94 protein-coding genes (2 of these 94 running past the window's edge) are annotated in these 115,343 nt (G+C 41.1%); 46 read left to right on the top strand and 48 right to left on the bottom strand.

Annotated features, from left to right (window positions below; genetic code table 11):
- The 9 genes from FAZ15_RS03145 to FAZ15_RS03110 form a co-directional block, all read left to right on the top strand.
- A protein-coding gene (locus tag FAZ15_RS03145; RefSeq protein ID WP_136899835.1) for a hypothetical protein crosses the window boundary here: on the top strand, window positions 1-594 show its 3' portion. Its footprint begins 57 nt before the window's first position; the window shows 594 of its 651 coding nt (coding positions 58-651); its start codon lies off the left edge, out of view; the stop codon is at window positions 592-594.
- A gap of 474 nt (window positions 595-1,068) precedes the next feature.
- Window positions 1,069-1,557 (top strand): DUF1016 N-terminal domain-containing protein, encoded by a 489-nt coding sequence (locus FAZ15_RS03140; RefSeq protein WP_136899834.1) that lies wholly within the window; start codon window positions 1,069-1,071, stop codon window positions 1,555-1,557.
- Window positions 1,502-1,786, top strand: coding sequence for a hypothetical protein (locus FAZ15_RS03135; protein ID WP_202912303.1), 285 nt, complete (start codon window positions 1,502-1,504; stop codon window positions 1,784-1,786). The genes FAZ15_RS03140 and FAZ15_RS03135 overlap by 56 nt, the downstream gene beginning before the upstream one ends.
- A 354-nt stretch (window positions 1,787-2,140) precedes the next feature.
- Entirely contained in the window at window positions 2,141-3,157 is a 1,017-nt protein-coding gene (locus tag FAZ15_RS03130; protein WP_238387135.1) for an energy transducer TonB, read from the top strand.
- A gap of 118 nt (window positions 3,158-3,275) precedes the next feature.
- The gene (locus tag FAZ15_RS22800; protein ID WP_238387134.1) at window positions 3,276-3,695 is read left to right on the top strand and encodes a KilA-N domain-containing protein; all 420 of its coding nucleotides are present in this window, start codon (window positions 3,276-3,278) and stop codon (window positions 3,693-3,695) included.
- On the top strand, window positions 3,589-4,098 hold the full coding sequence (locus tag FAZ15_RS22795; RefSeq protein WP_238387133.1) for a KilA-N domain-containing protein: 510 nt from the start codon (window positions 3,589-3,591) through the stop codon (window positions 4,096-4,098). Before FAZ15_RS22800 ends, FAZ15_RS22795 begins: the two co-directional genes overlap by 107 nt.
- Window positions 4,099-4,613: 515 nt before the next feature.
- Window positions 4,614-5,150: a hypothetical protein gene (locus tag FAZ15_RS03120; protein ID WP_136899832.1), complete on the top strand. Its 537-nt coding sequence runs from the start codon at window positions 4,614-4,616 to the stop codon at window positions 5,148-5,150.
- A 123-nt stretch (window positions 5,151-5,273) separates the two neighbouring features.
- Window positions 5,274-5,486 carry a hypothetical protein gene (locus FAZ15_RS03115; protein WP_136899831.1) on the top strand — a complete coding sequence of 71 codons (213 nt, stop codon included), beginning with the start codon at window positions 5,274-5,276 and terminating at the stop codon, window positions 5,484-5,486.
- A gap of 35 nt (window positions 5,487-5,521) precedes the next feature.
- Entirely contained in the window at window positions 5,522-6,532 is a 1,011-nt protein-coding gene (locus FAZ15_RS03110) for a hypothetical protein (protein ID WP_136899830.1), read from the top strand.
- A 163-nt stretch (window positions 6,533-6,695) separates the two neighbouring features.
- Here FAZ15_RS03110 and FAZ15_RS22425 read toward each other — a convergent pair whose 3' ends face one another.
- The 11 genes from FAZ15_RS22425 to FAZ15_RS03060 form a co-directional block, all read right to left on the bottom strand.
- On the bottom strand, window positions 6,696-6,866 hold the full coding sequence (locus tag FAZ15_RS22425) for a hypothetical protein (RefSeq protein WP_162304858.1): 171 nt from the start codon (window positions 6,864-6,866) through the stop codon (window positions 6,696-6,698).
- 26 nt (window positions 6,867-6,892) lie between these two features.
- Window positions 6,893-7,756 (bottom strand): alpha/beta hydrolase, encoded by an 864-nt coding sequence (locus FAZ15_RS03105; RefSeq protein WP_136899829.1) that lies wholly within the window; start codon window positions 7,754-7,756, stop codon window positions 6,893-6,895.
- A gap of 23 nt (window positions 7,757-7,779) precedes the next feature.
- A complete protein-coding gene (locus FAZ15_RS03100) occupies window positions 7,780-10,557 on the bottom strand; it encodes a family 78 glycoside hydrolase catalytic domain (RefSeq protein ID WP_136899828.1) in 2,778 nt (925 codons plus the stop codon).
- 16 nt (window positions 10,558-10,573) lie between these two features.
- Window positions 10,574-12,859: a family 20 glycosylhydrolase gene (locus FAZ15_RS03095; protein ID WP_136899827.1), complete on the bottom strand. Its 2,286-nt coding sequence runs from the start codon at window positions 12,857-12,859 to the stop codon at window positions 10,574-10,576.
- Between the two features lie 59 nt (window positions 12,860-12,918).
- Window positions 12,919-14,394: a phosphodiester glycosidase family protein gene (locus tag FAZ15_RS03090; protein ID WP_136899826.1), complete on the bottom strand. Its 1,476-nt coding sequence runs from the start codon at window positions 14,392-14,394 to the stop codon at window positions 12,919-12,921.
- Window positions 14,395-14,429: 35 nt separating this feature from the next.
- The gene (locus FAZ15_RS03085) at window positions 14,430-16,217 is read right to left on the bottom strand and encodes a DUF4998 domain-containing protein (protein ID WP_136899825.1); all 1,788 of its coding nucleotides are present in this window, start codon (window positions 16,215-16,217) and stop codon (window positions 14,430-14,432) included.
- A gap of 54 nt (window positions 16,218-16,271) precedes the next feature.
- A complete protein-coding gene (locus FAZ15_RS03080; protein WP_136899824.1) occupies window positions 16,272-17,405 on the bottom strand; it encodes a DUF4998 domain-containing protein in 1,134 nt (377 codons plus the stop codon).
- A 28-nt stretch (window positions 17,406-17,433) separates the two neighbouring features.
- Window positions 17,434-18,615 carry a DUF5000 domain-containing lipoprotein gene (locus FAZ15_RS03075; RefSeq protein ID WP_136899823.1) on the bottom strand — a complete coding sequence of 394 codons (1,182 nt, stop codon included), beginning with the start codon at window positions 18,613-18,615 and terminating at the stop codon, window positions 17,434-17,436.
- Between the two features lie 28 nt (window positions 18,616-18,643).
- A complete protein-coding gene (locus FAZ15_RS03070; protein WP_136899822.1) occupies window positions 18,644-20,542 on the bottom strand; it encodes a RagB/SusD family nutrient uptake outer membrane protein in 1,899 nt (632 codons plus the stop codon).
- Window positions 20,543-20,573: 31 nt separating this feature from the next.
- Window positions 20,574-23,987: a TonB-dependent receptor gene (locus tag FAZ15_RS03065; protein WP_202912302.1), complete on the bottom strand. Its 3,414-nt coding sequence runs from the start codon at window positions 23,985-23,987 to the stop codon at window positions 20,574-20,576.
- A gap of 193 nt (window positions 23,988-24,180) precedes the next feature.
- Window positions 24,181-25,413, bottom strand: coding sequence for a FecR family protein (locus FAZ15_RS03060; RefSeq protein WP_162304857.1), 1,233 nt, complete (start codon window positions 25,411-25,413; stop codon window positions 24,181-24,183).
- Between the two features lie 365 nt (window positions 25,414-25,778).
- Between FAZ15_RS03060 and FAZ15_RS03055 the strand changes: the two genes are divergently transcribed.
- From FAZ15_RS03055 to FAZ15_RS03045, 3 genes are all read left to right on the top strand, one after another.
- Window positions 25,779-26,375, top strand: coding sequence for an RNA polymerase sigma factor (locus tag FAZ15_RS03055; protein ID WP_136899820.1), 597 nt, complete (start codon window positions 25,779-25,781; stop codon window positions 26,373-26,375).
- Between the two features lie 280 nt (window positions 26,376-26,655).
- Window positions 26,656-27,243, top strand: coding sequence for an ORF6N domain-containing protein (locus tag FAZ15_RS03050; RefSeq protein ID WP_136899819.1), 588 nt, complete (start codon window positions 26,656-26,658; stop codon window positions 27,241-27,243).
- A 281-nt stretch (window positions 27,244-27,524) separates the two neighbouring features.
- Entirely contained in the window at window positions 27,525-27,902 is a 378-nt protein-coding gene (locus tag FAZ15_RS03045; protein WP_136899818.1) for a (deoxy)nucleoside triphosphate pyrophosphohydrolase, read from the top strand.
- Between the two features lie 112 nt (window positions 27,903-28,014).
- Here FAZ15_RS03045 and FAZ15_RS03040 read toward each other — a convergent pair whose 3' ends face one another.
- Both FAZ15_RS03040 and FAZ15_RS03030 read right to left on the bottom strand, forming a co-directional pair.
- The gene (locus tag FAZ15_RS03040; RefSeq protein WP_136899817.1) at window positions 28,015-28,389 is read right to left on the bottom strand and encodes a SpoIIAA family protein; all 375 of its coding nucleotides are present in this window, start codon (window positions 28,387-28,389) and stop codon (window positions 28,015-28,017) included.
- Window positions 28,390-28,588: 199 nt separating this feature from the next.
- A complete protein-coding gene (locus FAZ15_RS03030; RefSeq protein WP_238387132.1) occupies window positions 28,589-29,410 on the bottom strand; it encodes an alpha/beta fold hydrolase in 822 nt (273 codons plus the stop codon).
- A 148-nt stretch (window positions 29,411-29,558) separates the two neighbouring features.
- Here FAZ15_RS03030 and FAZ15_RS22420 point away from each other — a divergent pair, with 148 nt between their 5' ends.
- Complete coding sequence (locus FAZ15_RS22420) at window positions 29,559-29,726, top strand: NUDIX hydrolase (RefSeq protein WP_162304856.1); 168 nt, start codon at window positions 29,559-29,561, stop codon at window positions 29,724-29,726.
- 158 nt (window positions 29,727-29,884) lie between these two features.
- Here FAZ15_RS22420 and FAZ15_RS03025 read toward each other — a convergent pair whose 3' ends face one another.
- The 9 genes from FAZ15_RS03025 to FAZ15_RS02975 form a co-directional block, all read right to left on the bottom strand.
- Window positions 29,885-30,982 carry a Fic family protein gene (locus tag FAZ15_RS03025; RefSeq protein WP_202912301.1) on the bottom strand — a complete coding sequence of 366 codons (1,098 nt, stop codon included), beginning with the start codon at window positions 30,980-30,982 and terminating at the stop codon, window positions 29,885-29,887.
- Window positions 30,983-31,183: 201 nt separating this feature from the next.
- Window positions 31,184-31,558, bottom strand: a complete 375-nt coding sequence (locus FAZ15_RS03020; RefSeq protein ID WP_136820970.1) for a SpoIIAA family protein — start codon at window positions 31,556-31,558, stop codon at window positions 31,184-31,186.
- A 199-nt stretch (window positions 31,559-31,757) separates the two neighbouring features.
- Window positions 31,758-32,579: an alpha/beta fold hydrolase gene (locus FAZ15_RS03010; protein ID WP_238387132.1), complete on the bottom strand. Its 822-nt coding sequence runs from the start codon at window positions 32,577-32,579 to the stop codon at window positions 31,758-31,760.
- 344 nt (window positions 32,580-32,923) lie between these two features.
- Window positions 32,924-33,850, bottom strand: coding sequence for a HipA domain-containing protein (locus FAZ15_RS03005; protein WP_136899816.1), 927 nt, complete (start codon window positions 33,848-33,850; stop codon window positions 32,924-32,926).
- The gene (locus FAZ15_RS03000; protein WP_136899815.1) at window positions 33,843-34,178 is read right to left on the bottom strand and encodes a HipA N-terminal domain-containing protein; all 336 of its coding nucleotides are present in this window, start codon (window positions 34,176-34,178) and stop codon (window positions 33,843-33,845) included. The genes FAZ15_RS03005 and FAZ15_RS03000 overlap by 8 nt, the downstream gene beginning before the upstream one ends.
- The gene (locus FAZ15_RS02995) at window positions 34,178-34,381 is read right to left on the bottom strand and encodes a type II toxin-antitoxin system Y4mF family antitoxin (RefSeq protein WP_136820973.1); all 204 of its coding nucleotides are present in this window, start codon (window positions 34,379-34,381) and stop codon (window positions 34,178-34,180) included. Before FAZ15_RS02995 ends, FAZ15_RS03000 begins: the two co-directional genes overlap by 1 nt.
- 668 nt (window positions 34,382-35,049) lie before the next feature.
- Window positions 35,050-35,904: an HAEPLYID family protein gene (locus FAZ15_RS02985; RefSeq protein WP_202912300.1), complete on the bottom strand. Its 855-nt coding sequence runs from the start codon at window positions 35,902-35,904 to the stop codon at window positions 35,050-35,052.
- Between the two features lie 200 nt (window positions 35,905-36,104).
- Window positions 36,105-36,422 carry a nuclear transport factor 2 family protein gene (locus tag FAZ15_RS02980; RefSeq protein WP_136899814.1) on the bottom strand — a complete coding sequence of 106 codons (318 nt, stop codon included), beginning with the start codon at window positions 36,420-36,422 and terminating at the stop codon, window positions 36,105-36,107.
- Between the two features lie 20 nt (window positions 36,423-36,442).
- Complete coding sequence (locus FAZ15_RS02975) at window positions 36,443-37,237, bottom strand: SDR family oxidoreductase (protein ID WP_136899813.1); 795 nt, start codon at window positions 37,235-37,237, stop codon at window positions 36,443-36,445.
- 123 nt (window positions 37,238-37,360) lie between these two features.
- On the opposite strand from FAZ15_RS02975, the gene FAZ15_RS02970 reads away from it, so the two are divergent.
- From FAZ15_RS02970 to FAZ15_RS02950, 5 genes are all read left to right on the top strand, one after another.
- Window positions 37,361-37,720 (top strand): winged helix-turn-helix transcriptional regulator, encoded by a 360-nt coding sequence (locus FAZ15_RS02970; protein WP_136899812.1) that lies wholly within the window; start codon window positions 37,361-37,363, stop codon window positions 37,718-37,720.
- 153 nt (window positions 37,721-37,873) lie between these two features.
- Complete coding sequence (locus FAZ15_RS02965; RefSeq protein ID WP_136899811.1) at window positions 37,874-39,118, top strand: ribulose-bisphosphate carboxylase large subunit family protein; 1,245 nt, start codon at window positions 37,874-37,876, stop codon at window positions 39,116-39,118.
- On the top strand, window positions 39,118-40,470 hold the full coding sequence (locus FAZ15_RS02960) for a four-carbon acid sugar kinase family protein (protein ID WP_136899810.1): 1,353 nt from the start codon (window positions 39,118-39,120) through the stop codon (window positions 40,468-40,470). Before FAZ15_RS02965 ends, FAZ15_RS02960 begins: the two co-directional genes overlap by 1 nt.
- Window positions 40,471-40,488: 18 nt before the next feature.
- On the top strand, window positions 40,489-41,151 hold the full coding sequence (locus FAZ15_RS02955; protein ID WP_136899809.1) for an aspartate/glutamate racemase family protein: 663 nt from the start codon (window positions 40,489-40,491) through the stop codon (window positions 41,149-41,151).
- Window positions 41,152-41,234: 83 nt separating this feature from the next.
- Window positions 41,235-42,527 (top strand): bile acid:sodium symporter family protein, encoded by a 1,293-nt coding sequence (locus FAZ15_RS02950; RefSeq protein ID WP_136899808.1) that lies wholly within the window; start codon window positions 41,235-41,237, stop codon window positions 42,525-42,527.
- A gap of 232 nt (window positions 42,528-42,759) precedes the next feature.
- On the opposite strand, the gene FAZ15_RS02945 is transcribed toward FAZ15_RS02950, so the two are convergent.
- Both FAZ15_RS02945 and FAZ15_RS02940 read right to left on the bottom strand, forming a co-directional pair.
- Window positions 42,760-43,695 carry a preprotein translocase subunit SecD gene (locus tag FAZ15_RS02945; RefSeq protein ID WP_136899807.1) on the bottom strand — a complete coding sequence of 312 codons (936 nt, stop codon included), beginning with the start codon at window positions 43,693-43,695 and terminating at the stop codon, window positions 42,760-42,762.
- Between the two features lie 179 nt (window positions 43,696-43,874).
- Complete coding sequence (locus FAZ15_RS02940) at window positions 43,875-44,237, bottom strand: winged helix-turn-helix transcriptional regulator (protein ID WP_136899806.1); 363 nt, start codon at window positions 44,235-44,237, stop codon at window positions 43,875-43,877.
- Between the two features lie 89 nt (window positions 44,238-44,326).
- Here FAZ15_RS02940 and FAZ15_RS02935 point away from each other — a divergent pair, with 89 nt between their 5' ends.
- Entirely contained in the window at window positions 44,327-44,857 is a 531-nt protein-coding gene (locus FAZ15_RS02935) for an NAD(P)H-dependent oxidoreductase (protein WP_136899805.1), read from the top strand.
- Window positions 44,858-44,988: 131 nt separating this feature from the next.
- Here FAZ15_RS02935 and FAZ15_RS02930 read toward each other — a convergent pair whose 3' ends face one another.
- On the bottom strand, window positions 44,989-45,756 hold the full coding sequence (locus tag FAZ15_RS02930; protein ID WP_136899804.1) for an SDR family NAD(P)-dependent oxidoreductase: 768 nt from the start codon (window positions 45,754-45,756) through the stop codon (window positions 44,989-44,991).
- A 78-nt stretch (window positions 45,757-45,834) separates the two neighbouring features.
- Window positions 45,835-46,404, bottom strand: a complete 570-nt coding sequence (locus FAZ15_RS02925; RefSeq protein WP_136899803.1) for a Crp/Fnr family transcriptional regulator — start codon at window positions 46,402-46,404, stop codon at window positions 45,835-45,837.
- 184 nt (window positions 46,405-46,588) lie between these two features.
- Here FAZ15_RS02925 and FAZ15_RS02920 point away from each other — a divergent pair, with 184 nt between their 5' ends.
- From FAZ15_RS02920 to FAZ15_RS02895, 6 genes are all read left to right on the top strand, one after another.
- Complete coding sequence (locus tag FAZ15_RS02920) at window positions 46,589-47,152, top strand: helix-turn-helix domain-containing protein (protein ID WP_136899802.1); 564 nt, start codon at window positions 46,589-46,591, stop codon at window positions 47,150-47,152.
- Window positions 47,153-47,238: 86 nt separating this feature from the next.
- Window positions 47,239-49,653, top strand: coding sequence for a heavy metal translocating P-type ATPase (locus FAZ15_RS02915; protein WP_136899801.1), 2,415 nt, complete (start codon window positions 47,239-47,241; stop codon window positions 49,651-49,653).
- Window positions 49,654-49,753: 100 nt separating this feature from the next.
- Entirely contained in the window at window positions 49,754-49,975 is a 222-nt protein-coding gene (locus tag FAZ15_RS02910; protein WP_136899800.1) for a heavy-metal-associated domain-containing protein, read from the top strand.
- Between the two features lie 169 nt (window positions 49,976-50,144).
- A complete protein-coding gene (locus FAZ15_RS02905; RefSeq protein WP_136899799.1) occupies window positions 50,145-50,534 on the top strand; it encodes a hypothetical protein in 390 nt (129 codons plus the stop codon).
- A 138-nt stretch (window positions 50,535-50,672) separates the two neighbouring features.
- Window positions 50,673-51,560 (top strand): DUF3347 domain-containing protein, encoded by an 888-nt coding sequence (locus FAZ15_RS02900; protein ID WP_136899798.1) that lies wholly within the window; start codon window positions 50,673-50,675, stop codon window positions 51,558-51,560.
- Between the two features lie 56 nt (window positions 51,561-51,616).
- Window positions 51,617-53,890, top strand: coding sequence for a multicopper oxidase domain-containing protein (locus tag FAZ15_RS02895; protein ID WP_136899797.1), 2,274 nt, complete (start codon window positions 51,617-51,619; stop codon window positions 53,888-53,890).
- Window positions 53,891-53,943: 53 nt separating this feature from the next.
- Here the strand turns inward: FAZ15_RS02895 and FAZ15_RS02890 are convergent, their stop codons facing one another.
- From FAZ15_RS02890 to FAZ15_RS02870, 6 genes are all read right to left on the bottom strand, one after another.
- Window positions 53,944-54,744 (bottom strand): M90 family metallopeptidase, encoded by an 801-nt coding sequence (locus FAZ15_RS02890; RefSeq protein WP_136899796.1) that lies wholly within the window; start codon window positions 54,742-54,744, stop codon window positions 53,944-53,946.
- Window positions 54,745-54,773: 29 nt separating this feature from the next.
- Window positions 54,774-55,511, bottom strand: coding sequence for a hypothetical protein (locus FAZ15_RS02885; RefSeq protein ID WP_136899795.1), 738 nt, complete (start codon window positions 55,509-55,511; stop codon window positions 54,774-54,776).
- 85 nt (window positions 55,512-55,596) lie between these two features.
- Window positions 55,597-56,274, bottom strand: a complete 678-nt coding sequence (locus FAZ15_RS02880; RefSeq protein WP_136899794.1) for a head GIN domain-containing protein — start codon at window positions 56,272-56,274, stop codon at window positions 55,597-55,599.
- A 113-nt stretch (window positions 56,275-56,387) separates the two neighbouring features.
- Window positions 56,388-56,537: a hypothetical protein gene (locus tag FAZ15_RS22415; protein ID WP_162304855.1), complete on the bottom strand. Its 150-nt coding sequence runs from the start codon at window positions 56,535-56,537 to the stop codon at window positions 56,388-56,390.
- A 108-nt stretch (window positions 56,538-56,645) separates the two neighbouring features.
- Window positions 56,646-57,035: a sulfatase family protein gene (locus FAZ15_RS02875; protein ID WP_202912299.1), complete on the bottom strand. Its 390-nt coding sequence runs from the start codon at window positions 57,033-57,035 to the stop codon at window positions 56,646-56,648.
- A 9-nt stretch (window positions 57,036-57,044) separates the two neighbouring features.
- On the bottom strand, window positions 57,045-58,487 hold the full coding sequence (locus FAZ15_RS02870) for a sulfatase family protein (protein ID WP_238387131.1): 1,443 nt from the start codon (window positions 58,485-58,487) through the stop codon (window positions 57,045-57,047).
- A 496-nt stretch (window positions 58,488-58,983) separates the two neighbouring features.
- Here FAZ15_RS02870 and FAZ15_RS02865 point away from each other — a divergent pair, with 496 nt between their 5' ends.
- Window positions 58,984-60,615, top strand: coding sequence for an ABC-F family ATP-binding cassette domain-containing protein (locus FAZ15_RS02865; protein WP_136899793.1), 1,632 nt, complete (start codon window positions 58,984-58,986; stop codon window positions 60,613-60,615).
- 3 nt (window positions 60,616-60,618) lie between these two features.
- On the opposite strand, the gene FAZ15_RS02860 is transcribed toward FAZ15_RS02865, so the two are convergent.
- Window positions 60,619-62,529, bottom strand: coding sequence for an AAA domain-containing protein (locus FAZ15_RS02860; RefSeq protein ID WP_136899792.1), 1,911 nt, complete (start codon window positions 62,527-62,529; stop codon window positions 60,619-60,621).
- 176 nt (window positions 62,530-62,705) lie between these two features.
- Between FAZ15_RS02860 and FAZ15_RS02855 the strand changes: the two genes are divergently transcribed.
- The 5 genes from FAZ15_RS02855 to FAZ15_RS02835 all read left to right on the top strand — a co-directional run bounded on the left by FAZ15_RS02855 (window position 62,706) and on the right by FAZ15_RS02835 (window position 69,757).
- Window positions 62,706-63,128 (top strand): hypothetical protein, encoded by a 423-nt coding sequence (locus tag FAZ15_RS02855; RefSeq protein ID WP_136899791.1) that lies wholly within the window; start codon window positions 62,706-62,708, stop codon window positions 63,126-63,128.
- Complete coding sequence (locus FAZ15_RS02850; RefSeq protein WP_136899790.1) at window positions 63,113-63,775, top strand: N-acetylmuramoyl-L-alanine amidase; 663 nt, start codon at window positions 63,113-63,115, stop codon at window positions 63,773-63,775. The genes FAZ15_RS02855 and FAZ15_RS02850 overlap by 16 nt, the downstream gene beginning before the upstream one ends.
- 189 nt (window positions 63,776-63,964) lie before the next feature.
- The gene (locus tag FAZ15_RS02845; protein WP_162304854.1) at window positions 63,965-65,599 is read left to right on the top strand and encodes a tetratricopeptide repeat protein; all 1,635 of its coding nucleotides are present in this window, start codon (window positions 63,965-63,967) and stop codon (window positions 65,597-65,599) included.
- Window positions 65,600-65,841: 242 nt separating this feature from the next.
- Entirely contained in the window at window positions 65,842-68,637 is a 2,796-nt protein-coding gene (locus tag FAZ15_RS02840) for a TonB-dependent receptor (protein ID WP_136899788.1), read from the top strand.
- Between the two features lie 40 nt (window positions 68,638-68,677).
- Window positions 68,678-69,757 carry a phytase gene (locus tag FAZ15_RS02835; protein ID WP_136899787.1) on the top strand — a complete coding sequence of 360 codons (1,080 nt, stop codon included), beginning with the start codon at window positions 68,678-68,680 and terminating at the stop codon, window positions 69,755-69,757.
- 138 nt (window positions 69,758-69,895) lie between these two features.
- Here FAZ15_RS02835 and FAZ15_RS02830 read toward each other — a convergent pair whose 3' ends face one another.
- Together FAZ15_RS02830 and FAZ15_RS02825 are read right to left on the bottom strand one after the other, a co-directional pair.
- Window positions 69,896-70,900 (bottom strand): cytochrome d ubiquinol oxidase subunit II, encoded by a 1,005-nt coding sequence (locus FAZ15_RS02830; RefSeq protein WP_136899786.1) that lies wholly within the window; start codon window positions 70,898-70,900, stop codon window positions 69,896-69,898.
- A 3-nt stretch (window positions 70,901-70,903) separates the two neighbouring features.
- On the bottom strand, window positions 70,904-72,244 hold the full coding sequence (locus FAZ15_RS02825) for a cytochrome ubiquinol oxidase subunit I (protein ID WP_136899785.1): 1,341 nt from the start codon (window positions 72,242-72,244) through the stop codon (window positions 70,904-70,906).
- Between the two features lie 147 nt (window positions 72,245-72,391).
- On the opposite strand from FAZ15_RS02825, the gene FAZ15_RS02820 reads away from it, so the two are divergent.
- The 7 genes from FAZ15_RS02820 (at window position 72,392) to FAZ15_RS02790 (ending at window position 82,847) form a co-directional block, all read left to right on the top strand.
- On the top strand, window positions 72,392-72,982 hold the full coding sequence (locus FAZ15_RS02820) for an RNA polymerase sigma factor (RefSeq protein WP_136899784.1): 591 nt from the start codon (window positions 72,392-72,394) through the stop codon (window positions 72,980-72,982).
- Between the two features lie 64 nt (window positions 72,983-73,046).
- Window positions 73,047-74,234 carry a FecR family protein gene (locus FAZ15_RS02815; protein ID WP_136899783.1) on the top strand — a complete coding sequence of 396 codons (1,188 nt, stop codon included), beginning with the start codon at window positions 73,047-73,049 and terminating at the stop codon, window positions 74,232-74,234.
- Window positions 74,235-74,422: 188 nt separating this feature from the next.
- Entirely contained in the window at window positions 74,423-77,800 is a 3,378-nt protein-coding gene (locus FAZ15_RS02810) for a SusC/RagA family TonB-linked outer membrane protein (protein ID WP_238387130.1), read from the top strand.
- Window positions 77,801-77,832: 32 nt separating this feature from the next.
- Window positions 77,833-79,317, top strand: a complete 1,485-nt coding sequence (locus tag FAZ15_RS02805; protein ID WP_136899782.1) for a RagB/SusD family nutrient uptake outer membrane protein — start codon at window positions 77,833-77,835, stop codon at window positions 79,315-79,317.
- 16 nt (window positions 79,318-79,333) lie between these two features.
- Window positions 79,334-80,152, top strand: coding sequence for a DUF4843 domain-containing protein (locus FAZ15_RS02800; RefSeq protein WP_162304853.1), 819 nt, complete (start codon window positions 79,334-79,336; stop codon window positions 80,150-80,152).
- Window positions 80,133-81,602, top strand: coding sequence for a PKD-like family lipoprotein (locus FAZ15_RS02795; protein ID WP_136899780.1), 1,470 nt, complete (start codon window positions 80,133-80,135; stop codon window positions 81,600-81,602). Before FAZ15_RS02800 ends, FAZ15_RS02795 begins: the two co-directional genes overlap by 20 nt.
- A 105-nt stretch (window positions 81,603-81,707) precedes the next feature.
- Window positions 81,708-82,847, top strand: a complete 1,140-nt coding sequence (locus FAZ15_RS02790; protein WP_162304852.1) for an AhpC/TSA family protein — start codon at window positions 81,708-81,710, stop codon at window positions 82,845-82,847.
- A gap of 54 nt (window positions 82,848-82,901) precedes the next feature.
- Here FAZ15_RS02790 and FAZ15_RS02785 read toward each other — a convergent pair whose 3' ends face one another.
- On the bottom strand, window positions 82,902-83,756 hold the full coding sequence (locus tag FAZ15_RS02785) for an NAD(P)-dependent oxidoreductase (protein ID WP_202912298.1): 855 nt from the start codon (window positions 83,754-83,756) through the stop codon (window positions 82,902-82,904).
- Between the two features lie 453 nt (window positions 83,757-84,209).
- Here FAZ15_RS02785 and FAZ15_RS02780 point away from each other — a divergent pair, with 453 nt between their 5' ends.
- The 3 genes from FAZ15_RS02780 (at window position 84,210) to FAZ15_RS02770 (ending at window position 88,753) form a co-directional block, all read left to right on the top strand.
- Window positions 84,210-86,879 (top strand): alpha-L-rhamnosidase, encoded by a 2,670-nt coding sequence (locus FAZ15_RS02780; protein WP_136899777.1) that lies wholly within the window; start codon window positions 84,210-84,212, stop codon window positions 86,877-86,879.
- Window positions 86,880-87,335: 456 nt separating this feature from the next.
- On the top strand, window positions 87,336-87,710 hold the full coding sequence (locus tag FAZ15_RS02775; RefSeq protein WP_136899776.1) for a diacylglycerol kinase family protein: 375 nt from the start codon (window positions 87,336-87,338) through the stop codon (window positions 87,708-87,710).
- 170 nt (window positions 87,711-87,880) lie between these two features.
- Window positions 87,881-88,753: a DUF4349 domain-containing protein gene (locus tag FAZ15_RS02770; RefSeq protein ID WP_136899775.1), complete on the top strand. Its 873-nt coding sequence runs from the start codon at window positions 87,881-87,883 to the stop codon at window positions 88,751-88,753.
- A 105-nt stretch (window positions 88,754-88,858) separates the two neighbouring features.
- On the opposite strand, the gene FAZ15_RS02765 is transcribed toward FAZ15_RS02770, so the two are convergent.
- The 4 genes from FAZ15_RS02765 to FAZ15_RS02750 all read right to left on the bottom strand — a co-directional run bounded on the left by FAZ15_RS02765 (window position 88,859) and on the right by FAZ15_RS02750 (window position 93,413).
- A complete protein-coding gene (locus tag FAZ15_RS02765) occupies window positions 88,859-89,533 on the bottom strand; it encodes a hypothetical protein (RefSeq protein ID WP_136899774.1) in 675 nt (224 codons plus the stop codon).
- A gap of 654 nt (window positions 89,534-90,187) precedes the next feature.
- A complete protein-coding gene (locus FAZ15_RS02760; RefSeq protein ID WP_136899773.1) occupies window positions 90,188-91,912 on the bottom strand; it encodes a hypothetical protein in 1,725 nt (574 codons plus the stop codon).
- Window positions 91,913-91,917: 5 nt separating this feature from the next.
- Complete coding sequence (locus tag FAZ15_RS02755; protein ID WP_136899772.1) at window positions 91,918-92,883, bottom strand: FecR family protein; 966 nt, start codon at window positions 92,881-92,883, stop codon at window positions 91,918-91,920.
- A complete protein-coding gene (locus FAZ15_RS02750; protein ID WP_136899771.1) occupies window positions 92,880-93,413 on the bottom strand; it encodes an RNA polymerase sigma-70 factor in 534 nt (177 codons plus the stop codon). The genes FAZ15_RS02755 and FAZ15_RS02750 overlap by 4 nt, the downstream gene beginning before the upstream one ends.
- A 288-nt stretch (window positions 93,414-93,701) precedes the next feature.
- Between FAZ15_RS02750 and FAZ15_RS02745 the strand changes: the two genes are divergently transcribed.
- Window positions 93,702-94,469 (top strand): lysophospholipid acyltransferase family protein, encoded by a 768-nt coding sequence (locus tag FAZ15_RS02745; RefSeq protein WP_136899770.1) that lies wholly within the window; start codon window positions 93,702-93,704, stop codon window positions 94,467-94,469.
- A 74-nt stretch (window positions 94,470-94,543) separates the two neighbouring features.
- A complete protein-coding gene (locus tag FAZ15_RS02740; protein WP_136899769.1) occupies window positions 94,544-95,104 on the top strand; it encodes a DUF4230 domain-containing protein in 561 nt (186 codons plus the stop codon).
- Between the two features lie 10 nt (window positions 95,105-95,114).
- Here the strand turns inward: FAZ15_RS02740 and FAZ15_RS02735 are convergent, their stop codons facing one another.
- Complete coding sequence (locus tag FAZ15_RS02735; protein ID WP_136899768.1) at window positions 95,115-96,017, bottom strand: helix-turn-helix domain-containing protein; 903 nt, start codon at window positions 96,015-96,017, stop codon at window positions 95,115-95,117.
- Between the two features lie 133 nt (window positions 96,018-96,150).
- Between FAZ15_RS02735 and FAZ15_RS02730 the strand changes: the two genes are divergently transcribed.
- Together FAZ15_RS02730 and FAZ15_RS02725 are read left to right on the top strand one after the other, a co-directional pair.
- A complete protein-coding gene (locus FAZ15_RS02730) occupies window positions 96,151-97,104 on the top strand; it encodes an aldose epimerase family protein (RefSeq protein WP_136899767.1) in 954 nt (317 codons plus the stop codon).
- Between the two features lie 111 nt (window positions 97,105-97,215).
- Window positions 97,216-99,417, top strand: coding sequence for an alpha-galactosidase (locus FAZ15_RS02725; protein WP_136899766.1), 2,202 nt, complete (start codon window positions 97,216-97,218; stop codon window positions 99,415-99,417).
- 208 nt (window positions 99,418-99,625) lie between these two features.
- On the opposite strand, the gene FAZ15_RS02720 is transcribed toward FAZ15_RS02725, so the two are convergent.
- From FAZ15_RS02720 to FAZ15_RS02695, 6 genes are read right to left on the bottom strand one after another with little or no spacing between them, the layout of a single operon-like run.
- Window positions 99,626-101,950 carry a glycoside hydrolase family 95 protein gene (locus FAZ15_RS02720; protein ID WP_136899765.1) on the bottom strand — a complete coding sequence of 775 codons (2,325 nt, stop codon included), beginning with the start codon at window positions 101,948-101,950 and terminating at the stop codon, window positions 99,626-99,628.
- 45 nt (window positions 101,951-101,995) lie between these two features.
- Window positions 101,996-104,203: an alpha-amylase family protein gene (locus FAZ15_RS02715; RefSeq protein ID WP_136899764.1), complete on the bottom strand. Its 2,208-nt coding sequence runs from the start codon at window positions 104,201-104,203 to the stop codon at window positions 101,996-101,998.
- A 41-nt stretch (window positions 104,204-104,244) separates the two neighbouring features.
- Window positions 104,245-105,483, bottom strand: coding sequence for a DUF5000 domain-containing lipoprotein (locus FAZ15_RS02710; protein WP_136899763.1), 1,239 nt, complete (start codon window positions 105,481-105,483; stop codon window positions 104,245-104,247).
- 29 nt (window positions 105,484-105,512) lie between these two features.
- Window positions 105,513-106,742 (bottom strand): DUF4959 domain-containing protein, encoded by a 1,230-nt coding sequence (locus FAZ15_RS02705; protein WP_136899762.1) that lies wholly within the window; start codon window positions 106,740-106,742, stop codon window positions 105,513-105,515.
- 21 nt (window positions 106,743-106,763) lie between these two features.
- Window positions 106,764-108,662, bottom strand: coding sequence for a RagB/SusD family nutrient uptake outer membrane protein (locus tag FAZ15_RS02700; RefSeq protein WP_136899761.1), 1,899 nt, complete (start codon window positions 108,660-108,662; stop codon window positions 106,764-106,766).
- 12 nt (window positions 108,663-108,674) lie between these two features.
- Complete coding sequence (locus FAZ15_RS02695) at window positions 108,675-111,911, bottom strand: SusC/RagA family TonB-linked outer membrane protein (protein WP_136899760.1); 3,237 nt, start codon at window positions 111,909-111,911, stop codon at window positions 108,675-108,677.
- A 401-nt stretch (window positions 111,912-112,312) separates the two neighbouring features.
- Between FAZ15_RS02695 and FAZ15_RS02690 the strand changes: the two genes are divergently transcribed.
- Window positions 112,313-113,416, top strand: coding sequence for an NYN domain-containing protein (locus FAZ15_RS02690; protein ID WP_136899759.1), 1,104 nt, complete (start codon window positions 112,313-112,315; stop codon window positions 113,414-113,416).
- Here FAZ15_RS02690 and FAZ15_RS02685 read toward each other — a convergent pair whose 3' ends face one another.
- A protein-coding gene (locus FAZ15_RS02685) for an error-prone DNA polymerase (RefSeq protein WP_317130481.1) crosses the window boundary here: on the bottom strand, window positions 113,417-115,343 show its 3' portion. It continues 1,244 nt past the right edge of the window; only the last 1,927 of its 3,171 coding nucleotides appear in the window; the start codon falls outside the window, past its right edge; its stop codon occupies window positions 113,417-113,419.

The raw sequence follows: 115,343 nt of genomic DNA, 5'->3' as shown, positions 1-115,343 counted from the left end.
ACGACTACGAAACCGAAAGACAAAAAACAGGATGACACACATTCCAGTAACAAAACTCATTTAAACGGCAACAGTTTGCATACGGGCGGTTCCATAGCGAAAATGATCATTGGTCTATCTTCTGAATTTTCCGACAATAAGGATGTAATCTATTCTAAAGGTTCGAATAACAAGCCAGAGAAAGTTACTCGTATAGCATTACAAAAAAAAGAAACCTATCCCGTGTGCCTATGGCAGCTGTATTTCTGGGATACAGACCTATTTACAGAGCTGATCGAAAAGAATTCCCGATTAGAGCTTATTAAAAAAGACAGCCTAAAAGAGACGGCATCAAATGCAGAAATCTTGCTCCTTAGCAGTGGTGGGGACGATTTCTCGGTAAACAATATTCTTGCAGATCTCGATCTGTCTAACAAATATGTGGTAATCCTTTCTAACTTTGACGAAAAACGTGTACGGGAGCGTATAAAGTACCGAATCGATCTGTGTCCTTCAAAATTTGATATCATGAATAAAAAGTCCTTTGATAAATTTATCGACTACGTGATAGAACTAGCCACGGATGACGACGTGAAAAGTACTCACAAAGCTTAAACGACAGCAAATTATTCTTCTTCATCAACACGTTTTCTGTGTCGAATACCTATGGACTGCTTCGGCTAAAGTGGCTATTGGTTATGGTTAGCCTGTGCAGTTGTTAAGTTTTTGTTAATTCCGCCGGGTGCTGTAATATTCTGCCAGATGCTGCCGTTTATATAGTATTCATAATTTAGGTTAATAATTGGTTAGGTTAGAAATCCTGAAGCTCCCCGCTTCAGGATTTTTTTATGTGATCTTGCGTAAAAACAAAGTGTCCTTCCTACTCAATTATTTATTTAATATTTTGTTGCACACAAATTTGCGTTATGCCACGCTATGATGAGAACGAGGATAAAATAAAGGTTTCGGTGCTTGACCAGATCAAACTGTTCTTGTAGACGAGGATGTTGTTTAGTAGTAGTAGTTTTTTACGAACAAAGACTTTAGCAACTAATATTTTTAGTATATTTATATCGTAAAAAATACGATATGGAAGTCGAAAAGCTATATGCCGAAATACTCGAAGCTGCAGTAACCGAAATACAGACTGCTCGCATAAATATTGCCCGAAAGGTGAATGAGGCCGGAATCGGTATGTATTGGAATCTGGGCAAATTGCTTAGTGAAAAGAAAATCGAAAAAGGCCATGGTGCCGGTGTAGTAAAAAGGTTGTCGGCTGATCTTAAGTTAAAGTTCCCAGATATCGGTGTTTCACCCCGTAACCTATGGCACATGAAACGCTTCTATGAGCGCTATTGCCATGTTGATCCAAAACTGCAACGCTGCGTTGCAGTTTTGCCGTGGAGGCATAACCTACTATTGATAGAGAAAGTCACGGATGATAAGGAAGCGTTGTACTATGCTGAGAAAGCCATTCAGCTTGGCTGGACGAGAGATATACTTCTAAATTACATAAAAGCCGATGCCTTCATTGATCACAGTGGTCTTTGGACAAGATGTAGTCAACAACACCACTAAAACTGTCACGCAATCCGGCGTAGGTCTCGGATCCATTATCGGCGTAGTCACCTCGTGGGATCGTAATAAGTCCATCTTGTGGGCAATACTGCACGGTATATTCGGATGGTTTTATGTGATATACTTTGCGTTTACAAGAGAAAGCTACGACAAGCAGAATAAAGACCAGCAGCAGTCGCATCTATTTAAGATTAATTATGATAAAGATCAAACCGATAAAAATACATAATGAAAGCAAACAAGGTGTTCAGCCAACTATCGAAGGGTGTGTTAAGCTTTTGTTAATTCCGGCAGGTCGTGTAATATTCCACCACATGCTGCCGCTTATATAGTATTCATAATTTAGGTTAATAATTGGTTAGGTTAGAAACTCCTGAAGCTCCCCGCTTCAGGAGTTTTTTATACCAGTGCAGCTTTTTCATATCCAAAATCAAGATCTCTTTTACTGATTCTATTTTCAGTCATTTTTTCTATATTAGTATTATTATTGACTAAGAGCATTACAAATTATTAACCTAACTAATAAACTTTATAAATTATGATTTTAGATCATTTAAGCCCTAAAACTATATTTAGATACTTAATGGCATTTGCATTCTCCGTGTTATCCTATTCTAGCGCAACTTCATCTACGAAACAGCACCCTTTGGTGGGTAATTGGATAAAGGTAAATACAAAATATCTAGATGGTGCGGCGCTCGAAGAACAGCACCCTATGAAGTATTCTTTCTTAAAATATAGTTTTAAACCTGGAGGAAAAGCTGCAATAGTTACCGACTTTCTTAGCGAGGGAAGTTTCCATCCCTACGACTTGAAAAATAGCACGCTCGAAATTTCTACAACTTATGGTGCTAAAGTAAAACTCAAGATTGCATATCTTACAAAGGATAGTTTACTGGTAATCCAAGAAGGGCCATTGGGCCGTAATGATCCCGGATCACTGTCGATAACTTTTGTGCGGAACGATCATCTGCAAAAAATATCTGAATGGGGAGCGACAGATTACATATCCACTAAATCCAAAGATACCATATATAAAGCCAGCCATAAAATATACCCTGTATTCTCAAATCCAGATGGATTTAAGAATTCTTTGCAGAAAAACATGAAATCCTTTGAAAAGTATATGCTTTCCTCAGCTAAGGATAAGGGATTGTTTTTCGCAACGTTTGTTGTTACAAAATCAGGAGCTATCGAAAACATAAAGATTATTCAGGGTATGGATGAACAGTTTAATAAAGAATTTATAGCAGCTTGTAAGAAAACCGAAAAAAAGTGGACCCCGGCCTATTACAATAATAAACCTGTGGATTCTCAGGTAACACTAGAAATCAATTTCGATTTTTTAACCCAATTCCTTAGCGATCAAAGTTATATCTACTATGCGATGCGGCAACTTGAAAAGGGAAATTTTGAAAATGCGATAACGTATTTCGACAAAATGCTTTCACTCAATCCAAAGAATGAAAAGGCTCTAATATTTCGAGGTGAGTGCTATCTTAAACTAAATGACCCACAGACTGCCTGCGAAGATTTTCGAATACTCAAAAACCTTGGGTTTGATTCGGGAGAAGCATTATTGCAAAAATATTGCAAATAGTTAAATAACAAAAGTTGATAAAAAACTCGCCAAAGGTTTTGAATCAGGCGGTGTTAGTCTTGGGGATGAGGTGGATGTGTTTTTGCGGAGCTAAGCCATACTTAGTACCGCCTCGCTTATGAGTAAGAGTAGGACACTTCAGGTAAAAGAATCAAAGACATTGGTTATCATTCAAAATGAAACCGATTTTATAAATTTGACCGATATGACATCTTCGTTTCGTGAAGGCAGTGGATTGATCGGAAAATGGATCACTAATAAAAACACCCTTGAATATCTTGGTGTATGGGAAAAGATCAACAATCTTAATTTCAATTACCCCGAATTCGGGGTAATTGAACAAGAAGCTGGAACAAACAGATTCATTATGTCTGTGGGGCAATGGATTAAAAGAACGAGTGCAACCGGAATGATTGTCAAATCGGGACGATATGGTGGAACTTTTGCACATCAAGGATATCGCCTTCCATTTTGCAATGTGGTTAAGTCCAGAATTCCAAATATATCTGGTCAAAGAGTTCCAACGTCTGAAAAATGAGGAAAACGACCGTCTCAAATTAAATTGGAGCCTACAACGGACATTGGCTAAAGTTAACTATCATATCCATACCGATGCTATCAAAGAAAACCTGATACCCCGAGAGGTAACCAAACGACAAGCTGGAATCGTCTATGCTACAGAAGCCGATCTTCTAAATGTAGCGCTATTTGGATTCACCGCTAGGGAATGGCGAGAAACCAATCCTGACAAGAAAGGTAATGTACGGGAAGATGCTACATTAGAACAACTGGTCGTACTGACCAATCTGGAAAGTATCAATGCGTTACTGATTCGGCAAGGATTATCACAGAGCGATCGCCTTATGGAACTGAATAAGGTGGCTATTACGCAGATGACGTCATTGTTGAACAGTAATGCGGTTAAGAGGTTGAAGAGGTAGATGTAGATTGTTAAGTTTTTGTTAATTCGACCAGCTGCTGTAATAATCTGCCAAATGCTGCCGTTTATATAGTATTCATAATTTAGGTTAATAATTGGTTAGGTTAAAAATCCTGAAGCTCCCCGCTTCAGGATTTTTTTTGAAAAGGATAATGGCATTCTTTAGTTTATTAAACAAAAAAGCTTACTTTAGAAGTGTATTATGATGTTGGTACTGTATAGATTTATTTAATGAATTATTAGCCTATAAAAATTAAACTATGTTTTCAGTTGGAATACTTTTCATTTACGTTGTATGAGCAGGACTTATTGCCATAGTACTGTATGGTCTGTATAGACTGCTGTCTGCGCTATTAGATCAATATCTCGTTGCCAAGCGTGATCATACGGCCGCACTACTACGGGAGCAAAATATGGTTCCAAAAGAAATTGCAAACGGCTTAAAAGCTAAAGGAGAAAACAACATTACTCCTTCAGAAATACGCTAGAAGGAGTACAAAATATAAATTATAATAAATGAAGAATACATTTTCAGTATTAACTATTTCAGCATTCCTGAGTTTTTTTGCGCCGGATCAAATAAAAGCTCAGGAAATATCTTGCGAGGATCTCAGAAAAATAGAGATTAATGCTTCTAACCGGGAAGCTATCACTACGAAATATCAAAATGCTATCTACGAGTGTGCGGGAATTACCCGTGCAGACAGTATTGCTCTTCTATCGATAGAACTAAGCACTGTAGCTAAACATGGCCCTGCTTCCAATAATCCATCAAAGACAATAGGTGATCTAATTAGAGAACTCCAATTGATGAAAACCGAACCGGAGTATGAAGATATAAAAGAACTTTCAGTCTTTATTTTTGAACATATAAACAAAATAATAGATATAAAGGATAAGCCAAATGCGGTCAAACCACTAACTATGCTGGCGAGTGTAGAGGATGAAAATACGGATGCTACTCAATTGGTGAACTACATCTTCTCTCCTGCTTGTAAAGGATTAACCTATCAAGAAGGATATCAGAAATTTTTAAAGCTGTATAAAAAGTAAATATAGTGGATAACACCACGGCAAACCATAAACTAGAACAAATTACCAATAGGTAAAACGGAATCAATCATATATAGCCTCGTAAAGGTCGAGAAATAAATTTAAACGAATATCAAATTAAATATGAACAACTTAGGCGTCAACGTAAAGCTTAACGGCGATCAAATAACAAAAGCTGGATTCGACAACGAGAATTTTGTCTTAACTGCAATGGTAACATTTGTACATAGAAAAGATGGTAGTAATGCCTTCGCATTCGATGTGGGTGGTCTAGATTCTGAAGCGAATAAGCACGTAGATTGGTTAAACGTAAAATTGAATACTACTATAAACTAAAAGAGGAATTAAAGGAGCATATAGATAGGTAAAACATGCATCACAAACGCTTTATTTTAGTCCTTTTGCTATTGCTATCTAAATGGTGCCATGCTCAAACGGATTGCGACGAGCTATTTGCCAAAACTTTTGATACCGATTCACTTAATCCGGAAAAACTTGACAGTCTTATCAATGATTTTGGTCAGCTTCGTCATTGTGGTTTGGATAGTTTGGCTTTTGAGATATCAACAGGGTACTCTATGTTTGGCTTATTTATAATCCCTCCTATTGACAAACCCTATCACAAGGTGACATATAGGGAGGTGTTCAATATGATTCAAGACTATAGAAATAGCCCAGATTATCCTCATATAGTCGACATACATAAAGCTACTCAAGAGTTAAAGAAAAGACAGGTAAATCTAGAGAACTGGGCACAGGACCGAAAGATCCTAGAAAAGATACCCTTAAAAAGTTCGGAATTAGATGCCTATCATCAATTCCTTACGGCAAACGACTTTCAGGATCTTACATATTACGAAGCGTGGATTGCTTTTAAAAGCGAACAAAAGATCGAAGAGTCAGAACCTATCGTCGTGCAAAAAAAACCGTTCTTTGTGGATGAGTCCGTGGGAACTAGTCTACATAATGTCTTCGAGCGGGCAAAAGAAGAGAAAAAGGAAATTGTTTTCTACTTCACAGGATGGGCGAACATTAGTTCTCGAAAGCTTGAATACAAATTATTTAAGGAGGATTGGGTTGGATCTCAAATTAACGAAAGATTTCTTTTTGTCCCTCTTTATATAGACGATGCAGAGCTTCTTTCGGAATTAGATCTCAACGAGGAACTGGATATTAGATTTTCGGAAAACGCGAAATTCAATGGACAGAAAAATCATAACTTTCAGAAGCATTATTTACACGAAAAAGCCGAGATCCCATCGTTTGCTATAATAGATTATGAAGGAAAGCTTATTAGGTACATAGAGAAAGATATTAATAAGAAAAGTTTTTTTGATTTTTTGGGTATTAGCCAGGTGCCGTCAAGTAGTAAATCAGATTGAACTATTCATGGAGACGAGGTAGTAACGTAACAAAAGTATGATATTAAAAAGTTTGGCAAACTGTTTGCAATATAATTAATTCATAATTTAGGTTAATAATTGGTTAGGTTAAAAATCCTGAAGCTCCCCGCTTCAGGATTTTTTTAGTTAAACTACGTTGTTATTACATAACGGATTTTTCCAGATATGCTTTCAAATCCTCATCCTGCATATGAATAACATCATTCTCTACATAGAAAAAAATATATTCATCAATGAATTGAGCTTTCGAGGATACGTAATCACCATCTTTATTAAAGAGCTTATCGTTGAGTGACTCCGTTGAGACATTCACCGTTCCAAAAGTTCATCAACAAGTAATTATTGCTGACTGACCCAGGCTAAACAAATCGCGAACCAATCCTTAAAAGCTGGATAGCTAAGATAACCATGTTCCCCTCTACTGTAAAGGTGTAGGTCGGCTGGTACACCATTCTTTCTTAGGGCCTCATAAAATAAGGTCGCATTGGATACCGGTACGAGGCTGTCATCGGCCGCATGTGTCAAGAATGTCGGAGGGGTGTGTGGCGTTACGCGGCCTTCATTGGAAAACTGCTCTAGGTGCTTTTTATAATCCGCGGCACTCTCGGGCCCGATTAGGCTATTTCTTGACCCAACATGCGTGATCCCGTCTTTAAAACTAATCACAGGATAGACCAATACCATAAAGTTCGGACGCAGGCTGGTGTTCTTTTTATTTTCTATATAGGACTGGTCAAAGTGTGTACCTGTAGTAGAGGCGAGGTGACCTCCTGCAGAAAAGCCCATGATGCCAATTTTACTCGGATCGATTCCCCATTTTTCTGCATTTTCCCGAACGGTCTTAATGGCTTGCTGTGCGTCTTGCAGTGGTCCCTTCCACTTGTCAATCATCGTCTTGCTGTCTGGTAGACGGTATTTCAAGACAAATGCGGTAATACCTGCTGCGTTGTAAGCCTTCGCTACATCCGTTCCTTCCCTGTCGCTTACCAGACCCTGATACCCCCCACCGGGACAGACGATCACAGCGATACCGTTTGATGTGCCTGGAGGGGGTAAAAAAGCAGTTAGGGTTGGCGCGCTTTGTTCGACATTTTTCGCATTGGGGACTTTCCCCGCATACAGGGGCATTTCCTCTTGGCTAAAGACACTGCTGGATCCGATTAGGAGCAACAGTGTCATGATATAGGTTGATACTTTTGGCATAATACTAAATATAGGATTAAATTTTAGAAACTGTACTCCCCTGATCCGACTTCGTATACCGCATAGCCTGGTTCTTTCCGGAGGAATGTGATGTCTTTATTGACTCTTTCAAGCTTTTTACCTTTGGAAGAAAAGCCTTTTCCCTCGAGAGGTAGCCATATTTCGGCACGGCAGTTCGCCGGGATCTGTACGTCTAGTTTGAAACCGTTGTCTTCAATTTGCCAGCTGCTGCTAATGTCGCCGCGAACCGATTGGTAACTTCCTTTTGCCCAGGTGAGATCTCCTGCGGGCTGTGGCTTGATGATGATCTTTTGAAACGCTGCCCCAGCAGAATTTATGCCCAATAAAGAACGGTAGTACCACTCAACAATGGATCCAAACATGGGGTGATTCTGAGAATAGGTATTGTCTGAATAGGCCCATGTTTCCCAGAGGGTGGTAGCGCCGTTTGCGACCATATGTCCCCATCCCGGAAAGCCGCGCTGATTGGCAATACGGTAGGCCATTTCATTTTGATCTTGCCTTCTGAGCACATCAAACATCATTTTGGTTGCAAAAATTCCTGTCGATAGATGCCAGTCCTTGGCAGCAAATGCTTCTTCGAGCTTCGTAAAAACTTTCGGTTGCTGTTTTGTGTCAGGCATATCGTAATAGAGCGCAAAGATTTGGGCAGACTGTGTGCCGTTATCGTATTTTCCGGTCGTATCCGCGGCATACTTTTGATTGACAGCTGCCTTAATTGTTTCAGCGAGCTTTTTATAATCTGCCGCATCGCTGGATTTGCCCAATATTTCGGCAAATTCGGCAATCAATATGGCGTGATGGTAATAGAACAAAGCGGCAGTTAGGGCATCGGGTTTCGGACCGAGTGCTTCGTGGTCGCCGATGTCTTTATAAAAAAGATAGTCCGTGGTCTGGGTTTTCAAAAAATCCATCTGACTGCGGAAGGCGGGATATCCCTCTTCAATCACTTGCCTGTCGCCGTAAAAATCGTAGAGCTGCTTCAACATAAATGGATAAGCGAGTTGCCATCCCAAAGGACCTGTTCCACCACCCTGACCGTGATCGGCTATCCCTACATAGGGCGCCGTCTCTGTAAAACCACCATTGGCACGCTGATCATTCCTAAAATCCTGTATGGCTTTTTTATAGAAATTTGCCATATCGTAGTTATAGATAAAGGTTTCGGCCGTACCCACGATATCGCCTCCGTAGCCCAGCTTTTCGCGGGCAGGGCAATCGGACTGTACGCTGAACACATTGCTCAAAAACGTCCACTGGGCAATGTCGTTGATTTTATTAAACAACGGATTAGAACAGCTAAATGTTCCATTTTGCTCGAGATCTGCATTCATCCTCAACCCTTCTATAGCATCTAGCGTAGGTGTACCCGGCCAGCCGGTAACCTCTACATAACGGAAGCTGTGAAATGTAAAGCGTGGCGACCATATTTCTACCCCTGAACCTTTAAGGATGTAGCTGTCCTCCTGCCAGGCGATCTGCGGTGCACCGGGACCTCCATTGCCTCGTTTTATTTGTCCGGTGACGGCCGTCATAAAATTCAGCGAACCGTCTTTGTATACGTCTTCCCCATACTTCAGGGTGATCTGTTTTCCTGCAGGACCCTGCACCTTGATTCGCGCGACACCTGCAAAATTCTGTCCCATATCGAAAACAAAGGTTCCGGGTTTTACTTCTTTGACGCCTATGGGTTGCAGTACTTTTGTTATTCTGACGGGAGGTTGCATCTGAACCGATAGCTTGCCTGTTGGGCCTGTAGTCAAGACGGCTTTTTTCCAGCCGGCAAGTGTTTGTGCCGGACTGTTGGTATTCCAGTTGGCGACTTCTTTGGTCGCATCATAATGTTCCCCGAGATAGACACTGTTGCGGATGATCGGTCCCGGTGCTGTCATCCAGCTTTCATCGGTGATGATCTTTTCTGTGGTGCCATCTGTATAGGTGATGTGAATTTCGGCCTTTAAACATGGTCTGCCGGTTTCTTGTGCCCGCCGGATGTCGTGTGCGCCAAAGAGCCGCAACGGCAGTGGATTGTAAAACCCATTGCCTAGCATAACGCCCGTAGTATTGTTTCCTTTGCGGATGAGCGGGGTGACATCGTATACACTATATAATGCTTGCTTTCCTCTAGAAGTCCAGCCCGGATCGAGCACATGATCGCCCACTTTCTCCCCATTGATATAGGCTTCATAATAACCATGCCCGCTGATGTACAAACGTGCAGAGGCCGGCTTTTTACTCGCCCGGAATTGCTTCCTGAACAGGGGTGACGGATCTTCTTGGTAAAAATCCTCATCCTTTTCAAACTGTGGGCTTCCATCTCCGATCCATTGTGCTGTCCAATCGCCCGGGTTCAGCATCGCGGTTTCAAACCAGACCGGCTTACTCCAGGGAGAAGATATGCCATCCTGATTGTAAACTCTGATCCGCCAGTAATAGCGCTTAAATGATTTCAGTGGCTTTCCTGCATAGGTGACATGAAGACTTTGATCCGAGTTAATTTTGCCCGGTTGCCACATGTTGCCTTTGCCCGATTGTGCATCCTTCAAATTGTCGCTCACCAGAATCTCATAGGCTTGCTGCATTTGATTTCTTGCAGATGCTGCCAGTGTCCAACTAAAGCGCGGCGTAGCGGTTTCAAGTCCTAGTGGATTCGAGATATACTCGCAGCTGAGGATGCCCGGTTGTAGCGTTAAAGCGGTTTTTTGTGATTCTGCTGAAGCGGAAAACAGACTCGCTGTGGCCAGAAGCAATACGGCCGTGACTTTAAAAAATAGGTTCATTAAACTGTCTTAAAATTTATCTACTAAAATATAACTTGTCGAGGGCAATTTCCTGTCTTTTATTATTGTTCAACTGTGAAAAGACTTTTAATACATAGGCTTCACCGGCGTCAAAGTATTCGATTCTTATTTTATGAAAACCTTTGGCCAAAGGGACTGCTCCACTCCTCTCGATCGCACCGTGTCTGAAATCATTGTTGATGACGAGCTCGTTGTCAATAAACAGTTTCATGCCGTCATCTGCTAGCGCTGATAAGGTGTACACGCCAGCGGTATCCACATGGAGATAGCCATCATATACCACGCCAAAAACGTCGTGCTTATCTTTGAAGGGTTTCAGGTTTAGGCTTTTGGCTACACCCTCCCCGACAACTTTACTGGATTTCAACTGATCGACCGTATCAAAGGCACCGCTATACAATTTGTACTGGAGACCTTGCTCTGGACGAGTTACGGTACTGGCCGCTAGTGGAAGACGATTGTGGAAGACTGTTGTCGTCACCAGACTTCTCCGACCTTTCTCTGTGATCACAATTGTTTTGATCTCTCTTTTTTCATTGACTGGTACAAAGAAAGAAATAGGCTGGGTATACTTAAAATCCAAGTCGCCAGGTGTCAGACCATTTACCGTATAATAGATTTCTGATCCGGGTACGGGTTTGTGGAGTTCGAAGACAAAGCGCTCACCGATCATCACGGTATCGATCGCTCTGAAGGCTTCGGGAACCCTAAAATTAACACCTCTTTTTTCTAGTCTCCTCAAGTGGACAGGGAGGGTGTGGTTTGAAAATGCCGTATAGTCTTTGCGGTCAAGATTGGTCCATCCGATTTCGGACAACGCAAAAAGTCTTGGAAAAAGCATATACTGCAATTTTGCGGGGCTGCCGATCCACTCGGTCCAGACATTGGCTTGCACGCCGAGGATATATCGATGCTTTTCAGCAGGCAATTCTTGTGGGATCGGGTCATAGTGATAGGCCGCATGTAAGGGGGCATGTCCGCCGATATTGTAAGGCTCCTGAGGGGATCTACTTTGGGCAAAATCCAGATACAGGCCTTTTGTCTGTGGGACCATGATCACATCGTGATTCATAGTGGCTCCAGCTATTCCGCCTTCCTCGTTTCTCCAGCTCATCAGTGTGGCATCCGGCGCCAATCCGCCTTCTAAAATTTCATCCCATCCGATGATCCGTTTGCCTTTTGTATGCAGGAATTTCTCTATCCTTTTTATAAAATAACTCTGCAGGCCGTGTACGTCTTTCAAATCGTGCTCCTGCATGAGTTTTTGTGTGATCGGTGATTCTTGCCAAGGTGTTTTATTGGCTTCGTCTCCTCCAATGTGAATATACGGCCCGGGGAATAGGCTGGCTACCTCGGTGAATACATCTTCCAGAAAATTAAAAGTTTGCTCTGTGGGGGCGTAAATGATATTGTAAGACCAAGGATCTGCGGATTGGGCAGGCTGCGGTAGCTTATACTCGGGATAGGCACGCAGCGCCGCATAGGAGTGCGCCGGTATATCGATTTCTGGTATGACGGTGATGAACCTTTCGGCCGCATATTGGACAATTTCCCGAATTTGATCTTGTGTATAAAAGCCGCCGTAAGGTACGGTGTCCAGCAGTTCTCGCCGGCCGAAAATGACCTGGTCTTTTCTGAATGCACCTACAGAGGTGAGCTTAGGGTATTTTTTGATCTCTATACGCCAGCCCTGATCATCCGTCAGGTGCCAGTGAAACCGGTTGAGTTTATAAGCGGCCATCAGATCGATGACCGTTTTGACCTCTTCAAACGGGAGAAAGTGTCGGGCGACGTCGACCATCAATCCCCGGTAGCCAAACCTCGGTTGGTCGTTGATCTGTACCGCTGGTATAGCAAAAGACTGTGTATGCTCTAGCGGAAGCAATTGGGTAAAGGTATGGACAGCATACAGTAAGCCGGCATCACGACCTCGAATGACGACACGCTGAGCATCTACAGATAGTTGGTAAGCTTCCATAGGCAGCTCTCCTTCATTTGTTGTATGTAGAATGATGGCATTCTTTAGTTTGGTGGAGGATTTTACATATTTAATGGGGCCGTCGTAGCCCAAATGTTTCATTAAATGCGTAAGGAGGAAGTCTATCTTCTGGTCCTTTTTACCCTCTACATAGATTCGGGTATCTTGGGTAAAACGAAATTCGCCCGATGCAGCAATAATGTGGTTGGGGGCGGGAATAATACGAAGGGCTGGTTGATCTGTCTGCGCTTTAGCTAGTGAGCAGATAAGAACCAGCGAAAGCAAGATCTTAATAAGTTTCATTAATTTTTTTATGTGTGTTTAAAAAGCTGGGCTTAGTTGAATTTAGCCCGGCTTGTCTTCTAGTTTTTGAGACTTATCCCAAGGCCGTTGGCTACGGCTCTAGGACTGGCATCGGAATGTTTGTTGACAATGCCAAAGGCATTATTATTTTTGACGACCATGGTACTGGAACCTCCTCCATCGAGATTGATGGCTTCCTCTACGCCAATACTGAACATAATCTGAGCGAGTTCACTGTAGGTCATACCGACGGAATGACTACTTTGTCTGCCATCGATAACCAGTATGTATACGACACGGTCTTTTGTGTATCCTACGACTGTTCTGGGATGTTTTTCTAGGTCTTGAAAAGGCAGCATCTTACCTTGCGCGATCAACCTCACTCCCCCGCCGACCAAATCTTGCATATCAGCATGGTTGGCCACGGGCAGAGACGAAAATCCACCAATGGAAGGCGTGCCATCTTTTTTTATGGCGAAATACGTGATGCCTGGATTCTTAGCGGTGTTTTTGATCACATTCCCATTGACAAAAATCGGGCCCCAAGGCACACCTGATACAGGCTCCCAGTCAAAAAAATCGGCATTTGTCCCCGCTAAGATTGTCTCTCCGCTGTTGTGTCTAGCTTCTATCATAGCGCGTACCGTCTGTAATCCAAAATTGGTTCGATTGTTCGGCATAAGAGCCGAAATCTTTACCTTAGGATCTTTTAGGTCTGCTCGCAGAATATAGATGCTGAGTGGCTGCTTACTTCTGTTTTCGAAACGGACAGAAGCGTAGCTGACAGACTCGCTAAGTGCTGTAAACGAATGCGAGTAGACATGAGAGACCATGCCAGAACCACTGATAATCCGCCCTACCGAACTGGCATAATAGGTGGGTGGGGGAATGACCACGGTGCGGCTGGAAAATGTATCCAGCGAGGCTTTCTCCGGAAGATATCGTGTGAGATACTGTATAGCCGTATTGGGCTTGTAGTCTGGCAATACGCTTTTTCTGTCCGCTTTGTCTATACGGATTTTACGTTCTTCATTGTCAACCGTGGTATAGAAGAGATCGATACCAACTTCGGTTGTGGAGGAAGCTGCCCAATCTATGTAAGGCTCTTCGTTATAGAAAAAACCCAGCTCTCTAACGGTCCGGTTGGATAATGTTTCGATGTACTTCTCCCCATATACCTGGGTGCTGAGCACCAATCCCGAGGTTAGGTTCCGCTCATCGGTGGTAATGATCTCAAATGTATAGTTGCCCTCAGGCAGATGCTCTATGACTTGCTCTATGGTTTTATTCCTGTCTGTACCGATGTCTATTTTGATTGACTCTTGTCGTTTATTCCAGAAGACCTCGCATGCAGAGATACCTTCTGCAATCATGAAGGATAGCTTTACCTGATTTTGACCGGTTTTGATCGTTGCCCCTTTTGCATATTCTGGCAAGAGGGTCTCTAGCTCTTCTTGAATTTGCTCTTTGCCACACGTTACAAACGATAATGCTACGATGAAAAGGAGCAAACCCTTTCTTATGAATGTTACCATATATTTTGTTTTTTTATCTCATTGAGACGAATTGTCTATTTTTCCCAAGCGAATTCTACTGCATTATTTTCGTTGAACAGATTGGTGATGTTTACTGTACCTTCCCATCCTCTAGACACCGCGCCGTATGCTGTTGCACTGCCAAATGCCAACCGACCCGTAACATTGGTATACGTATTGCCGTGCAGGCGTACTTTGTCTGTGTCGATACCTAAGTTTGTTTTTAACAACGCTTTTTTAGCCGCCACTGTTCCAGAGGTCATCGTGGTACCTTCGGCAGCGGTCAGCAAATGATCGAAACCTGTGGGTGAATAGCCGTCGTGGTAAAACGTGAATGCATAAGGGGCGTTAGTAAACCTATTGGAGGTAAAAGAATAATTCGTTGCAAAGTGTTCGTCGCCGGGATTAACATCATTGAATAAAGGCATGGATATAAACCGGAAGTTGGCATTGGTCGGAAAATTAAGGTTGCGAAAGAATGTCGTGTTATTCACAACACCATAATCACACTTGTCCCTAAACCGGACAAAATCTCCCGTGCAGTCCTCCAAATGGGAGTCGACAATGCGGACATGCGTAGCACCGTAGGCATTGTATATCATGTGGGAGGCATGGTTGATCCCTATGCGGTAAAATTTACACCGTCTGTAGGTCACGTGCTCTGCTGTATAATGTGCACCTGTAGCACCGTAAACGACTCCGCGCATATCAGACCATGTACAGTCCTCAATCGTAATGTTTTTGGCAAGACCGGGCCGTCCAGCTGTTCCCAGGATCCGCAGTACATATTGCACGTTGCCATCACCTTTAAAGTTAAAATTCTTAACCACGATATTTTGTGTATCGCGAATCTGCATCATCACCGTTTTATTGCCCATTCCGGTCAAAGCCGTAAAGACCGTTCCTGTGCCAGAGCCTTCCAACAGTAACCTGTTTTGTGCATTTCCCATTTTGTCGATAATGAACGACTTTTCTGAATAAGCTCGGGCATAGTCGCCTACGACAAATTTTACCGTCACAGAGCCTTGCGCCAGCAGAGTTTGTATACCCTGCCAGAAAGCATCATCCAAGAAATCTGCTGCATTGACAGCACGCCCACCATCTCCGGTGCCTCTGCTGATCGGTGCCACGTATCGTGTATAAACTGATGTGGGTATTTCTTTTGTAATCTGTGGAATGATATTGGCTTCACGAAATAATGTATCGATAGAGCCCGGCTCTGGCACATGTAGCGATACAAACTTGATGGACGTATTTTCTTTATAGTCCGGTAATGGGCTGTAAATGTCTTGTTTGTTCATTTTGACAAGACGCGTGTTACCTTCTGTATCTGTATAGGTAACATGTAGGGCCACCTCATCCTTTGCGGCAATTCCCCAATCTATATACGCGTCTTCTCCGGCCATAAACGTCATATTCTTGACTTCACGGTTCTTTAGCGTGCTGATGTATGTGGTTCCATACACTTTGCCACTTACCACCACGGTAGATGAGTCGCCTTGTGCCCCATAACTTACGATCTCAAACTTATGGCTGCCTTCTGTTAAACCTTCAATGATGGTATGTATCGAGTCACTCGAGGGCTTACTGAGGTCAATCGTTTTGGATTGTTCTCTTTTGTTCCAGTATACTTTGTACTCCTGTATGTCTTTGTTATACGCAAAGGACAATTTCACCCTGTTGTGCCCCGCACTAGCTTTTGCCCCCTGAGCATACTCCGGCAATAGCGTGGCGTTTTCTGCGGCGATGTCTTCAACCTTGTTACAGGATATGACGCTCAGCATAAGCAGGATACACCCGCATAATTTAATTATATTGTTCATGTTTTTTACAATTAAATTAAGTGCGGCACCTTGCGGTACCGCACGCAATTAAACTTAATATCCAAATACCGAAAACTCGGCGAGGTGAGTAGGATCTTCCACACCTTTTGTCGCAAAGATTCGGATGTGCCTTATTTGTGGCTGACCACTCACTTCGAATCGTTGAGTTGCATTCTGCTGTATGAGGTTGTACGTATTGTAGGTCGTCCAAGTGGTGCCGTCCATACTGCCTTGGATCATGAATTCCGTGATGCCTTTTACGTTGTTTTGTCTACAGGTCAATTCAACATAACCGACAGTAAAGGTCTGCTTCATGTCGACTGCCAACCAGTGTGGGAATGGTGTGTATACGGTCCAAGGTGTATGCCAGAAAGTATTGATATTGTCATCAATGGCTTTTGCTGGTGTATATAGACTCGCAGTTGGATCGTCTCTTTCCTCTCTCGAGTCGGCCGTCACCGTCCATGCGGCTTTTTCAAATTTCCGCATCTTATCTACCACCTTTTCTTCATAAGGCGTATAAAACGTATCAATGGCCAATGTGTCTGGCAAATAGGCGCTTCTGATTTTAAAATTTGTATCTTCTTTATAATCACTGATGACAGATCTCGTCTCCGATGCATTAAACCACTTGCTGATCTCTTCACCGGCATTATTCGTATAGACCACTTCCGTAGCGTATAGTCCAGATGCTTTATCCGCTGGTCCCCAAGCTATATTGACATCCTGATTGGCACCGTATTGTGCCGAAGCCACAAACCGGTTCAAAATGGAGGATTGGTAATTTGCACCATAGACCGTGCCGTTTACCTCCACTGGCACGGAAACATTGCCTTTATCATCGTATGTCCTGATGATGAAGGAATAGATTTTCTCGGGCATATTGGTAAGGATATAACTGATCTCCTCTCCGGTAGCGGGTATGTCAAAGACGACTGAATCGGCTTTGTTGTTCCAGAAAATAGCCGCTCTTTTTAAGTTAGGGTCTACGCCGCGAGGCCATGAAATCTTGATACGGTTGTCTCCTCCGTGGGCTTTGGCATCTGTAGCCTTTCCGGGATAAGTTTTACCGCCCGGTACAATAAAGTCCTTATAGGTGACATCCATCTTACGACAAGCTGTCACGGCAAAACCACATAGCAAAACTACTGCTATCAGTGTTTTGAACTTTTGAATATTCTTTTTCATCCTATGTTATTTATCGGTTAGCATCTGATTAATTTACGATCTGTCCCCAGAAACTGAGCTCTGCAATCACGACTTGTCCGGCACTACCATAAGTCGCCGTGGTTTTATAGCGGATATACCGTACGGCAGGCATCAGATCAAAGTCAAAATCTTCCCCTGCAAAGGAAGCATACTGTCTGTCCTCTGGTGTGACGATGGGGCTCGGTTGACCTGATGGCTTAAATGAATTGAATGTTCCCATCAACTGCCAGCTATCCCAACTGCCATCTGGTGCAGGGTTATTGCTTCCCCAGATCTCAAAAGAACGCACTGCAGCGCCTGAGTATTCGTAGCCTTGCCGTTGGAAGGATTTCATGCGACTAAGTACAACTGGTTTACCTAAGTCAATGGTTTGCCATTGTGGGATAGGAGCAGTTCCGGTTGTAGCAAAAATACCGGCGTTTTGCGCTAAGTTATTGTCCCAAAGTTTTTCAACGGAAAAGGACTCGACGTAATCGTAAGTGTCTCCTGGCAAACGTAATGCACTCCATGGTTTCGGAATCAATTCCTCAAACATAGGGGTGAGCGGCTTGATGAGGGTATCGGACTTGTTGTTCCAGCGGTCGCGTACAAAAACAGCGAAACGTTTTTCTTCTGGTTTATATCCACGTGCCGAGAAGCTCCCCTCGAGTGCTCCTGTATAAAAGGTCGTAACAGGAGCCCAAGTGTTTTGTCCGGTACTGTCAACCATGACCACAATAGAAAGCTTGGCCTGTGATTCGTTTGTGAAGCTCACCTTAATACCTCCGAATGTATTTTCCAAGGTAAGGTCTTTAAACACTTCTTTTACAGGCGGAGATTTGGGTGTGACACGGATGACAAGCGGATCGGATGCTTTTTCGTTTTTGCCTACACTGTAGAGCTTCACGTTGTACGTACGTACATCGCCGAAGCCCACCAATTCGAGCGTATCGATATACATCGAGGATTTGCCTTCGCGAAATACGCCCGGCTGTATTTCATACACCGCTTTGACATAGGAGAAATTCGGGTCAGCGGGTGTATCGTATTTTAATACCGCTGCACCGGGCAGCTCAGTCACCCGGACGTTGCTGATCTGTTGTGGTGCCGGAGCATTCGGGTCGATATGATCGAGTCTGCCCTCCTTTTCGCAACCAAATGTTACAGCGAGTAGGCATATCGATAGGAGTAAATAATATGTTCTTTTCATCGTGCTTAATATTTAAATCTGTTCAAATTTACCATCCTAAATTTTGGACCAGATTGGGGTTTACAGTAACGTTATTTTCGGAAATTGGCCAGAAGTAATCCCGGTTGCTGAAGGTCTGGTTCCAAATCACTTTCGGACGATAATAGGCTTCGGCACTTTCCTGAATGAGATCCCAGCTCCTGATCGGTGCATTCAGCGTTTGTACAGCGAGTTTCCAACGGCGAAGATCCCAAAATCGGTGGCCTTCGAACGCCAGTTCAATCATCCGTTCTTGTTGTATGATTTCGCGCATGCCGTTGATAGTTGTATACTTATCTGGACGTGTCGAATGCGTATCCCATGACTCTGCCACGGGCAGGAGGCCAGCGCGTTCGCGTACACGGTCGACATATGTAAAGACATCGGCTACTGGTCCCTCGGCTTCATTCAATGCTTCAGCGTACATCAAGTACAGGTCGGCAAGTCTGATGATCGGCCAAGGGTAGGGATTTACAGAATACTCTCTGACATGCCCCTCTACATTTTGGTAATGGATGATTTTCTTGATCAGATATCCCGTAACAATACCAAAAGTTGGATCGCCCTGACCATGAAGCTGTTTGCTTTTAGCCATCAAATAGAACAAATCATCTGGTTTTTTGTCGTCATACCTTCCTTGACCATACCATACTCCTCCGTCGAATGCCAAATCGGCATAAAATCTCGGCTCTCTGTCAAAGTGTAAGTTTGCTGTCGTATAACTTGTCCGAACATACAGTTTGTCTTTTTCTGTTGCTCTTTTGAGTCCGTAGCGACCGGCATAATCCCAGGACTTGTCTTCGTTGATCGGCACACCGTTCTTGCTGTAAAACATTTCGACGATTTTCAGCGGTGGGCCTAAGGCTTGACTAGAGGATACGTTGTCTCCATAAGCGGGGTTTAATCCACCGATATTCGCCAGAAGCTGCAGTGCATCGGATTGACTTTGTGTATTTGCCCAAATCACTTCGCCATTCCACCGTTGGGCGAGACTGTTGCGAATGCTTAGTTGCGTACGTATGGTATCTGATAATGTACCTTGGGCGACATTGCCCTGGAAATAATACAGCTCTATTCCGTTGGCTTCGCTTATTTCTATGGCTTCGCGACAAGCTTCGGCTGCATCTTGCCATTTTTTAAGCGATACCTCCTGATTGAATAATTGTGTTCCATCCAAGTTGCGTAAGGCCGCCTGATCGGTATTGCCATTGAAAAGCGGGCTGGCAGCGGTTACCAAAATTTTTGCTTTTAAGGAGAGCGCAATCGGCGTCGTAATGCGTCCATATCGGGATGGATCTACAATCTCGTCAGGAAGATTATTGTCAATTGCCGCCTCGTCCAAAAGTTGAACCATATAATTGAAGCACGAATCCACAGGATCTCTGTGTACACGAACCATTTCCGTGGTAGCGTCTATGGGTAGGTTCACTTTTACCATCGGTATCGGACCATACATCCGTACGAGGTAAAAATGATAATACGCTTTGAGTACTTTAACTTCTGCAATCCAGCGGTTACGCTCGGATTCTTCTATATCCGGAACACGATTGATGTTTTCCAAAAAAATGTTGCAGTCTCGCAGCGCACGGAACATATTATTCCAGTAACCGTTTCCGAAAGGGTTTACAATGTTTTGCATCCCGCGGGCAATGTTCCACATCTCACCTGCACTGTTTGGTCTACGCCAAATTTCATCTGCACCACTAAAAGCGGGGTTTTCATGACCATTGGCATCTCTGGGCATGTAAGAGTAACAGGTGTAAAGGAACTTTTCGGCCTGTGCCCGCATCGCAAACGCATTGTCTATCGTAGCCACGTTGTCGGGTACTACGTCGAGGTATTTCTGGCAGCCTAAAAGAAGTGTAAGCAGCAAAAATGAATTTATTATCGATATAATGTACTTTTTCATCAGAATACTTTTTTTATTGATTTACTGAACATTAAAACTTCATGTTGAGACCGAAATTAAACACACGCTGGAGGGGATAGCCCAATCCATTTCCACCCATCTCGGGATCCCATAAATCAAAGCTACTCAGGTTCAGGAGGTTTGTTCCGTTGACATAAATGCGTAGATTGCTCATATATAGACGTGTACTCCACTTTTCGGGAAGTGTATAGCCCACTTCGACCTGCTTGAGCCTAAGAAAAGATCCATCACGCATAAACCAAGTGCTTCGTTGATTGTTATTGTTGTTGATATTTGGGCTCAACCGTGGCCATAATGCGTAGATGTCGCGTTTGTCTTCTGACCAATAGCTATCTGCATAAGCCTTCATTACTTGTGTTTCATTGTTGAAGGGAGAAGTTGCTGCTGCATCTATCCAAAAAGACTCATTGGCCAAACCCTGGAAAAAAGCAGAGGCATCAAATCCTTTGAATCCGGCTGAAAAACCAAACCCATAAACAATCTGCGGTGTAGTGGGATTTCCGATGGGAACCATATCTGCAGACGTGATCTGCCCATCGTTATTCACATCCAGGTATTTAATGTCACCCCCACCATATTCACCAAAGTTTTGTTTCGGCGAATTCTCCGCCTCGGCGTCATCCGTAAATAAACGTTCTGCAATATATCCGTACTGTTGAGAAATCTGCTGACCGGCGCGGTAACGGTAAGATTCGAGGTATTGGGGTTCTTCGTACACCTCATAACGCCCCGTGGCATAGGTAAAGTTACCCCTAGCGGATAACCACAATCCGTTGGCAAAGGAATGAGAATAGTCTACGGAGGCATCGACCCCTCTTCCAGACGCTTCACCCACATTGGCCATAATCGGTGCCGCAAAACCCATGGTCGTGGGTATAGAGGCTCGGGTCATCAAGATGTTTTTCCGGTATTCCTCAAAATATTCGGCGATGATATTTACTTTGTTGAAGAGACCCAATTCGAGGGCTATATTGCGTTTTGCGGCCGTTTCCCAAGTGATATCACTGTTGGCATAGCGGGAAAGAGATACACCGGGAAGGCGGTGATTGGTGACACCATTGCCAAAAATAGCAGCACGGTCCTCGTTATTCATATTGACGTTAGACAGGTAGAAAAACCGGTCTTGAGGGGATCCAATCGCATCGTTTCCGATCAACCCATAAGTGGCACGCAACCGGAGGTTCGTAAATGTATTCTTTAAAGGTTCAAAAAACTTCTCGTTGCTAACACTCCAAGCCACGCCGAAGGAAGGAAAAAAGCCGAATCGCTTGCTTTCATGAAAACGCTCGGAACCGTTGTACCCAAAGTTAAACTCTGCAAAATAGCGATTGTCATAGGCATATGTAGTGCGGCCCGACAAACCTAAGTTGCGGAAAGGTAAAGAGAGTTGCAAATCGGCAGCATTTGCGTTGGAGTTGCTGCGCATGATATACACGAGTAAACCACTTAGGTTGTGTTTATTGCCAAATGTACGGTTGTAGTTTAACATCGACTCCATATAGAATACGGAACTGATGTCGCGATTATCTTCGCGATAACCTAGGTATTCCGTTGCGGTATTTTCATTGATCGGTTTGATACTATACTGATCTGCAATGCGGTCATAGGCACTCAGCTCATAAAAGAAAGGGTTATAAAACCGGCTTATGCCAAAATAGGAAGAGCGGTTGGTGTTCATCATCACCCGAAAGGAAAGCCCCTCGGTAAATGCTTTTAGATCTTGTTTGAGCTCCAATTGAGCAAGCATTAGCGATCTTTGATAGTCTTTGTATCCTTTGGTCATGTCTGCATACGGATTGATGTAGCCGGCTACGTCACCCTTGCGAAAATTACCAAACATGATGTGCTTGACATATTGATGGTCGTCATCCATAGGATAGTATGCAGGGAAAAGCACCGGATTGGAACGCATGACTTTACGGTACATGTCTGCTCCTCCGTCAATGGGACCGACATAATCGTCAAACGTGCCACTCAATCGCACCAACATCTCTGTGGTTTTGGTCAGGTCGATCGTAATGTTCGATCGCAAGGAATAACTTTTTAAATCGATATTGTTGTTGAAGTTGTTCCTACGGTCCACTTTCATAATCCCATTGTCTCTATTGAAAGATCCGGATACAAAATAGCGGGCCACGCCACCGCCGCCACTGACGTTCAGGTTGACACGCTGATTGTTCGTGTAGTCTTTAAACATGATTTCGCGCCAGTCATTTGCGGGGTATATATAAGGGTTTGCACCATTCACGGTGTTCTCTATCTTATCATCAGAGTAAAGCGTTTGGCCCAAAGGGTCACGGGTCAAGATGGACTCATTTGCCATTTTCATGTATGTGATTGGATCCGCCAGTTCGATATTTTGGGTAGGTGCGGATATCGAGTTTTCCAGACGAAGCGACAAACTGGCTCTGCCTACTGCTCCCTGTTTGGTCGTTACTAAAATCACCCCATTGGCACCTCGCGCACCATAAAGAGCCGTAGAGGTGGCATCTTTCATGATGGAAAAGCTCGCAATATCATCCGGCTGCAAACGCGCGAGGTCGGTGGTACTAAGCTCTACCCCATCAATTAATATCAATGGAGTGGTTTTATAACCGAAAGTAGTAACCCCACGTACAAAGAAGTCGGCATTATCCGCTCCCGGCTCACCACTACGCTGATAGGCGATTACACCAGCAGCTCTACCGGCTAATGCAGTGGTCAGATTGCTGGAAGGTACTTTCAAATCGGAAGGCGTTATTGAGGTAACCGATCCAATCATGTCCGTGCGCTTTTGTGTGCCGAAAGCAACAACTACAACGTCGTCCAAGATGTTATCAGATGCCTTCAACGTAACATTAATTGTACTTTTTCCTTTAACGGAAACTTCCTGACTAATAAAACCAACTCTTGAGAATACCAAGACATCTTCTTCATCAGGTACATCCAGTATATACTGTCCATTAACATCAGTAGTGGTTCCAATACCAGGCTTACCCTTAACGACAACAGAAACGCCCGGTAAATAACCAGTAGTATCAGATACTGTACCTTTAATCTCTCTAGAAACGGCAGCCAGGACCTTCTTCCTCTCCAATACGATGGTCTTATCGACGATAGAAAAAGTTAGGTTCTGACCTTTCAAAGTAGCTTCAAGGGTTTCTTTTAGTGTCGCATTTTTTAAGTTGATATCCACTGGTGAGGTACCTATCAACATTTCGTTCTCATACCAGAAATAATACCCACTCTGGGTTTCTATCTTATTGAAGACCTTTTTTAACGAACTGTTTTTTTCTGATAATGTAATTTTTTGTGCGTTCACTGTCGCACTGACCTGTAAACAGGTGATTATCAAAAATAATACTGTCAATTTCATAATCAGAAAAATCTTAGTAATTGGCTTAGGATCGGGATAAAGTAGCTCCCGAATTGCAAAAAAATTCATACTTTTGAATGTTTGGGTTGTTTGTTTAGAAGATTAAGAATTTTACATGGGCCCAGATTTCTGCCGTCATACAGCAGAGTAAAGCCGGGATGTTCGCGCAGACCGGCTTTTTCTGTATCAGTTGATCTTTAGTAGTACTGTTTCATCTCTGTTTAGTTTATTTGGTTAGCTTATTCATTAGTAAATAACTATTTTAAGGCAAAACGGTTATCTTTCTGCCTTTCACTTCAAAATGGATATTGCTCTTTTCCAGGATCTCCAGAAGCTGATTTAGGTTTGAACTTCTGGATATTTTTCCTGTAAATATTCTTGGAGGCAACAGCGTTGAATATTCGACCTCCACATTATACCATCTCGCCACCTGTCGCATAATACTTTCGATATCGGCGTCCACAAAAGAGATTAAGTCGTCTTTCCATGCGACCTGTTGTTGAACATCCACTTTTGATACCCTTATATCGCTGCCAACCTTTGATTGTTGGCCGGGACTGAGCAACTTAGAGTCGATCAGCTTGCCGGTGGCATTCACACTACTCACTCTTACGGAACCTTCTATCAATGTTGTTGTGTAATCGCCCTCTTCTGGGTATGAATTTACATTAAAATGGGTACCGAGTACTTTGATCTCTTGTCCATACTTATCTCCTTTAGAAGGTACTTTAACGATGAAAGGAACGAATTTTTGAGACTGTGCATTCATCGGAGCTTCTTTTTGACTGGCCACTTCAAAATAGACCTCACCTGTAATTTCCACCTTTCGTTCATCGCCGACAAACGACGAAGGGAAGCTGATAGAAGATGCCGAATTTAGCCATGCTTTTGTTCCATCTGGCAGGTTGAGTTGATACTGTCCTCCCCTTGGTGTTTCCAATGTCAATATCTGTATGGTGTTTTCCGCAGCTTCCATATTTCCTATTTCTATTATACCATCTGCAGTTTTACTAATTACTCCCCCCGTTCCAGAAATAAATCCATTTGCAGCCTGTTCAAGTACGACCTGAGTGCCATCAGCTAGCGTAAGTATCGCTTTATTACCACCCGGTTCGATCACTTTCGGTTTAGCTACCTCTGCAATATCCACAAGAGACTGATTTATATCTGAAACCATAAAAAAATACGATCCTCCGAGAATTATTAAAATGGCAGCAGCAGCCGAAAAAACCTTTGACCATTTGACAACCAGGACACGTTTTTCCTCCCCCTCTTCGGTAATCCTATCTTTTAAATTCTGATATACATGGAGAATACGTTCATCAACCCCTGTCAATTCGTCGCCCTGATGCTGACTTCTTAAATGTTCGTTAATAGCCCGTTTTAGCTCTATCTGGTTATCAGATATATCAAATGACTTCATCAAATATTTGATTTCCTCTTTCGTACATTCGTTGTTGATATATCTTTTGAAGAGATCGTTTAATTCATCCATAGTTAATACAGGCTTTATATACAAGTAATACGAATCAAAACTAAAGTCCATTGAGTTCTTTTTTAGAAAAAAACCTAACAAACTGTTTATCAAACACATTATTTTTAAAATCACAATTGTTCCACCTTTAATAATTGAGTTTTGCAAAAACATTATTTAGATCTAAATAGGAATTCAATTTGTAATCTTTCCTAAAAAAAAGCTACGGGAAGATTACAAGCTGATTATAAAACCTCAAATATTCCAGTCATAATCTGTTCAATTAATTCTTCCATTGATTATTTTTTTGCTTAATTTGTTCTTAGGTTGATCGACACAATCAATTACTTCGAGGTAAACTGACCGGGACGAATTTAAACACAGGTATGAATGTCATAGAAATAGAGGAATCCAAAGATTTGCTTTTAAAACTCAGACAAGGTAGTGAACCGGCTTTTAACGAGATCTATATGATGTATGCTAAAACGCTATATCAACGAATTTTTAGTATTGTCAAAGACAGTTCTGTCACCGAAGAGCTCCTTCAGGATTTGTTTTTAAAAATCTGGCAAAAACGCGATGTGATCAATCCAGAACTATCTTTTAAATCTTTCCTATATACTATAGCCAATAATCTGGTTTATGACTACATGCGGAAAGTGGCCTGCGATAAACGGCTTGTGGCGAGTTTAATGATCAATTCAGTAGATTATTACCTGCATACCGAAGAAGCTTATAATGTAAAAGAAACAAATTTTATTCTCACTGAAGCGATCAATAAACTAAGTCCACAACAGAAGCAGGTATTTACTTTATGTAAAATTGAAGGTAAGAGTTATAAAGAAGCCAGCCAGATTTTGGGCATCACCACAGATACGGTAAATAGTCATGTCGTGAAATCGAGCCGTTACATCCGGTCTTATCTAAAGGAAAACCTGAAGCTTACTGTTGCCATCATGATCATGCTGGGCTTGAATCCCTAGTGAACACTTTTTTTCTCCGTTTCTTTACCAACGCCAGAATACTACAGCTTTTTTTATTCCTGCACAATATCGTGTGTATATCTCTCATCGAAAACGGAGACACCCAATATCTGCGTAATCTCATATATCGAGAGAGTGCTTTTCAGCATATATTTGAGCATTGCCACAATTTAACAACTAATATTTTTAGTATATTTATATCGTAAAAAATTTGATATCCATGCATTAAGTTTAAAATGTGTGACCACTAGCTAATAGCGAATTATAAATACGGGGAATTATGAGCAAGAATAAACTAGATGTAACACCAAAATTTATCACTGAGGACATACTCTTGAACAAGATATACGAATTCAGAGGGCAAAAGGTTATGCTAGACAGTGATCTAGCCGAACTGTATGGCGTGGAAACTAAGCGCTTAAACGAACAAGTTCGTAGAAATTTAACTCGCTTTCCAGAGGATTTCATGTTCACTCTTGACAAGGACGAAGTAGAAATCTTGAAGTCGCAAATTGCGACCTCAAGTTGGGGTGGTCGTAGAAATACCCCTAATGTATTTAGCGAGCATGGTGTGTTGATGCTATCAAGTGTCCTGAATAGTGAACAAGCTATTCAAGTGAATATACAAATCATGCGGATATTCGCCAAGATACGACAATATCTTGCCAATAACACTGAGGTAAAACTAGAAATAGCTGAAATCAAATACGCCGTAGAGAAAATAACCAAAAAACAGAAAGGACAAGATCAGAATATCGAACTGCTCTTCGAATACATCGATCGATTGCAAGAGAAGCAGGATAGCCCTGCTCCGAAAAAAGCAAAAAGTATTATGGGATTTGAAGTTGGGGGAAAGGGAAAGAATTGAGCGAAAGATAATTGGTTAGGTTAGAAATTCTGAAAGCTCCCCGCTTCAGGAGTTTTTTATGTGATCATGCGTAAAAACAACGTGTCCTTCCTACTCAATTATTTATTTAATATTTTGTTGCACAAATTTGCGTTATGCAACACGCTATGATGATAACGGGTATAAAATAAAGGTTCCCCGGTTTGAAGAATCTGCTGGCTTTTATACAGCCGCAGGCAGAAATACTGATAAATTTTAGACGTACTAGATCTGAGAGGTTCAAATTTGATTATCTTTAAACCATGCTACACGTTACCTGCGCTATTATCAGACGAAACAATACGATTTTAATCTGTCAACGCTCTGCCTCTATGAAGCTGCCGCTGAAATGGGAATTCCCTGGTGGCAAAATCGAACTGGGCGAAAGCAAAGAAGACTGCCTGATGCGCGAGATCAAGGAAGAGCTAGGTATTGATATAAAGGTAGGGCCAGCATTGAATATGGTGGAATACCATTATCCGGAATTCCCAATCTGCCTCTACCCTTTTGAATGTTTATTGGTTGGTGGCGAATTGCATCTCACCGAACATGCGCAAGCCATATGGGTGGATTATAGTGAGCTATTGAATTACGACTGGGCAGCGGCTGATCTGCCAATCGTGAAAGCACTAATACAGTAACGGAATGTTTTTTATCGTGTAATTTTTACGGACTTTGGTTATTCCTTCATTCTCGTACGACAAACCTTGTCAATAGAAAAGATTAAGTAACTTTAATGGTGACCCGAAGCCCTTATAAATCAAGTTGCTCGCTAGCCCATTGTACGGCTTCATTATAGCGGGTATGTTCGAATACCTTAAATTCACCGGGCATAACCTTGGTAAAAACTTCCGTAATTTTTTTTATTGTATCACTATCGGACACAATGGCTGCCCGGTTCCACTTAGCAAGATCCTTTAAGCCTAGCCATGCGTCCTGAAGCCAGGCACCAGTAGTAAAGTTGCTAACGTCAGTATTCAACACCAACATATAGTTGATCTTATCGTGCCGGTCTATAAAAGCCGTGACCTTTGGGATGACGACATTTTTAAAATCGTCTGCCGTAACCTCGCCCTTGGCTTCAAAGCCTATCAAGTTCTCGGGTAGTGAAATAATTTCTGTAATCATGACTTTTCCTATTTTTTAGTATTAACAATGCAAAGGGAAAAATGTTGCGCTTAGAAAAATCATCTTGTAGTCCCAACACACGTAAAACATTAAAATAGCCCCCCTTGCTACACCTGCATCTCCCTTTTCAACCGAATATAAGATACAACGAGCAATACCAGCCCGCTCTGCCACCTGTACAGCGGTTAGCTTCTCTTTCTTAATTTTTGTTAAGGAATTTTTCAATCATTGGGATAACAATATCACTATCTTTAAAATCATCCTTTATTGTCGTTATTTCTCCGATATATGCACCATGCGCGCCCGGAATTATAGCTAATTCAGCGTTTGCAATTTGTCTGTGCATTTCTATAGCATGTTCGGGTGTTATAATATCTTTGTCGCCAATGATAATTAACGTTGCGGCTGTAATGGATTTGAGTTGTGCGTCGGGAATATCTTTAAAATTAACCATCCTCTTTGCGTCTCGATCGTGCATGATCTGTAAACCATCCGTGTCGGATGCAACTTGTCTATAGGCCGTTTTTAGCTGTTCGGGCATATTATCCAATCTTGCCTGTTTCATAAAGTCCCAAAACCAGGCAGGAACTCCATTACGCTTGGCAAGCGCAGAGCCTAAGATAATTTTACCAACTATTTCGGGGTGACGGATGGCAATTTGTAGGGTTGTAGTTCCTCCATTGCTGAAACCAAAAAAGTCGGCTTTGTCAATTTTCAGGTTTTTAAGAAGTATAGCGATATCGTCAGCATCTTGTTCAAATGATAGGTCTGCATTTCTATCATTTGTTCGCCCATGGGCCTGTAATTCAACTGCAATTACTTTTCTATTTTTCGCTAATAGGGGAATACTTTTTCCAAAAGTTGTCTGAATAGTTGAACCACCCCCGTGAATGAGAACAATGGGTTTAGCTTGTTCGTCTGCCTGACCGGGGGGTAGGTAAATCTCGTAATACATTTTTAGACCGTTTACTTCGGAATATCCACTCGTAAAAGTCAATTCATCTCTAGTTGCTATTTCCATTTTGCTTGTTTCTGTTTTTTGTTCATTGCACGATGCCGCTGCAAAAAGCATTAGTGCAAAATAGGTAATTATCGGTTTCATGTTGGCCATAAAATTAAACTATTGATTTTCAAAAGGTATAAAATTATCCTTTAAAAGATCTTTCCATATGGCAAGAAAATACGGATTATCAGCATATCCTTCTTTATGTAATCATTATGCATGGAATTATAGGATGGCTTTATATGCGCAAGCCATATGGGTGGATTATAGTGAGCTATTGAATTACGACTGGGCGGCAGCTGATCCGCCAATCGTGAAAGCACTAATGCAGTAATAGGATGTTAAGTTTTTGTTAATTACGCCAGGTGGTGTAATAATCAGACACAACCTACCGTTTATATAGTTCATAATTTAGGTTAATAATTGGTTAGTTAGAAAATCCTGAAGCTCCCCGCTTCAGGATTTTTTTATACCAGTATTGAAATCTTGTTATTAGAAGATTAACTCGTACCGTACAGATCGGCCTAATCCTGTAGTTCTAAACACACCTAACTCGTTTAAATGCCGTAAATCACGAGTTGCAGTTGCCTTTGACGTCTTGGTAATCGCAATGTACTTCTTGGCAGTCATCCCCCCCTTAAAACCATCAACACCACTTTCAAGCATACGATTGATAGCTTTAAATTCTCGTTCGTTAAGCTTATCCTTAAAGCGATCAAAGAACTTTGCTTTATTTACCGCAAATTCTACAATATGTTTCGCTTCGATTTGTGCATCCAATATAACTTGAGTAAAATAAATAATCCAATCTGTGATCTCTAGGCTAGATTGTGCACGCTTTAATGCGTCGTAATATTGCTGCTTGTTTTTTTCGATCACCTTTGAAATAGACAGCAGTAGAGGAATTTGCAACGTATTGGAAAGAGCATATTCAGCCAAAGCACGTCCAATTCGTCCATTACCATCTTCAAAGGGATGTATACTCTCAAAGTATAAATGTGTGATGGCTGATTTGACCAGCGCCTTCGTGACATGATCCTTTGCCGGTATAGCTTGCTCTTGAAACCAACTGACAAACATATTCATTTGAATCAAAACGTCTGATGAAGGAGGAGCTTCATAATGAACAATTTCTTTGCCGTAGGCCCCCGAAATTACCTGCATAGGTTCCGTGCCTTCACGCCATTTCCCTGCACTCACCTTCGGAAATGCATTCATTAAACTGGAGTGCCAATCCAAAATCATCTGTACGGTCAGATCTTTATTATAAGACTGTCTTACAAAAGTCATTAGCTCCGCTATACCCGCCACGCGTTTGTCGCGGACAATAGTATTATCTTTCAGTCCCAAATTTCTTTTGATAGAAGACATTACATCTTCGCGACTCATGTATTCACCTTCAATTTCGGAAGTTTTAATTGCTTCTGCTATGAGGATCTCTAAAAGGGTTTCTATCTTCAGGTTGTCGTCTAAAACCGAAACTATTCCATTTATCTCGCCCATTTCTTGTGCAAATTTTACAGAAATAGGTGGCAATTCTGTTAACGAATAGGTGAAATTAGGCCAATCTTGGTATTGCCAAATGTACATAATGAGCCAATTAAAATTATTAATCACCTCAAATATACAAAAAAAATGAGCCGATTAATAAAAATAATCGGCTCATTCCAAAATCCTATCCATGTCGCCTGAGATTGTATACCACATGTTTGTTGTATAGTTAAGTAGCTGTAATATCACAGTACTCGGCGTCGTTTATAGGGTAGTAAATTTAATGGTGACCCGAAGCCCTTATAAATCAAGTTGCTCGCTAGCCCATTGTACGGCTTCATTATAGCGGGTATGTTCGAATACCTTAAATTCACCGGGCATAACCTTGGTAAAAACCTCCGTAATTTTTTTTATTGTATCATTATCGGAAACAATGGCCGCCCGGTTCCACTTAGCAAGATCCTTTAAGCCTAGCCATGCGTCCTGAAGCCAGGCACCAGTAGTAAAGTTGCTAACGTCAGTATTCAACACCAACATATAGTTGATCTTATCGTGCCGGTCTATAAAAGCCGTGACCTTTGGGATGACGACATTTTTAAAATCGTCTGCCGTAACCTCGCCCTTGGCTTCAAAGCCTATCAAGTTCTCGGGTAGTGAAATAATTTCTGTAATCATGACTTTTCCTATTTTTTAGTATTAACAATGCAAAGGGAAAAATGTTGCGCTTAGAAAAATCATCTTGTAGTCCCAACACACGTAAAACATTAAAATAGCCCCCCTTGCTACACCTGCATCTCCCTTTTCAACCGAATATAAGATACAACGAGCAATACCAGCCCGCTCTGCCACCTGTACAGCGGTTAGCTTCTCTTTCTTAATTTTTGTTAAGGAATTTTTCAATCATTGGGATAACAATATCACTATCTTTAAAATCATCCTTTATTGTCGTTATTTCTCCGATATATGCACCATGCGCGCCCGGAATTATAGCTAATTCAGCGTTTGCAATTTGTCTGTGCATTTCTATAGCATGTTCGGGTGTTATAATATCTTTGTCGCCAATGATAATTAACGTTGCGGCTGTAATGGATTTGAGTTGTGCGTCGGGAATATCTTTAAAATTAACCATCCTCTTTGCGTCTCGATCGTGCATGATCTGTAAACCATCCGTGTCGGATGCAACTTGTCTATAGGCCGTTTTTAGCTGTTCGGGCATATTATCCAATCTTGCCTGTTTCATAAAGTCCCAAAACCAGGCAGGAACTCCATTACGCTTGGCAAGCGCAGAGCCTAAGATAATTTTACCAACTATTTCGGGGTGACGGATGGCAATTTGTAGGGTTGTAGTTCCTCCATTGCTGAAACCAAAAAAGTCGGCTTTGTCAATTTTCAGGTTTTTAAGAAGTATAGCGATATCGTCAGCATCTTGTTCAAATGATAGGTCTGCATTTCTATCATTTGTTCGCCCATGGGCCTGTAATTCAACTGCAATTACTTTTCTATTTTTCGCTAATAGGGGAATACTTTTTCCAAAAGTTGTCTGAATAGTTGAACCACCCCCGTGAATGAGAACAATGGGTTTAGCTTGTTCGTCTGCCTGACCGGGGGGTAGGTAAATCTCGTAATACATTTTTAGACCGTTTACTTCGGAATATCCACTCGTAAAAGTCAATTCATCTCTAGTTGCTATTTCCATTTTGCTTGTTTCTGTTTTTTGTTCATTGCACGATGCAGCTGCAAAAAGCATTAGTGCAAAATAGGTAATTATCGGTTTCATGTTGGCCATAAAATTAAACTATTGATTTTCAAAAGGTATAAAAATATCCATTAAAAGATCTTTCCATATGGCAAGAAAATACGGATTATCAGCATATCCTTCTTTATGTAATCTTATGCATGGAATTATAGGATGGCTTTATATGCGCAAGCCAATGGGTGGACAATCGTGACCTATTAAATTACGACTGGGTGGCGGCCGATCTGCTAATCGTCAAGACCCTCATGCTGTAACAGAATGTTAAATTTTTGACAGTAAACTGCCTACAAACCAATTTGATGCATTTTTTTTATTATAATTTTAAAATATTGGTCTTTATTTTCTCCATTCAAAAAGCTCTTGTTAATCCAGTCCTGAATTTGATCGGATCGAACAGAGAAGTCCTTATAAATGTTATCCCGAACCTGTTCCGCAATACCCAAACTCATAGCAAACTGATCGAAGTCTGATCGCTTTATCTTTCTTTTTCGCCCCCCTAAGGTCAACGCCAGATCTTCCTGGTCTTTGGGATAGATCAAGTTTACATTCAATAGATCATATACGGGTGAAAATAAAATACCTTTATCGGTATGCACTAAAGAGAAGTTTTTCAGATGCATGTCGTTATTGCCAGTCAGAAAACTAAAAAGCACTAAGCGAAAGTATTTAATAACATCCAAACCCGAATTGGTAGTATATTTCTTAATAATTTTCCCTACACGCTCGTACGAGCTTTTATACTTCTGCTCTGTCAATAGTTCGGAAAGTTGACATAGATCTTCGACATGAATTTTCTTTCCATTTTTGCGATCAAAACGTTTGGTGATATAAGCTAGTTCTCCCGTTGAAGTTCGAATTAGCGCATGATCAGCTGTTTCGATTCTAAATAGCTCAGCCAAATGCATCGTCAAATCTTCTACCTCTGGCATAAAAGGAAATTCTGAGGATTGTGGTTTCAAAATATAATCTCCCCAAAGACCGACTAAAGTTAATCGTTTATTCCCTTTTTCACCGGCTAGACTAAGTGATAATTTTGGCTGTACTCCGGTTAATGCCAATCGCTCATTAACCGTAATTTGAGCTAATTTATTTAGCTTCTCCTTATCCAATTCCAAGGTTGGAACCGATGTTGTTCCAAAGAACTTCTTCGAACAGGTAGCATGATAGTTCCCGTATTCCACAGGTTTATAACAAAATAAGCAATTAGCCATAATGGTCCGCCTCCATCGGATATACTGAAACTGCTCCTATGGCATCTTTGCATAGATTGACCAACAGTTCAAAACGATCTCTCGGGTTGAGCTTCCAGTGCTTTTCGCCAATATCCAAGAGCCAGCCCTCCGGTATTAAACCATCGAAAAACGGAAAAAGAACATTGCTATGGTATGGATGTTCTGAAAGTGGTAAAGCTAAGCTGATCGGTTTGGGATCAACGGATTGAAGATACTCATTTAGGTAAGTAAATGAATAGCCGCTATCTCCTTCTATGAGATATCCAGCTAACCGATCCTGATAAAATATTTTTGCTTGTCGTGCCATTATTCTCTCGCTTTATCGACTACACCAACCTCTTTCCCAAATAACGCCAGCACATCGTTCACTTTATCCAGTCGAAGTGTTTTCTTGCCCTGTTCTAAGTCACGAACAAAGCGCAGGCCAACACCTGCATTGAATGCTAAATCTTCCTGCGTAAGCTTTAATTCCTTGCGTTTTTGCTTGACAAATAATCTTAAAGAATCCATATTTATACCTTTTCTGGTATAAATATACGAAAAATAGATATATTATATCATTTAGGGTATAAAAATAGATTTTTCACAAGAAATATACCCGTATAGGTATACATGTGCCCCATGAAATATAGTTAGCTTCTTTATAATCGCGATACCCAGGATAGGTTGAGATGATAAAGCGCACTATAACTGTTAGGCGAGGTAATGAAAAGCGGTCATCTCGAAGGAAATTCCGCAATAAGGCCCTCCTGCTTGTCATTCATTTAATATTTTGATTTACACAGATTTGCTATATGCAACGCAATGAAGAGGATAAGGATAAGTATATGGAAAAAGATCAACAATCTTAATTTTAATTACCCCGAATTCGGGGTAATTGAACAGGAAGCTGGAACAAAAAGATTCATTATGTATGTCGGGCAATGGATTCAAAGAACGAGTGCAACCGGAATAATCGTCAAATCGGGACAATATGGTAGAACTTTTGAATGTTAAGTTTTTGTTAATTCCGGCAGGTGCAGTAATAACCTGCCAGATACTGCCGTTTATATAGTATTCATAATTTAGGTTAATAATTGGTTAGTTAGAAAATCCTGAAGCTCCCTCGCTTCAGGATTTTTTATGTGATCTCGCATACCTCGCCCCTCTTCTAAATGAGTAACGCATAAAGGGCTTTGCTATGTCTTATGTTTTGGTTCATAAATCAATCTTAAGAACGAACTAAGTCGTTCATTTTCCCGACTTATCGGAACACCTACGACGATACCTATGATAAGATTATCAGCGATGCCGACACGCATCTGAGGCCGGACAATCATATCGAAATCTCCTGAATTAAATTCCTTGTTAAACTCAACTCCAACAAAATTTCTTGTCCCGGACATCATATAATGAATATTGCTATTTATTTGCCAGCTCGTGTTAATCGATTGGTCTGCAAAGTGATGTTTGAATGCTGGGCCAGTATATAATAATGTATGAAAATTACTACCTAAACGCCTGGCAGCGATGAAAAAAGGGTTATAAACATTTCCTGTTAAAAAGCTTTCCTTTCCGTATTTACTAAATTCAGTGAGCTCCAGTTCATGTATGTAACCAATTGCCATACTTGTTTGATATTTTTCTGAAACGTAAAATGAATACTGCCCAGCAAACTTAAAACTATTTAGGTTGCTACTTGGGGCTACTTTATCATTAGAGGTTGGATAATATATAGAAAAAGGAAGTTCGATCTCTAGTCCCAGCCTGTCTATCGGAGCCCATTCATATTCTATTAAAGCGGTATACTCGTCGTATGTATTGTTATCGGTTAAACCAAGCCCTATATTCCATTCCTTTTCACCTTTTCTAGCTCCAAGATCCCGAATAAGATCAATATACAGAGGCTCCGCATGTAGAACTTTAACGGGCAGTTTATCGTGCTCGATCTCATGGATATAAACACTGTCCCTTTTTCCGTTGTCTTCTTTTTGTTGAGCAGTCGTACTTATCGTGAACAAGCACATTGTAATGAATAAAATATCATTTTTCATTTTCTATAAATTTAAGTCTATTATATTCAAACACGATTAAAATAATAAAGGGTCTTAACAACAATTCGCAGACAAATATCCTCTTTTAAAAATTATAAATCCATTAGAGATAGATTAGAAACAGATTAGAACTTAAATATTGTTAGTAAAAAGTACACTTCTGAACCTCATAAGTATAAAACATATATATACTTTATATCTTATCCTGTAATTTTTAGTGATTGTATCACCCCGTCAATAAGCTCAAAATGATACGTCAGCACAGCAGGGCTGCCTTCAAAATTTCCTGAAATCTCAGCTTTCAAAATTTCTTCGGCCTCTACATATTGAAGTGGTTTTATGACTGTCTTAAATTCGTCGTTGGCTTTTTGAATCCAACGCTGTATTTCCGCTCGTCCGTGGTATGTTATTCCTTCATCTATAACGTGGGCAGTTTCAGAAAAACAATTGGCATAAGCGTGGCTATCAAAGTTGTCCTGTGCCTTAATTAGTGCTGCGATTGTGTTTGGTAAGTTCATAATATTCATTTTAAATGTTGTTAAATTGTGGGTATGGTACCACCGTCAATAATGTATTCTGTACCTGTTAAATAATTAGCTCTTGGAGACACTAAAAAGCCGATGAATTCGGCGATTTCTTCGGGTTGTGCTGGACGTCCGATTGGAATCCCGCCTAATGCGTCCATTACGCTTTGGATGGCTTGCGCTATGGGAATGTTTGCGCTGTTGGAAATCCGTTCCATCATTCGTGTTGCCGATTCGGTCTTTATCCAGCCTGGCGAAACGGTTAAAACACGAATACCTTTGGGCGAGACTTCTTTCGACAAACCTTTGCTGTAATTTATTAACCCGGCTTTTGCTGCGGCATACGGCAACGTTGAATCGTGTAAAGGTAACCTTCCCTGAATGGATGCGATATGAATGATGACTCCACTTTCCTGTGCTAGCATCTGAGGCAATAGCTCCCTATCCAACCGGACCGGCGCAAGGAGATTGGTTCGAATGGTTTGCTCCCAGTCTTCGTCGCTCAAGACGGCAAACCCACCGGCCTGCGTTTCAGAACTGCCAAGATTGTTTACTAAAATATCGAGCCTTCCAAATTTTGATAAAATTTTCTTTGCTACGGCCCGCGTCCCTTCGGGCTTACTTAAATCTGCTGAAATAAAATAAAGTTTCTCATTTTGTTCTTCAGGAGCATTTCTTGCCGTAATGATAACGGTAGCTCCTGCGCTAGATAGCCTTTCGGCAATGGCTTTCCCCGCTCCTTTTGTACCGCCTGTTACCAAGGCAATCTTACCCGATAATTCGTTATTGATATTAAATCTGTTTTCCATAGATGAATATTTTGCACAAAATTGCATTGTACTTTCACTTTATACAAGTACGGAAATACGATTCGCATAGGGATAAATTATTCCCCTATTGCGCAATTTAAAACATAGGATTAATTTTGTGCCATGTACGAGAGAAAGATCTTACCCAACCTAAACTGTGGACTTGACCTAATCGGTGAAGTGTTGTATGGAAAATGGAAAATTCGTTTGTTGTGGTTTATCAATAAGGGATTTCAACGCCCCAGCGAATTGCAGCGGAATATTCCCGATGCAACAAGACGGGTATTGAATATCCAGTTGAAAGAGCTGGAAGAACACGGACTCGTCCAAAAGAAAATTTATCCTGTGGTCCCACCGAAAGTGGAATATAGCCTCACGGAATTTGGTAAAACTATAATTCCGGTAATTGAAGTTTTAGGCCAGTGGGGCGATGAAAATGAAGAAAAGCTACGTGATATTATTATGAAACAGTTTCAAAAATAAAGAAGGAGGCTTTATATAATATTTACCAGCTTATATAGGATATTACCAAAAGTTTTATACTACGGTTTTTGTTATGTAATTTCCGTGCTAACAGACCTAGGAATTCAGTAATCAAATGAAATAGCGGAACAAAATATCCGCTAGCATCTTAAAATGGAAAGAATAGTAGCTCAATATTATATAGAAACTCCCCTACCCGTTGAAAAAGCTGCGGCTGTCTTGGCCGGGGAGCAATCCTCAGGTACTTTTGTAGATATACCTGGCGAAACGGACGAATTAAAGAAGCGGTTTGCGGCTAAAGTAGAAGCTATTCAGCTTCTCGATGTGGTCGACACACCCGCGACACCTGGCCCTAGCAGGATTGGGCAACAGTATCAGCGCGCTAACATTTGGGTATCATGGTCTGTTGAAAACTTCGGCAACAACCTCCCCGTGATGATCTCTACACTTCAAGGAAACCTGTATGAGCTCACCCAATTTACAGGGCTTAAATTAATGGATATCACATTACCAGATACCATGACCCAACAATTTAGAGGTCCTCAGTTTGGTATTGATGGATGTAGAAAGTTAACTGGTGTTTATAACCGTCCATTAATAGGAACAATTATTAAGCCTAGCATAGGTCTTACACCTACACAGACTGCTGATATTGTTTCGGTGCTTGTAGCGGCAGGTATCGATTTTATAAAAGATGATGAGTTGCTTTCTTCCTCTGCTAATTCACCATTCGCTGCGCGGGTAGATGCAGTTATGGCTGTCATCAACGCATATGCCGATAAAACAGGTAAAAAAGTCATGTATGCGTTTAATATCAGCGATGACATGGATGATATGCAGCGCAATTATGATAAGATCGTGGAGGCCGAAGGTACATGTGCGATGATAAGTCTCAATAGTGTGGGCACATCAGCCGTAAAGAAGATTTGTGACCGCGGAGAATTAGCAATACACGGTCATCGAAATGGGTGGGGTATGTTCAACCGCCACCCGTTATTGGGTATCGAGTTTCCTGCATATCAAAAATTGTGGAGACTGGCCGGTGTGGATCAAATCCATGTGAACGGTATCCAAAACAAATTCTGGGAGTCGGACGACTCGGTCGTCAAATCGATAGAATCGTGTCTGGAACCGATCACCGGTATGCAAACGGTCTTACCTGTGGTATCTTCGGGTCAATGGGGCGGACAAGCACCCGAAACCTACCGCCGTACAAAGACTACAGATCTTCTTTATATGGCTGGCGGGGGTATCTTAGGACATCCGGCAGGCGCCTCAGGAGGGGTCAAAGCCTTACAACAAGCATGGAAAGGTGCTATAGAAGGACAATCCATAGAAGAGATTGCTCGGCAACATCCAGAGTTTGCGCTTTCGGTAGCTAAATTTGGGAAAAAGTGATGGAAGCAGAACGATTATTTCTGGCCTTCTATGGTGATGACTTTACCGGTTCGACAGACGCGTTGGATTTCCTAAGCCGGGCAGGGATAAAGACTATCCTCTTTATTGATATACCAAACGCTGAAAGATTAAAAAAATTCGAAGGTGTGCAGGCAATAGGAATTGCCGGTACTAGCCGAAGTATGTCTCCAGATGAAATGGAAAACGAGCTTTCACGTTGTTTCGACTGCTTAAGAGTGCTGAACCCTAAACATGTACACTACAAAATCTGCTCTACGTTTGACTCTGCCCCACATGTGGGCAGTATTGGAAAGGCCATAGATATCGGATACAAAATCTTTAAAAACACCATTATCCCTATGTTGGTCGCAGCGCCTGCACTGGGCCGATACTGTTCATTCGGAAACCTTTTTGCCCGGATGGGTATAGGCAGTAGTGGCGAAATATATCGCCTGGATAGACATCCCTCGATGCGCTATCATCCGACTACTCCTGCAAACGAAAGTGATCTACGGATACACCTATCACAGCAAACGGACATGCCAGTTGAACTGTTAGATCTATTGGATTTGGAAAAAGGTGAAACGTATTGTATTGAAAAACTCACATCATCCGTATCTAGCCCCAGAGTGGTGCTCTTTGATACGTTCAACGAGAGCCATCTGAGTACGGTAGGGACATTAATAGATCAAATTCAAAACAGCGAAAAGCCGCTATTCTCTGTTGGATCATCAGGTATAGAAATGGCACTAGCCCCTACCGCTCCGTCAACGAGAGAAAACGGTTCAGCGTTACCTTTGGAATCTGCAATCCCAATACTGGTCATATCTGGCAGTTGTTCTCCAGTTACGGGAGCGCAAATCAATCATGCACTAACGCATGGTTTTGCCGAGCTAGCGCTAGAAACCAGCGGTATCGTATCGTCGGAAAACCAACCAGCTCTGATCGACCAGTATGCAGGCGAGGCAATAAGAATCCTAAACCAGGGAATGCATCTCGTGATACATACGAGCAAGGGTCCTGAAGATGTACGGATCGCTTCCACTAACGAGGTGCTCAGATTCTCCGATAATAAATCATCTTCCGTATTGGGCACTTTTCTAGGCAGTATTGTAAATAGGATCCTTGAAAAGGTAAACATAACCCGTATTATTATTACCGGTGGAGATACCTCGGGTTTTGTAGCCAAAGCGATGGGTATAGAAGCACTGGAAATGCGCTCTCCGTTTGTACCCGGTGCACCGATATGCAAAGCCCATACCTCATATGGGTATCCTGCTCAAGGTATAGAGGTAAATTTTAAAGGAGGACAGGTAGGTACGGAAGATTACTTTGTTAGGGCGATTATGTAAAACGAAAAGACAAGATAAATGAAACAGAAAACATTAGGATTGGTACACACATCCGCTACATTGGTGCCGATATTTCAACAACTTTGTCAGGAGCACCTACCTGGAGTTTCGATATTCAACATGGTAGATGATAGCCTGATCAAAGATGTTATTTCCAAGGGGGAATTAACGCCTACTACCGCTAAACGCGTGGTAAATCAAATTAGTGCAGCCGAGCAGGCCGGTGCCGATTATATATTAGTCACTTGCTCTTCGATAGGAAGAGCGATCGAAACTGCAGCTACACTGAGTGATGTTCCGGTAATACGTGTAGATCTAGCGATGGCTGATGAAGCGGTAAATACTGGACGTAGCATAGGCGTTATTGCAACGTTGCCCACTACACTTGAACCTACAGCAGACCTGGTAGCGCGAAGAGCACAGTTGGCTAAAAAAGAAATCGTCTTGAATACCAAGTTATGTAAAGGGGCCTTTGAAGCTTTAATGAGCGGAAACGCAGATATGCACGATAAGATGGTTGCCGATGCGCTAAAAGAACTAAGCAAGGAGGTGGATGTTATCGTACTCGCCCAAGCGTCTATGGCTCGGGTAGTAGACACTTTGCCTCAAGCAGACCGAATCGTTCCTATACTATCAAGTCCTGCGCTTGCTGTTAAATATCTGGCTAAGCTTATTCAATAGATGGGCTATTAAGTCCTGCGCAATAAAGGGAGAGGCTAGCAAACCTCTCCGGACATATATAACCATATAAACATATTTCTGATATGAACACTTTCCAGAAGGTGGCTTTAGGTATTGCTGCCCTATCGCTCCTGATTCTTTTATGGGCATTATTTGTCTCTAACCAACCGCTATGGCAGGCAATGGCCGCTAGCTGTAGCATCGCGACAAGTATTGGACTTGGTGCTATCGGTTCGCTACGTGAGTATCAATACACGGCTTGGATCATCACTGCCGTCGTATGCGGAATGATCTACCCGGAACAGCTGTTGCACGTAGGTCCTGTTGATATGCGAAATAAATGGCTTATCTTGTTTGTGATCCAGTTGGTAATGTTCGGCATGGGGATGAAGATGAGCATAAGCGATTTTACGGGAATTGCCAAATCAGGAAAAGGTGTAATCGTTGGACTAATGAGCCATTTCACCATCATGCCTCTTATGGGATATCTGCTCACCAGAGTTTTCCATTTTGAAACGGAAATCGCCGCAGGTATTATCTTAATCGGATGCTGTTCGAGTGGTCTAGCTTCCAACGTGATGACCTATATTGCGAAAGGAAATCTAGTTCTTTCAGTTACCGTTACCGCAATAACTACCATTGCTGCTCCTATCATGACACCATTTTTAATGAAAATGTTGGCGGGTACCTTAATTGAGGTGAAATTCGTAAATATGATGATGGAAATTACAAAAATTGTTATCGTACCACTGAGTGCAGCTTTGATTCACGACTATCTAAAAACTGCTTCTAGACCTCAATCCAATAAGGTCAATCAGATTGCGTTAATTGCTTTTGTATGGCTTTTGATCTGTTTATCTATGTGGGTACCACTCTTCGAACCGAACCTATCGACAGCTTTACTAGAGACGCTTGAGGTCATCAACTTTTTTGCTGGAGCCGTCATTATTGGCGTGCTATATCACAGGCTGACCAAAAGAAACCCCGCGATAGACGACTTCATGCCTTATCTGTCGATGGCCGGAATTGTCTATTTTACGGCGGTAACTACCGCTGCAGGAAGGGATAATTTACTGCAGGTAGGCTTTCTCCTATTTCTGGCGGCGGTACTCCATAACTGCGCGGGCTATTTCTGCGGTTATACATTCAGTCGATTAATGGGGCTTAATAAGGCTGATGCGCGAACTTTGGCATTTGAAGTGGGGCTCCAGAATGGCGGAATGGCTAGTGGGTTGGCCGGAGCTATGGGAAAGCTAGGTACCGTCGGACTTGCTGCGGCAGTCTTTAGTCCGTGGATGAATATCTCAGGTTCTTTACTTGCCAATTACTGGCGTAGAAGAGAGGAAAAAAAATCACTAAAAAAAGCAGTTGATTAAAATACTTGATTGGGTGTATACCCTGAGCATCTTACCGAACATACGCAAGCCAATGGGTGGTAACCTCGCCCTTGGCTTCAAAGCCGATCAAGGTCTCGGGAAGTGAAATAATTTCTGTAATCATGACTTTTCCTATTTTTTAGTATTAACAATACACAGGGAAAAATGTTGCGACATTTGCGCAAACTGCTGGACCTTTAATCTCTGCAAAGTTCAAGCTATCATGACCGTACTATTCCGATTCAAATTCACTATCGTAGCGGTATGAGTCCTCGGCATCTTCGTCGCAGACGGTGTAGATGATACTGGAAAGCGCCACTTTCCCGCTTTCAATTTCATCTGTTGATTTTTTCGCAACATATATTTTGTCATATTTACGGAGAAAGCGATCATCCTGGTACGGACTGTCTCGGTAATAGTCTTCGTTTCCCAACGTATCGGGCAAAATATATTGATTGGTCGAAATATCTAGTTTGTAACTGGATATATCGCGCTGAAACGATCTGTGATGCGGATTGCTCAGGATAACATCGCCGAAGTCCCGGAAACTTGCATATTCTGCCTTGAGTGCTAGGATATCATCCCATTCCTGGTCATCTTCTCGTTTTGTATATCCCTCATCTCCACCATAGTTCGATAGTTTTAGAATGTTTCCCTCTAACATCCCCCGAAAGTCCTTATGCTGTTCCCTTACCTCGTTGTACACCGCAATAAAGTCGTTGCAAGCGTCTTTATTTTCAAAATGCCAAGTTTTGAATGTCAACTCTTCGTTATTTCGCTCCGTTAGCGAGACGATAGTAGCCCCGTGTGGCCAGCTTTTGATGAAAGGACCTGAAAAGCAGTTTGCTCCTTCATTGAATACCCGATGAATGGAATCTTCATCGTATCGCACAAAGGTGGTGCCTTCTTCAAACCCAACAAAATTCCATCGGGAATGTTCGGCTTCGAGTTGAGGGTTATAATGACCGTAGACTTCAAATAAATCTCGTCTATCGGGATAAAAATGAATACCATCGTTTTCTACGTGGTAATTTCCAAATACGGCCGTAGCGTATCCGTATAGTAAGAATTGACCGTCTTCGAAAAGACAAATACCATCGTTACCGCCATAACGGCCTACGTGTTTTTTTTCACCCGTCTTTGTTTGGGCAAAGATATTGTTCACCATAAAACAGCAGAATAGAAGTATACCGACCCATTTCAAATGTAAAGCTATATTTCCCTTTTTCATTATGCAGTATGCTAGTAATATTTTTTGACACCCATTTGATTATCGCAATTTATAACTTTTCTTCGATCTTTTAGCTGTTAAATGTTTAATACACCGGTACGTAATTATGGTATCTCCTAATTGATATTTTGCGCCTTGTGCTTCGCTCCCCATTCCTCAAGTTGTTTGATAATAGGCTTTAACTCATATCCGATTGCTGTAAGCTCATATTCCACGCGAGGGGGAACTTCAGCGTAGACAGTTCGCTTCACTATTTTGTGTTCTTCTAGCTTCCTCAACTGCAGGGTCAGCATACGTTCGGTTATGTTGGGCAATAGTTTTCTCAACTCTCCAAAACGTAATTTACCGTTAAATAGCCAAGAGCAGATTACCAATGCCCACTGTCCGCCGATGATATTAGCAGCATAGGCCTCGGGGCATTCATCAGCCAGGGCCTGCTTATTGGCGAAATTTGTCGATGTTTCTTTGATTTTGCTCATTACTTACATTTTTTATAGTACCTTACAAATGGCCGCTAACATACAAATATAGGGGGAAGTGGTTTATTTTTGTGATAAATATTTTAAAAATGAAGACATTGATTATTGTAACACACCCCGAGATTGAGAATTCACTAGTAAATAAAAGATGGATGGAAGAGCTAAATAAATACCCCGAAAAATTTACTGTTCATCAGTTGTATAAAGTATACCCTAACGGAAACATCGATGTAATTGCAGAGCAAAAAATGATAGAAGAGTACGACAAGATTGTATTTCAATTTCCTGTTTATTGGCATAGCTGCCCCTCACTACTCAAAAAATGGATTGATGATGTATTAATTTATGGCTGGGCATATGGTAGCAAAAGCGGTTATAAGATGTCGGGTAAAAAGGTGACTTTGGCGATGTCTGCAGGTGTAGATGAATATGAATATAATCCGGGCGAAAAATATAGATATACATTGAAAGATTTGACACGGCCATTCGACCTGACCTTTGAATATGTTAAAGCGGATTATCAGCCATTCTTTGCATACTATGGCATCGAGTTGAATGCCTCGAAGGAATGGATCGAAAAAAGTGTACCGCTTTACCTTGAATTTTTGGAGTCGTTTTAAAGTGAGAAAAATTTTATGACATCAAAAAGTTTGGCAAGCTGTTTGATGTATACTTAACTCATAATTTAGGTTAATAATTGGTTAGGTTAGAAATCCTGAAGCTCCCCGCTTCAGGATTTTTTTCATTAAGATTACCAACCGATTTCTCCGGTTTCTGGATTGGTTTCCTCGCTGAAGAACCTGCCTGTAGGTCCTTCCTGACCGATCAAGGCATATTTGACTACGCGTTTTGCCGCTTCTACCACCTCGCCTCCATTAAAGTTGGTAAAATCAGTTTTGGTGTAGCCCGGATCCACCATATTAATTTTGAATGCGGTGTCTTTAAGCTCATACGCGAGGTGAACGGTGTACATATTCAGAGCGGATTTTGATGATCCATAGACGGCATACTTCCCAAATTCGTAAGCGGGCCAGGTAGGATCTGTCTGGAGTGTGAGCGAGCCTACCGTAGAACTTACCATGACTATCCGTGGTTCACTTGATCTTTTCAACAGGTCTAAAAATGCTTGTGTAACTCTTACCACGCCATAAACATTGGTTTCATACACTTCTCTAAAGGTATCGATGCTCGCCTCGGATGCGGTCCAGGTCTGCGGAATGTAAGCCCCATTATCGTCTACTCGGACGCCACTAATGCCGGCATTGTTAATCAAAACGTCCAAAACATCGGTTTTGCTTCCAATGGATATTCGCGCATTTTTTACGGAAGCATCATCTGTTACATCGATTTGAATAGCTTCCACATGTGTAAATCCTTCGGCTTCTAAGCGCTCTGCCACTTCTAAGCCTTTTCGGAGATCACGGCTCCCGATGTATACATAAAATCCGTTTCCCAATAGTTGCTTTGCGGTCTCCAGACCTATTCCTTTATTGGCTCCTGTAATTAATGCTGTCTTCATGTTTCTTTTCTTTGATTTAATGATACAAAGCTGTTGTTTTTAAAGGTCAATGGGTTTACCATTTGGTAAAAAACAACTTCAACGTATGTTTTTTCTGATTCGGCTCAATGACTGCTGCGTGATGCCTAGATACGAGGCAATCTGCGATAGCGGAACCCGATTGGCCAGCGTAGGAAATTTTTGGATAAAGGAAAGATAGCGTGATGTGGCATCCTCCGAGACCAGAGGACTGCGTCTTTCTATCTTTTCAATCAGACATTTCTGGACGATCTTGATCACGATCTTGTCCCAGCCGATAATGGTGTTTAGGAGTTCGTCCCAATTTTTTTTGGAAAATATAAGCAACCTACAGTCTGTAATAGCCTGTATATATTCGGAAGACGCCATACCGGCCTCAAAATTTTGGTAATCCGTCGCAAAGTGGCTTTCGTCAATAAAGTAATCTGTAATTTCTTCGCCTTTATTGTTATAATAACAAAAACGGACAACTCCTTCGAGTACAAAACCCACCTGTCGGGGAATTTTGCCAGCTTCCGAAAGATAATCGTCTTTACGAAGTTCGATCTCGGTTGCTTTACTTTTTATCAGCTCGATCTGTTGTGGATTCAGGTTGCCAAATCGTAGAATGTATGCTATCAATTCTTCCATAATGGCAAGTTAGCAAATGCCGAAGAATGAAGGTTTACCATTTGGTAAAAAATATTGATATTTCATTATCTTGAAATCGGAGTGTGCATTATTATTATACGGTTTGATTTTTAAAGACGGTATTTGGCGGCAAAGGCATAGTACCAGAGATTAATTGTACTTTTGTTAAAGATGATTATATAATATGGACACGCTCTTTATTAAAAATATGGTTTGCAACCGCTGTATCATGGTGGTGCAGAATGAATTGGATAAATTAGGTTTGAAGGTAAAGAAAATCAAACTTGGAGAGGTAACGCTGGATAATGAACTTACACCCGAAGAAAAAGACCAGTTACATAACGTTTTAGTTCCATTAGGTTTTGAAGTCATTGACGATAAAAAAAGTCGTATCATCGAAAAGATAAAGAACGTCATTATTGACCTTGTGCATCATCAGGACAACGGCATTAAAAACAATCTTTCAGATGTATTAAGTGACAAACTTCATCACGATTATAATTATTTGTCCAACCTGTTTTCAGAGATTGAAGGCACTACCATCGAAAAATACTTTATTGCTCAAAAGATAGAAAAGGTAAAAGAGCTACTGGTATATGACGAATTGTCTTTGAGTGAAATTGCTTTTCGTCTGAATTATTCTAGTGTAGCCTATTTAAGCAACCAATTCAAAAAAGTAACAGGACTTACACCAAGCTATTTCAAACAAATAAAAGAAGATAAAAGAAAGCCGTTGGATAAATTGTAAATCTTACAAATCATTCCCAAAATTACACAATAGCCACCTCCGATAGATTTGCCAATTTTGTAGTGTTAATTAAAGTAAGCGATATTATGGCAACGAATAATAAAGAAATAATTTATCTTCCGCTGGAAGATGTAGAAAGCGAACACTGTGCGTTAATCGTTGAAAAAGGGTTAGCACAGGTTAAAGGCATCGAAACACACAAAGTAGAGCTAAACAACCACAGGGCTGCCATCACGGTTGATAACAGTGAAGCAATAGGAGAAGCGGTTAAAGCAATCAAAGCGCTGGGATATGGTGTTTCCACTGTGAAAAATACATTTCCGGTACTGGGGATGACCTGTGCCTCTTGCGCGGGCAGCGCCGAAAGCATTATAAAGTATCAGGAGGGTGTTATTAATGCTTCTGTTAACTTCGCAACGGGAAATCTTACCGTTGAATACCTGCCTAATATGACGGATGCCCGTAAACTGCAAAAGGCGGTACAAGGCGTTGGCTATGATTTATTGGTGGAAGATGAAGCCAAACAGCAGGAAACATTAGAAACCATTCACGCTCAAAAATTCCACAAGCTAAAAACCAAAACTATTTGGGCAATTATACTGTCCTTACCTGTAGTAGTGATAGGAATGTTCTTTATGGATATGCCCTATGCCAATGAAATTATGTGGACTTTTTCTACTCCGGTTGTATTATGGTTGGGCAAAGATTTTTTTGTTAATGCTTGGAAGCAGGCTAAACACCGCTCTGCCAATATGGATACATTGGTAGCATTAAGTACCGGCATCGCTTATATTTTCAGCGTGTTCAATATGCTGTTTGTGGACTTTTGGCACGAAAGAGGACTACACGCCCACGTCTATTTTGAGGCAGCAGCCGTCATCATCGCATTCATTTTGTTAGGCAAGTTGTTAGAAGAGAAAGCCAAAGGAAATACATCTTCAGCAATTAAAAAATTAATGGGTTTGCAGCCTAAAACAGTTATAGTGATACAAACGGATGGGACGGAAAAACAGACGGTTATAGATGATGTAAACGTAGACGATATTATTCTTGTAAAACCAGGTGAAAAAATCGCGGTGGACGGTATGGTAACATCAGGTAGTTCTTATGTGGACGAAAGTATGTTGAGTGGCGAGCCTGTACCTGTGCTGAAAAAAGAAGAGGAAAAAGTATTTGCGGGAACGATTAACCAGAAAGGCAGTTTTCAATTTAAAGCTGTTAAGGTTGGCAAAGAAACAATGCTTGCCCAAATCATCAAAATGGTACAGGATGCACAGGGAAGCAAAGCACCTGTACAAAATTTAGTCGATAAAATTGCGGGTATTTTTGTCCCTGTTGTGATAGGTATCGCCATTCTCACATTTATTTTATGGATCTTTTTGGGTGGGGAGAATGGTATTGTACAAGGATTATTAGCAGCCGTTACTGTATTGGTTATTGCCTGCCCCTGCGCTTTGGGATTGGCTACACCTACGGCCATAATGGTAGGCGTTGGTAAAGGTGCTGAGAATGGTATTCTGATAAAAGATGCCGAAAGTTTGGAACTAGCGAAAAAAGTTGACGCTATTATTTTAGATAAAACAGGAACGATTACTGCTGGCAGACCCGAGGTAGCAGGCATCCAATGGCTCAACAATGACGATGTAACCAAAAACATTTTATTGAGTATCGAAAAACAATCGGAACACCCACTGGCAGAAGCGGTAGTAAAACACTTAGACGGAACAGCAACTACTACTTTAACACAATTTGACAGCATTACAGGTCAAGGTGCAAAAGCCAATTACAATAACGATACGTATTTTGTTGGCAATAAAAAGCTATTGGCAGAAAACAACATCTGTATTGCGGAGCAACTGCAACAGCAAGCAGATGAATGGGGCAAACAATCCAAAACCGTTATTTGGTTTGCCGACAGCAAACAGGCGCTTTCCGTATTAGCCATATCAGACAAGATTAAAGAAACATCGGTAGAAGCGATTCGACAGATGCAGGATATGGGTATAGCTTTGTATATGCTTACAGGCGATAACGAAGCGACAGCCAAAGCCATAGCACAGCAAACAGGCATCAAGCACTACAAAGCAGAAGTGTTGCCACAGCAAAAAGCTGACTTTGTAAAAGAGTTACAACGTAAAGGTAAAGTGGTAGCAATGGTTGGGGATGGTATTAATGATAGTACAGCTCTCGCAACAGCCGACGTAAGTATTGCAATGGGCAAAGGTTCAGACATCGCAATGGATGTTGCAAAAATGACAATTATTTCATCCGACCTCACCAAAATACCACAGGCAATAAAATTGTCTAAACAGACCGTAGCCACTATTAAGCAAAATCTATTTTGGGCATTTATTTACAATGTAATAGGAATCCCTATTGCAGCGGGCATTTTATATCCAATAAGTGGATTTCTATTAAATCCGATGATTGCAGGTGCAGCAATGGCGTTGAGCAGTGTGAGCGTGGTGAGCAACAGTCTGCGTTTGAAGTGGAAAAAGTAAACAGTAAATCTCACAAATCAAACAGTAAATTACACAATAATACTGAACAACATAATACTGAAATTTGTATTATTAAATAACATACTAAAATTCTAAAACAATGGAAAATAAAGAATTTCAATTTAAGACGAACATTAATTGCGGGGGATGTATTGCTAAAGTAACTCCATTTTTGAATGATGCCGACGGCGTTTGCCATTGGGAAGTAGACACCGCAAACAAAGATAAGGTACTGACTGTTAAGTCCGAAGGTATTACTGAAGAACAGGTGATTGAAAAAATAGAAAAGGCTGGTTTTAAAATAGAACCGTTAAACAATTAACATAATGCTTTTTGAAATGCCCTTTTCAGGACCAGTTATCCATTAGCTTAGGTTTCTGAAAAGGTCATGATGTCTTGAAAAAAAGCAAAAGGATACAACTTTCGTAAACATCCGCATAAAAAGAAAAAAGCCATCAAAAAAAGATAATCTTATTTGTAAATTTGTTGTATTGAAAACTTGGAGTAAACATATTGGCTTTGTTATCTTACTGTGCTTAGGATTTTTCCTTACGCCAAGCACAGGTTATGCTTGTGCAAAAAAAGCGGCTAACACAGAACAGAAATCTTGCTCAAAGGACCAATCTGCAAAAGCAGAGAAAAAAGATTGTTGCGAAACAAAATCCTGCAAAAAAGATAAGAACCATGACGATTGCAATGGTAAGTGCAAAAACAGCTCGTGCAGGTGCAACATTTCTTCATCTTTTGTAAGCTCGACAATATCAAGTGATTTTAAAGTAACAGACTATTTTGCGGAAACTAAAAAGCAAAAATTCGGTTTTAAACAAGCCTATTATTCATCAGGCTACCCATCCATTTGGCAACCCCCTAAAATAAGCTAAAACCATGGCTTGCTAGCCATAGCTATGTCTTGTCGAAAACTAAATCCGGTTTTCGCAATCAACTCGTATATCTTATTACATTAAAAATTTTCAAAATGAAACGGAGTTCGTGAATTCCATTTCTAAAAAATTAATATTATGAACAAATCAATATCAAAAATATTGGTGGTAATCACGGTATTACTATCGACTGTAAATAGCTTCGCACAAATCAAAAATGCAAAAACAGAAACCGTAAAAATATATGGTAACTGCGGAATGTGTAAAACAACCATCGAAAAAGCGGGAAACGTACAAAATATAGCTTCTGTAGAATGGAATAAAGACACTAAGTTGGCTACAATCACGTATAACAGCGCCAAGATTAAGCAGGATGAGATCCTAAAAAGTATTGCACTAGCGGGCTACGATAGCGAAAAATTTTTAGCACCGGATGACGTATATGCTAAACTTCCGGGATGTTGCCAGTACAGTAGAGAATTAAAGCCGGTCGTAAAATCTAATGATGCAGGTGGGAATATGAAAAATGAACATGCAAGCCATAATCACAGCGAGATGGCTACAACAAATACTGCCCATGCTCAAAATGCACCACAACTGAAGGCCGTTTTCGACAATTATTTTTCAGTGAAAGATGCTTTGGTAAAAACGGATGCAGGTACTGCATTCGACAAAGCTACAGCACTGATAAAAGCAATTAAAGGGGTAGAGATGACAAAGCTTTCTACTGACGAACATACAGTTTGGATGAAAGTAATGAAAGACTTAACGGCAAATGCTGAAAAGATTGCTGCTTCCAAAGATGTTGCAAAGCAAAGAGAAAATTTCGCTTTACTTTCTAAAAATATGTATGAATTAGCTAAGGTGTCGAAACACGAAAAACCTATATATTATCAGCATTGCCCAATGTACAGTAGTGGGAAAGGTGCATATTGGCTAAGTAAGGAAGCGACGGTTAAAAATCCATATTACGGCTCTCAAATGCTGACCTGCGGTAACGTACAGGAAACAATTAGCAATAAATAAAATTATTTCGCTTTCTGGAAAACAAAGAGACTGTGTTTCTTAAAAAAAACATCAAAATGAATATACCCCAAAAAAATTTTACTATAAGGTTGCTACAGGTAGTTTTCATACTTTTATGTTCGCAATCCCTTTCTGCACAAAAAGTAGTGCGATACGAGCTGTATGTAAAAGATACGCTTGTAAACTACGCAGGAAAAGAAAAGAGAGCAATTGCAGTAAATGGGCAAATACCAATGCCTACGCTTACGTTCATAGAAGGCGATACTGCCGAGATTATAGTCCACAACCAGTTAAAAGAAAGCACCTCATTGCATTGGCACGGTGTATTCTTGCCCAATAAAGAAGATGGTGTACCTTGGCTTACCCAGAAACCCATTCAGGCGGGTACAACTTATACTTACCGTTTTCCAATTATCCAACACGGAACGCATTGGTACCATTCCCATTCCGGTTTGCAGGAGCAGATTGGAATGTATGGCAGTTTCATCATGAAGAAAAAGGATGACGATAAAATCTTCAGAAAAGGGATAGATGATTTACCAACTGTACCCATCATTTTAAGCGAATGGACAAATTTAAATCCCGATAACATCAATCGGATGTTGCACAATGCCAACGATTGGGCGGCAATCAAAAAAAATGCAACCCAGTCCTACGCAGAAGCCATCAGAGAAGGACATTTCAAAACTAAACTAACCAACGAATGGAAACGTATGTTGGCAATGGACGTAAGCGATGTCTATTATGACAAAATATTAATCAATGGACATCATACTACTGATTTAACAACAGTTGATGGTAAAACACTAAAAGCAGGAGATAAAGTAAGATTAAGAGTGTCAAACGGTGGAGCTTCATCCTATTTTTGGTTACGATATGCAGGTGGTAAAATTTCAGTCGTAGCTAATGACGGTAATGATGTAGAACCGGTAGAGGTAGATAGATTAATTATTGCAGTTTCCGAAACCTACGATATTGTGGTAACAATTCCTGAAGATGGTATTGCGTACGAATTTTTAGCGACGACCGAGGACCGAACACAATCAGCAAGTTACTTTGTGGGCAATGGTATCAAACAACTCCTGTCGCCACTTCCCAAATTAAAATATTTTGAAGGGATGAAAATGATGAACGATATGATGAAGATGAACGGAGATCTGGACGATATGGGAATGAAAATGAGCCTGAACCAAATGGATATGAATGTAGTCATGTATCCTGAAATTACAGGAGAAGCTAAGCTGATGCAAGACCATAGCCAGCACAATATGAATATGGATGACGACCCCAACCGTTACGATGCAAATGCGTTAGGGGAAATCAAAACCTTAAATTATGCTATGCTGCAATCGCCCTACAATACCACACTTCCCAAAGATGCACCCGTAAAAGAATTACAATTTACACTTACGGGAAATATGAACCGATATGTGTGGAGCATGGATAATAAAATACTTTCTGAAACCGATAAAATACCTGTGACGAAAGGAGAAATTTTACGTATCACCCTTTACAATAATTCGATGATGCGCCACCCAATGCACTTGCACGGTTTTGATTTTAGGGTAATCAATGGGAAAGGTGAAAAATCGCCCCTTAAAAATGTGCTGGATATAATGCCAATGGAAACGGATACCATTGAGTTTTTGGCAAACGAAGAAGGAGATTGGTTTTTCCATTGTCATATCCTTTATCATATGATGTCTGGCATGAATAGGGTTTTTGCAGTTGATGACTATCAAAATCCGTACCTGCCCAACAAGAAGAAAGCGTACAATAAATTGCAAAACGAAAGCAATATGCCACACTTTATGGCTCAGAATGATTTTGCAACCAATGGTAACGATGGAGAAGCAATGCTACAAAATGCGAGATGGAGTTTAGGTACGGAATGGCGTTTAGGATATAGCGATATGCACGGTTACGAAGTGGAAACCCACTTGGGACGGTACATCGGTAAAATGCAATGGTTTATGCCATTTATCGGCTTTGACTGGCGTTACCGTAAAATGGGTATAGATGAACACGAAACCAATTTATTTGGTCAGAAAAATGAAAAAGATACACGCAATGCCTTCAGCGTAGGCTTTATGTACACCTTGCCCATGCTCGTGAATTTTCAGGCAGAAGTATATCACGATGGTATCGTACGTCTGTCATTAATGCGTGAAGATATTCCGATCTCAAAAAGATTGAGAGCGGGTTTTATGGCTAATACTGATAAGGAATATATGGCGGATCTAAAATACATCATCAATAAAAATATAGGTATTCGTACACACTATGATAGTGATATGGGTTTCGGTGTTGGGCTAGCGCTAAATTATTAGATCTGCTCCGAGCTATTATTAAAGACCAAAACATGGTCTTAACCATTCAATATCTATGCGGGTTTTTCGGACCCTCCATAGATATGATCCAACATGCGGTATAACTTTGGATGATCTTCTTGTAGCAATGCGGGTTTCTTAAAGAAATATTCGGATACAACGGCAAAAAATTCCGCTTCATTGGTACCCGCATATTCTCGAATGTCTGATTCGCCGGTTCTGATTTCGCGAATGGTTTTATGCATCTCGTTGACCCAGGGCTGGATCAACGACTTCGGGATAAGATACTCGGGAATGCCATCCACCTCACCATCGGCCTTGTCGATGAGGTGCACAAACTCATGAATGGCGGTATTGCCCGGATACATACTCAAAAACCCACTGCGCAATGCCTGCTGTGATAGGATCATTTTACTGCTGAGTGCACCGGAACCAACCATCCCGGCAACATTTCTCCCTTCGCTCGCTGTGCTGAATCGCTCATCAAAATAATCAGGATATACCAGTACTTCCGTGAGATTTCGATACACCCAGAGCTTAAAATGAAATAGTGGAATCGTAGCACTCGCAGCTATCAGTATTTTATCCTCGTCGGTAACTACGGCGCCTTTCTCTGCGGATATCTTGGTGTACTCCAGAAAGTAGCGCACCCGTTGCAGGAAGGTCTGTTGTTCGTCGGCAGGTAGATGACGATAAAACCGAACTTGCTTCTCGAGAACCTCTGTCATCAGTTGGTCGGTAAGTGCCGAAGATAGCGCAATTTTCTTTTTGCCTCCCGATCTAAAGACGTAAACAATTAGCAAAATACCAAGGAATGCGACAACGGCAACAATAAAATAGGAAGAATCACTCATGGAGCTTATTTATTTTTTTCGACAAAGTACTAAAACTTAATCTGCAATTCTCTGGAAATCAACTTTTCATTGTTGTAGTAATCAAAAAACCACTTCCCTCCTTTTTTCAGCACGATTCCCTTGAATTGACCACTATCCGCAATAAAAGAATCGGCTACAGACGTTTTAAAAAGGGTCAGCACTTTTTTTGGCGTGGTATCGATCAACTGAAAACCATTTGCTGTTGCCTGAGCATATAAGGTTTCCGAGGATTCGGTGCTTTCAACTGCTACCGCCGGTGGATTTGTGGGTACGACAACTGCTTCAGATGTCTTTACAGTTTCGACCTCTTGGGTTTCACCGGTAAAGGTATAAGGAAGTTCATCTAAAGAGACGAAGGTGTTTTTTAAAGCCTCACCATACGAAGCACTAAATTCCTTTTCTCTGCTTTTACCTTCTTTGCCCTTAAAAACCACGTTACCTTGGCAGTCTGTTAATGTAAGTATAAGTGTCGTGGTAAACATTCCTTTTTTAGCTGTAAGATCGGCATTAAGCGCCTTACACTTGTTATTAGCTAGCTCGGTTGGCAAATTTTTATTGTCGAAATAAACGGTAAAGCCTTTTTGTTCCAAAAATGTCTTTGTCAGACTATTTAGATTATATTGATTCATTTCTTTAAAAAAACTGAATTGCTCGGGTACCAATACGTATTTGTAGTTGTTGATCGTATTTTGAGCATATCCCGACAATGTCGTAAATAATAAAAGTAATAAAAGATTTCCTTTCATGGCATACTAAAATCTGTAATGATAAAGGTAACTATAAAAATTTTAAAATTGTTGCGCCGTCTATATGTGGTAAAAGCGAACCGTTTTAAAGAAAGTCTATTTTTCCGCCCGCAACTTTCTTTTGTTTCCGCTCGCTTGGGTTGCCATAAATGTTTATGACTCCCCCAGCCCTGGTCTGTACGTCGACACTTTGCTTTGCGTGTATCTCACAGTTTCCACCAGCATTTACACGGGCATACGCCTCTTCCGAAATTAAATCTTTTGCGATATACTTTCCGCCAAAGGCTACGTTTGCTTCTTGTTTTGTGGCTTGACCGGAGAGATCGGTCGTGCTGCCTGCTGTACTATACGATTCTAAATAATCGACATGGATTATCAAGTTTAACTTCGCGCCCTCATTAGCAGTTAAGAGAAGGGAGTCTACCTTTATTTCACCTTTTTCCATTTGTACATGCGCTCCTTTACGGGCGGCAATACGATTGAGCTTGGGTGTATAAACGGTAACCACCGTTTGGTCACCTTTTAGTAGATAGCCTGAGGCCATCTTTATACGTAAAACTTCGTTTGTTTCGATGATTTCAACTTGATTGGCGAGTTCTCCGGTTATTACGACCTCATTGTTATCACTCGGAATCAATATCACATTTATTTTATCCGTGACATCTAATTCACACATAGGACCTATACTTCGGGATAGCTGTGAAAAACCTGTTTGAATCATTAATACAATAAAAGCTACGGAAAATACTATTCTAAACATCATGTTAAATTAAATTTAAAGTTATTACCTCAAACTTAGACAAAATGCGTTACATTCATATGCGTCCGATTAAAAAAACGCTATCCGTATATATCAAATTATTCGTCAATGTCTCATTATTCAAACGGAGGTAAACCATTCCACCATTCTAGGAGCTGCTCACTAAACTGTTTTACTAAATCGGGATGCTTCGCTACGAGATTGGTCGATTCTATCCGGTCTTCGTTGAGATCATATAACTCCATACTACTTTTATCCGAATTCATCAAAAACTTCCAATGTTGCCAGCGATAGGCTAACGCAGGGCTTCTGGTGGATCCTTTCGGGACACTAAAAAGGCGTTGTTACGTCCATACTCCCACATAAGTCGTTTCTTACGTGCCGATATATTGCCTGGCATGCACGTCGTCTGTCCAAAGGTTCACATAACAGGGTTTGCCTTTGTTCTCTCGCAAAAAAGTCAATGTTTTCTCGACAAAATAGGCCACCTGACCCGTGAAAATGCCCGCCCGGGATGGAGAACATATTGGAGACGCACTATAGTAATTGGTGAAACGAATGCCCTCTGCCGCAATCTTGTCAATATTTGGTGTCTTGTACTTTCCGAAATAACAGCTGATATCCCCTATCCCAAGATCATCGGACAAGATCAAAATGATATTTGGCTTAGGTGCCTCTTGGGCCTGAACTATAAATGAGTAAGATAGGAATACGAAGACGGTTTTAATCATCCTTAGGATTCCAAGGAAAAGTAGACTTTTCATTCTTATTTATTACTTATGTCTTTTAATGGGTACGTCTAGCCCTGCGCCTGTATCACCTTGTGCTTCCATCCATTTGAATAATTCTTTTCTCATCTCATCGATAGTCGTAAAATACGATTCGTTACCAGACAGATCATGCAACTCATAGGGGTCATGCAGTAAGTCATAAAATTCCACCGGGGGATGTTTGACGATACGTTGCGCTAGCTTGTAGGCTGTTTCGTCATTTTCACCCTTCCTTACCCAAGATGTGTAAACTTGTTGTCTATTCGTGGTATCTGTCATGTATTTGATGCGATACATTTGATCCGAATTTAAATTGACAATGAGTTTAAACCGGTTATTTCGAATACTTCGAATCGGATATGCAGGACCTTCGGGTATATTGTTGTGAATGCCAAAGGCATAGTCGCGAAACGTATTTTGGGAATCTTTGATCACAGGCAGGAAACTTCGTCCATCCAAAGATTTCAAAGGTACACCTCCTGCTATTGCGACCAAGGTAGGCGTAATATCCTCATATTGCACAATGGCATCAGTACTTGTATTTTCGGCCACCGTCCCGGGCCATCGAATCAACATAGAGCTTCGCTGCCCATTGTCGTACAGGGTCCATTTTCCTCCTGGAAACTGAGGGCCTTGCTCTCCAAGAAAAATAACAATCGTATTTTCTAACTGCTTGTTATCTTCCAAAAGTTGTAATACATCACCGACCTGATTATCCAATCTCCGTACTTCGGCGAGATACTTCACAAATTGCCGACGGGTTAAATCGGTATCCACCCAATGTTCCGGAAGCTTTAACTCTGCCTTATCAAACTCAGTTGTATCCCCTACTGTCCACGGGGCATGTGGATTAGCACTCATGACAAAAAGACAATAGGGATCTTTAGTACTTTGTATAAAATCGGCAATACTATCCAAGAAATACTCGTCTGTAGTCGCTACACAATTTTTTTCAAAACCGGGCACAATTTGAAATGGAAAACTGGATTTAGGCTTTGTTACATGATCTTTTCCGGTTAAACCTACGCGATAACCGACTTCCTGTAGATAGTGCGCTACACTTTTTACTCCTAGATTTACGGGTTTGTGATTCTGATAGGCGCCATGCCGGACTGGATAAAGCCCGGTAAATAATGAGGCTCTGGTGGGTACGCACATCGCCTCTGATGCAATTAAGTTGTTAAACTTTAATCCTTCTTGAGCTAAGCGGTCAATATGCGTTGTTTGTAGATTCTCACCTCCATAACAACTCAACTGCCTGCTATCCAAATCATCAGCCATGATAATTACAATATTAGGCCGGGATGCGTTAGGCGGCGACATCGACGTATGCTGTTGTGAAAATACATTGGGGCAAAATAATACCAGCGATATTAGGGTTAGTAAAAATCGAGCACGATACGATTTTTCGCTTTGATATGGATCTGCTAACACTATTTTTCTCATAAATAAATTGACATAGGTTCTCTCTCTCTCAAATTTATGTTTTATTATGAACGAATAATTGTTATTTCTGATCAAAACGTCACCAAATCATATCATTTCGGAATAGTCGGTTTGGTTATCTCAATTTGATATCAATGCCTACGATGGGTTTGTTTCTTAATTTAGGTCACTGTTAATAACAGCCAATGTATAGCGAAAATTTTTTTTTTTTGCTATATACAATAACTTAAAAAAGATGACGTTATAATATAAAGAAGTAAAAATCAGATGCTGTGGTGAACACGCATCTTCTAGATAAAATGCTTCTTTAACGTATCTGTAAAGAATAAGCAACACGGCTAATTCGAAAAAGAAACATGGAAACAGAAAAAAAAGATACGCCACAAAAGAAGTAAGAAAGGGTTTAGATGTGATATCTAAACCCTTTTGCTTTAAGAATATGATAAACCAATTAGATTCCTATATATTTGCAGCAAATTTTTAAGACGAATATATAGTGATCAACGTAAATAACATCTCTGTTTCTTTTGGCGGAACAACGCTTTTCAGTGACGTGTCTTTTTCTATCAATGAAAATGATAAAATAGCCTTGATGGGTAAAAATGGCGCCGGTAAATCAACTTTATTAAAAATAATAGCGGGAGCAGCAAAACCTACCTCGGGTAATATTTCAGGTCCTAAAGACGCAGTTATTGCTTACTTACCACAACATTTGCTGACACACGATAACGTAACGGTATTCGAAGAGACTTCTAAAGCTTTTGAGGAAGTTTACAATATGCGGGATGAGCTGGAAGAATTAAACGAACAATTGAATATACGTACAGATTATGAAACCGACGATTACATGAAATTAATCGAACGTGTTTCGGAACTGAGTGAAAAGTTCTATTCGATCGAAGACACAAACTACGATGCTGAGGTAGAAAAGGTATTAAAAGGTTTGGGATTTGAACGTACGGATTTCACACGTCAGACATCGGAGTTTTCGGGCGGATGGCGTATGCGCATAGAACTGGCTAAAATTTTATTAAAGAAACCCGACTTAATTCTTTTGGATGAGCCTACAAACCATATGGATATCGAGAGTATTCAATGGCTGGAGGATTTCTTATTGAATGCTGCTAAAGCTGTCATTGTTATTTCGCACGACCGTGCTTTTGTAGATAACATTACCAATCGCACCATCGAGGTGACTATGGGAAGGATCTATGATTATAAAGCGAAGTATAGCCACTATCTGGAATTGCGCAAAGAGCGCCGCCAGCATCAACTAAAGGCGTATGAGGAACAACAACGTTTTATTGCCGATAATCAAGAATTTATAGATCGTTTTAGGGGAACCTACTCGAAAACATTGCAGGTGCAATCCAGGGTCAAAATGTTGGAGAAACTGGAGATTATTGAGATCGATGAGGTAGATACTTCGGCCCTACGTTTGAAGTTCCCTCCGTCTCCTCGTTCTGGTCAGTATCCGGTAATCGTAGAAGAGCTGACTAAAGCGTATGGGGATCATGTGGTGTTCGAGAATGCCGCCATGGTAATTGAGCGTGGCGAAAAGGTCGCCTTTGTAGGTAAGAATGGTGAGGGTAAATCAACGATGATCAAAGCAATTATGGGTGAAATTGATTTTGATGGTACACTCAAAATTGGTCATAATGCTAAAATTGGATACTTCGCACAAAATCAGGCGGCCCTATTGGATGAAGAATTGACTGTTTTTGAAACAATCGATCAAATTGCAGTTGGTGATGTACGCGTTAAAATAAAGGATCTACTGGGCGCATTCATGTTTAGTGGAGATGATACAACTAAAAAGGTGAAAGTATTGTCCGGTGGCGAAAAAACCCGTCTGGCGATGATCAAACTACTTCTAGAGCCGGTGAATGTATTGATTCTTGATGAGCCAACCAACCACCTCGATATGAAAACAAAGGACATTATAAAAGATGCCTTACAGGAATTCGATGGTACGCTGATTCTAGTATCTCATGATAGGGATTTCTTGCATGGATTGGCTAAAAAAGTGTTTGAATTTGGAAATAAACGCGTACGAGAGCATTTTGAAGACATCAAAGGATTCCTGGAATACAAGAAAATGAATAGCTTAAAAGATATTGAACGCTAATCTTTATACCTGTATATCCCACTCCCATACACTGTGGTAATGATTAATGGATTCAATATAGTCTAAAAAACCTTTATAAAAACTGTGCTGGCCTATTGTACTGCTGTCTCCTATTACGATCAGTTTTTTCTTGGAGCGGGTCATCGCTACATTCATGCGCCGCACATCGGATAGAAAGCCGATGTGCTGCTCGGCATTACTCCGCGTTAAGCTGATGTAGATAATATCTTTCTCCTGGCCTTGAAAACTATCAATAGTATTGATCTGAATAAAATTGGCAAATGAAACTAGTTCTTCGTCTTGTCCTACTATTTCTTTTAACAAGATAGCTTGTCTTCTATAAGGGGCAATAATGCCTATACTCGGAAATGCATGATCAGAATAGGTCGCTTTGAGATCTTGGATTAATGCACGAAGGTGCATCTTTAAAAAATAAGCCTCCTCGGTATTATAGATGGCTCCCTCAACCTGCGTTTCTTCAAACCCTGCCCCTGCTGTGTCGATAAAGAGTATGGGAGTTTCATCGCGAAGTAATGTCCATTCGGACACGGATATCGCAGCTTCTAATTGATCTGCGTAAAGAATTCTGGAAGGATAGTTCATAATCTGCGCATTCATCCGATATTGAACATTCAACAGCGCAACTGATGCGGGATAACGTTTCACTAATTTCTCAAATAAGGTATGATAAAGTCCTTCTTTGGCGTTGCCTTTGGATTTAACGGTCGGTGGCAATTGACAATGATCGCCCGCCAATATCACCTTGTTAGCCTTCAGTATGGGAATCCAGCAGGCCGGCTCCAACGCTTGGGCAGCTTCATCAATGATAACCGTTTCATAATGTCTATGACGGATGGTATGGTGATTTGCGCCGACTAACGTTGCGGTAATAACCTCTACCTTGTTCAGAATATCTTCAACGATGTAATCTTGAATTCGATCTACCTCTTTCCTGAGTTTACGCGCTTCATCAAAAAGAGCCTTCCGTTGCTCCCGTTCTGACTTACCAAAGTTACGTTTGTACTTTTGAGCCATATCGGTATAAGCACGTGCTTGCTTTTCCAAATTTTTCACTTCTTTATTGGCGCTGTGCCGATCTACTTTGGCATCCAATGTCAACTCCTGAAGGTGATCAGACACCTTGACGGGGTTACCTATGCGGGCCACCGAAATCCCGATTGCATCCAGACGCTCGGTCAATACATCAACAGCTGTATTGCTGGGAGCCACAAGCAAAAGCTGTTTATTTTCTTGCTTTAACAATGCTTGCACTGCTTTGACCAGGGTTGTCGTCTTGCCCGTACCCGGAGGGCCATGTAGGATAGTCAGCGGACGGGGGCTTAAAATATGTTGAATGGCAATGTTTTGACTGTTATTAAGGGTAGGATCTTGACAGGTTGCATCTGCTTGATGCGGCATAATCAACTCCTCTCCTATGAGCTGTCGAATAAGACGTCCTCGTTCAAAATCCGTACGTAGTTCTTTAGCATGGTCCAAAGCGTCATGCATCTCCCGATAAGAGTTTTCATCAAATAATAGATCGACACCCAGCTTTCCTCTCCGACTCCATTCCGGCAATTCATCTACCCGAAATGAAATCCGCATGGTGTCCCGGTTTACAAAGGCTATAATGCCATCCATACGGTCTTCATCGGGAGCATGATTGGAAAATAGGGAAACTGGCATACCAAATCGAAACCGATGACTTTCTTCCAAATTATTGGTTTTGTTCAAGGTTATCGTTAGGTAGTCGCCTCGGCCAAGCTCACTGTTCGTTATCGCAATTGGAAACCAGGTTAGGCCTTGTGCCCGTCGCTCGTTTAAACTGCTCGTTAAAAGCAGGGCTTCATGTTGGGCTTTATCGTGACGTTGTTCCGCATTCAATAAGGCGCTGAGCTCCTCAAAATAGTTCATATGGATATTTTCGCTGTAAAACAGATGCAAAGTAACTGCTTTTTTCTTAAAGTGCGTGATTATACCAACCAGGAAGAAGAAAGTAAACGGAAAAACTGTTTGTTAATGCAGCCAATTTTATCTAAGTTTAATCAGTATTTATGGACAATCGGCAGTATTGTTGCTTATAAGTTTCTATGATGAATGTACTAAAACTATTATCGCTATCGTTCTGCGTGATCGGCACGACGGCATGTCAATCGCCATCGGACGGGAAAAACAACAATTTGAACACACGACAAACAACCGCGGATTCAGTCAGCACAACAAAGGAGTCTAAAAAAGCGGTCGTTGATGATACAAGTGCTACTATTGTTTCTGTTGATTTGGGGCTTGCTCCTAAACAATATAACGCTCGGGTGCTCTCGCAACCAAACCCCAGATCCATTCATCCGGATTGGGAACAAAGTAAACTGGGAACTTCGTGGAGCCTATTTGCGAAAAAAAAGATAACGAATGCGCATGGTGTATTTTATGAAGGTGATCTCCTATCGCCTAGAGGTGGAAAAATGGATAAAGGTCCTTACTTTTTTATTGCCTCAGAATGGGAAAAACCTTAAATATGAACTTGCTGATGGGATGTAAGATAACCGCATTTATTTGCCTAGTATTTGGATTTATTCATGCTGATCTCGCTTTAGTGAATGGTCAAAGTCGTACCAATAATATAGAAAACAGCACGCGAAAGGATACCGTAACTATAGTGCCGCGAAGTAGTTGGAATGCGCAACCAGCCAAACCCTATAAATCGCATACACCGGTATTAATTACCGTGCACCACGAAGGTGGTAAGGTATTGCATAAAACAGATAATGCCAAACAGCGACTAAAAAACATACAAACCTGGTGCATGGGGCCCGATCGCAATTGGTCGGATATACCGTATCATTATTTGATAGCACCAGATGGTACGGTATATGCTGGAAGAAATCCGCTATCTGTTGGCGAAACCAATACGGAATATGATCCGACGGGTCATTTACTGGTTTGCTTTTTGGGCAACTATAACGAACAAAAAATAGATGAACATCTTTTAATGGTACTGACGGACCTATTGCGGGACTCTTGTAAGAAGTATAACATATCTCCTAAGGACATATCTACGCACAAGGATCATAGCACGATGACCAGCTGCCCGGGAGAAGATATCTATTCGTATTTTGAAAGTGGATATATCACGGCTGAAGTCAAAAGGAAGCTGAAATAGAGATTAAAGGACGGGGTGGTATAAATTGCTTTATCGATACACAAAAATATTCATTGTTGAAAATATTAAGCAATAAATAGCTGGTTAGCTTTTAAAGCTGAATTAAAGTTAACGATAGCGTAACATTATTTTCATTTTGCGATTCTACCTTTAGAGGTCGAAATGTATCCAACATATTTTCAATCCAAAATGAAGCAGGTCTTAACGTATATTCTTTCCGTACTTTTCCTTTTCCTATCTGTCACGTTCATCTTCGCCCAAAGGGGACTGTCTTCCTATTCGGTATCGCCGAAAGAATCAATCAGACAAAATCCCGATTTGGCTTTTAAGCAAATAAAACGTAACCTCAACGATGCGTTGGAGGAAGGAAATTACCCCCTTGCAGCGGTATGTTATCGGCAAATCGGCGAATTATATTACTATCAAGCAGCTTATTTGCAGGCACTCGATAATTTTTACAAAGCAGAGTCTTTGTTCAGAAAGCATGAGCAAACTTTGGAACTGGCAAATACATGGATAAAAATCGGTGAAACCAATTTTTATAACAAGCAGTACGTGGTATCCTTGGAGGCTTTCCAGCAGGCACTCTCCCTTTACACTTCGGTCGATAACAACAACGGCATGGCTGATGCGCTTGCTCATATCGGGCAGGTACATGAGAAAACAGAAAATCTTCAGGAAGCCAAACGGCACCAATATTTAGCCCTCGATCACCTTAGAGATGGAGCAGATCAAGCACTGATAGCCAAGATCTACGAAAATATAGGGAGTATTTATGAAGACAAGTTTCAGTTGGATTCGGCACTGCTATTTTTTAAAAAAGCATTAGATATCATTAACGAGCAAGAGGATAAGATGGCTAAAATAGAGATAATCAATAATCTGGGGGATATTTTTCGAAAGACAGGTGACTATAAAACGGCATTAGAATACACCAGACAGGCAACTTCATTGGCTAAAGATATGAAAGAATATTACCAGCTGGCAAGTTCTCATCGTGACTTAGCAAAAACGTTCTCCTTGATGGGAAGATATGACAGCGCTTATCACCATAGCGAAGCCGGCAGAGAGATCCATGCCGAAATTTTCTCCGAAGATATGACCAAACAACTTACGGTCCTTCAAACTCTATTTGAACTTGAGCAGAAAGATGATGCCATCGTACAATATCAACGGGAACGAAAGATTCACTATGTTATGCTTTTGTCTGGGATAGCCATCGTGTTGCTATTGATTTTTCTGGGCATCAGTGTTATCAGTAGACAAAAATTGAAGATCACCAACGGAAAGCGGCTCCATGAACAAAACCAGATCCTGTACGAAACCCAGAAGCGTGCTATGGAAACTGACCTGAACAATAAAAAACTGAAGGAGGATAATCTTAGAAATGAGCTGGAACTAAAGAGTAAGGAACTTACCAGCCACACGCTGCACTTGATTCAGAAAAACCAATTGCTGGATGAACTGAAGGAGAAATTGAATGCGGTGGTAAAAAGCGACAAGAGGGATCAACGGAAAGAACTGAAGCATATCATAAACCTCATCCAACTAAACCACAACCAAGATAAAAATTGGGATGATTTTCGCATCGTATTTGAACGCGTTCACGAACACTTTTTTGATGGACTAAAAGAATATAGTGATGCCTTAACTTCGTCTGATTTCCGACTAGCCGCTTTACTGAAAATGAACTTGAGTTCGCCCGATATTTCGACTATGCTGGGCATATCGCAGGACAGTTTACGGATAGCGCGGTATAGATTACGCAAGAAACTGAACCTCCCGGAAGGAGAAAGTCTTGCAACATTTATTCAACGGCTGTAAACATCCTATATCTCCTTAAAATTACGGTAACATCAGGTTAACAGAAAGTTAATGGCTATTTAAAAACAACACAACAACCTGTTTTACAATTATTTAAATCTGTAAAATGTAATAATGTTGCTGTGCTGTCTATGGATTAATTAATGTTGTTGCTGTTTTGTTTACGCACAAAAATTGTCTTGATGCCTATCGTCAACAATCTTTGTCGAATAAATAAAAACCACACCAAAAAAATGTTTAAAATGAAAGGACTACTTTATTTGTTTATTTTTTCCCTATGTTGTTCGAACACGATTGCGCAGACAAGGATTTTAAAAGGGAAAGTCATGGATTCCAGCGACAGCTTTTCGCTTCCAGGCGCAACGCTACGCTTGGAGCAGGGAAACCGTTATACCGTATCCGATGCGACGGGGTCTTTTGAGTTCTTGAATCTTCCTGCTGGAACATATACCCTCACCGTTAATTATATGGGCTATCAAGCCTATAGTCAATCAGTTACTATAAATGGTAAACAGGAACAGTTGCAGGTTCTTTTGAACCCTGCGTACAAGACTGTGGGCGAAGTACAGATTATCGGCGATATGGCCCGGGGCCAGGCAAAGGCTTTAAATCAGCAGAAAAATAATAGCAATGTTACCAATATTATTTCATCAGACCAGGTGGGGCGTTTTCCGGACCAGAACATTGGAGACGCATTAAAACGTGTCCCAGGTATCACCATGCAGAATGACCAAGGAGAAGCACGCAACATCATTGTACGTGGTCTATCTCCGGAATTAAACTCGGTAACACTAAATGGTGACCGTATCCCGTCGGCCGAAGGTGATAACAGGAACGTACAGATGGACCTGATCCCTTCTGATATGATTTCGAGCATCGAGGTGAATAAGACTTTGACACCAGATATGGATGCCGATGCCATTGGCGGTTCTGTCAACCTGATTACTCGCGCGGCCCCCAATGGCCAGCGACTATCTGCAACATTGAGCGGTGGATATGCCCCTATACGCGAAAAAGGACTGTATAATGGATCGATAGTATATGGCAATCGTTATGCAAACAATAAACTAGGTCTGATAGTAAGCGGAACAATCCAGACCCAAAATTTTGGTTCGGACAATATCGAAGCTGTTTGGGAAGTGGACGACGATCGTACCTTTGTCGAAGAAATGGACATCAGAAAGTACGATGTACAACGTATCCGCCGCAGTTTTTCTGTCGCTTCAGATTTTGAAATAAATTCAAGAAACAAATTGGAGTTTAATGCCATATACAACTGGCGCGACGACCGCGAAAATCGTTACCGTACACAGTACAGGAAGATGGAATGGGATGAAGATGAACAATCTTTTGTCGGAGACATACGTCGCCAAACAAAAGGAGGTGCTGATGGAAAAAACGGCAACACGCGACTCGAGGACCAAAGAGTGCTTAACTTCTCGCTAAGAGGAGAGCATCTTTTGTCTTCAAAGCTTGACTTTGACTGGGCAGCATCATATTCCAAAGCTTCCGAAGATCGTCCACATGAACGCTATATCGATTTTGAACAGGAGGCAGTAGTATTGGACCAGGACGTGAGCAACGCTTATAAACCGCTAATCGTTGATAATTACCATGATTATTCCCAATTTGAGCTTAATGAAGTGACTGAAAACCACGATTACACTTCCGAAGATGAGTTTGGAGCGAAGATGAACTTCCGGTTGCCTCTTAGCGTGATCGATGGACAAAAAGGACGTTTCCGCTTTGGAGGCCGCTTACGCTTAAAGAACAAGACGAGAGACAACGTCTTTTACGAATATAAGCCATTAAGTGGTTTTGAAAACATGGCAGCTCTACCGTTGGAAAACTGGCAAATGAATAATTTCGGACCGGGTAGCCAATATGTGCCCGCGGGGTTCGTAGACAAGAACTACTTGGGAAGCCTGAATTTTGGTAATACCGGGCTCTTCGAACAGGAAGCTGTTCCTTCGGAGTATCTGGCAGTAAATTACAAAGCCAAAGAGATGATCACCGCAGGCTATGTACGTTGGGATCAAAATTTTACTGAACGGACATCGATGATCATAGGAGCACGTGTAGAATATACTAAAATAGACTATACAGGCAATTATGTCGAGGATGAGGAAGATTTAGTTGGCTCTGTCAACAACAAGAATGACTACATCAACATTCTGCCAAGTTTGACATTGAAACACGATGTAACCAAAGACTTGATCCTTCGTGCAGCGGTAACCACGAGTCTAGCCCGTCCTAATTATTATGCGTTGGCTCCTTACGTAAATGCACTTCCTGGAGACTCTGAGCTTAGTGCGGGTAATCCCAATCTAAAGGCAACATATGCCACTAATTTTGATTTTATGGCCGAAAACTATTTCCAAAATATCGGTTTGGTTTCTGCGGGTGCATTTTATAAACGGCTAAATAATTTCATATATCGGTATAACGATCCTAATTATAATGCCGGGAAGTTCGAGTCTGATTTCCCGACCGTATCCAACCCTATCCCAGTCGGCGAAAACTGGCAATTTGTACAGTACCGTAACGGCGACAATGTCGATGTCTATGGGTTTGAGGTAGCATTCCAGCGTCAATTGGACTTTCTACCAGGAAGGTTTTTAAAAGGGTTCGCGATCTATACGAATTACACGTTTACCGAATCCAAGGCACATGGAATCCAAAGTAGCGAAGATGGGGATGAACGTACTGGTCTGGGTTTACCAAGAACAGCTCCACACATGTTTAATGGCTCTCTTTCTTGGGAGAACAACAGATTCTCAGCCCGTGTATCAGCAAACTATACCGCGGCTTACCTGGATGAGATAGGCGAAAGTGATTTTTATGATGCCTACTACGACAAACAGTTTTTCCTGGATGCCAATGCGTCGTACAAAATAACCCGTCAATTACGAATCTTCGGCGAAACCAACAACTTGACGAATCAACCGCTGCGCTATTATCAGGGTAGCAAGGAACGGATGATGCAGTTGGAGTATTATCGTCCAAGATATACGTTGGGACTGAAATTTGATTTATAGTAATACTCAGATATTTTTAAACTCCAAAAAATTAAAGGAAATGAAAAGACTTTTCAATATTTTATCATTTTTGGCATTTGGCCTAATGATTTCGTCCTGCCAAGACAGAATGGCACCAGTAGCCGAAAATGCGATTAAACCTACGTCTATTACCGAACCTACACCTCATGATACCGATGATCCCGCTTTTTGGGTTCATCCGACAGATCCATCAAAGAGCCTTATCATCGGCACCGATAAAGAAGTTGGTGGAGGCCTATATGTTTATAATTTGGAAGGAAAGATTGTGAACAGCTTCGAGAATATGCAACGGCCAAACAATGTTGATGTGGCGTATGGATTGGATATCAATGGCATCAAAACCGATATCGCTGTGACGACCGAAAGGAAAACAAATACGATCCGGATATTTTCGCTGCCTGACTTAACTCCCATTGACAACGGAGGGATTCCAATCTTCGAGGGAGAAACAGGCGACGGAGAACGGGATGGTATGGGTATAGCATTGTATACCAAACAGGTCGATACGACCACAATAGAGATTTATGCAATTGTCGGACGGAAAACTGGCCCGTTAGAAAATTATTTGTGGCAGTACAAATTGTCTGGAAAATCCGATGGCACAGTTGGAGCGACAGCTGTGCGTAAATTTGGTAGATATAGCGGAAAAAAGGAAATTGAGGCGATTGCGGTAGATAATGAATTGGGATATATATACTATTCGGATGAGACAGCTGGAATACGGAAATACTATGCTGATCCTGCTAAAGGGAACAACGAGGAACTTGCTTTTTTTGGCCAGGCGGATGCAAAACGGGATCATGAGGGAATCGCTATATATCAAAAAGATGCGAAAACAGGTTATATTTTGGTATCTAACCAACAGAAAAACACATTTTTGGTATATAAAAGAGAAGGCTCAGAAAATAATCCGCACGCACATCAGTTGATCTCAGAAATCCCGGTATCAACGGTAGAATGCGATGGAGCCGATGCCGTCAATGTCAATTTTGGTCCACAATTTCCACAAGGTATTTTTGTAGCGATGAGCAATGGAAACGTATTTCATATCTATGATTGGAGAATAGTACAGGAATGGATAGACAACAATCCTATGTAACAAAAACACTGCAATTTAATAATTGGCAAGTAATTTGAGCAGTTATTTGCTCATAATTTAGGTTAAAAATTGGTTAGGTTAGAAATCCTGAAGCTTCCCGCTTCAGGATTTTTTTCTATATTTCCATAAGGCAATTCGTCAAGGTTTCTTCTTGTGAAATGAATACAGTAGATAAAAAAGAAACGGTAATATAAAAATGCTTCCGAGCAGTAGGCCCCAAGCCAATACAGTAATTGTCTTTTCGCTGCTCTGCTGATCTAAAAGGGATAGTGCACTTCCATCAGCAAGCAGAACGAGTTCGGGAAAATGATTATAAGTAGCCGCTATCAGGATCATCATAACCTGAAAGGCAGCAGATATACGCATTAGAGTGCTTTTATGATGAGCGGCCGCCCAGAAAAGAACACCTATGGAGACCGTTGCCAATAAAACCGCTACCTGACCAATGAAACCTCCAAATACCCACTCAAACAGAGGAATACCTGTCCAGTACGCTGTAGCAAATACGAGACTGCCTGCCCCCAACACTACAAAGAAATATATTTTGGCTTTACGCATCAGGTAATCGACAAATCCTTTTTCTTCCGCTTCTCCAATAATGTATATTGACGCAAGATAGGCGCTAATGGCCACTGTAAAGAGCCCTACCGCAATACCGAACAGATTCCACCAACTGAGTACATAGGCTGCTAAAAAGTTTGAAGCTCCAGGATCTATCTGTCGGGAAACTGTGCTTGCCGCAATAATACCTAAAAAGAAGGGTGTGATTAAGCTACTTATCCGAAAGATTCTATTATAGACTTGTTGCCATTCATCGTCAATGGCATCGTAATGGCGAAAAGTAAACGCTGTTCCCCTTGCTATAATACCTAACAGCAGGAGCAGAAGTGGAATATGAAGATATATGGATAAGGTACTATAAATGATCGGAAAACCTACAAAAAGTACGACAATGGCAATAATCAACCACATGTGGTTTGCTTCCCATATTGGTCCAATAGATTTGTAGGCTGTATTTTTGACCCGTAGTTTATTATTTTTTCCGGTAAAGAGCTCTATGATACCTACGCCAAAATCAGCTCCACCCAAAATAAGATAAAGGTAAAGTGATATCCAAAGATAAGCGACAACAACGTATAACATGTATTATGATTTTGATTTTATTCCGAAGTTGGGATCCGTTACATCGTACAACCTGCCCACCATTTTTAACTGTCTGTACAAGAGAAATATAACGATAGCTGAAAGCGACACAAATACCGTGGTAAAAATGTAGAAGGAATATACGATCCCGGGCATTGGAGTAACAGCATCTTTTGTGCGCATGATGCCGTAAATAATCCAGGGCTGACGCCCGACTTCAGTAACCACCCAGCCCGCTTCAAGGGCAATATAACCTAAAGGTATAGCAAGTACAAATAGGCGTAAAAACCAGTTAGCCTGCATCCAATGCTTTTTCTTCCAGATAACCACTAAGTACAATAGCGACAACCCACACAGCAGCATACCTAAAGTGATCATGATCTGAAACGCATAGTGGGTAATAGCGATCGGAGGCCAATCCTCCCGAGGGAACTCATTAAGTCCTTTGACTGGCTTATCGATATCTCCGTGTGCGAGAAAGCTCAGTACACCCGGTATTTTGATCGCGTAATCTACTTTTTGTTCTTCTTCATTGACAATTCCTCCAAGGATAAAAGGCGCTCTTTCCTCGGTATTAAAATGTGCTTCCATCGCTGCTAGCTTTATGGGCTGCCGCTGGGTTACGTCTTTCGCTGATATATCGCCGCTAATTGGCTGCAGCAACGCTGCGATACAGCCACAGGTTGCAGCAATCTTAAATGCCTTGGTATGGAACTCCACGTTTTTCCGCTTCAAAATCATCAGGGCATGCATGCCGGCTACCGCGAATCCGGTAGATACAAATGCCGCTAAAACCATATGTAATGCCTGGGAAAACCACGCTTTATTCAGCATTGCGGCTATCGGATCAATATTTGAATACACGCCGTTATGATAGTCAAAACCCGCCGGACTGTTCATCCAGGCATTCGCAGCGACAACGAGTATGCCCGATGCTAAACCGCTGATACCGACCAATACACCTGTAGCCCAGTGAAACCATTTGTTGAACCGATCCCAACCATACAAGAAGAAACCTAATGCGATGGCTTCGATAAAGAATGCCGTCCCTTCTAATGAAAATGGCATACCAAATATTGGACCGGCATGTTTCATAAACTCGGGCCATAGCAGCCCCAATTCGAATGATAACATCGTACCCGAAACAGCACCGGTCGCAAAAAGGATGGCTACACCTTTGCTCCACGCTTTTGTAAGTCCTTTGTAAATTTCATTTCCGGTACGGAGATATTTGTAGTGACTAATAGCCATAAAAAAAGGCATGACCATGCCCACGCATGCAAATATAATATGAAAGCCAAGTGACATGGCCATTTGGGAACGGGCCGCGATAAAATCATCCATGTTTTATAGTATTCGTCTATGCGACTAAGTTACGGATTGGTTAGCAAAAGAACAACGTAATCTTCCGTTGTCTTTAGTACTACTTTTTCGAATTATACCTATATTTACACCAATAATTCATATTAACCGTATCCTAAACGCCATAAAATGAAATATACGAATGAAATGCATTTACTTTACGATTTAAATAACGGAAAAGAGAAAGCATTCGAGTATATTTTTAACCGTTATTACAATCGTCTTTGCATATTTGCTTCTAGTTTTGTAGAGGAAACAAAGGAAGCCGAGGATATCGCAGAAGAAGCCTTCGTAAGTATGTGGAATAGCAAAAAGGATTTTCAAAGCATACTCCATCTTAAATCATCCCTCTACCAAACGACCCGCCGTATCGGATTAAACAAGCAAACTGCCCGGCAGCGAAGAGCCATCCGTACGGATAATTATTTGGCAAATCAGGAACAATTTCAGGAAAGCCAGCTACAGCATATCGTCTATGCAGAAGCTATGGGTGAACTGTATGAAGCTATACAAAGCCTACCGCCTAAAGCGCAACAAATTATTAAAGCGACCTATCTGGAAGGAAAAAGTAATCAAGAAGTAGCCGATGAAATGGGAATAAACTTACAAACTGTAAAAAATCAAAAATTACGTGCACTAACGATTTTACGGAATCAATTGAAGAGAGATTCATTCAATCTTTTAATCGCCGGAGTATTTATTGTAGAAAAATTTCAATAATTTCTATTTTTCTTTAGTACTTTTTTAATTCGGTGTGGTATCTATAGATAACAAGCGGAAAAATATGTACCAAAACGAAGAAGAACCAATCATTATCGGTGAAATTATTGCAAAAGAGATCCAAGGAATACACTTAACTGAAGTAGAGCAGGGTTTATTGCAACATTGGTTATCTCTTTCAGATAAGAATCAGGATATTTACCAGCGTTGTAAAAATACAGACGAGCAGCAACAGGCTTATGAAAAATTTGCGGTAATAGATAGTAACCGAGCGTTTGCAAGAATAAAGAAAAAAGCTTTTCCATATCAAACACCTCACAGAACTCCTATTTTAAAACGCTTGTACCCCTATCTTATCGCAGCGTCAGTACTTTTAGTGGGTATTTTTGGAACATATTTGTGGTCTATCAACATGAAGAGCTCCGCAGATTCGATTCAGCAAACTTCGCATATAGATTACGCTCCTGCGGGTAATAAAGCTACGGTAACACTTTCTGACGGTCGATTATTCGAACTGGATCAAACACAGCAGGAAATTTATATCAATGAAAATGGACTAAACTACAAAGATGGAGAACTTGTTACGGAGACGGAATCTGTTGTATCCGTCAAAATAGCTACTCCCAGAGGTGGTTTATACAACGTAACCCTTCCCGACGGTACCCGCGTAAAACTAAATGCGGGTAGCGAATTAGATTATCCAGTTAGATTTGCAAAAGACAAAAGAGAAGTTACTCTACAGGGTGAAGCCTACTTTGAGGTGGCAAAACAAGCCAATCATCCATTTATAGTAATCAGCAACGATCAAAAGATTACGGTATTAGGCACTCATTTCAATGTAAACGCGTACACAGACGGTTATCCGATTAAAACAACATTGACGGAAGGAAAAGTGCGTGTACAGGCTTTGGCAAACCAATTAGAAACGGAGCTTAAACCAGGACAACAATCCGTTTTACGACAGGGCAAACTTTCTAGAAAGGACGTAGATGTAGCACAAGAACTGGCATGGCTTAACGGAAAGTTCAACTTTGACGGAAAATCGTTGAAAGAAGTAATGAGCGAAGTATCCCGTTGGTATAATGTAGATGTAATCTACAAAGGTACCGTTCCGGATATTGAATTTTTTGGCGGGACCTTTCGCACCAGCAAGTTATCGACCATATTGAGTTTACTGGAAAGCAACAACATAACCTATCAAATGACGGCTGATAATAAATTATTTATAGCACCGGCCAACGGGAACGAATAACCGGGAACGAATAGAAGAATTATGGAATGAATGGAAGAAAGGAGGTCCAAGGAAAAAATCAGCACGAAAATCTAAGATAAATAGCGGAAAGGTAGTTGCAATACCTCCCCGCCGGAACTAGGTCAGCCAAGCTGACCATTAACTGAATTGTATCGGACATTGTCCAATTACTAACCACAACAAAATTAATGAATTTAAGTTACTTTATTAGAGTGATCAAGCTAAGTACATTTATGTATTTCGTTGCATGCCTCCAATTTGGTCATGCAGCCTACACGCAGACAGTTACGTATACTGGACAGAACATCGCATTAACGACCGTTCTACAAGCTGTAAAAAAACAGGTTTCTTACGAAGTGCTCGGCACTAGGGATCTGTTGACTAACGCTACACCGGTAAGTATAGTTGCTAAAAACATGCCATTAGAGGCATTTCTGGATAAAATTCTTGCCCCAAGAAACATTTCATACCGAATCGTAGATAAAACTATCGTATTGGAACGAAAACCCGTAAGAAAGAACACAGAAACTAAACCAATTTCCGCAGAGGAAAAGGTGCAACAGCAGAATGTCCAAGGCAAGATTCTTGGAAGGGATAATCTACCATTAGCTGGGGCAAGTCTAGCTGTCGACGGCAAAACTATTGCTGTGGCCGATACGGATGGTAATTTCACCTTGCCGGGGACACCCGACGGCCAAACAGTAACAGTGACAATGATTGGCTATAAACGCCTGACATTTAAACTGCAGGAAGGTAAATATAGCTATCCCGTTCAAATGCAGGAGGATGCTGCCGATGTAGAAGAAGTAATCGTGACGGGATATCAGACGATTAAGAAAGATTCTTACACCGGTACTGCTATCACAAAAAGTGGTGAGGAGCTCAGACAGGTCAACCCACAGAATGTCTTACAAGCCATGCAGGTATTTGATCCTTCCTTTAAATTATTGGACAATAACCTTGCTGGTGCAAACCCAAATGCCATACCATACATTAATGTACGCGGATCATCGGCGCTTCCGACTGGTACCAATGAAGTATTGCGCCGTGATAATATTACGGGTACAACGAATATGCCAGCATTTATACTTGATGGCTACGAAGTAAGTGTACAAAAAGTACTCGATCTCGATATGACACGCATCGAAACAGTCACCATACTTAAAGATGCGGCAGCTACGGCTATCTATGGATCACGAGCTGCAAACGGTGTCATGGTGATCACTACCAAGGCACCTAAAGAAGGGAAGCTACAATTAACCTACTCGCACGAGAGCAATGTCAACGCGCCAGATATTAGCGACTACAATGTATTAAATGCCCCCGAGAAACTTGAATTTGAACGACTATCTGGCTTATTCGATTCTGAACTCCAACGCCAGCCACAGAACGACTTAGATCAATTGTATTATAATAAACTAGCTAATGTGTTAGGCGGTGTAGACTCCTACTGGCTATCCCAACCCCTACGCACGGCTGTAGGACAAAAACATGGGCTTTTTCTGGAGGGTGGTTCCGAAACCTTCCGGTATGGTGTTGACGTGCGGTACCAGACCAGACCTGGCGTGATGAAAGGTTCCGATCGGAACCAGTATTCGGGAGGTTTAAACTTTAACTACAACCTAAAAAACAAAGTTCGTTTTTTCAATGAACTTGCCGTGACAGTTGTACAGGGCAATGAATCACCATATGGTGCTTACTCCAATTATGTGCGTATGAACCCGTATTACCGCATGATGGACGACAACGGCAATATCATCCAACGAGTCGATACATGGAAGCGAGTCTGGGATACCGGTGCATCTGAAACCGAATCCGTACTGAACCCCATGTATGATGCAACGTTAAACAGCTTTAATAAAAACGGCTATACGGAGGTGATGAATAATTTCGCCAGTGACTTTGATCTGGGGTACGGGCTACGTCTGCGCGGGCAGGTAAGTTTATTGAAGCGGATGAATACGGGAGATAATTTTGTGTCTCCGTTAGCAAATGAATTTTACAATTACCCTACATCCCGGACCGATGAGAGAGGCAGTTATACCAGCTACATAAACAACGAGCTGCACTGGGATGCTAACGTACGTGTAAATTGGATGAGGCGAATTGGAAAAAGTGATTTCAACGTCGTCGGAGGAACAAACATCCGTACCGAAAATATGGATGAACGTTCGTTTAGGGCAATTGGATTTGCAAACGACCGGTTTCAAAGCATAGGTTTCGCGAAAGGATATGCTGAAAACGAAAGTCCGTACAGCTATCTGTCCTTGTCCCGGTTATTCGGTGCATTTTTAAGCGCCAATTATTCATTTAACAACAGGTACCTTTTAGATGCCACGGTCCGTATGGATGGCTCATCTAAGTTCGGGGACAACAACCGCACGGCTCCATTCTGGTCTTTAGGTGCCGGCTGGAATGTACACAACGAGTCCTGGTTCGCTAGCGATATCGTTAATCTCTTACGGTTGCGGGCAACAACAGGATTAACCGGATCCATTAATTTTGCACCTTATATGTCGTCGACCACCTATGCTTACGATCAGAATAATAGGTATTCATCAGGAATTGGCGCTGTTGTTCGCAATTATGGAAACGAAGACTTAACCTGGCAGAAAACACAGGGAACCGATATCGGTGTGGATCTGGGCTTATTTAACGACCGTATCACGATGTCTCCAAGATTATACTACAAACTGACCAAGGATATCCTTACGGATATTACGCTTGCACCATCGACTGGATTCACATCATATAAAGAGAATTTAGGAGATATGGAAAACAGAGGCTTCGAAATTAATTTCAACGCGATACCGATACGTAATAAAGAATGGACATTAAGCCTGATGGCGAACTTGGTACGCAATGAAAATAAAATTGTACGGATTTCAAATGCACTAAAAAGTTATAATGATCGCGTTGATGATGTACAGCAAGAAAATGGCTTTTTAGGAGTGCCTTTATTACGTTTTAAGGAAGGACAGTCGATCGATGCAATCTATGCTGTACCTTCTTTAGGTATTGATCCGGAAAGCGGGCGTGAGGTATTTCGCACACAAAACGGATCCTTAACCTACGACTGGAATGCGAGAGATATCGAAGTGGTCGCCATTGCAACGCCAAAATTGGAAGGATTCTTTGGTGGAACACTGAGGTATAAACAACTCACGGCGGTAGCTTATTTCCAAGCCCGGATGGGTGCCAAAATGTATAACCAAACGCTAGTTGACCGTGTTGAAAATGCAGATCCGCGATATAATGTAGACAGTCGAGTATTGGCAGAAAAATGGAAGAATCCGGGTGATGTCACTTTTTACAAAAGCATTCGCGATCAGGGGCAAACCAGGGTATCCTCACGTTTTATTATGCCGGATAACTTGTTGGCCTTACAATCGGTGTTCCTGTCGTACGATTTCGAAACAGCATGGGTAAAGAAAATGTCATTGTCCCGACTTCGTCTAGGTCTAACAGCCAATGATATTTTCCGCATGTCTACTGTACGGCAAGAAAGAGGGATCAACTACCCGTTTGCAAGAAGCATTAGCTTTAGTCTACAAGCCGCATTATAAATAAGATACGCAATCTAGAGAATCGAAAAACAATGAAAAAAGCAATACTATACATTCTACTGCTATCGCAAACCACGCTACTATCCTGCTCCAAGTGGCTGGATGTGCAGCCCGAAAGTGATATCGATCGGGATATTCTTTTTACAACGGAAGAAGGCTTTAAAGAAGCATTATTGGGTATATACACCCGAAATGCTAAGACCGACTTATATGGCAAAGAACTTACAATCGGCACAACAGAAGTTTTAGCCCAAAATTATAAAATCAAACCATTCGACAGACCAAAGTACTTAGCTACTAAAAATTACAGGTATGATGACGCTGACTTTATGCAGCGCAAGGATGCGATTTGGCTAGGTCTTTACTCTGGAATTGTCAATGCAAATTTGATCTTAGCTGAAATAGACCAAAAACAAAATCTATTTACTGCAGGTAACTACGCACTAATTAAGGGTGAGACATTAGCGCTACGAGGCTACCTACATTTTGATGCATTACGGCTGTTTGCTCCAGCTTACCTGGTCAACCCGGAGGCAGCAGCTATTCCGTATGTAACGTCCTATTCGAATAAAACTACAGCTATGTCGAAAGTGAAGGATGTATTGGACTCGGTAATTGCCGATTTGGAACAAGCTAAAGAACTATTGACCGACGACCCCATTCGGAAATCGTCTTATATTATCGGATATCCTTCGGCTGATACGTTGACAAACACTGAATTACACGATAAAAGTTTATTCCTACAGAACAGAAGGCATAGATTGAATTTTTACGCAGTATGTGGCGCTTTGGCACGCGTATATTTATACAAGGGCGATAAGACAAATGCACTGGCTAATGCAAAGATCGTTATTGATGCTAAAAAGTTTCCATGGACCAATAAAACAGATTTTTTACAACCCGACGCTGACAAAAAAGACCGTATCCTGTATAAGGAACTACTATTTGGCTGGTATATACCATCGTTGAACAATGAAATTAATATTTCAACATTTTCTGATCCGGCCGTAGACGGAATTTATCTGTCAGATGATGATGTAAAAAGCATTTATGAGACAGGTGGTGCGGGCGGATCAGACATGCGATTCACCCAGTGGTTTAGCGGGTTAAATGGTACGGAAAAAACAATTCAAAAATACCGAAGAAATCCTGTAGGTGACACTTTTATTGCAAACAAACATTATCTTATGGCACCTGCTCTTCGGCTAAGCGAAGTGTATTATATTGCTGCGGAATGTACATATGAGGCTGATCCCGACGCTGCATTAGCCTATTTAGATGAAGTAAGGCTGCACCGTGAAATCGGAGACAAAGTAAAAGCGGCTAATTTAAGTGAATTCCAAACCGAGCTGCTTAAAGAGTACCGAAAAGAAACGTATGCAGAGGGCCAGTTGTTCTATGCTTATAAAAGGCTAAACAAACCCATTATCGGATTTCAAGGCGAGATAATTCCGGCTAGTCAACGCATTTTTGTACTCCCATTACCAGATGACGAGATTATTTATGGTGAACGTTAATCCAACAGAACGACTTATGAAACAGATAAATTATTTTATTGTAGCATTGATTGCTATTATGTCGCTATATAGCTGTAAAGAAGCAGAGCTGAAGATCTATGAAGAAGATGCAAATATTTATTTCGATCTCAACCGTAATGATCGCGATAGCATCGTTTATACCTTCGCCTACGACATGACAAAAGCTGTAGACACCGTTTATATACCAGTACGAATTACGGGTCATCGGCTTCCACAAGGCGGCATTTACAAGGCGTATGTTGAGCACGACTCCTCCACAGCAGTTCCCGAACTACACTACAAACCCTTGGAAGGTAATTATTCCCTAACTGCTAATGAAGGACGCGCAAGACTTCCTCTTATTGTGTACAATGTATCCGATTTAGAAGAAAGATCTGTGTCCGTAATTTTAAAACTACAAGAAACAGAAGACTTTGGTGTTGAAAACCCCAACATTATCCGTGCGCGGATTATCCTATCAGCACGATTAGAAAAGCCGAGCTGGTGGGATCAATGGTTGGACAGCTATTCCCGGGTAAAACATCAATTATTTATACTTGTAACTGGCTTAGATCATATGACAAACACGGATGAAGACCCATTTGGCGTACCGAAAAACACCTACATTGCTAGCGTGCTTACGATGATGCTAAACGATCCCTTCCGATGGGTGGATAACAATCCCGAGAAAGGTTATGTGTTGACCACCGAAGATGATGGTGCCACTTATTCCTTTTACCACAAGGATAATCCGAGCAGGCCGATGCTATTGCGATATAATGCAGGATCCGGAAAATATTTTTTTATAGACGAAAATGGAAGAGAGGTTAGATAATATGGAAATCAAGACAAATATCAATATGTTCCAACTTGCATTCTATGCTTTCTTGCTATTATGCTTGGGAAGCTGTTATAAGGACAAGGGGAACTATGACATTAATATGCCGATTACGCCAGAAATAATTGGATTAGACACGCTTTATGAAGCAGTAGTGGGTGACAGCTTGATTATCGAACCGCGTTTTGCAGGTGTCGATGCTAGCCAACTGGAACTGCAATGGCGGGTAATGGCACCTGAATCCGTAAATCCGGAACGCGATCTGTATGAAGGTCATTCATTGCGTATGGTATTTGGATATGGTGCAAAGGTTTATACCACACAGCTCACGGTTACGAACAAAGCCAACGGGATGAAGTACTTTCACAATTTTAAAATTCGCGGAATTACCGAATTTTCTAAAGGAAACGTTGTTTTAAGTATAGAAGATGGCGTAACGAAACTTTCCTTCGTCAAACCGGATAATACCGTACAACCAAATATTTACACAGCAATAAATGGTGAAAACTTACCTTCAGATCCGTTACACCTTTATTTCATGCGTCATGCAGAAATAACGAATGCAATTCCGCTGGGTTATTGGATTATAACCAAAAATGGCGGAGTGAGAATAGCCGTAGATGACCTCACACTAGAAAAAGAAAAACCGAATACGCTAAGTAAAAATTTCTTTTTGGCTCCTGAAACTATTGACGTTGGTAGTCTCCAAAATCACCGTAACGGTGTGCTAATGGGCGTAATCAATGGTAAATTTTACGGCGGCACCACGCAAACTTGGGATCAAGCTCACACATACGGCATGTTCGGTAATTATGCGGATGGAAATTATGAACTGGCACCGCAGTTCATCATGAGTACTGTTAATGGTAATACGATCATGATTGCATATGAAAAAGATAAAAAGCAATTCCTTCGTATTAATTTCTATGGTGTCCCAGTATACTTTGGCACACAGTACACAACGATAAACACCGAAATTTTTGATCCACAAAACGTTGGCATGGATTTGCTACATATCGTACAAATCAATAACGCTGATACCTATGCCTACATGAAGGATGAAACGGGAAATATCTATGAGTTAAAATTTACAGTCAATTTTAACGGACCATTTACTTTCACGTCCGAACATAAGCGGTTATTCATCCGGCAGGAATGGATTAACGCAGATACAAAAATGGTCGCTACTCAAAACGGAAATATTTATATCGCAACACAAAATAAAGTATACCGCTATAATCCCATAAACCAACAAGTACGGGAAATGGAGGCCACCTTTACCGATAAGGTAACCATGTTAAAACTGGAAGACGATGAAAACACACTTATCGTAGGCTCCGGAAATAGCATATATTATCTCAATATTCAGACTGGACGAAATGGTGATCTCACCGGACAAATAGACGGAATACCGGGTGCCCCGGTCGATATGGCATGGAGAAAATAACAGGTTAGAAAACATGATATTGGTTTCGTCGAGAGCGAGACCAATATTAACGACCACAGAGTAAAGCGGTCGGAGATGCAAACTAATAAAAAACAAATAATATATATGAATATTTTAAAACTAACAGCAGCACTATTGATTTTATCTCCTATTCAATTGCTTGCTCAGGAGGGATTCCAATTAAAAGGTAATGCCCCTAAAAAATTTGATGGGAAGAAAGTATACCTTGACTATACAAAAGAAGGTTTTTCAATGGCCGATTCAGCGATCATCAAAAATGGCAAGTTTACGTTTACCGGTATGGTAGACGAGCCTGCTTATTCCCGCATGGTGTTTGATCCGGAAGGAAAAGGTAAGATGATGGTGCAGAATAATGGGGATCGCCTTTACTTCTACCTCGGCAACGAAACGTATAAAATGGCGATCAAAGATTCATTGAGCACTTCAAAGATTACAGGATCGGCTCTGCATGACAGCTATACTAAATACATTGCGGAAATTGGCAGTGATTTTATGAGTATCATTGATGGTGCAAACAAAGAGTTTGCTGCCGTAAAAGCAGACGCTCCTGATGCAAATGAGCAATATGCAGCAATTCGGGAAAAATATGATGCTAAATTTGAAACCCGCCGCGAAAAAGAGTTTTTATTTGCACAGAATAATCCGAATTCTATCTTTTCAATAGATGCGCTTAAGGATGTAGCCAACAAACGAAAACTTTCAGAAATTGAACCGGTGTTCTTGGCATTATCGAAAGAAGTACGGCAACTGACTTCGGCTCGCGAACTTGAAGCGAGAATATTAGCGGACAAAATGATCAAAATCGGAAGTAAAGCACCAGATTTTGCACAACCGGATATGGATGGTAAGATGGTTAAAGTTTCTGATTTCTTAGGACAGTATGTATTGATTGACTTTTGGGCAAGCTGGTGTGGTCCGTGTCGTGCTGAAAACCCCCATCTAGTAAAAGCCTATGAGAAGTACAAACCAAAGGGATTGGAGATTCTTGCAGTGTCCATCGATGATAACAAAGGTAGGAATGCCTGGTTAAAAGCTGTAGAAGACGATGGATTACCTTGGATTCATGTGGCTGATTTAAAAGGATGGAGCAACGACGCGGCTGTCCTATACGGTGTAAGAGGTGTGCCCCAAAATTATTTAATCGACCCTACAGGTAATATTGTTGCTGTAAATTTACGCGGCGAAAAACTTGATGTAGAACTTGAGAAAGTTTTTGGACAATAAGAGCCGACAAGCAGTTAACAGAAAATCCTGGGGCTATCCGTCCCCAGGATTTTCTTATATCCGATTCTTTTCGTCTTTTAAATAATTGATGATACCAATAACATCATCCGATCCGAAACCGCTATCGTGCGCCGATTGGTACGTATCAATCAATACTTGAGATAACGGATAATCCGCACCTGCCCTGTGAGCAAGAAGAATATCTTTCAACATTAAATTCAGTGCAAAGGCTGGGGTATAGTCATTTGCTATCAATGAATTTGTTTTGGCTTTTGTTGCACCACTTCCGCTGGCACTTTCATTGATTATTTCGAGTATATCGCTACGGCTTATTCCCAATTTTTCAGAAAATAAAACTGTTTCTGCTAATCCTTGATAGATCATGGAAAGAAAATAATTGATAGACAATTTTGCAGCTATACCTTGACCATTGCCCCCAAGATGTTTAACAAGTTTTCCTAATTTTTCTAAATAAGGCCGAGCCCGCATCACATCTTTTTCTTCTCCCCCAACCATAATAATTAGCGTTCCTTCTGCGGCGGGTTTAGTACTTCCGGCTACAGGTGCGTCTATAAACGATGCTTCTTTTATTCGTATAGCTTTGGAGATTTCAATGCTGGCTTCCTGCGAAATAGTACTCATATCCACAAAGAGCTTTCCGACGACAGAAAGACCCAATACCTGCTTATAAACAGCTTTTGTAGCATCATCATTAGTAAGCATCGTAAAGATAACATCACAGTTTTCAATCAGTCCTTTGATGCTGCTGTAAATAGTCGACTGCATCTTGAAGCCTTCTGCTTTTGCAGCTGTTCGATTATAGACGGAAAGCGAAAATCCTGCTTTTTCCAGATTTTTTGCCATGGGACGTCCCATATTTCCTAATCCAATAAACCCGATTCTTTCCATATGTATTGTTGTATAAACCTATCTTCTATTTATTTTATAGTATTATCGTGTTATAAATATAAAAAACATTATCTCAACAAAAAGGATACCCTAATTAATTACCTATTAAACTGTTAAAAATTGTTAAAAGTAATCAGGAAAACCGATTTTTGGCAAACATTTTGAGAATTAAAAAGTTCATAATTTAGGTTAATAATTGGTTTGGTAAAATCCTGGAGCTCCCCGCTTCAGGGTTTTCTGTTTTTACAGCATAGACTTCTACAAACGTATTAATTGTATGCTTTTCTCCTAATATATACTTAAATAAGGTATTGTTATTAATCCGTATCTTCCATATCTTAGTAAGATAAAACGTATTCTCTAAATGTCTATAAATATATGCAAGATGCATAGATCACTTTTATGGACACCTTGCGGGATAAGACGTTTGCTCCTAAAAAACAACTATAGACTATGCGTACTATTTTTCTTTTTGGCCTATTGGCGTTAATAACGTTTTTTTCATATCTACCTGCTTATGCGCAGAAAATCGACCTATTTGATTTAAAAGTAGAACACCAATCGAACCCTTTATGTATAGAAACCACCGCTCCAAGAATGAGCTGGAAACTGAGGACAGAATTGAACAACACTTCGCAAAAATCGTATGAAATAAGGATTGGTACCGATCCGAAAGGGATTATGTCAAATAAAAACATTGTCTGGCGGGATTTCAAAAACACTGCCCAATCTGTGTTAATCCCTTATGAGGGGCCTGCCTTAAAATCCGGAAACCGCTACTATTGGCAGGTGCGGATCACAGACAACCATAATAATACGTCAGCATGGAGTGAAGTACAAACTTGGCAAATGGGCATCGGCACATCGGACTGGACAGCAAAATGGATCGCACTCCCGTTTCCAGATACAACAAAGACAAGTCCCTTATTCCGGAAAACATATAGTTTAAACAAAAATATAAAATCGGCAACAGCGTATATTTCGGCCCGAGGCCTTTATGAAGCTTACATTAATGGGCAACGTATTGGGGATGCCTATTTCATGCCGGGCTGGACGAGTTATAAGCACCATATACAATACCAGACGTACGACGTCACGAAGCTATTAAAAAAAGGCAATAATGTGTTGGCGGCGATGTTAGGTGACGGTTGGTACAAAGGTAGGATCGGTTTTAATGATCAAAAGGAATTCTATGGGGACACACGTGCATTGCTGCTGCAAATAGAAGTACTATACGCCGATGGTAGCAAGCAGATACTTTCAACAGACGACCAATGGAAGACCGCTTTGGGTCCTGTACTAGCGTCTGACATCTACGATGGTGAAATATATGATGCGCGATTGGAGAAAAATGGCTGGACACTTCCCGAATATACGGAAAGCGCCGATTGGCAACCTGTCCGATTGATGGATTATTCCTACGAAGGTTTAATTGGCATAAACTCCCCTCCTGTTAAGAAACAGGAGCACTTTAAAGTAAAGAGCATTTCCCGAACACCACGTGGTGAACTAATTGTTGATTTCGGTCAAAATCTGGTAGGCTGGGTAGAACTTAAGGCTAAAGGTGCGTCAGGAACGAAAATTACTTTAAACCATGCCGAGGTACTTGATAAGGAAGGGAACTTCTACACCACGAATCTTCGAACAGCGAAACAACAGAATATATACATACTGAAGGGGACAGAACAGGTTTTTTCGCCTCATTTTAGCTTTCAGGGATTTCGTTACCTAAAGGTTGAAGGCTATCCCGGTGAACTGGCCCCTGAAGATCTTACTGCAGTGGCTCTTTATTCCGACATGCCGCAAACCGGAACATTTGAAACCTCGAATCCGCTGCTCAATCAACTCCAACACAACATCGTATGGGGACAGAAAGGGAATTTTGTTGATGTCCCTACAGACTGTCCTCAACGTGACGAAAGGCTGGGCTGGACAGGTGATGCACAGGCATTTTTTAACACTGCGGCTTTTAATATGGATGTCAGCGGATTTTTCATTAAATGGCTACGGGACATTCGTGCCGACCAACATACAAATGGTAGCATACCATTCGTTATTCCTGATGTGCTTAGATCAAACGACGCTGGTGCTGCAGGATGGGGTGATGTGGCGACTATTGTTCCCTGGGGGATATTTTATGCTTACGGAGACACACGCATCCTGGAAGATCAATACAACAGCATGCAAGCATGGGTAGATTTTATAACGTCCAAATCGCAAAAACATCTCTGGAATACAGGCTTTCATTTTGGAGATTGGCTATTTTATCGGCCGGATGACGATAACGATGGCCGGGCCGCAGTTACGGATAAATATCTTATCGCACAATGTTTCTATGCCCATTCTACACAGCTATTGGCAAATGCAGCGGGTGTGCTGGGTAAAACCAAAGATGAAGAAAAATACAAGGCTCAATTGGAGCGCATCAAACATGCTTTCCAACAGGAATACCTCACTCCGAATGGTAGATTAGTTTCCTCTACACAGACAGCGTATGTACTTGCCCTGCAATTTGATATGCTTCCAGAGAATTTACGGCAACAGGCCGCCAATAGACTGGTGGAAAATATAAGAAGTTATGGAAACCACCTAACAACAGGATTTCTGGGCACTCCTTACCTGTGCCATGTTTTAACGCGTTTCGGTCATACCGAAACGGCCTATGACTTACTCCTTCAAGAAACATACCCCTCGTGGCTATACCCTGTAAAAATGGGGGCAACAACAATATGGGAACGTTGGGATGGTATTAAGCCCAACGGTACTTTTCAAACACCTAGCATGAATTCTTACAACCACTATGCCTATGGAGCGATAGGCGATTGGATGTACAAAAACATGGCCGGTATAAATCCAGATGAGGTAGGTTACAAAAAAATCAAAATAGAACCTCGATTAGGTCGCGGTATAACGACGACGTCCGCCAGTCTGGACACCCCATACGGAATTGTGTCGTCCTCGTGGACGCTCGAGAACGGGATCTTTAAACTTTCGGTTTCCATCCCTCCAAACACGACGGCTACAGTAATTATGCCCGCCCGTATTACGAACACAATGGAAGAACAGGGCAACGAAAAGATTATTGGATCGGGATCTTATTATTTTGAATCTAAAATAGAATGACGTAAGGAATAGGTATATAACCAAATTATTGTAAGCTTTGAAGGCTAGTCTTCAAAGCTTACACAATCATCACCATCGTACCCCAACTCTTGCAGATCGGTACAGGTGTCATGTTCGAAAATTTCTAAATCTTTTACCATATAACTCTTATTTTTATTTTACACGATAAACTTAGCAGTACATTATGAACTGAAGGTTATATATGTGTGAAATAATTATTAATTCGATTAATAACTCATCAAAAATATAAAATAATTATAAAAATAAAAACAGATTAATGTAAAAATTACAAAATAAACTATATTATTTTGTAATATTGATTAAACATAACTCCTCTAGACTGCCATGAACGATTCTTTTGCTTTCCGTTTTTATTAAAACATCCGGAGATGTATAAGGTTTAACATGATAGGAGTATTACAAAAAATATGTTCACAAAAATATTTTCCTCAAGGCATGAAAGATCAGAAATTTTCGATATCAAAAAGAATAGCAAGTTTTAGATTTGCTTTTAATGGATTGAAGATTTTGTTGAAGGAAGAGCATAATGCAAGAATTCATCTTGTAATAGCACTTTGTACATTAATCGCTGGCGCAATATTTAGACTATCCGCATACGAATGGATAGCCATTAGTTTTGCCATAGGATTGGTATTCATCGTCGAATTGATAAATACCACCATAGAGCATATCGCAGATTTCGTCTGCCCCGAAAGACATGATAAAATAAAAAAAATCAAGGATATGGCTGCGGCGGCGGTGTTGATAAGCGCCCTAACGGCATTGGCTATCGGGTTGATTGTCTTTGTTCCGAGAATTTTAAGCATATGATGACGTTATACCCTGAACTTTATTATGGATTTTATTCGTTTTATGCATCATCATTAAAAATTAAGATAAATACGGAACTACCATTTGTATTGCATTCAATTAGCCATGTCCGTGCGATGTGTTTGCAGTAACTTTGGTTTCGTTGTTATACAAATAAAAAAAGCGCTCTAATGAAAAAAACATTGATTATCTGCTTATTTTTTTCAGCATTAATATTATTCGTTAGTGCTTGTAATCAACCAACTGAACCCAGTTATGGTTATGCAGCCGAAGAGATTCTGCTCGAAGATATAAACACTTCGCAAGATAGCAGAAATTTCGCGACATCAGAACAGGAAAGCCCATCTGTCGAAAACCATCCAACTCCATCTCGTGGTAAAAAAATAATCCGAACGGGTACTATTTCCATCGAATCAAAGGATATTAAATCGGGAAAGAAAAGACTAGACGAATATGTTAAAAAATTTGAAGGATATTATGAACAAGAGTCTACAAAAAATATAAGTGACTTAATAAATTATATTCTCGTAGTGCGTATTCCTTTCAATCATTTTGATGCATTTTTATCCAATATTGAAAATGGAGAAGATAAAATCACTCAAAAGCACGTCCAATCTCAAGATGTCAGCATCCAATATTACGATACAGAAGCGAGATTAAAAAGTAAGCAGGCTGCGTTAGTTAGGTATATACAATTGTTAAATCAAGCAAAAAATGTAAAGGATATACTGGAAATTCAGGAACAAATACGGCTTATCCAAGAGGAAATAGATAGTCAAGAGTCCGTACTTAGAAGTCTAAAAGATCAGATAGGATACAGTACGGTTTCTATTAACCTGTTTGAGTATCAAGCAAACTTGTCGATAGGGTCAAATAGCTTCGGTTCAAAAATAAAAGATGCTTTTTCGTTTAGCCTAAATTTGCTAGAAAGTATCTTTCTCGCATTTATTAGCCTATGGCCAATTTGGATTTTAACAACAATTGCTATTTTTCTTTTCAAAAGATATCGCAATAAAAGGAAAAACCAGTCTGAAAAAATCTAAATTATTTTAGATACTATAAACGTAGTGAGCTGATTATTTCAATCCATCGGCTCACTACTTCAGTTCGGAACATTCAAAAAGATAGCTTGCTGTCTCAAATCACAACTACCTTCCAAACCCAAATAATAGCTGCACATAGAAATTACGTATCCGATCAGTAGGCGCTCCTGTAACCGACGCACTGGTTATCTTCCATTCTTTTTCTTTTAGTCCATGGCGGTAGCCAATTTTAAATAAGGTTTTGTAAAAATCGGTATTTGGCTTAGCTTTTTTGAAAGCGATACCGAAGTCTAGCGCTTCCCCTTTATTTTCAAGTTGTACCCGATTGGATGTCGTCGTCAGAAATTCATCAAATGTACCTGTAACCCCTTCTTTGACAAACCTAGCCCTTGTTTCCCCATAGCCAATTCCCACTTGTGGGCTTATAATTAAATTGTTAGCGCGAAGCGCATTTGTCGAAAGATAGAATCCAATATACGAATTTTTCACATGATTATCATCTTCGGTACGGAAGCTTGAACTGGAAATACTCGTATTTAGACCTAAAATAACATGTTGAATACGATAGGAAAGTCCAAAACCACCTGCCATTCCAAATTTGTCCGCTTTATCCACACCTAGTGCTCCCAAGCGTTCATTCAGATTGCCGGGATTGTTATATTCTCCTCCTGCGGAGAAGTAAAACTCTAGTGGCGGAAATTGCCGTTTTGACATTTCCTGACTATACACAGGAAAAATAGATAAAAGAATACACGAAATTGTGAGTAGCTGTTTCATCATAGCGTTGTTTATAAATTACAGTTAAAAATAGCTATAATTTATAATAACCTTTTGTGTTCCCTGTTAAAAAAATGTATTTAAACAAATAAACATTTTAAACCGTCATCCGTTTATCTGACAAAACATAAGGAAAAAATGATCAAATCGAAAATCAAGTTATCGCTACTCAACATCCTAATTTATAGGATATCTATCTTGCAATGATGAAACCACGATATGGAACAGTAGCGAAGGTATTGCATTCGAAATAAACCAGCAAAAAAAAAGTACTGCTATAATTAACCATAAAAAAGTGAGCTATTGAACGCTACGAATTGGCCGCTTAGATAGAGTCAAAAGTGCTAACTGTAAGTTGGTATGTTATCGGTGGTATCGCAACTGCAGCGACAATTAAATGTCTCCGTAAAGAAAAATAGTTTGCATGAAAATCACCCTGATTTTGTTAAAAATTGTTAATACAACAAGCGTAACACACTATTATCTATAACGCATCGTTATAAATGTAGTTAAAACAAATGAGTAAAAATTTCATAATTTCATAATTTAGGTTAATAATTGGTTTGGTAAAATCCTGAAGTTCCCCGCTTCAGGATTTTTTATTTTCTTACTATTTTTTATCGGTACTTTTATGCCTATTACCACATCAATTAGGTATTAAAAAACATAAGTAAGCCCCACTGTACCTCCACCATGGAAGGTATTACGTTGTCGGTCCGCCTGCCAGATTTTCCACAAAACGGCTTTGGAAGTTGGTGACTCTACTGCTTCAGAATAGTGAAACGATGGGGCTGCATACAACTGTAGCTTTTTGGAAACATACACGGCAGGAACGACACGAAATGAAATCCGCTGCACATCTTCAAGATTAAAACGATCACCAAAATTTGTTCTTTGCAACAATTCCGCAGAAAGCATAAATTTAGGTGTTGTCATCAGGTGTGCACCAATACCGAACTCTGCTCCATACTTAAAGACAGGGTCGTCTAAATAAAGTCCAAAACCAATCATGCTATACATTACGCGTCCTCCGGATCGAAAATTGAGACTAAAAAATTTGCTATCATCTACGCCAACCGAAAGTTGTTTCGTTCCATTTTTTATCCAATTAAATACACCGATAGGATAATCACTGCTATCGGCAATATTTAGCAAACCCGCGATCTGGACACCAGATACTCTTTTAGCGCTGTTAATTCCACCTGCAATCTGATTTCGTACCCGTCCTTGCGAACTATTCATCAGGCCTGCAATCTGAGTACCTTTTACTTCTTTGCCCAAGTTAACAGCGCCTACTATTTGTAATCCGCTTTTAACCGTATCCACTTGATTCCATACACCGCCCACCTGCACGCCAGATAGACTATGGAGTACCACGTTACCAACTCCGGCCATTTGTAAACCGTTAACATTTCCTCCTACAATATTAAGCACACCGGCAAACTGAGTACCATCAACATGGTACTGAGTTATATTAAAGCCCCCGGCAAGCTCTACTCCTTCTACACCCGCGCTAGACCCCCCAATGATGTTGATCGAGAAATTATTGACTACTTGAGATTGGAAAAAACCGTGTGTACTTAATCCTGGGGTCAAAGAGACTTGAACGGGACTGTAAGCAAACATTCCTCCTAAGTTGAGGCTCTGTATTTTTTGAGCGGAACTGGTAAAGAAATCCCCAAAAAAATTATTGTACACCGTCTTATCCGCATCGTTTACTTGATAATACCCCACCCTTCGTTTTTTTAACGATTTGAAGGTCTCTACCGGTAGTAGTAATATTATCGACGTATCTCGGTAGTTTTCTTTACTTAGGGCGATAGCAATCAAATTTTCAGGATTTTTGATATCGAGCTCAAAAAAACCATTGTTATCTGAAAGCGTCGATGCAAGGAATGCCTGTCTCTCGTAGACACTGGCATTTGAAATCGCCCTATTGGTACGGATGTCTTTAACATATCCACTGATCATTGCACGATTACTCTCTTTGGAAGAAATATTAGCAGCCACATCCATACGTTCCGGCGCATAAGAAATAAGGACATGAGACATCGTCTCTTTAAAGCTAAACCTCTCGCCCAATAACAAGGTAAGATAGTCAATAAGTACGCCTTTGTAAGATCTTATCGTAACGAGGCTGTCGAGATTCACTAAATTACTGTTAAAAGAAAAATAGAAAGATTCTTTTTCACTAAGACTATCGAATATCTGGCGGATACTGGTGCGTTCGTATCGAGGAATATCGACCTGTCTAGATAACTTTCCTTGTGCCGAGACGTGTTCATGTACAAGCAACATGCCCAAAAATGCAATAAAAAGTTTTGCCTTTCTAATAATATAAATGATCATTTTGATATCTCTGATGAACTTAAATTTCGACATGATAATTATTTAATATGGTATGCGTTACCGCGCTTTTCGATGGTCAAATTAAAGGTTTGTCCAATCACACTGATCATCTCGGACATCTTTTGTTCTCTAAATGTAGTGGTAAGCAACAGCTTACCGTGATCCGGATTATCTAAGATGAATTGTTGTCCATAGGCTCGACTAAAAATATCCAATACACGTGAAAGTGGCGTGTTTTCAAAAATAAACTCCTGATGTACATAATATTTATACAACTGATCGGGTACCGTATCTACTTTCGCCTTGCCCTGTAATGTATCTTGGATAATTAAGGTCTGCTTGGGTGTTAATACCAATTCTTGATTAGCATAATTAACTTTTACAGAACCTGTTGCAACAACAACTTCAGTTTCTTGTCCACTACGGCGAACGTGAAAGCTCGTGCCCATTACGGTAATCTTTGTCTTGCCAGTTTCAATTATAAAGGGCCGTTCCGTATCTTTCTTAACTTCAAAAAATGCTTCTCCCTTAACGAGATTAACCCTTCGGGTTTTATGGAACAAACTGCTATGGTAGCTTAACTCGGAACGCTTATTCATACTAATGATACTACCATCGGGCAAGCTACTACGCCGCGTATATGCACGTGTTTTAAAATATTCTTCTTGACTAAAAGATGATATAATCAGCATAGAGGAGAGACACACCACAACAATTGCGGCAACTATTTTCCACCATCCCATCGACGTGATCTTTTGTTTTGGCTTCACCGTTGATTTGCTGTACGGCATCCTTTCATCCCTTAGACCAACAAAATCATTCCAAGCCCGATCTACATCCACTTCTAGTGGAACTTTCATTTTTTCTCCTAACTCCCACGCTTTTTTCATATCCAAGTATTCTGTCTCATGATCTTTATCCTGTTTGATCCACTGCTCCACGAGAACACGTTCTTCTGCCGTTTCCTCCCCCAAAATATACTTAGTAATCCATTCCTTTTTCATAACCCATACATTAATGTTAGTACCAAACCAGTTAAATAATCAAACAGATAGATCCGCAGATGCCGCAGTGCTTTTGTCATATGACCTTCTACTGTTTTTAAAGATAAATTGAGTTCACTTGCAATTTCCTGATTTTTCAACTCTTGAAACCTACTCATCTCAAAGACAGTTCTACATTTTTCCGGCAAATGTGATAGCGCTACCTGTAGCTGTTTTCTTAACTCGCTATCGCTATCGTCATTATAGGTTTCTATACTGGCATGTTGGGACTGATACGTTTCATACTGCTTTTTCAAGCTATTTCGTTTCAACAGGTTTAGGCTTTCATTGTATACTGATCGATACAAGTAAGCCTTTGCCGAAGTGTGAATCACCTTTTCCCAATCCCTTTCCCAAAATTTCAAAAACACCTGCTGGACTACTTCTTCGGCGATATTTGTATCCTCGAAAAACCGATAAGCATAATTATGCAATTCACGGAAATGTGCACGAAATACTTCTTCAAACTTTTTCTCTTTATGTAGCAACATATATTAAACTTTACCTCTTCAAATAGCAATCAATATTAACCTATTTCGCACTTTAATAATAAGACAATCAAATTCCGGAATACCCTTACCCGTTCTCCATATTTTTTTTAATTAATTTTTTTTCATTAAAAACTGAATACGCGAACAAGGGTATATGTGATTTCGATTGTCAAACTTAGATAAATTTGCATTTAGATGCTATTATACATGCTTTTCTACTTAGTACACACTTTAATAAAATCTATTCAGGAAAGTGCGGATTAAAAACCTCATCTTTATACGTAAAAAATGGATAAAATCTACAATTTTTTGGGATTCTTGATTGGCTCGGTATGTCACTATAGGTCGCAAGTAACCGTTCAGAATCTGGCAAGAGCGTTTCCACAGGCTTCCTATGGCACAATAAAGCAGTATCGGCTTTCTTTTTACCGTAATATGGGGCGAGTTCTAGTGGAGAGTGTCTTTCCTTTCCTCCCTAAGCCCATTGTAGAATCAGCTGCTGTCGAACACCTTCAGCATATCCACCACAGTAAAAGAAATATTATCCTGATGATCGGCCATTACGGGAATTGGGAGGCGTTGAACAAACTTCCTCTACAGATTGATATCCCAATTCAGGCGCTATACAAACCCATAAAAAATAAACTATTGAACGGAATCGTGATGAAGCTACGGGAAAACTATGGTGCGCGAATGATACCGGCACAACACGGAATACGTACGCTGATTAAAGAGAAAAATAACCCCAGTATTACGTTATTTGTGGCCGATCAGTTTCCAGGTCATCAAAATGGCTTACCCATGGAGTTTCTGAATCAAAACACTGTTATATTTACAGGAGCCGAGAAAGTAGCTAAAAAGCTTGATGCATACGTTGCCTATGTGGAAATGGAAGCGACAACACGACATGGATGGAAGGTAAGGTTTAAGACGATATGTGATTTTGCTTCCAAAACAGAAGAAGGATTTATCACAAAAGTTTATACCCAAAACTTAGAAAAGAGTATACAACAAGACCCTTCATGGTGGTTATGGACACACCGACGATGGAAATAACTGAAATAGATATCTTTACAAAAACTTTACAGTTCAATATGGGTTATTGGTCTATAATTTGAGTCTATTACTACATGATGAGATTTTTGAAAGTTTTAATACTGTTAGCTGTTATTACTTTAATAGGCTGGCTGGTATTCAGAGAGCTAACCTCCACTACCACGGTAGAAAGTAAACATCAGCTTTTGGTTGAGCGTATTGAAGCCATGGGCAAGCTGGAGTTGGTAAAATATCGTTTCAGCGATGTGCTGGAACATAAGAATATAAGCACCTTCCTACCCGATGCAAGTGTATTACTTATTATAAAAGCTGACGCGGTAGGTTGTGTTGACCTGACAAAGCTCACTGCAGATGATATACGGGTTTTTGGTGACTCGGTAGCGATCAACTTACCTAAACCCGAAGTCTGTTATGTGAAAATAGATCACAAAGCGTCAAGGGTATACGACACAAAGATGGCATTTTTCCGAGAAGCCGAACTAGTAGGTGAAGCCTTTAAAGCCGCTGAGGTAGAGATAACTAAAGAAGTCGCCAAATCAGATATGCTTCAGCAGACAAGGACAAATGCAATACACGTATTCCGACCTCTCCTACAGGGTTTAGGTTATTCCAAAATAAGTTTATCATTTGATTAATAAAAGCTTATTAATTGATTTTATTAATATCGGGAATCAGATTATTCCGATAATGTGATGGCGATACGCCCATATGTTCTTTAAACAACCTCGAAAAATAATACTGATCGTCGAAGCCAAGTTCAAAAGATATCAGCGAGATTCTTTTATCAGAAAACTGTAGTAAGTAACACGCTTTCTGCACTTTTAGATGATTTAAATATTCAATCGGGGAATAGCCAGTCCTTCCTTTAAAGAGCCTACTGAAATGTGAAACGGAGAGATGGATATTTTCTGCAATCTCGACAAGCCCAATACGGCTTCCTATATTTGCTTTCAAAAATTCAATGGATTTTTCAATGACATCATCACCATCCTCATGCTTCCCTTTAAATATTTCCGGATATAGATATCCGCTAAAAAAGTGTGGTAGACTTAATGAAATGTATTCTAAAATCTCCTTACTATAACCCTTAGACAATAAACGACACAATTTTTCAAAGATTACTCTTATCTCTCCATCAAATGCCAATACATTTTTTCGATCCAATACTCTGTTGAAAATTTCTTGTACGATATGCTGAGACTGAGATCCTCTAAAATGCATCCAATAAATAGTCCAGGGATTATTCACATCAGCTTGATAGGCGTGTGATATATTAGCCGGTATGAGTAAGTATTGATTGGTTTCTAAATGGAGCACCTCGTCATCGACAACGACGATACCCCGGCCATCTACACAATGTATAAGTATATGCTCATCGCAACCCGAAAGCCGTTTACAGTAATGGTTTTTAGCTTTGGGGTAATAGCCTATATCTGTAATATAAAAGGTATTGGATAAACCATTAAATCCATTTTCCTTAAGAATTAAAGGAGGTACAACTATCCTAATTTCCCCATCAAAACCCGCTAACTTCGTTTTATTTTCCATTGGTCAATGTTAATTTCGATAAGAATATAATCCATTTAAATGAATAATAACTCTATCATATGGTGCACAATATGTGGTTATATTTGTTTGCATCAGTTATAATCAATTCAAATTAAATACAAATTTTTGACGAATGAAACGTTTTGTTATAAAAAACAAACAAAATATGAGCGTAGAGATATTGGATTGGGGGTGTAGAATCATAGCCATACGCGTACCGGATAAGCTCGGGGAATTAGTCAATACCGTGCTCAGCTATTCCGATATCAATGATTACAAAAACGACACAAATTATTTGGGTTGTACTGTTGGTCGATATGCCAACCGAATAGAAAATGGCAACTTCAAATTACAAGAAACAGACGTTCAGCTATCTATTAACGAAAACGAAGCAAAAAATCACTTACATGGTGGCTTTATCGGATTCGACAAAAAATATTGGACGCTCGTGAATCTGACAAAGTCTGTTGTAGAAATGAAAATCACAAGCCCTGATGGCGAAGAAGGATATCCCGGTGCATTAACCGTTAGTGTGAAATATGAATTACTTGAAACCAATACACTTAGCATTAAATACACTGCCACTTCAGATCAAACAACCATCGTGAATCTTACGAACCACAGTTATTTCAACTTATCAGGCGACGGGCGTTTAATCGATAACCACGAAATAAAAGTAAATGCATCCTATTACACACCAATGGGATCAAAACACGTACCTATCGCACCATTTAAAGAATGTGTGGAAAATAGCATTTTTGATTTGAGAGATTTTCAACCCGTGCGCAAGGTTAAACAGACAATCTGTAATGTTAATTATGTCATAGAACCTACTAAACAGATCAATACCATGTCCACTATTTTGGATACCGACACCAATCGCCAGGTAACTATTTCTTCAGATTATCCCAGCCTACAAGTATACTTTGGCAACTACTTATCCGGGAAATTGAGGCCATTTCAAGGCTTATGCTGCGAACCTCACTACCCCCCTAACTCTCCCAATATCGAAGCGTATCCATCTGTCATGCTTCATCCCGGAGAGGAATATAAACATACTATTCATTATCATTTCGAAAATTTTTAATAAATAAAATACTCATGTCTCCAAAACCGAGCTTGCGAGCTCATGAAATAACCGCGGAGCGCTCATGAATGTCCCTAAAACAACAATTATTAAATGAATAACTATATACATATGAAACAAGTAAATCTAATCTTTATCCTTATGTACTTGGCAAATTTAACTTTTGCGCAACAAACGCAATTAAGGTTAAAAACCGAGAAAGAAATCATCTTAGAAACAGAGACATTTTCTGTCGTGCTCAGTGTAGAGGAAAACAACGATGTTAATTTGCTTTATCTCGGCAAAAAACTAGTAAATACTGATGAATATAAGCTTCTAGGCAAACAGTATAAACAGGCACACGATTACACCAATATGTATCAATCGGTGTATACAGCCTCGGGTACGAGGAACTTGTTGGAGCCTGCCATTAGCGTACAGCACGTGGATGGTAACCTATCTCTAGATCTAAAATATGTAGATCATAAAATACAACAGCTATCATCCAATCAAAAACAGGTAACAGTATACTTGAAAGATGAGGTGTATCCTTTTTTTGTGGAGCTTAATTACCTAGCAAACTATACCGAAAATGTCATTGAGCAATGGGCAGTGCTGAAACATCAAGAGAAGAAAAATGTGACACTTACAAAATATGCTTCGGCCAACTTAAGTTTAAAAGGTAAAGATTTTTATTTAAAAAGCTATCATGGTGACTGGATTGCAGAAATGCAGCCCGAAGAAGAACGTCTAACACACGGCATCAAAACCTTAGATAGCAAGCTGGGATCCCGCACTAATCTATTTAGATCCTCTTATTTCGCATTAGCTATTGACAATCCTATAGCAGAGAATGAAGGCCTCGTATTAATGGGCGGATTGGACTGGAGCGGTAATTTTAAAGTGGATTTTGAAAAAGATCCGCAGGATAATCTTCGTATTGTGGCCGGTATTAATAACTATGCCTCCCATTATTCACTTGCACCCAACAAAGAATTAGTAACACCTCGTTTCTCCTATACCTTATCGACGAACGGCACGGGAGAAGGAAGCCGCAATTTACACAACTGGGCAAGATCAAATAAACTCATCGATGGATACGGAGAGCGGTTTACACTATTGAATAATTGGGAAAGCACTTATTTCGACTTTGACGAAAACAAAATCTTCAATTTATTAGAAAACACAAAAGAGCTTGGGGTCGATCTATTTTTGCTTGATGACGGTTGGTTCGGTAATAAATACCCAAGAAATGCGGATACTTCGGCACTAGGAGACTGGGTCGAAAATAAAACCAAATTGCCTAATGGGATCATTTCCATTGTTAAGGAAGCAAAAAAAACCGGCGTAGAATTTGGTATTTGGGTCGAACCTGAAATGGTCAGTCCTAAAAGTGAACTCTACGAAAAAAAACCGAAGTGGGTTGTTAAACAACAAAACAGAGCAGAATTCTACTTCAGAAATCAGTTAGTTTTGGATCTATCAAACCCTGAAGTTCAGGATTACATGTATGGTATCCTTGATGATCTTTTTACAAAGAACCCTGGATTAGCGTATATAAAATGGGACTGCAACGCCGTCATCTATAACGCACACTCAAACTATCTGGAAGATCAAAACAACTTCTATGTGGATTATACTTTAGGACTATACAAGGTATTAGAACGCTTTAGGGCTAAATATCCCAAAATCCCAATGATGCTTTGTTCGGGCGGTGGTGGTCGTATTGACTACGGTGCAATGCAATATTTTACCGAATACTGGCCAAGCGATAATACCGATGCGTTGGACAGGATTTACATACAGTATGAAAATTCCATGTTTTTCCCTGCCATCGCAAGTGCAAACCATGTTACAACCTTTGGAAAACAGGATATTAAATTTAGAATCGATGTCGCTATGATGGGTAAAGTAGGATTCGATTTAAATCTCGAAGAATTAACAGCTGATGAACTCCACTTTGCACAGGAAGCGATCAAAAGCTACGACAAATACAAACATTTGGTATGGCATGGTGATCTATACCGTTTAGCAAATCCGAGAGAAACCAATCACGCGAGTCTTGCCTATGTGAGCAAAGACAAATCTGCGGCCGTAATGTTTAACTATTTAACTTCATACAGTCAGGTATCGAAAACCACGTCGCCTATTAAATTTGGAGGGTTAGACGCAGCAAAAAAATATAGTGTTACCGAGATCAATCTATACAAATCGGGAAGCTACATCCCTAGCGATTTAGTGTTGACTGGTGATTTCCTCATGAAAATAGGTTTGAATCCGGTACTGAGTAAGGGTAAAAGAAGTGCAGTGCTAATTCTAAAAGAAGTAAAATAATCGTAACTGTGATTACTCATCATGAAATACGCGTGGTTACAAAACTCAACATAATAAGTGTATTGAACCGTACTATTTAACGAGGAAAAGTGATAGTACCCCCCATTTGAGAATAACTCAAATGGGGTTTTTTATAATCGATAAAACAGCAAAAAACAACTATCGGTTCATTTTTTTCAATTCTCTGCTAAATTAAGCATTCTGGGATTTAGTTGTTGTTCCGCACGGCACTCTTGATTTCCTTCATCTCTCCATTGACTTTCACCTTCACTTTCAGCGATTTAGGGGATGAAATACGGTAGTATGTCACCCTTCCATCTTTCCATTTCATATCGACCGTGAAATTTCCACGGGCTCGGAATCCCTTAAGCTGCCCACTTTCTTTCCACGCATCAGGGAGCGCCGGCAATAAATCAATCATACCATTGTGGCTTTGCAATAGCATCTCTGCTATAGCAGCTGTGGCTCCGAAATTACCGTCAATCTGCATGGGCGGATGCGCATTAAACAAATTGGGATAAGTTCCGCCCCCAGGACCATAATTCATATCGACTTTCCTTGTAGGGGTAAGCACCTGACGCAACAATTTAAATGCCCGGTTCCCATCTAGTAATCGCGCCCAGAAAATTTGCTTATACGCAATTGCCCATCCAGTGCCATCGTCGCCACGTACCTCTAGTGATTTCTTTGCAGCTTCCGCCAATGCAGGTGTCTTAAAAGGTGAAATGAGGTCGGCCGGGAACACCCCGTATAAATGGGAGATATGCCTGTGTTGCGGATCTACTTCTTGATATTCTTCCAGCCACTCCAGAAGACGTCCATCCGATCCAATCCTTCCGGGAGGCGGAATACGTTCTAATTTAATGCGGAGCGTATCGCTAAAATCTTCATCCAACCCCAGGAGTGTCGCCGCTTCCATAACGTTGGTAAAAAGCTCCCGAGTAATCTGATGGTCAATAGTAGGTCCCATAGCGACGTTTGTATGTGTCTTACCGTCGGGCATGTAAAAGGTGTTTTCCGGCGATACAGATGGACCGGTGACCAACCAGCCCGTCTGGGGGTCTTCCATTAATACACTGTTATAAAATTGTGCAGATCCTTTCAATATCGGGTAAATATTCCGTAGATAGGCCGTATCACGCGTAAAGGCGTAGTGCTCCCATAAATTGTTGCATAACCAGCCTGAGCCGGCATTGGCAATTCCCCAGGATGCACTTTCTCCAGGTTCGGTAAAACCCCATATATTGGTAATGACATGCGCAACCCAGCCGTCCGCGTTGTAGTATGCCTTCGCTGTACGTTGGCCAGGTTCTACCAAACCACGCACCAACTCCACCAGTGGAAGATTGAGTTCGCTGAGATTGGCGGCTCCCAGGTGCCAATGATTCATTTGCACATTTACATCTAGATGGTAGTCGCCATTCCAAGGCGTGTGAATCTGATTTGCCCAAAGTCCTTGCAGATTCGGTGGAAGTAAACCGATCCGTGTACTACTGATACTTAGGTACCTGCCAAACTGAAAAAATAATGCTGGCAATCCACGATCCCGTTCTGGAGTCTTCTGAAACTCTTCCAGCCGCGCATCCGTTGGAATATCCGTTCTTCCGGCTCCCAAATTAATTTGTAGGCGATTAAAAAGTTTATGATACCCCACTCCATGCTGTTTTTTTAGAGTTTTATACGACTTACCCATTGCCTGTTGCAACATTTTTTCTGTCGTCTTTAAATGATCATTTCCCTGAAAATCAGTACCAGCAGAAACAAACAGAATCACAGATGTTGCCCCACTTATAACCAGTCCTTCTTGCGTTGTCTTTTGTTTACCACCCTTCAACAATGCCCGCACCCGGGAAATATACTGCATACCTTTTCCATCGGTACCGTTGTCAAGCCGTCCTGTTAATTGTAACTCTTCTCCTACTACTTGGATATTTCCGCGCTCCGGTCTTCGCATGGAAATCTTTAAGTTCAGTTTTCCGGCTACACTGGCCGATAGTCGGATGATGCCCACGTCGGCACCAAACGCCGTGAAATATTCTCGTTTGTAGGTTACCCCGTCCACTTCAAACGTACAATTGGCTACAGCATTGTCGATATCCAGACTACGCCGATAATTCCTCATCGTAGCAACCTTTGCTTCGGGATATTCAAACCCCAGATCCAGAAAGCCTAACACTTGGTATTTCCCCCATTGTGGCCCACCAGAACCGGGTCCCTTACATACAAAATGTTCGCTGATCAAGCGCTGAGCCTCGTCATTTCGGCCTGCTTTTAACAACCTCCGGATTTCCGGCAGGTATTTGTTTGCCTCATAGTTGTTGGCATCCTGTGGCGACCCAGACCACAGTGTAATATCATTTAAGACAATAGACTCTTTGATTATTCCGCCATCTGGCATCATTCCTAATCGGCCATTTCCCAGGGGTAACGTTTCTTCCCATTGATTAGCAGGCGCATTATACCATAAGACATTCGGGTTGTTATTTCTTTTTGCCAAAACCCCAAATGGATAAATCGCGGTTAGAAAAAACATAGCCACGAAAAATAAACTTTTTATTTTAACTAGCATATCGAATTATTAATCTGTTTTCGCTTTTGAAATAAGTTTGTAAAGTACAGCATCTTTGGCCGACACAGAAACCTTAAGGTCGCCACTTTCTACATCAAAAATCCCATGCTCCTCTCCGGTCAGGAAGTCCACCAATCTATAGCTCCCATTTTTCAGACCTAGCTCTAACGGTGCAAAGTTAGCTTCAAATAGATGGTTCTCGGCAAAGTTAAATGCAGCAACCAACGTCGTATCACCCGGGAGGAAAAACGAAAGCTGCTGATCCATTGTCTCTCCTTCAGAAAGTTGTAAAGGAATGAATGCTTTCGGATTTGAAAAGAATTCGGCAACGTGAGGCTGATCTAAAAAGATCTTGGCTCGGGAAGCGGTTAAGGGATCTCTATAATCCGAACCATCGCCCAATATACTGCCCATAGTCATCAATGAAATCAATCTTACTTTAACCTCCTGTTCCGTGAGATCGGGATGTTTTTGAAACTTCCTCATGACCAATACATCCATATTGGTATACGGCCACAACGTGCCCTGCACCCACCCCATATAAGAAGCGGTGATCATAGATGCGGCGGTACTGCCGTAATGTGGAAAACCAGGTTGGCTATCACGTAGATGGGAATGCACATCCGTTGAGACGAAACGTGTATGCGCATATTGGTGCGGAAACATCGGTGATATCGCCAATGTAATAAAAACATCAGGCCCCATAATAGAGTCCACCAAATGTTTAAATAACTTCATTCCGTAATTATACGCCTGCATACCACTCCGGACTTTCGGATCATACCACTTGATCGCTTCCAAGGATCCCGCCGTCACGAAATCAACCTTTATGAGTTTTGCACCGATTGCATGTGCCTTTTCAATCTGACTGATCATCGATACTTTAGTTGCTGGATGTGTAGGATCTAACGGATAAGCTCCCCATTCTCCGTCTTTAAAAGGAATAGGCTTATCTCGATGATCCCGTAGGATTACTTCCCGAAGTGGAACTTTGGTGCCCGATAAAACCGCATTGTCGATATTGTTGCTCCAGGTCCAAAGCGAAAAAGGACTACAATAAAAGCCGATTTCCTGTCCCCTTTCTCTTGCATAATCACCGATTTGTTTTAACACTTTCGTGGTATAGATCCCCTGATCATAAGAATCGATACTCAGCACGGGTCTACCAAACTGGTTCAGATTTTCCATGCTCTTTATAAAATCTACCGTTTCATAGACACCTTTGGGCATCATAATCCGCTCGTGTCCCAATACACCTTCTACTCCGAAACTGTTCCAGTACACCGGAGCAGCACCTTTCCAAGTTAGGCTTCCGTCTAAACGGGCTTGCATCTTGCCAAAATTTTTACTAGAAACCCGAAAATCAGAGGAAGCTTCCAGGTAAATCAATGGCGATCGTACCACTGTCCCAAGCATACTGCCGTGTGGCATGACATCATGCGTTCCATCCTGTCCGCCGTAGTTGGCAGGTAAGCTAGGGTTATCCGGTCTCGCCGCGCCTCCAAAAATGATAAAAGATGCTAATGATCCTTTTTTATTTCCCGTAAGATAACTGATTCCTGTTTTCCAGAAATCGTGCTCCAAACTCCCTACGACAAGACCTTGATAAGACTTATTATCATAAATAAATGCGAACTCATGACTCACACCGTCCAATGGTTTATCACCTGCCTCCGGCCAGGGTTGCGCCAACAGTTTTGTCCAATTATCGTTGTCGAAAGGTAGATCTACCAGTTTGGGATAGGCCCAAGGTATTTCTGCACTGCCATTGTACTGCGCAAGTACAGCCAGCGGACTGATATTACGGGTTTCCAAAACTGTATTATCTTTCTTACTTGCTTCTACACGCAATAAAAGATAGGGGTTGTTCTTGTAAATCGTAATAGATTGTACTAAAGTAATACCTTCATGGTCTTCATGTATAAATCTAAGAAGCAGACCTTCACCTATGCTGTCTTTTATCGACTCTTCTTTCAAACTGTGTCGATCGAATTGAGAGGATACTTTAATACCATAATAAACCAAATCCACATACGACACTGTATTTTTTAAGAAAGTACCATTGTTAAATGCATAATCGATGGTACCTTCATTTATATTAATAATAAGTTTACCGTTTTCCAGTTTGATCGTTCGACTTTCCAATACGGTATGTCCGTATCCACTGGTATAAAAAAACAAGAAAACGGCAAATAGCAAAAAATTATATCTATGCATAAAACAACGAATAAAAAAAAGTATAATGATTTAATAAAACATTAATTAGCTTCAAAAAATGTAAGTTCTGTAGCGTGCAAATAACCGGCACTACCCCATGTTTCTAAGACTTTAAATCGGAGATACCTTATTTCCGGCACGCTTGCGGGCATCATAAATTTTTCTCCGGCGCGGGCATACGTTCTGTCGCCGTCACTTACCTGCCCAGATGGTAGCCCCGAAGGCTTAACTGAGGTAAATGTCTCCAATTTTGTCCATTCAGTCCAGCTACCGTCCATATTGGGTGCCGTATCACTGCCCCATACTTCAAATACCTTAAAATTAGCCACCGCATATAATGCATTATCACGCTGCCATAGCCTGAAATGATCCAATTTCGCTGTGCGCCCCAAATCGAAGGTAAAAGACTGTGGCATTCCCGTTCCGCCGGTATGAAAACCTTCATCGGGGTTATCGCTAGTACTTTTATAATACCGATTGTTCCATAAATTGGATAATACCCAACTATATTCCTGATCGTTGTCTCCCGGAAGTAACATCGCCCTAAAGAGCGATTTATCGAGTTCTGTAATCTTGATAATAGTTGGAAAATCGGCAAACTCCATCACATGAAAAACGTCGTAAGAATCCGGTTCCGGTTGGTAGGAAGAGCGGTACTTGATCGCTGTACCAAGCTGGTAACCCGGAATAAGGATCGTATTCACATCTGCGTCAAGTTCTGCAGTAGCCTGTTCCCCCAAAGTATTGGTATAACTGATCGTTGTCGATACATTCATCGTATCTCTTCTGTTAAAATTCAACTGAAGAGTACCGTCTGCCAGAAATTGATAGGGATCTGAAGTATTATAGCCCCTATTCAACAGCGTTGACTCGTAGCTAGGACCATATACGCGCACGTTGTTTATGTCTTGCCCCACAGAAGCATTCCCCTCTTCGTCGTAAGCCGTGATGCTAAAGCTATATACATATTCATTCAGACCAGGAATAACGACCGTTATTTCTTCTGCTGGATCATGTGTAGTGGCTTCGACCGTCGCAGTGCCTGTACCGTTATTCCAGCGTACCACATAATTCTTGATATTCGGATCGGGACTTGGATTCCAAATCAGTACCGCTCTCAAATTGCCGGCCTGATAACGTACATTTCTAACGAGGCCGGGGTACACAACCTCTTTATTATCTAAATAGTCTTTATAGTCGTCCGCATATTTCTCGCATCCCAAGAATATGCTCCCCATCATGAGGAGACCTATAATATTAAAGATGACTTTCTGTCTCATCGTAGATATTTTTAATTTAACATTAAACGTTATTCGGGGCTGCCATAAAAAGATATCTCCATGGCATTGATATAATTGAGACCTCCCCAGGTTTGTGTCGCCACAAAACGGATATATTTTACGGGAGGAGCCGCACTCGGGATAACAAAATTAACACCCTCATTAGCCCAGGCATTGTCTGCAGCATTCGCGCGGTTACCCGGCAAACCAGATGGCGGATTTGGATAGGTAAAATTTCCCATATTCACCCAGTCTCCGGCTATTGTACCCGGCTCCGAACTACGTGGCAACGGTGCATCTTGCGGTTCATCTACATTAGATCCCCAAATGGTAATACCTTTTGCATTTTGGTCGGAGAACATATTCGGTAACCTATTCCATAGCACAAAGCGACTGATCTTAGCTGTCTGTCCTATGCCAAAAGTACCTACTGTTAATGGAGCCGTGGTTGTATGCCATCCGTTACCGTTTAAGCTTCCATCAAAAAAGTACCGAAGCTCCCAGCCAAATCCAATCGGCGCATCGCTTGGTAAACGGTACACGAAGAATTTGCTCTTATCCAATAGGGTTTCAAATAGCGGCACAACTTTGCTATACCTTATTTCTGATGTATTTCCAAAGCGATCGGATGTATACACCCCAAACTCCTGCTCGGTAGGTTCGAATCCGCGCAGCGATACAGCAACCGTATTGCCGCTAACATATATCGGATCCCGCTCTTCAAATTTATTTTTGGCCGGGTTAAACGCAAGCAAGTGTATTGATATAGGTGCCCCCGTAGGATTCGCCCCAATAAAACTGGCTCCACCAAAATCCGCTGCGATCTCTAATCCTTCATTGACCAGGATATAATTCGGTTTTTGAGGCTGTACCTTCACCATTACCGGATCTGATTTTACGTTAGCTCGGCTTACAGCATATAAAGTCACTTCGTATTCACCCTCTTCCGCAAATCCATCGACAATAATGGTGTCCCGATAATAACTTGTTTTGGACTCTCTAATCCGATTATCGTTGATGGGATATTGGGCCAAAACATACAGCAAATTCTTCGATTGGGGTAACTTATATGTAATGCGCGCCGATCCATTCAGGTTCTCTACTTTTATATCCGTTACGACATCGGGTTTGGACATATCATCAGATACGACCTCCACTGGAGATTCGCTTTTGCTACACGATACCGATAGTAGCGCGATCACAAAGACCAGAGGCATCACATAGGTTAGCCAGTCTGTTTTTTTTATTCGTTTTATCATAGCTCAAGTATTATAAAATGTCTACCAATAAGGGTTTTGCGTTAGATTTTCATTGACCACCACATCCGTATTGTTCAATGGCCACAAGTAATCTCTCAGTCCAAATACAGGAATAATCACCGTAGTCGGACGGTAATAACTTACCACATTTTCTTCGTTGACGTTCCATCCCTGTACTGGTCTGCCTAGTACAGACTGCAATTCTTTCCAACGACGTAAGTCCCAGCCCGCCTGTCCTTCAAAAGCCAGTTCAATGCGGCGTTCCTGCCGGATAATCTGCCGAAGACCATCTTTTGTAGTCGGCTTTGCCGGAGTTCTGGAGTAAGCCGACCAAGCCTCCCGAACACCTTCAAGGCCTGCCCGTTCACGTACTTTATCAATATAGGTATACACCTCTTCGGTGGGACTATTTTCCGCTTCATTCAGCGCTTCAGCATACAACAAATAAAGCCCTGCAAAACGGATCAACGAAATTTGGAAATTTGTAGGGGTCAATTGCGCATCGAATACTGACATATAATGGGTTAATTTTTTTGGCCAATATCCGGTAATGTTCGTCGAATTTAAACTCTTCGGACCGGCAATACCTGTTACACCCCGGGCTTGTACATGATAGGCATTTGCCTCCTGCGTCTGTCCATTTCCAAACCATATGCCACCGTCGAAACCGATAGCCGCATAAAAACGATGCTCCCGGTTGAAATGTGCCTTTACCGTCTCATAGCCTTGTTTAATATAGTGCTTATTGGCTTCATCACCCGTTTCTATGGCATACCTATTGGTATAATCCCAAGTATGGTCTTCATTGATGGGCACGCCGTTGTTTGTATAGAATAGTTCGGTCGTGGCCATGGGAACCGCCCAATTCGAGGGGTGACTATTGGACGTGCCTATTGCAAGGGTAGTCAATTTCGGGATGGTATACCCTTGATAATTAAATCCATGATTCAATGCCCATACCAGTTCTGGGTTTTCCTCCCAACGTTGGGTGATGATATTCTGCAAGGTGAGTACCTTTTTCAACTCATCGGACACGTCATTGCCTATCCCGGAGGTAGGTACATCCGTATAGAGGTGTAATCCCTGCTCTTCGCATTCATCTATAGCTTCCTTACAGGCGATCGCAGCTTTATTCCATTTTTGCGCATCATAGGAAGCCGGGAAAAGATCTCTCCCATCTTTATCTTTATAACCCGCATAATCAGGATTACCGTTAAACAGTGGGCTAGCTGCTGTTGCTAACATTTCTGCCTTTACGGCCATAGCCATAAATTTGGTGATACGCCCAAACTCCTGCGCTCGGTTTTCAATAATCGGGGGTAGATCAGGAATCGCTTCATCCATTAGGGAAATCACATAGTCAAATGATTCGTCGAGCGTAGCACGTTTGCGTTTAGTTTGCTCAACATCTACATCTACCGGATTATTCTCTTTAATCAGGATCACAGGTCCATACATCCGGATTAGCATGTAGTGATAGTAAGCCTTTAAGAACTTCGTTTCCGCTGTCCATCTCTTTTTTTCATCATCCCGTAAGTCGATGGGTTTATCCATGTTTTCCAACATAATGTTACACCGTCTGATGGCTCGATACATTTCTCCCCATTTTGGCAATACCGGATTACTGCTACTTTGCGTACCGCGTATGAAATCAAATCCTGTAGAATTAAAGAACTGTGTTTCCAGAACAGGATAAACAACTTCAGCAGAAATGGTAAAACCTGGATTGTAGATTACATCTGATTGTCGCTGCATGGTAGAATAGCAACCAAACAAGTAATTTTCGGCCTCATTTCTGTTCCGGAATGCATAATCCAATGTACCTACATCATCAGGCACAATATCCAAATACTTATTACATGACAGTGCCATTGAGCTCATCAGTATAAGGCTGATTAAATGATAATATATTTTTTTCATCTTTTTTCTATTTTACAGGTTTATATTCAGCCCCACATTAAACACCCTTTGAATCGGATAAGCAAATCCATTTCCTCCCTGCTCTGGATCCCAAAGCTTAAATGAGCTGAGTGTTAATAGGTTTAGACCGTTGAAATATATCCGGCAATTGGTCATTTTTAATCGTTGTGCTACATTGACGGGCAACGCATAACCTATTTCCAATGATTTTAACCGTATGAAGCTACCATCGCGCATCCACCAGGAACTGGTTTGTAAGTTATTGGCTATTTGAGCAGCATTAACACCCAAGCGTGGATATTGCGCATAGAGATCTTGATTCTCTTCCGACCAGTGACTGTCGGCGAATTCTTTTAGAACCTGCGTATTACCATAAATATATTGCTGAGGGCTCTGTACAAACGGGCTCACCCGCCAAGGATCTATAAAGAAAGATACCCGCGTCTGCCCTTGGAAGAAAGCCGATAGATCGAATCCCTTATATCCGGTAGAGAATCCGAAGCCATATACGACCTCAGGTGTGGTCGGATAGCCCATAAAAACCATATCCAAATTATCCACCCGACCATCACCATTCATATCACGGTATTTGATATCACCTCCCTGCGGCAGAATTCCCTGTATCACATTATCCCATCCATCCTGCACACTCATAATCTGTGTAGGTGAATTTCTGGCTTCTTCATCGTCCACAAATAACCGTTCTGCAATATAGCCGTAGTTTCTACTGATAGGCTGTCCTATGAATTGCCGCCAAGGTTCAGCATAATTGGGCTCTTCGACGTAGGTATATTGATTTGTCGCGTAGGTAAAATTTCCCCGGAAGGATGCCCATAAACCGCTACTAAAATTTTTACTGTAATCAATTGACAAGTCCATACCCTTAGAATCAACAATACCTAAATTGGTACTTATAGCCGACTCTAAACCTTCGCTGGAAGGAATATACCTCTCCCGTAGAATATCATAACGGTGGTTTTTATACACTTCGGCAACAATATTCATGTTACCAAATAAGGTAGCCTCCGCGGCAAGATTGCTCTGGCGGGAAGTTTCCCAACTAATATTATCGTTGGCATAGCTCCGGATAGTGACCCCTTTGCGTTCATATTGATTATTAAATCCAAATTGTGACCAGTTTCCACCCCCGGATAAGTCGACATTAGATAAGTAAAAGAAACGCTGACTACCGATCGCATCATTCCCGACCAAACCGTGGCTTCCCCTGATCTTCAGCTTCGTAAACCATCCATCCTTGTTCCAAAAATCTTCATTAGACGCTACCCAGGATGCACCAATGGTCGGAAAAAAACCATATCGATGTTCTTTTGCAAAGCGCTCGGAACCATTATAGCCAAAATTGAACTCCGTAAAATAGCGGTTCTTAAAGGAATAGGTCAATCTTCCGGCTAGTCCCATATTGCGATATGGCAAAGAATTATGTAAATCTGAAGCGCTGGAATATACGGTAGACTGCATGGTCCCAATAAGCGTTGAGCTCAACGTATGTGGGCCAAATGTACGGTTATAATCCGCCGCAGTCTGCAGATAGATAAACGAATTGGCATTCGGTTCGCTACGACTGTAGTTTAGGTATTCAGTAGCTACATTGTACCCTGTTGGCTGTGGATTCAACCACAATAAACTGTATTGATCCGTTAGCTCATCATAAGTATTAATATTATAGTAAAATGGACTATATGCCAGTTGTGAATCAAAATACGAACGACGATTGGTATTAAACAAAGCCTTGAATTTAAGTCCCTCTGTAATAAAACTAAAATCCTGATTCACTTCGAATTGTGCAGACATCCTTGATTCCGTAGAGCTTTTTTGACCTCGTAACAATTGAGCATAAGGATTATTGTACAAAATACTGTTACTGCTGGTACCTCCGGCCTGTCCATTATTCCCAAATAGGATATGCTGTGCATTTCGGTTGGCCTCATCCGGTTCATAATACGCCGGAAATAAAACCGGACTGGTATGTACCGCTACATTGTATAAATCCGACGCAAAAGAACCATCCACGGTAATAGGTCCACGGTATTCATTAAAATTACCTGAAAGCCGTACGATAACTTCCGTTGTTTTCGTAATGTTTACATTCACATTGGATCGCAACTGATAATTCTGAAAATTGACATTATTTTCGTTATTATTTCTGATATCCGTTTTCAGGACGCCATTATCTTTATTGTATGTCCCTGCTATATAATAACGGGCAACTGCACCTCCCCCGTTTAAACTTAAATTATTACGGTGCGTGATAGCACGCTTTTTAAATAACATATCGAGCCAGTCTACCGCTGGATATACATAAGGATTACTTCCCGCTGCGCCGTCTAGCGTTGCTTGCGTGTTCCGAATCTTGGATGGCGAGAACGGCAACGGTAATGCCGGTGTCCGAGTCAACGAGGCTTCGTTATAGAGGTGCATATATTCGATCGGATCAGACAATTCAATGGTTTTAGCGGATTCGGAGGATGAAAATTCAGAACGGAAGCTAATCTTTGCCTTACCTTCGGCTCCTTCTTTAGTACTTACCAAGATAACACCATTTGCTCCCCTAGCTCCGTACAATGCTGTAGCACTCGCATCCTTTAAGATAACAAAACTAGCGATATCATCCACATTCAGTCGTGCTAAGTCATTTGTGGACAACTCCACGTTGTCAATTAATATCAGGGGTTCCTGTCTGTATCCAAAAGTAGTAACACCACGGATAAAAAACTGCGAATTGTCCTGTCCTGGCTGCCCCGAACGCTGAAAACCAATGACGCCTGCAATCTGCCCCGCCATCGCGTTGGTCAGGTTACTGGCCGGAATCTTTAACTTGCCAGGTTCGATAGATGTTACCGAACCCACAACAGCCTCTTTCCGCTGTTTTTGACTAAATGCGGTCACTACTACCTCATCCAGGTCTGAACTGGCTTCCGTCATTACGATAGTCAGCGTCTGTCCCGATTCAGCGAGATTTACCTCTTGGGGTTCAAATCCAACAAACGAAAACACAAGGATAGCATTTTGATCTACTTCCAAAACAAATCGTCCATTTTCATCTGTACGTGTTTCTAAACCAGTATTTCCTTTAGGCTTGACATTGACCCCTACGAGTTTCCTGCCCAAGGCATCTGTAACAGAGCCGGTCACAATGGCTTTAGTGTTTTGGGCACGCACTGTTAAAACTGGCAGCTGCAGTAAAACAAGAAAACAGAAACAAGCTGCATAGTAATAAATAGGTTTCATATGTATATAATTTACTGTTAATTGGTCATATGGAATATTCATGTGCCCATAAATATTTTATACTTTTATTGGTTATTAAATTTTATGATGGCCAACGCTATCTTTTTAAACTATTTTGTCTTTTGAAAAAAATATAATGCCTTTTGGCTTATCAATTGATTATAACTATTACTTGTAGCCAGCTACAAGTATTAACTCAAAGGTAGTCGACAAATGAACCCTATAGATGTATAATTTAGTCGATTTGATGGATTATATTATCTTAGCTCAAGCGACATCCGAATTAGCCTCCTACATAAGGAGGTGTGTAGTGAAGGAGAAATGAACGGGAAATGTAGAGTTTTTGCTAATTAATAGCTACTTTGGACAAATATTTATAGCGCTATCTAAAAAATTGAACCATGGCAGAACAAAAAGATCTCAATATTGCTATCCTAATTGATGCCGATAATGTGTCTTATACTAAAATAGAAGGTATTCTCAACGAAGTAAAAAGATACGGTATCCCGACGATAAAGAGAATTTACGGCGATTGGACCAGTTCGTACGTAGTGGGTTGGAAGGAGTCTCTATTAATACATGCGATTACCCCTATTCAACAATACAGTTATACACAAGGAAAGAATTCTACAGATTCTGCATTAATTATCGATGCAATGGATATCTTGCATTCGGATCGCGTTGATGGTTTTTGCATTGTATCAAGCGACAGTGATTTTACAAGATTGGCTACCCGGCTTAGGGAATCCGGTAAACTCGTGCTGGGTGTTGGAGAAAGAAAAACACCCAAACCTTTTATCGCATCATGCGATAAATTTATTTACGTTGAAATATTAGACAAAAGTAAGGTGGAGGATCGTCTTGAAAACACGATCAATACAAAAGAAACTATTCAAAAACAGTCTCCACTCAAGAAGACTGAGCCCGTAATAGATAAAGAGACGCTATCCCTTTTAAAAGATACCGTCAACGATACGGCTGATGAAAGCGGTTGGGCCTTTCTCGCCGAAGTCGGCGGATTGATCTTAAAAAGAAAACCTGATTTTGATCCGCGTAATTATGGCTTCATGAAATTATCCCAGTTGTTTAAATCGTTAAAATCTGATTTTGAAATTGAGGAAAAGAATACGGAAAAATCAAAAATAAAACACATCTATATCAAAAGTATCACGCATAAATCCACACGTTTATCCGATACAACCCCAACACAAAAGGCTCCTCATGGCATTATTCCCTCAGCAGGCAATAAGATAACAGCTGATGACGTACGCAAAAATCAGATTCGGATCACAAAAGATGTCAAGCCTTTCTTTCCCAGCAGTAACCAAAAAATTAAAGTTTTAATCCGAAATGAATTCGAATGTACCTTTTCCCATCGCGGAGAGCGTCCACATGTTTTGCGCTTAGGAAAGGAAGCCGCCAATGAATTGGGATTAGCAGAGGGCATTACACTTGCCTTTACACGGATCGATGACAGGTATTATAAGATAGAAAAGGTAAGTTAATTATCTGAAATTTCTTCCCTTATAGAATACAGCATCCGTTTCTTCTTCATGGGTCTGCAGGCTGTGTAACCATTTGTTCATATTGTAACAGCGCGTTGCGATTACATGAATGACTTCTCCTTCTACCTGAATCTTGCCATCCACCATAAAGAGTTTGGCCTGTAATATTTCACGTCGGTATTTCTCAAACACTTTACCCCATAGCACGAGGTTGGCAAATCCTGTTTCGTCTTCTATCGTTACAAATAATACCCCTTTGGCTGTGCCGGGGCGCTGTCGTACCGTGATTATTCCACAGACTTTTACAGGCATGCCATTCTTTACAACTTTTAATTTTTCTGTTGGCACGACATGTAAAAGATCAAGCTGCTGCCGCAAAAAACTAACGGGATGCGCTTTGATCGAGAGCGACGTTGTGGCGTAATCCTGTACCACATGCTCACTGGCTGTCATCAGCGGTAGTACGATCTGTCCTTCTTTCGTGCTTTCTGAAGGTTGTCCCTCAAAAAGCGCTATTGGTCTATCCTTTAGTGCGGATACCTCCCATAAGGCCTGTCTTCGGTCTAAACCCAATGAACGAAAGCTATCTGCATCGGCCAGTCTTTCCATGGCCGCTATCGCTACAATAGAAGCTAAAGCTTCCACCGTACGGTAACCCGCCCCACGATGTGCAATCAACAATTGCACATCCTCTTCTGAAAGCCCCTTGACCTGCCTAAAACCAAGGCGCAAAGCATGGTACTTTATGCCAAATTTACCTTCTAACGTATTGTCCCAGTGGGAGTGATTGACATCTATAGGCAATACCGTAATCCCATGCCTGCGGGCATCGCTTACCAGCTGTGCAGGTTGGTAGAAACCCATAGGCTGGCTATTTAACAGGGAAGCAGCAAAGATATCGGGATAATGGTATTTGATCCAACTGGATACATATACCAATAAGGCAAAAGAGGCCGCATGACTTTCGGGAAAACCGTAACTACCAAATCCTTCCAGCTGTCGAAAAACGCGGTTGGCAAAATCTTCGGAATACCCTTTACCGACCATCCCATCCACCATCTTCCGATGAAAACGGCTCACCTCCCCTTTGGCCTTGAAGGTAGCCATGCTCCGCCGCAGCTCGTCTGCCTCTGCCGGTGTAAATCCCGCAGCCACGATAGCAATCTCCATGGCCTGCTCCTGAAACAACGGCACACCTAACGTACGCTTCAGGATATGTTTGATTTCTTCGGAAGGATAATCTACAGCTTCTTCTCCATTACGTCGACGTAGGTAGGGATGTACCATATCGCCCTGTATGGGACCCGGCCGTACAATAGCCACCTCAATAACCAAGTCATAAAAATTTTCAGGCCGCAGGCGTGGCAACATAGACATCTGCGCACGACTCTCGATCTGGAATACCCCCAGTGTGTCTGCATGGCTAATCATGTCGTATACCTTAGTGTCATCCTGTGGAATATTGGCCAGGGTAAAATTTTCTCCATAATGCTGTTTGGCCAGATCAAAAGCCTTACGGATACAGGTCAGCATACCTAACCCTAATACATCCACTTTCAGAAAACCCAATGCCTCCAGGTCATCTTTGTTCCATTCCAGATTCGTACGTCCTTCCATACGGGCCGGGATAATCGGACAGAGTTCGTGCAACTTTCCCTGCGTAATGACAAATCCGCCCGTATGTTGTCCCAGCTGCCTGGGAAAGCCCATAAGTTGTTCCGATAGCTCCAGTATTTTACGAAAATGGGGATCGGCCGGGTTGAATCCCTGCTCGACAAAGTGCTCCATCTCGAGTGTTGTATCCCAATGGGAGCCTATGGCATTGGAAAGGCGGCCAAGCGCGTCCATAGATAGCCCCATCGCTTTACCCACATCACGTATCGCTCCTTTGGAACGCTCTTGGGTTACGGTCGCCACAATTGCTGCG

It is taken from the genome of Sphingobacterium olei (assembly GCF_005048855.1).
In the GTDB taxonomy this organism is placed as follows: domain Bacteria; phylum Bacteroidota; class Bacteroidia; order Sphingobacteriales; family Sphingobacteriaceae; genus Sphingobacterium; species Sphingobacterium olei.
The sequence above is the reverse complement of the archived record's forward strand: the minus strand, read 5'-3'. Positions and strand labels throughout refer to the sequence as shown.

Excerpts from the sequence above, each read along its gene's own strand:
- FAZ15_RS03010 (WP_238387132.1), bottom strand. The coding sequence starts at position 32,579 with ATGGAAATAGCAACTAGAGATGAATTGACTTTTACGAGTGGATATTCC.
- FAZ15_RS22795 (WP_238387133.1), top strand. The coding sequence starts at position 3,589 with ATGGTGGAACTTTTGCACATCAAGGATATCGCCTTCCATTTTGCAATG.
- FAZ15_RS02985 (WP_202912300.1), bottom strand. The coding sequence starts at position 35,904 with ATGAAAAATGATATTTTATTCATTACAATGTGCTTGTTCACGATAAGT.
- FAZ15_RS02950 (WP_136899808.1), top strand. The coding sequence starts at position 41,235 with ATGAACACTTTCCAGAAGGTGGCTTTAGGTATTGCTGCCCTATCGCTC.
- FAZ15_RS02695 (WP_136899760.1), bottom strand. The coding sequence starts at position 111,911 with ATGAAACCTATTTATTACTATGCAGCTTGTTTCTGTTTTCTTGTTTTA.
- FAZ15_RS03075 (WP_136899823.1), bottom strand. The coding sequence starts at position 18,615 with ATGAAAAGAACATATTATTTACTCCTATCGATATGCCTACTCGCTGTA.
- FAZ15_RS02690 (WP_136899759.1), top strand. The coding sequence starts at position 112,313 with ATGGCAGAACAAAAAGATCTCAATATTGCTATCCTAATTGATGCCGAT.
- FAZ15_RS02810 (WP_238387130.1), top strand. The coding sequence starts at position 74,423 with ATGAATTTAAGTTACTTTATTAGAGTGATCAAGCTAAGTACATTTATG.
- FAZ15_RS22415 (WP_162304855.1), bottom strand. The coding sequence starts at position 56,537 with ATGAATTCGGATAAAAGTAGTATGGAGTTATATGATCTCAACGAAGAC.
- FAZ15_RS02705 (WP_136899762.1), bottom strand. The coding sequence starts at position 106,742 with ATGATAAAACGAATAAAAAAAACAGACTGGCTAACCTATGTGATGCCT.
- FAZ15_RS03000 (WP_136899815.1), bottom strand. The coding sequence starts at position 34,178 with ATGGCACGACAAGCAAAAATATTTTATCAGGATCGGTTAGCTGGATAT.
- FAZ15_RS02730 (WP_136899767.1), top strand. The coding sequence starts at position 96,151 with ATGAAACGTTTTGTTATAAAAAACAAACAAAATATGAGCGTAGAGATA.
- FAZ15_RS03050 (WP_136899819.1), top strand. The coding sequence starts at position 26,656 with ATGAGCAAGAATAAACTAGATGTAACACCAAAATTTATCACTGAGGAC.
- FAZ15_RS02945 (WP_136899807.1), bottom strand. The coding sequence starts at position 43,695 with ATGGTGAACAATATCTTTGCCCAAACAAAGACGGGTGAAAAAAAACAC.
- FAZ15_RS03080 (WP_136899824.1), bottom strand. The coding sequence starts at position 17,405 with ATGAAAAAGAATATTCAAAAGTTCAAAACACTGATAGCAGTAGTTTTG.
- FAZ15_RS02880 (WP_136899794.1), bottom strand. The coding sequence starts at position 56,274 with ATGATGTTTAGAATAGTATTTTCCGTAGCTTTTATTGTATTAATGATT.
- FAZ15_RS03090 (WP_136899826.1), bottom strand. The coding sequence starts at position 14,394 with ATGGTAACATTCATAAGAAAGGGTTTGCTCCTTTTCATCGTAGCATTA.
- FAZ15_RS03060 (WP_162304857.1), bottom strand. The coding sequence starts at position 25,413 with ATGGATGAATTAAACGATCTCTTCAAAAGATATATCAACAACGAATGT.
- FAZ15_RS02875 (WP_202912299.1), bottom strand. The coding sequence starts at position 57,035 with ATGAAAAGTCTACTTTTCCTTGGAATCCTAAGGATGATTAAAACCGTC.
- FAZ15_RS02800 (WP_162304853.1), top strand. The coding sequence starts at position 79,334 with ATGAAACAGATAAATTATTTTATTGTAGCATTGATTGCTATTATGTCG.
- FAZ15_RS03120 (WP_136899832.1), top strand. The coding sequence starts at position 4,614 with ATGAAGAATACATTTTCAGTATTAACTATTTCAGCATTCCTGAGTTTT.
- FAZ15_RS03105 (WP_136899829.1), bottom strand. The coding sequence starts at position 7,756 with ATGCCAAAAGTATCAACCTATATCATGACACTGTTGCTCCTAATCGGA.
- FAZ15_RS22420 (WP_162304856.1), top strand. The coding sequence starts at position 29,559 with ATGGCAAGAAAATACGGATTATCAGCATATCCTTCTTTATGTAATCAT.
- FAZ15_RS02700 (WP_136899761.1), bottom strand. The coding sequence starts at position 108,662 with ATGAAAAAAATATATTATCATTTAATCAGCCTTATACTGATGAGCTCA.
- FAZ15_RS02795 (WP_136899780.1), top strand. The coding sequence starts at position 80,133 with ATGGAAGAGAGGTTAGATAATATGGAAATCAAGACAAATATCAATATG.
- FAZ15_RS02940 (WP_136899806.1), bottom strand. The coding sequence starts at position 44,237 with ATGAGCAAAATCAAAGAAACATCGACAAATTTCGCCAATAAGCAGGCC.
- FAZ15_RS02995 (WP_136820973.1), bottom strand. The coding sequence starts at position 34,381 with ATGGATTCTTTAAGATTATTTGTCAAGCAAAAACGCAAGGAATTAAAG.
- FAZ15_RS03115 (WP_136899831.1), top strand. The coding sequence starts at position 5,274 with ATGAACAACTTAGGCGTCAACGTAAAGCTTAACGGCGATCAAATAACA.
- FAZ15_RS02965 (WP_136899811.1), top strand. The coding sequence starts at position 37,874 with ATGGAAAGAATAGTAGCTCAATATTATATAGAAACTCCCCTACCCGTT.
- FAZ15_RS02760 (WP_136899773.1), bottom strand. The coding sequence starts at position 91,912 with ATGTCGAAATTTAAGTTCATCAGAGATATCAAAATGATCATTTATATT.
- FAZ15_RS02855 (WP_136899791.1), top strand. The coding sequence starts at position 62,706 with ATGATGAATGTACTAAAACTATTATCGCTATCGTTCTGCGTGATCGGC.
- FAZ15_RS02835 (WP_136899787.1), top strand. The coding sequence starts at position 68,678 with ATGAAAAGACTTTTCAATATTTTATCATTTTTGGCATTTGGCCTAATG.
- FAZ15_RS03135 (WP_202912303.1), top strand. The coding sequence starts at position 1,502 with ATGCCTTCATTGATCACAGTGGTCTTTGGACAAGATGTAGTCAACAAC.
- FAZ15_RS02770 (WP_136899775.1), top strand. The coding sequence starts at position 87,881 with ATGAAAAAAACATTGATTATCTGCTTATTTTTTTCAGCATTAATATTA.
- FAZ15_RS02845 (WP_162304854.1), top strand. The coding sequence starts at position 63,965 with ATGAAGCAGGTCTTAACGTATATTCTTTCCGTACTTTTCCTTTTCCTA.
- FAZ15_RS02910 (WP_136899800.1), top strand. The coding sequence starts at position 49,754 with ATGGAAAATAAAGAATTTCAATTTAAGACGAACATTAATTGCGGGGGA.
- FAZ15_RS02765 (WP_136899774.1), bottom strand. The coding sequence starts at position 89,533 with ATGATGAAACAGCTACTCACAATTTCGTGTATTCTTTTATCTATTTTT.
- FAZ15_RS03110 (WP_136899830.1), top strand. The coding sequence starts at position 5,522 with ATGCATCACAAACGCTTTATTTTAGTCCTTTTGCTATTGCTATCTAAA.
- FAZ15_RS02840 (WP_136899788.1), top strand. The coding sequence starts at position 65,842 with ATGAAAGGACTACTTTATTTGTTTATTTTTTCCCTATGTTGTTCGAAC.
- FAZ15_RS02955 (WP_136899809.1), top strand. The coding sequence starts at position 40,489 with ATGAAACAGAAAACATTAGGATTGGTACACACATCCGCTACATTGGTG.
- FAZ15_RS03070 (WP_136899822.1), bottom strand. The coding sequence starts at position 20,542 with ATGAAAAAGTACATTATATCGATAATAAATTCATTTTTGCTGCTTACA.
- FAZ15_RS03085 (WP_136899825.1), bottom strand. The coding sequence starts at position 16,217 with ATGAACAATATAATTAAATTATGCGGGTGTATCCTGCTTATGCTGAGC.
- FAZ15_RS02720 (WP_136899765.1), bottom strand. The coding sequence starts at position 101,950 with ATGTTTTTTCTAACCGCGATTTATCCATTTGGGGTTTTGGCAAAAAGA.
- FAZ15_RS02890 (WP_136899796.1), bottom strand. The coding sequence starts at position 54,744 with ATGAGTGATTCTTCCTATTTTATTGTTGCCGTTGTCGCATTCCTTGGT.
- FAZ15_RS03065 (WP_202912302.1), bottom strand. The coding sequence starts at position 23,987 with ATGAATTTTTTTGCAATTCGGGAGCTACTTTATCCCGATCCTAAGCCA.
- FAZ15_RS02860 (WP_136899792.1), bottom strand. The coding sequence starts at position 62,529 with ATGAACTATTTTGAGGAGCTCAGCGCCTTATTGAATGCGGAACAACGT.
- FAZ15_RS02725 (WP_136899766.1), top strand. The coding sequence starts at position 97,216 with ATGAAACAAGTAAATCTAATCTTTATCCTTATGTACTTGGCAAATTTA.
- FAZ15_RS02870 (WP_238387131.1), bottom strand. The coding sequence starts at position 58,487 with ATGAGAAAAATAGTGTTAGCAGATCCATATCAAAGCGAAAAATCGTAT.
- FAZ15_RS02980 (WP_136899814.1), bottom strand. The coding sequence starts at position 36,422 with ATGAACTTACCAAACACAATCGCAGCACTAATTAAGGCACAGGACAAC.
- FAZ15_RS03030 (WP_238387132.1), bottom strand. The coding sequence starts at position 29,410 with ATGGAAATAGCAACTAGAGATGAATTGACTTTTACGAGTGGATATTCC.
- FAZ15_RS03045 (WP_136899818.1), top strand. The coding sequence starts at position 27,525 with ATGCTACACGTTACCTGCGCTATTATCAGACGAAACAATACGATTTTA.
- FAZ15_RS03025 (WP_202912301.1), bottom strand. The coding sequence starts at position 30,982 with ATGTACATTTGGCAATACCAAGATTGGCCTAATTTCACCTATTCGTTA.
- FAZ15_RS02900 (WP_136899798.1), top strand. The coding sequence starts at position 50,673 with ATGAACAAATCAATATCAAAAATATTGGTGGTAATCACGGTATTACTA.
- FAZ15_RS03095 (WP_136899827.1), bottom strand. The coding sequence starts at position 12,859 with ATGAAACTTATTAAGATCTTGCTTTCGCTGGTTCTTATCTGCTCACTA.
- FAZ15_RS02960 (WP_136899810.1), top strand. The coding sequence starts at position 39,118 with ATGGAAGCAGAACGATTATTTCTGGCCTTCTATGGTGATGACTTTACC.
- FAZ15_RS02745 (WP_136899770.1), top strand. The coding sequence starts at position 93,702 with ATGGATAAAATCTACAATTTTTTGGGATTCTTGATTGGCTCGGTATGT.
- FAZ15_RS02925 (WP_136899803.1), bottom strand. The coding sequence starts at position 46,404 with ATGGAAGAATTGATAGCATACATTCTACGATTTGGCAACCTGAATCCA.
- FAZ15_RS02975 (WP_136899813.1), bottom strand. The coding sequence starts at position 37,237 with ATGGAAAACAGATTTAATATCAATAACGAATTATCGGGTAAGATTGCC.
- FAZ15_RS02710 (WP_136899763.1), bottom strand. The coding sequence starts at position 105,483 with ATGAGACAGAAAGTCATCTTTAATATTATAGGTCTCCTCATGATGGGG.
- FAZ15_RS02885 (WP_136899795.1), bottom strand. The coding sequence starts at position 55,511 with ATGAAAGGAAATCTTTTATTACTTTTATTATTTACGACATTGTCGGGA.
- FAZ15_RS02935 (WP_136899805.1), top strand. The coding sequence starts at position 44,327 with ATGAAGACATTGATTATTGTAACACACCCCGAGATTGAGAATTCACTA.
- FAZ15_RS02970 (WP_136899812.1), top strand. The coding sequence starts at position 37,361 with ATGTACGAGAGAAAGATCTTACCCAACCTAAACTGTGGACTTGACCTA.
- FAZ15_RS22800 (WP_238387134.1), top strand. The coding sequence starts at position 3,276 with ATGAGTAAGAGTAGGACACTTCAGGTAAAAGAATCAAAGACATTGGTT.
- FAZ15_RS02775 (WP_136899776.1), top strand. The coding sequence starts at position 87,336 with ATGAAAGATCAGAAATTTTCGATATCAAAAAGAATAGCAAGTTTTAGA.
- FAZ15_RS03020 (WP_136820970.1), bottom strand. The coding sequence starts at position 31,558 with ATGATTACAGAAATTATTTCACTACCCGAGAACTTGATAGGCTTTGAA.
- FAZ15_RS03130 (WP_238387135.1), top strand. The coding sequence starts at position 2,141 with ATGGCATTTGCATTCTCCGTGTTATCCTATTCTAGCGCAACTTCATCT.
- FAZ15_RS03140 (WP_136899834.1), top strand. The coding sequence starts at position 1,069 with ATGGAAGTCGAAAAGCTATATGCCGAAATACTCGAAGCTGCAGTAACC.
- FAZ15_RS02715 (WP_136899764.1), bottom strand. The coding sequence starts at position 104,203 with ATGCATAGATATAATTTTTTGCTATTTGCCGTTTTCTTGTTTTTTTAT.
- FAZ15_RS02740 (WP_136899769.1), top strand. The coding sequence starts at position 94,544 with ATGATGAGATTTTTGAAAGTTTTAATACTGTTAGCTGTTATTACTTTA.
- FAZ15_RS02820 (WP_136899784.1), top strand. The coding sequence starts at position 72,392 with ATGAAATATACGAATGAAATGCATTTACTTTACGATTTAAATAACGGA.
- FAZ15_RS02930 (WP_136899804.1), bottom strand. The coding sequence starts at position 45,756 with ATGAAGACAGCATTAATTACAGGAGCCAATAAAGGAATAGGTCTGGAG.
- FAZ15_RS03100 (WP_136899828.1), bottom strand. The coding sequence starts at position 10,557 with ATGAACCTATTTTTTAAAGTCACGGCCGTATTGCTTCTGGCCACAGCG.
- FAZ15_RS02750 (WP_136899771.1), bottom strand. The coding sequence starts at position 93,413 with ATGTTGCTACATAAAGAGAAAAAGTTTGAAGAAGTATTTCGTGCACAT.
- FAZ15_RS02920 (WP_136899802.1), top strand. The coding sequence starts at position 46,589 with ATGGACACGCTCTTTATTAAAAATATGGTTTGCAACCGCTGTATCATG.
- FAZ15_RS02815 (WP_136899783.1), top strand. The coding sequence starts at position 73,047 with ATGTACCAAAACGAAGAAGAACCAATCATTATCGGTGAAATTATTGCA.
- FAZ15_RS02805 (WP_136899782.1), top strand. The coding sequence starts at position 77,833 with ATGAAAAAAGCAATACTATACATTCTACTGCTATCGCAAACCACGCTA.
- FAZ15_RS02790 (WP_162304852.1), top strand. The coding sequence starts at position 81,708 with ATGAATATTTTAAAACTAACAGCAGCACTATTGATTTTATCTCCTATT.
- FAZ15_RS02785 (WP_202912298.1), bottom strand. The coding sequence starts at position 83,756 with ATGGAAAGAATCGGGTTTATTGGATTAGGAAATATGGGACGTCCCATG.
- FAZ15_RS02735 (WP_136899768.1), bottom strand. The coding sequence starts at position 96,017 with ATGGAAAATAAAACGAAGTTAGCGGGTTTTGATGGGGAAATTAGGATA.
- FAZ15_RS02830 (WP_136899786.1), bottom strand. The coding sequence starts at position 70,900 with ATGTTATACGTTGTTGTCGCTTATCTTTGGATATCACTTTACCTTTAT.
- FAZ15_RS02825 (WP_136899785.1), bottom strand. The coding sequence starts at position 72,244 with ATGGATGATTTTATCGCGGCCCGTTCCCAAATGGCCATGTCACTTGGC.
- FAZ15_RS02850 (WP_136899790.1), top strand. The coding sequence starts at position 63,113 with ATGGGAAAAACCTTAAATATGAACTTGCTGATGGGATGTAAGATAACC.
- FAZ15_RS02895 (WP_136899797.1), top strand. The coding sequence starts at position 51,617 with ATGAATATACCCCAAAAAAATTTTACTATAAGGTTGCTACAGGTAGTT.
- FAZ15_RS02915 (WP_136899801.1), top strand. The coding sequence starts at position 47,239 with ATGGCAACGAATAATAAAGAAATAATTTATCTTCCGCTGGAAGATGTA.
- FAZ15_RS03040 (WP_136899817.1), bottom strand. The coding sequence starts at position 28,389 with ATGATTACAGAAATTATTTCACTACCCGAGAACTTGATAGGCTTTGAA.
- FAZ15_RS02755 (WP_136899772.1), bottom strand. The coding sequence starts at position 92,883 with ATGAAAAAGGAATGGATTACTAAGTATATTTTGGGGGAGGAAACGGCA.
- FAZ15_RS03055 (WP_136899820.1), top strand. The coding sequence starts at position 25,779 with ATGAATGTCATAGAAATAGAGGAATCCAAAGATTTGCTTTTAAAACTC.
- FAZ15_RS02780 (WP_136899777.1), top strand. The coding sequence starts at position 84,210 with ATGCGTACTATTTTTCTTTTTGGCCTATTGGCGTTAATAACGTTTTTT.
- FAZ15_RS03005 (WP_136899816.1), bottom strand. The coding sequence starts at position 33,850 with ATGGCTAATTGCTTATTTTGTTATAAACCTGTGGAATACGGGAACTAT.